At 59.2% G+C, this 115,343-nt stretch carries 106 protein-coding genes and 1 other RNA gene (2 of these 107 only partly in view); 59 read left to right on the forward strand and 48 right to left on the reverse strand.

Features of this window, described 5'->3' with window-relative positions; genetic code table 11:
- Together M2366_RS02460 and M2366_RS02465 are read left to right on the forward strand one after the other, a co-directional pair.
- Window positions 1–182, forward strand: the 3' end of a protein-coding gene (locus M2366_RS02460; protein ID WP_042043920.1) for a DUF1523 family protein. It extends 352 nt beyond the left edge of the window; 182 of the gene's 534 nt are visible here — the last part of the coding sequence; its start codon lies beyond the left edge, outside the window; its stop codon occupies window positions 180–182.
- On the forward strand, window positions 179–490 hold the full coding sequence (locus M2366_RS02465) for a helix-turn-helix domain-containing protein (RefSeq protein ID WP_042043919.1): 312 nt from the start codon (window positions 179–181) through the stop codon (window positions 488–490). The genes M2366_RS02460 and M2366_RS02465 overlap by 4 nt, the downstream gene beginning before the upstream one ends.
- Before the next feature lie 59 nt (window positions 491–549).
- Here the strand turns inward: M2366_RS02465 and M2366_RS02470 are convergent, their stop codons facing one another.
- Entirely contained in the window at window positions 550–1,020 is a 471-nt protein-coding gene (locus M2366_RS02470; protein WP_224432538.1) for a hypothetical protein, read from the reverse strand.
- 212 nt (window positions 1,021–1,232) lie between these two features.
- Here M2366_RS02470 and M2366_RS02475 point away from each other — a divergent pair, with 212 nt between their 5' ends.
- Window positions 1,233–1,970: an RluA family pseudouridine synthase gene (locus tag M2366_RS02475; protein ID WP_224432537.1), complete on the forward strand. Its 738-nt coding sequence runs from the start codon at window positions 1,233–1,235 to the stop codon at window positions 1,968–1,970.
- A 128-nt stretch (window positions 1,971–2,098) separates the two neighbouring features.
- On the opposite strand, the gene udp is transcribed toward M2366_RS02475, so the two are convergent.
- Window positions 2,099–2,854, reverse strand: coding sequence for a uridine phosphorylase (gene udp / locus M2366_RS02480; RefSeq protein ID WP_042043915.1), 756 nt, complete (start codon window positions 2,852–2,854; stop codon window positions 2,099–2,101).
- Window positions 2,855–3,386: 532 nt separating this feature from the next.
- On the opposite strand from udp, the gene M2366_RS02485 reads away from it, so the two are divergent.
- Together M2366_RS02485 and M2366_RS02490 are read left to right on the forward strand one after the other, a co-directional pair.
- The gene (locus M2366_RS02485) at window positions 3,387–3,725 is read left to right on the forward strand and encodes an outer membrane protein assembly factor BamE (RefSeq protein ID WP_042043914.1); all 339 of its coding nucleotides are present in this window, start codon (window positions 3,387–3,389) and stop codon (window positions 3,723–3,725) included.
- A gap of 138 nt (window positions 3,726–3,863) precedes the next feature.
- Complete coding sequence (locus M2366_RS02490) at window positions 3,864–4,499, forward strand: NAD(P)H-binding protein (RefSeq protein ID WP_259269101.1); 636 nt, start codon at window positions 3,864–3,866, stop codon at window positions 4,497–4,499.
- Window positions 4,500–4,596: 97 nt separating this feature from the next.
- Here M2366_RS02490 and M2366_RS02495 read toward each other — a convergent pair whose 3' ends face one another.
- The 3 genes from M2366_RS02495 to M2366_RS02505 all read right to left on the reverse strand — a co-directional run bounded on the left by M2366_RS02495 (window position 4,597) and on the right by M2366_RS02505 (window position 5,765).
- The gene (locus M2366_RS02495) at window positions 4,597–4,956 is read right to left on the reverse strand and encodes an RnfH family protein (RefSeq protein ID WP_224432536.1); all 360 of its coding nucleotides are present in this window, start codon (window positions 4,954–4,956) and stop codon (window positions 4,597–4,599) included.
- 98 nt (window positions 4,957–5,054) lie between these two features.
- Window positions 5,055–5,489: an SRPBCC family protein gene (locus M2366_RS02500; RefSeq protein WP_042043911.1), complete on the reverse strand. Its 435-nt coding sequence runs from the start codon at window positions 5,487–5,489 to the stop codon at window positions 5,055–5,057.
- A gap of 9 nt (window positions 5,490–5,498) precedes the next feature.
- Window positions 5,499–5,765: a hypothetical protein gene (locus M2366_RS02505; protein ID WP_259268857.1), complete on the reverse strand. Its 267-nt coding sequence runs from the start codon at window positions 5,763–5,765 to the stop codon at window positions 5,499–5,501.
- On the opposite strand from M2366_RS02505, the gene smpB reads away from it, so the two are divergent.
- The 4 genes from smpB (at window position 5,740) to M2366_RS02525 (ending at window position 9,326) form a co-directional block, all read left to right on the forward strand.
- Entirely contained in the window at window positions 5,740–6,228 is a 489-nt protein-coding gene (gene smpB, locus M2366_RS02510) for an SsrA-binding protein SmpB (protein WP_042043909.1), read from the forward strand. The genes M2366_RS02505 and smpB overlap by 26 nt on opposite strands.
- Window positions 6,229–6,449: 221 nt before the next feature.
- Window positions 6,450–6,809, forward strand: a transfer-messenger RNA (tmRNA) gene (gene ssrA / locus M2366_RS02515).
- 164 nt (window positions 6,810–6,973) lie between these two features.
- Window positions 6,974–8,212, forward strand: coding sequence for an integrase domain-containing protein (locus tag M2366_RS02520; RefSeq protein ID WP_259268858.1), 1,239 nt, complete (start codon window positions 6,974–6,976; stop codon window positions 8,210–8,212).
- Window positions 8,213–8,453: 241 nt separating this feature from the next.
- Window positions 8,454–9,326, forward strand: coding sequence for a hypothetical protein (locus tag M2366_RS02525; RefSeq protein WP_259268859.1), 873 nt, complete (start codon window positions 8,454–8,456; stop codon window positions 9,324–9,326).
- Window positions 9,327–9,454: 128 nt separating this feature from the next.
- Here the strand turns inward: M2366_RS02525 and M2366_RS02530 are convergent, their stop codons facing one another.
- Window positions 9,455–10,576, reverse strand: a complete 1,122-nt coding sequence (locus M2366_RS02530) for an inovirus Gp2 family protein (RefSeq protein WP_259268860.1) — start codon at window positions 10,574–10,576, stop codon at window positions 9,455–9,457.
- 258 nt (window positions 10,577–10,834) lie between these two features.
- Window positions 10,835–11,068 (reverse strand): AlpA family transcriptional regulator, encoded by a 234-nt coding sequence (locus tag M2366_RS02535; RefSeq protein ID WP_080602820.1) that lies wholly within the window; start codon window positions 11,066–11,068, stop codon window positions 10,835–10,837.
- A gap of 671 nt (window positions 11,069–11,739) precedes the next feature.
- Between M2366_RS02535 and M2366_RS02540 the strand changes: the two genes are divergently transcribed.
- The 12 genes from M2366_RS02540 (at window position 11,740) to radC (ending at window position 21,470) form a co-directional block, all read left to right on the forward strand.
- A complete protein-coding gene (locus M2366_RS02540) occupies window positions 11,740–12,690 on the forward strand; it encodes a DUF932 domain-containing protein (protein ID WP_200164148.1) in 951 nt (316 codons plus the stop codon).
- A gap of 94 nt (window positions 12,691–12,784) precedes the next feature.
- Window positions 12,785–13,774, forward strand: coding sequence for a YqaJ viral recombinase family protein (locus M2366_RS02545; protein ID WP_259268861.1), 990 nt, complete (start codon window positions 12,785–12,787; stop codon window positions 13,772–13,774).
- Complete coding sequence (locus tag M2366_RS02550; RefSeq protein WP_200164147.1) at window positions 13,771–14,724, forward strand: hypothetical protein; 954 nt, start codon at window positions 13,771–13,773, stop codon at window positions 14,722–14,724. The genes M2366_RS02545 and M2366_RS02550 overlap by 4 nt, the downstream gene beginning before the upstream one ends.
- A 281-nt stretch (window positions 14,725–15,005) precedes the next feature.
- A complete protein-coding gene (locus M2366_RS02555; RefSeq protein WP_200164146.1) occupies window positions 15,006–15,554 on the forward strand; it encodes a recombinase family protein in 549 nt (182 codons plus the stop codon).
- A gap of 56 nt (window positions 15,555–15,610) precedes the next feature.
- Window positions 15,611–17,980, forward strand: coding sequence for a hypothetical protein (locus M2366_RS02560; protein WP_259268862.1), 2,370 nt, complete (start codon window positions 15,611–15,613; stop codon window positions 17,978–17,980).
- A 116-nt stretch (window positions 17,981–18,096) separates the two neighbouring features.
- Complete coding sequence (locus M2366_RS02565; RefSeq protein WP_259268863.1) at window positions 18,097–18,417, forward strand: hypothetical protein; 321 nt, start codon at window positions 18,097–18,099, stop codon at window positions 18,415–18,417.
- A gap of 10 nt (window positions 18,418–18,427) precedes the next feature.
- Window positions 18,428–19,204, forward strand: coding sequence for a hypothetical protein (locus tag M2366_RS02570; RefSeq protein ID WP_259268864.1), 777 nt, complete (start codon window positions 18,428–18,430; stop codon window positions 19,202–19,204).
- A 63-nt stretch (window positions 19,205–19,267) separates the two neighbouring features.
- Window positions 19,268–19,744 (forward strand): lecithin retinol acyltransferase family protein, encoded by a 477-nt coding sequence (locus tag M2366_RS02575; protein ID WP_259268865.1) that lies wholly within the window; start codon window positions 19,268–19,270, stop codon window positions 19,742–19,744.
- Between the two features lie 26 nt (window positions 19,745–19,770).
- Window positions 19,771–20,196: a DUF2787 domain-containing protein gene (locus M2366_RS02580; RefSeq protein ID WP_259268866.1), complete on the forward strand. Its 426-nt coding sequence runs from the start codon at window positions 19,771–19,773 to the stop codon at window positions 20,194–20,196.
- 9 nt (window positions 20,197–20,205) lie between these two features.
- Window positions 20,206–20,616 (forward strand): hypothetical protein, encoded by a 411-nt coding sequence (locus M2366_RS02585; protein WP_259268867.1) that lies wholly within the window; start codon window positions 20,206–20,208, stop codon window positions 20,614–20,616.
- The gene (locus tag M2366_RS02590; RefSeq protein ID WP_259268868.1) at window positions 20,609–20,872 is read left to right on the forward strand and encodes a hypothetical protein; all 264 of its coding nucleotides are present in this window, start codon (window positions 20,609–20,611) and stop codon (window positions 20,870–20,872) included. The genes M2366_RS02585 and M2366_RS02590 overlap by 8 nt, the downstream gene beginning before the upstream one ends.
- A 97-nt stretch (window positions 20,873–20,969) precedes the next feature.
- Entirely contained in the window at window positions 20,970–21,470 is a 501-nt protein-coding gene (radC, locus tag M2366_RS02595; RefSeq protein ID WP_259268869.1) for a DNA repair protein RadC, read from the forward strand.
- A gap of 106 nt (window positions 21,471–21,576) precedes the next feature.
- Here radC and M2366_RS02600 read toward each other — a convergent pair whose 3' ends face one another.
- The 6 genes from M2366_RS02600 to M2366_RS02625 are packed head-to-tail and all read right to left on the reverse strand — an operon-like array spanning window position 21,577 to window position 32,920.
- Window positions 21,577–24,318, reverse strand: coding sequence for a DEAD/DEAH box helicase (locus M2366_RS02600; protein WP_259268870.1), 2,742 nt, complete (start codon window positions 24,316–24,318; stop codon window positions 21,577–21,579).
- Entirely contained in the window at window positions 24,315–26,009 is a 1,695-nt protein-coding gene (locus tag M2366_RS02605; RefSeq protein ID WP_259268871.1) for a site-specific DNA-methyltransferase, read from the reverse strand. The genes M2366_RS02600 and M2366_RS02605 overlap by 4 nt, the downstream gene beginning before the upstream one ends.
- Window positions 26,010–26,021: 12 nt before the next feature.
- On the reverse strand, window positions 26,022–28,022 hold the full coding sequence (locus tag M2366_RS02610; protein ID WP_259268872.1) for a hypothetical protein: 2,001 nt from the start codon (window positions 28,020–28,022) through the stop codon (window positions 26,022–26,024).
- Complete coding sequence (locus tag M2366_RS02615; protein WP_259268873.1) at window positions 28,022–29,788, reverse strand: AIPR family protein; 1,767 nt, start codon at window positions 29,786–29,788, stop codon at window positions 28,022–28,024. Before M2366_RS02615 ends, M2366_RS02610 begins: the two co-directional genes overlap by 1 nt.
- Entirely contained in the window at window positions 29,788–32,661 is a 2,874-nt protein-coding gene (locus M2366_RS02620; protein ID WP_259268874.1) for a DEAD/DEAH box helicase, read from the reverse strand. The genes M2366_RS02615 and M2366_RS02620 overlap by 1 nt, the downstream gene beginning before the upstream one ends.
- Window positions 32,662–32,719: 58 nt before the next feature.
- Window positions 32,720–32,920, reverse strand: a complete 201-nt coding sequence (locus M2366_RS02625) for a methylation-associated defense system helix-turn-helix domain-containing protein MAD1 (protein ID WP_259269102.1) — start codon at window positions 32,918–32,920, stop codon at window positions 32,720–32,722.
- Window positions 32,921–33,341: 421 nt separating this feature from the next.
- On the opposite strand from M2366_RS02625, the gene M2366_RS02630 reads away from it, so the two are divergent.
- Complete coding sequence (locus M2366_RS02630) at window positions 33,342–33,536, forward strand: hypothetical protein (RefSeq protein WP_259268875.1); 195 nt, start codon at window positions 33,342–33,344, stop codon at window positions 33,534–33,536.
- Window positions 33,530–33,757, forward strand: coding sequence for a DUF4113 domain-containing protein (locus M2366_RS02635; protein WP_259268876.1), 228 nt, complete (start codon window positions 33,530–33,532; stop codon window positions 33,755–33,757). The genes M2366_RS02630 and M2366_RS02635 overlap by 7 nt, the downstream gene beginning before the upstream one ends.
- Window positions 33,758–34,230: 473 nt before the next feature.
- Here the strand turns inward: M2366_RS02635 and M2366_RS02640 are convergent, their stop codons facing one another.
- Window positions 34,231–37,377 (reverse strand): efflux RND transporter permease subunit, encoded by a 3,147-nt coding sequence (locus M2366_RS02640; RefSeq protein WP_259268877.1) that lies wholly within the window; start codon window positions 37,375–37,377, stop codon window positions 34,231–34,233.
- 17 nt (window positions 37,378–37,394) lie between these two features.
- Window positions 37,395–38,567, reverse strand: coding sequence for an efflux RND transporter periplasmic adaptor subunit (locus tag M2366_RS02645; protein ID WP_259268878.1), 1,173 nt, complete (start codon window positions 38,565–38,567; stop codon window positions 37,395–37,397).
- 160 nt (window positions 38,568–38,727) lie between these two features.
- Here M2366_RS02645 and M2366_RS02650 point away from each other — a divergent pair, with 160 nt between their 5' ends.
- From M2366_RS02650 to M2366_RS02660, 3 genes are all read left to right on the forward strand, one after another.
- Window positions 38,728–39,366 (forward strand): TetR family transcriptional regulator, encoded by a 639-nt coding sequence (locus tag M2366_RS02650; protein WP_224432533.1) that lies wholly within the window; start codon window positions 38,728–38,730, stop codon window positions 39,364–39,366.
- A 118-nt stretch (window positions 39,367–39,484) separates the two neighbouring features.
- Entirely contained in the window at window positions 39,485–40,039 is a 555-nt protein-coding gene (locus tag M2366_RS02655; RefSeq protein WP_259268879.1) for a bifunctional 2-polyprenyl-6-hydroxyphenol methylase/3-demethylubiquinol 3-O-methyltransferase UbiG, read from the forward strand.
- A gap of 280 nt (window positions 40,040–40,319) precedes the next feature.
- Window positions 40,320–41,489 (forward strand): dicarboxylate/amino acid:cation symporter, encoded by a 1,170-nt coding sequence (locus M2366_RS02660; RefSeq protein ID WP_259268880.1) that lies wholly within the window; start codon window positions 40,320–40,322, stop codon window positions 41,487–41,489.
- Window positions 41,490–41,556: 67 nt separating this feature from the next.
- Here the strand turns inward: M2366_RS02660 and M2366_RS02665 are convergent, their stop codons facing one another.
- The 7 genes from M2366_RS02665 to M2366_RS02695 form a co-directional block, all read right to left on the reverse strand.
- Entirely contained in the window at window positions 41,557–41,925 is a 369-nt protein-coding gene (locus M2366_RS02665) for a VOC family protein (protein WP_259268881.1), read from the reverse strand.
- 28 nt (window positions 41,926–41,953) lie between these two features.
- On the reverse strand, window positions 41,954–42,823 hold the full coding sequence (gene tesB, locus M2366_RS02670) for an acyl-CoA thioesterase II (RefSeq protein WP_224432529.1): 870 nt from the start codon (window positions 42,821–42,823) through the stop codon (window positions 41,954–41,956).
- Between the two features lie 179 nt (window positions 42,824–43,002).
- Entirely contained in the window at window positions 43,003–43,926 is a 924-nt protein-coding gene (gene rluB, locus M2366_RS02675) for a 23S rRNA pseudouridine(2605) synthase RluB (RefSeq protein ID WP_042040305.1), read from the reverse strand.
- Window positions 43,927–44,068: 142 nt separating this feature from the next.
- A complete protein-coding gene (gene scpB / locus M2366_RS02680) occupies window positions 44,069–44,641 on the reverse strand; it encodes an SMC-Scp complex subunit ScpB (RefSeq protein ID WP_259268882.1) in 573 nt (190 codons plus the stop codon).
- A 206-nt stretch (window positions 44,642–44,847) separates the two neighbouring features.
- Window positions 44,848–45,672: a ScpA family protein gene (locus M2366_RS02685; RefSeq protein ID WP_259268883.1), complete on the reverse strand. Its 825-nt coding sequence runs from the start codon at window positions 45,670–45,672 to the stop codon at window positions 44,848–44,850.
- Between the two features lie 31 nt (window positions 45,673–45,703).
- Entirely contained in the window at window positions 45,704–46,324 is a 621-nt protein-coding gene (locus M2366_RS02690; protein WP_042040300.1) for an L-threonylcarbamoyladenylate synthase, read from the reverse strand.
- Between the two features lie 82 nt (window positions 46,325–46,406).
- On the reverse strand, window positions 46,407–47,294 hold the full coding sequence (locus M2366_RS02695; protein WP_259268884.1) for an RNase RNM: 888 nt from the start codon (window positions 47,292–47,294) through the stop codon (window positions 46,407–46,409).
- Window positions 47,295–47,727: 433 nt separating this feature from the next.
- On the opposite strand from M2366_RS02695, the gene M2366_RS02700 reads away from it, so the two are divergent.
- The 8 genes from M2366_RS02700 (at window position 47,728) to M2366_RS02735 (ending at window position 58,558) form a co-directional block, all read left to right on the forward strand.
- A complete protein-coding gene (locus tag M2366_RS02700) occupies window positions 47,728–49,344 on the forward strand; it encodes an anthranilate synthase component 1 (protein ID WP_259268885.1) in 1,617 nt (538 codons plus the stop codon).
- Window positions 49,337–49,936 carry an aminodeoxychorismate/anthranilate synthase component II gene (locus M2366_RS02705; RefSeq protein WP_259268886.1) on the forward strand — a complete coding sequence of 200 codons (600 nt, stop codon included), beginning with the start codon at window positions 49,337–49,339 and terminating at the stop codon, window positions 49,934–49,936. Before M2366_RS02700 ends, M2366_RS02705 begins: the two co-directional genes overlap by 8 nt.
- A gap of 10 nt (window positions 49,937–49,946) precedes the next feature.
- Entirely contained in the window at window positions 49,947–50,960 is a 1,014-nt protein-coding gene (trpD, locus tag M2366_RS02710) for an anthranilate phosphoribosyltransferase (protein WP_259268887.1), read from the forward strand.
- A complete protein-coding gene (gene trpCF / locus M2366_RS02715; RefSeq protein ID WP_259268888.1) occupies window positions 50,960–52,399 on the forward strand; it encodes a bifunctional indole-3-glycerol-phosphate synthase TrpC/phosphoribosylanthranilate isomerase TrpF in 1,440 nt (479 codons plus the stop codon). The genes trpD and trpCF overlap by 1 nt, the downstream gene beginning before the upstream one ends.
- Before the next feature lie 50 nt (window positions 52,400–52,449).
- Complete coding sequence (gene trpB, locus M2366_RS02720) at window positions 52,450–53,658, forward strand: tryptophan synthase subunit beta (RefSeq protein ID WP_224432524.1); 1,209 nt, start codon at window positions 52,450–52,452, stop codon at window positions 53,656–53,658.
- Window positions 53,655–54,461, forward strand: a complete 807-nt coding sequence (trpA, locus tag M2366_RS02725) for a tryptophan synthase subunit alpha (protein WP_259268889.1) — start codon at window positions 53,655–53,657, stop codon at window positions 54,459–54,461. The genes trpB and trpA overlap by 4 nt, the downstream gene beginning before the upstream one ends.
- A 1,057-nt stretch (window positions 54,462–55,518) precedes the next feature.
- Entirely contained in the window at window positions 55,519–56,544 is a 1,026-nt protein-coding gene (locus tag M2366_RS02730; RefSeq protein WP_259268890.1) for a YiiX/YebB-like N1pC/P60 family cysteine hydrolase, read from the forward strand.
- Window positions 56,545–56,686: 142 nt separating this feature from the next.
- Entirely contained in the window at window positions 56,687–58,558 is a 1,872-nt protein-coding gene (locus tag M2366_RS02735; protein ID WP_259268891.1) for an ATP-dependent endonuclease, read from the forward strand.
- A gap of 248 nt (window positions 58,559–58,806) precedes the next feature.
- Here M2366_RS02735 and M2366_RS02740 read toward each other — a convergent pair whose 3' ends face one another.
- Window positions 58,807–59,340, reverse strand: a complete 534-nt coding sequence (locus tag M2366_RS02740) for a metal-dependent hydrolase (protein ID WP_259268892.1) — start codon at window positions 59,338–59,340, stop codon at window positions 58,807–58,809.
- A gap of 280 nt (window positions 59,341–59,620) precedes the next feature.
- Between M2366_RS02740 and M2366_RS02745 the strand changes: the two genes are divergently transcribed.
- The 3 genes from M2366_RS02745 (at window position 59,621) to M2366_RS02755 (ending at window position 61,553) form a co-directional block, all read left to right on the forward strand.
- On the forward strand, window positions 59,621–59,914 hold the full coding sequence (locus tag M2366_RS02745; RefSeq protein WP_259268893.1) for a helix-turn-helix domain-containing protein: 294 nt from the start codon (window positions 59,621–59,623) through the stop codon (window positions 59,912–59,914).
- Complete coding sequence (locus tag M2366_RS02750; RefSeq protein WP_259268894.1) at window positions 59,898–61,214, forward strand: HipA domain-containing protein; 1,317 nt, start codon at window positions 59,898–59,900, stop codon at window positions 61,212–61,214. Before M2366_RS02745 ends, M2366_RS02750 begins: the two co-directional genes overlap by 17 nt.
- 96 nt (window positions 61,215–61,310) lie before the next feature.
- The gene (locus M2366_RS02755; protein WP_168234692.1) at window positions 61,311–61,553 is read left to right on the forward strand and encodes a DUF3297 family protein; all 243 of its coding nucleotides are present in this window, start codon (window positions 61,311–61,313) and stop codon (window positions 61,551–61,553) included.
- 319 nt (window positions 61,554–61,872) lie between these two features.
- Here M2366_RS02755 and M2366_RS02760 read toward each other — a convergent pair whose 3' ends face one another.
- The 8 genes from M2366_RS02760 to M2366_RS02795 all read right to left on the reverse strand — a co-directional run bounded on the left by M2366_RS02760 (window position 61,873) and on the right by M2366_RS02795 (window position 69,856).
- Window positions 61,873–62,241, reverse strand: coding sequence for a DUF1428 domain-containing protein (locus M2366_RS02760; protein WP_259268895.1), 369 nt, complete (start codon window positions 62,239–62,241; stop codon window positions 61,873–61,875).
- A 61-nt stretch (window positions 62,242–62,302) separates the two neighbouring features.
- Window positions 62,303–63,664 carry an MFS transporter gene (locus M2366_RS02765; protein ID WP_259268896.1) on the reverse strand — a complete coding sequence of 454 codons (1,362 nt, stop codon included), beginning with the start codon at window positions 63,662–63,664 and terminating at the stop codon, window positions 62,303–62,305.
- Between the two features lie 347 nt (window positions 63,665–64,011).
- Complete coding sequence (gene cyoE, locus M2366_RS02770) at window positions 64,012–64,905, reverse strand: heme o synthase (protein ID WP_224432967.1); 894 nt, start codon at window positions 64,903–64,905, stop codon at window positions 64,012–64,014.
- Between the two features lie 5 nt (window positions 64,906–64,910).
- Window positions 64,911–65,243, reverse strand: a complete 333-nt coding sequence (locus M2366_RS02775; RefSeq protein ID WP_224432513.1) for a cytochrome o ubiquinol oxidase subunit IV — start codon at window positions 65,241–65,243, stop codon at window positions 64,911–64,913.
- A gap of 2 nt (window positions 65,244–65,245) precedes the next feature.
- The gene (locus tag M2366_RS02780; RefSeq protein ID WP_259236342.1) at window positions 65,246–65,860 is read right to left on the reverse strand and encodes a cytochrome o ubiquinol oxidase subunit III; all 615 of its coding nucleotides are present in this window, start codon (window positions 65,858–65,860) and stop codon (window positions 65,246–65,248) included.
- Between the two features lie 8 nt (window positions 65,861–65,868).
- A complete protein-coding gene (gene cyoB / locus M2366_RS02785; protein ID WP_259268897.1) occupies window positions 65,869–67,845 on the reverse strand; it encodes a cytochrome o ubiquinol oxidase subunit I in 1,977 nt (658 codons plus the stop codon).
- Window positions 67,846–67,848: 3 nt separating this feature from the next.
- Window positions 67,849–68,856: a cytochrome o ubiquinol oxidase subunit II gene (gene cyoA, locus M2366_RS02790; RefSeq protein ID WP_259236344.1), complete on the reverse strand. Its 1,008-nt coding sequence runs from the start codon at window positions 68,854–68,856 to the stop codon at window positions 67,849–67,851.
- 556 nt (window positions 68,857–69,412) lie between these two features.
- A complete protein-coding gene (locus M2366_RS02795) occupies window positions 69,413–69,856 on the reverse strand; it encodes a carboxymuconolactone decarboxylase family protein (protein ID WP_042040278.1) in 444 nt (147 codons plus the stop codon).
- A gap of 123 nt (window positions 69,857–69,979) precedes the next feature.
- On the opposite strand from M2366_RS02795, the gene M2366_RS02800 reads away from it, so the two are divergent.
- Window positions 69,980–70,891 carry a LysR family transcriptional regulator gene (locus M2366_RS02800; RefSeq protein ID WP_259268898.1) on the forward strand — a complete coding sequence of 304 codons (912 nt, stop codon included), beginning with the start codon at window positions 69,980–69,982 and terminating at the stop codon, window positions 70,889–70,891.
- A gap of 102 nt (window positions 70,892–70,993) precedes the next feature.
- Here M2366_RS02800 and M2366_RS02805 read toward each other — a convergent pair whose 3' ends face one another.
- Window positions 70,994–71,362, reverse strand: coding sequence for a DUF805 domain-containing protein (locus M2366_RS02805; protein ID WP_042040274.1), 369 nt, complete (start codon window positions 71,360–71,362; stop codon window positions 70,994–70,996).
- 52 nt (window positions 71,363–71,414) lie between these two features.
- On the reverse strand, window positions 71,415–72,386 hold the full coding sequence (locus M2366_RS02810; RefSeq protein WP_259268899.1) for a nucleoside hydrolase: 972 nt from the start codon (window positions 72,384–72,386) through the stop codon (window positions 71,415–71,417).
- Window positions 72,387–72,615: 229 nt separating this feature from the next.
- Here M2366_RS02810 and M2366_RS02815 point away from each other — a divergent pair, with 229 nt between their 5' ends.
- A complete protein-coding gene (locus tag M2366_RS02815; RefSeq protein ID WP_224432506.1) occupies window positions 72,616–73,713 on the forward strand; it encodes a YdcF family protein in 1,098 nt (365 codons plus the stop codon).
- 157 nt (window positions 73,714–73,870) lie between these two features.
- Here M2366_RS02815 and M2366_RS02820 read toward each other — a convergent pair whose 3' ends face one another.
- The gene (locus M2366_RS02820) at window positions 73,871–74,203 is read right to left on the reverse strand and encodes a DUF3634 family protein (RefSeq protein WP_259268900.1); all 333 of its coding nucleotides are present in this window, start codon (window positions 74,201–74,203) and stop codon (window positions 73,871–73,873) included.
- Between the two features lie 352 nt (window positions 74,204–74,555).
- Here M2366_RS02820 and M2366_RS02825 point away from each other — a divergent pair, with 352 nt between their 5' ends.
- Together M2366_RS02825 and M2366_RS02830 are read left to right on the forward strand one after the other, a co-directional pair.
- Complete coding sequence (locus tag M2366_RS02825; RefSeq protein WP_404972780.1) at window positions 74,556–75,098, forward strand: HutD family protein; 543 nt, start codon at window positions 74,556–74,558, stop codon at window positions 75,096–75,098.
- Window positions 75,099–75,182: 84 nt separating this feature from the next.
- Entirely contained in the window at window positions 75,183–75,638 is a 456-nt protein-coding gene (locus tag M2366_RS02830; RefSeq protein WP_259268902.1) for a PD-(D/E)XK nuclease superfamily protein, read from the forward strand.
- Window positions 75,639–75,681: 43 nt separating this feature from the next.
- On the opposite strand, the gene azu is transcribed toward M2366_RS02830, so the two are convergent.
- Window positions 75,682–76,122, reverse strand: coding sequence for an azurin (gene azu / locus M2366_RS02835; RefSeq protein ID WP_259268903.1), 441 nt, complete (start codon window positions 76,120–76,122; stop codon window positions 75,682–75,684).
- A gap of 305 nt (window positions 76,123–76,427) precedes the next feature.
- On the opposite strand from azu, the gene M2366_RS02840 reads away from it, so the two are divergent.
- The 7 genes from M2366_RS02840 (at window position 76,428) to M2366_RS02870 (ending at window position 86,279) form a co-directional block, all read left to right on the forward strand.
- Entirely contained in the window at window positions 76,428–77,468 is a 1,041-nt protein-coding gene (locus M2366_RS02840; protein WP_259268904.1) for an FAD:protein FMN transferase, read from the forward strand.
- A 122-nt stretch (window positions 77,469–77,590) separates the two neighbouring features.
- The gene (locus M2366_RS02845) at window positions 77,591–79,255 is read left to right on the forward strand and encodes a tetratricopeptide repeat-containing response regulator (RefSeq protein WP_259268905.1); all 1,665 of its coding nucleotides are present in this window, start codon (window positions 77,591–77,593) and stop codon (window positions 79,253–79,255) included.
- Between the two features lie 79 nt (window positions 79,256–79,334).
- On the forward strand, window positions 79,335–80,141 hold the full coding sequence (gene xthA, locus M2366_RS02850) for an exodeoxyribonuclease III (RefSeq protein WP_042040266.1): 807 nt from the start codon (window positions 79,335–79,337) through the stop codon (window positions 80,139–80,141).
- Window positions 80,142–80,325: 184 nt separating this feature from the next.
- A complete protein-coding gene (locus M2366_RS02855) occupies window positions 80,326–80,808 on the forward strand; it encodes a hypothetical protein (protein WP_042040265.1) in 483 nt (160 codons plus the stop codon).
- A gap of 264 nt (window positions 80,809–81,072) precedes the next feature.
- Window positions 81,073–82,599: an efflux RND transporter periplasmic adaptor subunit gene (locus M2366_RS02860; RefSeq protein ID WP_259268906.1), complete on the forward strand. Its 1,527-nt coding sequence runs from the start codon at window positions 81,073–81,075 to the stop codon at window positions 82,597–82,599.
- A gap of 153 nt (window positions 82,600–82,752) precedes the next feature.
- Window positions 82,753–85,899, forward strand: a complete 3,147-nt coding sequence (locus M2366_RS02865) for an efflux RND transporter permease subunit (protein WP_259268907.1) — start codon at window positions 82,753–82,755, stop codon at window positions 85,897–85,899.
- A 17-nt stretch (window positions 85,900–85,916) separates the two neighbouring features.
- Window positions 85,917–86,279, forward strand: a complete 363-nt coding sequence (locus tag M2366_RS02870; protein ID WP_224432496.1) for a copper-binding protein — start codon at window positions 85,917–85,919, stop codon at window positions 86,277–86,279.
- A gap of 171 nt (window positions 86,280–86,450) precedes the next feature.
- Here the strand turns inward: M2366_RS02870 and M2366_RS02875 are convergent, their stop codons facing one another.
- From M2366_RS02875 to grpE, 11 genes are all read right to left on the reverse strand, one after another.
- Window positions 86,451–87,464: a lipoate--protein ligase gene (locus M2366_RS02875; protein ID WP_259268908.1), complete on the reverse strand. Its 1,014-nt coding sequence runs from the start codon at window positions 87,462–87,464 to the stop codon at window positions 86,451–86,453.
- Window positions 87,465–87,565: 101 nt separating this feature from the next.
- Window positions 87,566–88,000 (reverse strand): DUF6691 family protein, encoded by a 435-nt coding sequence (locus M2366_RS02880; protein WP_042040259.1) that lies wholly within the window; start codon window positions 87,998–88,000, stop codon window positions 87,566–87,568.
- A gap of 12 nt (window positions 88,001–88,012) precedes the next feature.
- Window positions 88,013–88,426: a YeeE/YedE family protein gene (locus M2366_RS02885; RefSeq protein ID WP_259236358.1), complete on the reverse strand. Its 414-nt coding sequence runs from the start codon at window positions 88,424–88,426 to the stop codon at window positions 88,013–88,015.
- 422 nt (window positions 88,427–88,848) lie between these two features.
- Window positions 88,849–89,859 (reverse strand): substrate-binding domain-containing protein, encoded by a 1,011-nt coding sequence (locus tag M2366_RS02890; RefSeq protein WP_259268909.1) that lies wholly within the window; start codon window positions 89,857–89,859, stop codon window positions 88,849–88,851.
- A gap of 27 nt (window positions 89,860–89,886) precedes the next feature.
- Window positions 89,887–91,302, reverse strand: a complete 1,416-nt coding sequence (locus M2366_RS02895) for a sucrose-6-phosphate hydrolase (protein WP_259268910.1) — start codon at window positions 91,300–91,302, stop codon at window positions 89,887–89,889.
- Window positions 91,302–92,666: a sucrose-specific PTS transporter subunit IIBC gene (locus M2366_RS02900; RefSeq protein ID WP_259268911.1), complete on the reverse strand. Its 1,365-nt coding sequence runs from the start codon at window positions 92,664–92,666 to the stop codon at window positions 91,302–91,304. The genes M2366_RS02895 and M2366_RS02900 overlap by 1 nt, the downstream gene beginning before the upstream one ends.
- 71 nt (window positions 92,667–92,737) lie before the next feature.
- Window positions 92,738–93,715, reverse strand: a complete 978-nt coding sequence (locus M2366_RS02905) for an aminoimidazole riboside kinase (protein WP_259268912.1) — start codon at window positions 93,713–93,715, stop codon at window positions 92,738–92,740.
- A gap of 115 nt (window positions 93,716–93,830) precedes the next feature.
- The gene (locus M2366_RS02910) at window positions 93,831–95,321 is read right to left on the reverse strand and encodes a carbohydrate porin (RefSeq protein WP_259268913.1); all 1,491 of its coding nucleotides are present in this window, start codon (window positions 95,319–95,321) and stop codon (window positions 93,831–93,833) included.
- Between the two features lie 265 nt (window positions 95,322–95,586).
- On the reverse strand, window positions 95,587–96,729 hold the full coding sequence (dnaJ, locus tag M2366_RS02915) for a molecular chaperone DnaJ (protein ID WP_042042683.1): 1,143 nt from the start codon (window positions 96,727–96,729) through the stop codon (window positions 95,587–95,589).
- A gap of 113 nt (window positions 96,730–96,842) precedes the next feature.
- Window positions 96,843–98,768, reverse strand: a complete 1,926-nt coding sequence (gene dnaK / locus M2366_RS02920) for a molecular chaperone DnaK (RefSeq protein ID WP_042042684.1) — start codon at window positions 98,766–98,768, stop codon at window positions 96,843–96,845.
- A gap of 270 nt (window positions 98,769–99,038) precedes the next feature.
- Complete coding sequence (grpE, locus tag M2366_RS02925) at window positions 99,039–99,614, reverse strand: nucleotide exchange factor GrpE (protein ID WP_042042685.1); 576 nt, start codon at window positions 99,612–99,614, stop codon at window positions 99,039–99,041.
- A 391-nt stretch (window positions 99,615–100,005) separates the two neighbouring features.
- Here grpE and nadK point away from each other — a divergent pair, with 391 nt between their 5' ends.
- On the forward strand, window positions 100,006–100,890 hold the full coding sequence (nadK, locus tag M2366_RS02930) for an NAD(+) kinase (protein ID WP_042042704.1): 885 nt from the start codon (window positions 100,006–100,008) through the stop codon (window positions 100,888–100,890).
- Between the two features lie 39 nt (window positions 100,891–100,929).
- On the opposite strand, the gene M2366_RS02935 is transcribed toward nadK, so the two are convergent.
- Window positions 100,930–102,105 (reverse strand): diguanylate cyclase, encoded by a 1,176-nt coding sequence (locus M2366_RS02935; RefSeq protein WP_259268914.1) that lies wholly within the window; start codon window positions 102,103–102,105, stop codon window positions 100,930–100,932.
- 294 nt (window positions 102,106–102,399) lie between these two features.
- Here M2366_RS02935 and recN point away from each other — a divergent pair, with 294 nt between their 5' ends.
- From recN to M2366_RS02960, 5 genes are all read left to right on the forward strand, one after another.
- Window positions 102,400–104,064 carry a DNA repair protein RecN gene (gene recN, locus M2366_RS02940; protein WP_042042687.1) on the forward strand — a complete coding sequence of 555 codons (1,665 nt, stop codon included), beginning with the start codon at window positions 102,400–102,402 and terminating at the stop codon, window positions 104,062–104,064.
- Between the two features lie 414 nt (window positions 104,065–104,478).
- Window positions 104,479–105,375 (forward strand): DHHA2 domain-containing protein, encoded by an 897-nt coding sequence (locus M2366_RS02945; RefSeq protein ID WP_042042705.1) that lies wholly within the window; start codon window positions 104,479–104,481, stop codon window positions 105,373–105,375.
- Between the two features lie 280 nt (window positions 105,376–105,655).
- Complete coding sequence (locus M2366_RS02950) at window positions 105,656–106,819, forward strand: efflux RND transporter periplasmic adaptor subunit (RefSeq protein ID WP_259236364.1); 1,164 nt, start codon at window positions 105,656–105,658, stop codon at window positions 106,817–106,819.
- Entirely contained in the window at window positions 106,819–108,777 is a 1,959-nt protein-coding gene (locus tag M2366_RS02955) for a MacB family efflux pump subunit (RefSeq protein WP_259269103.1), read from the forward strand. Before M2366_RS02950 ends, M2366_RS02955 begins: the two co-directional genes overlap by 1 nt.
- Window positions 108,778–108,788: 11 nt before the next feature.
- Window positions 108,789–110,186: an efflux transporter outer membrane subunit gene (locus M2366_RS02960; RefSeq protein WP_259268915.1), complete on the forward strand. Its 1,398-nt coding sequence runs from the start codon at window positions 108,789–108,791 to the stop codon at window positions 110,184–110,186.
- A 79-nt stretch (window positions 110,187–110,265) separates the two neighbouring features.
- Here the strand turns inward: M2366_RS02960 and M2366_RS02965 are convergent, their stop codons facing one another.
- The gene (locus M2366_RS02965) at window positions 110,266–110,631 is read right to left on the reverse strand and encodes a hypothetical protein (RefSeq protein ID WP_259268916.1); all 366 of its coding nucleotides are present in this window, start codon (window positions 110,629–110,631) and stop codon (window positions 110,266–110,268) included.
- Window positions 110,632–111,034: 403 nt separating this feature from the next.
- On the opposite strand from M2366_RS02965, the gene prpB reads away from it, so the two are divergent.
- The 5 genes from prpB to acnD form a co-directional block, all read left to right on the forward strand.
- Window positions 111,035–111,934 (forward strand): methylisocitrate lyase, encoded by a 900-nt coding sequence (gene prpB, locus M2366_RS02970; RefSeq protein WP_224432484.1) that lies wholly within the window; start codon window positions 111,035–111,037, stop codon window positions 111,932–111,934.
- A gap of 64 nt (window positions 111,935–111,998) precedes the next feature.
- On the forward strand, window positions 111,999–113,159 hold the full coding sequence (prpC, locus tag M2366_RS02975) for a 2-methylcitrate synthase (RefSeq protein ID WP_259268917.1): 1,161 nt from the start codon (window positions 111,999–112,001) through the stop codon (window positions 113,157–113,159).
- Entirely contained in the window at window positions 113,159–113,311 is a 153-nt protein-coding gene (locus M2366_RS02980) for a hypothetical protein (RefSeq protein ID WP_259268918.1), read from the forward strand. Before prpC ends, M2366_RS02980 begins: the two co-directional genes overlap by 1 nt.
- Window positions 113,311–113,463, forward strand: coding sequence for a hypothetical protein (locus tag M2366_RS02985; RefSeq protein WP_259268919.1), 153 nt, complete (start codon window positions 113,311–113,313; stop codon window positions 113,461–113,463). The genes M2366_RS02980 and M2366_RS02985 overlap by 1 nt, the downstream gene beginning before the upstream one ends.
- Window positions 113,463–115,343, forward strand: the 5' portion of a protein-coding gene (gene acnD / locus M2366_RS02990; RefSeq protein ID WP_259268920.1) for a Fe/S-dependent 2-methylisocitrate dehydratase AcnD. Its footprint extends 750 nt past the window's final position; 1,881 of the gene's 2,631 nt are visible here — the first part of the coding sequence; the start codon lies at window positions 113,463–113,465; its stop codon lies off the right edge, out of view. The genes M2366_RS02985 and acnD overlap by 1 nt, the downstream gene beginning before the upstream one ends.

The following is a 115,343-nucleotide window of genomic DNA, read 5'->3' on the forward strand; positions in this document are numbered from 1 at the left end:
GCTGGCGGGTGAACATGTTCTCCATGTTCCCGAACGTCACCAAGATCAAGACCACCACCGACGCCAACGCCTCCAGCTGGAGCTTCTTCCGCTGGTTCTGGTTCGGGATCTGGGCCTTGGCTATCGGTAAATCCGCCCTCGCGTTGTGGCGCTACTTCGAGCGCGTAGAGGATGAGATATGAGTAAAGAGGGAGCCACAGGTGCCAGCAAGACCCGCACCAGCTTCTATCGTCGTCTCTATCTTGCTCATCTGATAGCGACCGGCACAGACACAGTGGTGGCCATCATGGCCGCCACTGGCATGCCCAGACGCACCGCCCAGGACACCCTCTGCGCCCTGGCCGAACTGGATCTGCTGTGCGAGTTCGAGCAAACCCCGGGGGCCCGTCATCAGCAGGGCCATTACCGGATCAGTGACTGGGGTCCCATCAATCCCGTCTGGGTCGCGGCCCACATTGACGAGATAAAGCAGATCCTGGGCTATCCCTGATCCGCGACACCTCCCTTCGGTGTAGCCTCCCTGGCTAAAGAGCGCCGCTCATCCTGGTCCTACTCAGTCAAAGGCTCATCCGGCGTCGTTTCCCCACTCTCATCCCGCGTGCAATCGAGAATGGATTGCTTGGGATTATTGGGGTCGCGCAGCAAGAGAGGCGCCTCGCCAGCATTGTGTCTGGCCTCGTCAGAAAAATCATTGCCATAGCGCGCCACCATGAGGTGGCGGGCATTGGCGATGGGCGCATCGATGAAGAGGGCATGCACCTCAAAGGTCGAGGTCGGGATCAGAAAGCCGCTGATGGGCACCTCCCCCAGGGTCTCCCGCGTGCGATACCAGGCAAAGCCATTGGCCACCTTGTAGGGCGTAAAATGAGCGAGTTCGGCATTACCCGGCTTGAGGCTATTGGCATCGAGATAGAGGCTATCGAGGTGACACTCGGCCACCCCGGCCCACAATCGCTCAAACGGGCTGCTGCAACCAGCGAGCGGCAGGCAGAGCAGTAATATCATTGGCACCTTGTCCATCACTGCCCTCCTCAATCCAATCTCAGCCCCATAGGCTCAACCCGGGCCCACTCCTTTCCTACCTTAGCAACTCAGGGTCGCAGGATCCCGCGCTCCAGTCACAGAATCCATGGCAGCATTCGTCGCAGCCCCCCTCTGGGTCAGGATCAGACGCATCCCTGTTATCAGGCTCCCGACCACAAGCCGTGCCAAGCCGGACACCTGGGTGTATCATGCCCGCCCATCCCTTTCGAACCAAGCCGCCCCGCCAGCCTATGCCCAACCCCGCCATCATCGACAACTTCATCGCCCCGCCCTGTCAGGGAGAGATCCGCATCCTCTATCGGGACCAGGCGTTGCTGCTGATCGACAAGCCCTCCGGCTTGCTCAGTCTCTCCGGCAAGAATGCGCAAAACCTCGACTCGGTTCACTATCGACTGGTGCAGGATTTTCCCGGCTGCACCCTGGTTCATCGCCTCGATTTTGGGACATCGGGGCTCATGCTGGTTGCACTCAACAAGGTCGTCAATGCCGCACTCTGCCGCCAGTTCAGTGAACGCACCGTCGAGAAGGGTTATCTGGCGCTGCTCCAGGGTCATCTGGTCGAGGATGAAGGGGTGATGGACTTTCCCATTGCCAAGGATCCGGCCCAGTTTCCCTTGATGAAGATCTGCGCCCAGGAAGGGAAACCGGCCCGCTCCCGCTATCGGGTGCTGGCCCGAGAGTATTGGCCCCATGGCGAGCGGGCCATGATCCCCATCAGTCGGGTTGCCTTGCACCCGGAGTCGGGTCGCACCCATCAGCTGCGCATTCACAGTCAGCAACTGGGTTATCCCATGCTGGGCTGCGATCTCTACGGCGGCACCGCACATGCCCTTGCCGGGCGCCTGATGCTCCATGCCCATCGCCTCAGCTTCAATCACCCCCTCACTAATGAGCGCATAAACGCGGTCTGCGACTGCCCTTTCTAAACCTGTTCTCGCCAAAGCCGAGATATTCCCTCAAGGCGCTCGGCTATCAATTCCCATAAAAAGATAGGGGCCGTGCTTTCGCAACGGCCCCCACCCCCACTCGGTCCTCTTGATAACAAGAGGTGCTATCAGATCAGCTTGCGGGCAGCGCCCAGCACGATCTTGATGGCATCAGATTCGGTTTTTGCCATGGTGGCAGCACTCGGGATCTCTTGCTGAGTGCGGTTGACGATGACGCCAGCAACCATGCCAGCACGCAGCCCCTGGCTGGCGCACATGGTCAGCAGCGTTGCAGATTCCATCTCATAGTTCAGCACGCCCATGGCTTGCCACTCTTTCATGGAACCCTGGAAACGACTCACTACGCGGCCGGATACGGTGTCGTAACGCTCCTGACCCGGGTAGAAGGTGTCGGAAGAGGCGGTCACCCCCACATGCAGCTTGGAGCCCATCTCTTTGGCAGTGTTGACCAGTGCAGTGGTGCAGTCGAAGTCGGCCACGGCCGGGAACTCCATGGGTGCGAAGTGCAGGCTGGCACCGTCAAGGCGCACGGAACCTGTAGTCACTATCACGTCGCCCACGTTCAGGTGCGGCTGTATGGCGCCTGTGGTGCCGATGCGCAGGAAGGTAGTGATACCCAGCTGGGCCAGCTCTTCCACCGCGATGGAGGTGGACGGGCCGCCGATACCGGTAGAGCAGATGATCACGGCAGTACCGCCCATCTCGCCACGCCAGGTGGTGAATTCACGGTGACTTGCCAGGAACACAGGATTATCCAGCAGCTCAGCGATACGCTTCACGCGCTCGGGATCGCCAGGAACAATCGCCAGGGTGGCACCTTGCAGATCGGCCTTCTTCAACCCTAAGTGGAAAACATCAGACATAGCGGACTCCTGGTTGCTCCCGGCCGACATGGTCAGGGCGCACGTTAAGATGATTCTTTAATGGGACTTTCACATCCTTCACTCCCCTCACTGGGGAGGCGCCAACTATGGTCGAAAGCGCTTTCCAATTCCTTGAAGCAACTCACACTTCCTTGCATTGACAGTGACATTTTTGGCGCAAAACGTTTGCTAACTTAATGAATTACTTGAAAAACGTTTTCCATTGCGATCTGGAAACATGGCGTTGCCAATCCCTGTCACGCCCCTGTCTGCCACCCTGCATCCAGGTCCAGAACGCGAGGTAGAAATTAGCCCCCTTGAAAGAGATCTGCGGCAGTGCCAACCCACGACAGGCGCGCCACGCAGAGTGGCCTCGCCCTCTGTCGCCCCCATGCAACACATCAGTTGGCAGAAAGGGGCGCCTGCCGACCCTTTTTATTGGCTGATGGATCAATGGCTTTTTACTTCCGCCAAGGGAGTGGGTATGATTTGCCGAGCTTAAAAAGACTTGAATGGATGATCTGAACTCGTTATGCGGATGAAACACCTGATTGCCGCGGCACTGACCGCTCTCACTCTCTCTGGTTGCAGCCTGGTTTATCGCATCGATATTCCTCAGGGCAACTATGTAGAACAAAAGCAGGTCGACAAACTGCGCCAAGGCATGAGCCGCGAGCAGGTCGAGTTCGTGCTGGGCTCCCCCATGATGCGCGACAGCTTCGATCCCGACACCTGGTATTACCTGTATGAGTTCCAACCGGGCCGAGGTGACAAGGAGCGCAAGGAGCTGACCGTCAAGTTTGTCGGCGACCGGCTGGCCACGGCGAGCGGTGACTTCCCGTTACCTGCGGCCTTCACCACCCCGCTCTGATATCCACCAAAACCGGCCAAGGCCGGTTTTGTTTTATCTGCCAGGAAGGAAAAACATGAGCCCTCTCCCGATGACAGGAGCCGCCAACCCGCGCAGTGATTGGCAAGGGCTCACGTTCAGTACCCTGAGGAGGTCATCCTGAGTCACATCCTGATAGCGGGCGCGACCGGTTTGATTGGACGGGAACTGCTGCGCCAACTCGACCCCAGCCATTCACTGACCCTGCTGTGCCGCAAGGCGGGAGAGGCCCTGCCCGGTCGGCACTGGCTGCCGGTAGACTTCGAGGGACTGAACGAGGTTGTGCTACCTACCCCCATGGACAGTGCCTTCTGCTGTCTCGGCACCACCCGCAAGGAGGCTGGCTCCGATGCGGCGTTTCGCCGGGTCGACCATGACTATGTGCTGGCCTTCGCCGCCCTCGCCCGCCGCCATGGTTGCCAGCGGCTGATCGTCGTCTCGAGCCTGGGGGCCAATCCCCGCTCTCCTGCCCTCTATCCCCGCACCAAAGGCGAGATGGAACAGGCCTTGCTGGCTCAGGAGTGGCAGCGGCTCGCCATCGTCCGCCCCGCCATGCTGCTCGGCGATCGCCAGCCGCCCCGCAAGTCCGAACAAATCATCCAAAGCCTCTACCCGCTGGTCAAGCCGCTGCTGCGAGGACGCTTCAGACGCTGGCGCGCCATCGAGGCAAGTCAGGTAGCCCACGCCATGATAGCCCTCGCCAGCCAGGAGGCGGGGGGTGAGACGGTGGAAAACGAGCGGTTGCAGGTAATATGAATCCCGCGCGGATGTGCATCCATCCCGCCTGTTCGCGGTAAAATGGCCGTCAAAAAAGCGCCGAGGCGCCTTTAACATGCAGGTTGATTCACCCAGATCAGCTTGATTCACCATCGTCCTGCTTGCGGTGCACATCGGGACGGCCCCCCGTCACCACATCGGCTCGCCCCTCCTCTTTGGCCTTTTCGGCCCGCTTCTTGCGCATCTCTTTGGGATCGGCGGTGAGCGGTCGGTAGATCTCGATGCGATCGCCGTCCTGCAGCAGATCCGAGCCCTTGGCCAAGCGGCTATAGATGCCCAGCTTGTTGACCGCCAGGTCTATCTCCGGGTGCTTGGCCAGGATACCCGACTGCTCGATGGCGGCCTGCACGCTTGTACCGGCCCCTACCCGCAACGCCAGCACCGTCTGTCTGTCCGGCAGGGCGTAGACCACTTCAATATTGAGCGCATCAGGCATCTTGAGGCTCCCTGTCGCGGTGAGAGAGCACCGGCAGCCCGGTGTGAGCCCAAGCCCCATGGCCCGACAGGAGGTAGCGCAGCGTCACATTCAGCGGCTCAGACACCGTACACCACCTTGGCGCGCTGGGAGAACGCCAGCACCATGGAGCCCACCAGATCGCGGAAGATCTGTCCGAATGCCAGCTCAATCAGCTTGGAGGTAAATTCAAAATCGAGATCGAACTCCACCTTGCAGGCATCCACGTCCAGCGGGGTGAAGGTCCACCAGCCCGCCAGCTTGCGAAATGGACCATCGACCAGCTCCATCTTGATCTGGCGATTGGCATCGAGTTGGTTGCGGGTGGTGAAGGTCTTGGCGATACCCGCCTTGGCCACATCCACGGAGGCGGTCATAAAGTCCTCGCCACTCTCATGCACGCGGCTGCCGACACAGCCCGGCAGAAATTCGGGATACGCATCCACATCATTGACCAGCCGGAACATCTGCTCGGCACTGAACATCACCAGGGCACTACGGGTAATACGGGGCATGGGGTTTCCTCATCCAATCTCCGGGATTTTATCACCATATCGCCGAAAATCACCGCCGAAACTGCTCATAAAACCGTCACTCGAGCAATTGTGCGTTTTAGCGCCGCCCTCACTCCCCCTATAAATCACCTTGCCAGCCAAAATCACCCCGGAACTGCTCATAAAGTCATCATTCGAGCGGTTGCGCGTTTTACAGCCGCCGCCACCCACGTATAATGCGGCTTCCAAGTCATCGCCGAAGGCGCCCGTCATGAGCAAAAACAACAGTAAAAACAAAGCCGGGTCCAGCACTATTGCCCTCAATAGAGCCGCGCGCCACGAATACTTCATCGAAGAAAAAGTAGAAGCCGGTCTGGCGCTGCAAGGGTGGGAAGTCAAATCCCTGCGGGCAGGCAAGGCCAACATCAGCGAAGCCTATGTCATCTTCTTGCAGGGAGAGGCCTTCTTGTTTGGCGCAAGCTTCCTGCCGCTCAATGCCGCCTCCAGCCATGTGGTATGCGATCCGACTCGCACCCGCAAGCTGCTGCTCAGCCGCCGCGAGATCGATCGGCTCGAGAGCCTGACCGCTCGCCAGGGTTACACCATAGTGCCCTTGGCACTCTACTGGAAAGAGTGCTGGGTCAAGGTGGAAATCGGCCTGGTGAAAGGCAAGAAAGAGCACGACAAGCGCGAAGACACCAAGGCTCGTGAGTGGGATCGCGAGAAGTCGCGCATCATGAAAAACAAGCGCTTGGGCTGATCTCAAGGCAATAAGCCAAGAATCAAGCGCACCGTCACGCCGGGCCCATGGGTCCGGCGTGTTGCTTTGTATGGCCCGCCGTCTTGGTCGGGATTCAACTCCCCCCAGCCCTGATTAGCAATAACGACCATTAAATCAGCAAACACAACGTCAATTCAGTTCATTGTCCGCCAACGCCTTGCCATGGCTGGTTTTTTGCGTACAATCCCAATGGACAACTTGGGGCTGATTCTGGATTCGACAAGATTCACGAAACCCAAGGTGCATGCCGAGGTGCGGTAGGCCTCGTTAATAAACCGCAAAAAAATAGTCGCAAACGACGAAAACTACGCACTCGCAGCTTAATAACCTGCGCTGAGCCCTTCTACCCTAGCTTGCCTGTGTCCTAGGGAATCGGAAGGTCATCCTTCACAGGATCGTGTGGAAGTCCTGCTCGGGGCGGAAGCATTAAAACCAATCGAGCTAGTCAGTACGTGGCGTGTCTCTCCGCAGCGTGTTGGCGAATGTAAAGAGTGACTAAGCATGTAGTACCGAGGATGTAGTAATTTTGGACGGGGGTTCAAATCCCCCCAGCTCCACCAAATACCGGTCCAACAGTGACCAACGAAGTCCAAGAAACCCGCACGGCGTAAGGCTTTGCGGGTTTTTTGTTGTCTTATGCTGTCCAATGGGGTGCGTTGCCATCCAGTCCTTTTAGGCATATCGTTAGGCATATCGTTTTGTATGCCTTCCGGAGCGTATGCCTATGCCTCGTATCACTCGCCCCTTGTCCCCAACCGAGATCAAAGCAGCCAAGCCCAAGGAGAAGGAATACACCCTCTGCGACGGAGCTGGCCTGGAGCTTGTCATCAAGCCCAATGGTTCCAAGTTGTGGCGCCTGCGCTACTACCGCCCTCTCACTAAGCAACGAAATATGATCAGCTTCGGCTCTTGGCCGGAGATGTCGTTGGCTGACGCGAGAGAGAAGCGCTCCGAAGCGAAAATGTTGCTGCAACAAAACATCGATCCCCAACACCATCGTGATGAGCAGGTCTCCGCCGCGTTATCGCTGAGCGAGCATACTTTTGAGGCTGTCGCCAAGCGCTGGTTTGATGTCAAACGCCCTTCCGTCACCCCAGCCTATGCCGAAGATCTCTGGCGCTCGCTCGAAATGTACCTGTTCCCCGAGATAGGCACAGTGCCCGTGATGGAAATAAAGGCACAGCGAGCCATCAAGATCATCGAGCCTATCGCCGCTGCTGGAAAACTCGAAACCGTGCGTCGCCTCACGCAACGGGTGAACGAGATCATGACCTTTGCTGTTAACTCTGGTCTGATCGACGCCAACCCTTGCTCGGGGATCAGCAAGGTATTTCAGCGTCCAGCCAAACAGCACATGCCCAGCATTAACCCCAACCAGTTACCTGAACTGATGAACCGGCTTTCCAAGGCAAGTATCAATTTGCAGACCCGCTGTCTCATCGAATGGAGCCTGCATACCTTGGCTCGCCCCAGCGAGGCGGCCGGAGCTCGGTGGGCAGAGATCGATATGGAAAAGAAACTCTGGCGGATCCCACCGGAGCGAATGAAGAAGCGCAGAGGGCATGACGTCCCCTTAACACCACAGACCCTTGCCTATCTGGAACTCATGCGACCAATCAGCGGCCATCGTGAATTTATCTTCCCTGGTATCCGTAATCCCAAAACGCACACCAACGAGCAAACGGCTAATGCGGCCTTGAAACGAATGGGGTATGAAGGGACCTTGGTCGCTCACGGCCTGCGAGCTTTGGGCAGCACGACCCTTAACGAGAGAGGATTTGATCGAGACGTTATAGAATCCGCCTTAGCGCACTCTGACAAAGACGAAGTACGTAGCGCATACAACCGCACGGATTATCTGGAACGTCGCCGAGAAATGATGGTCTGGTGGTCAGAGCATATAGATGCCGCATCCAGAATCGGCTCGGCGCTGACATGGATACCACCAACAATGGCGGGTTGAATCGCCACCAGTGATCTAGACACGCCCCAGCCGTTCTAGGGCAGGATCGTCTACTGGGGCGAGGTCAGTCTATCTATCACGTGATCCTCAGTCCGCGGGTGGCGTTCCGAGTGGGACCAAGCTCAGCTCCGGTGATTCTGGAGAACTTAGGAGACGAGGCTCACACTTGCACAACTCGGACTTAACTGTCCGTTTTCGGTGTGGTACTCAGTAGAGCATGTAGTACCAACTGGGAACACACATGGAAACGACCAACCGTGATGACACTAAACTTCGCGATAAGCTCAAACACCTACATGGTGCGGCACATGGTCTAAAAAACAAGTTGCTCAAGTTTGGGTTTGTTTCCCGAACCGACTTACTGCAAACGGCGAAGATCTGTAGCGTTCTTCTTCGTAACGAACGGCGGCTAAGTGCTTGGCAAATTCACGGTGAAGCGCCTAAGCCAACTGACTTACCTCCGTTTGAATCAGAAAAGGGGCACTATGTAACTTCCCCTAAGATCCTGATGCCTGCTCGCCTATATCTACGACTTGCCTACTTAGACTTCCGGCAACAGCGGTATGAGCAAGCATGGGGCAATCTGACCCAAGCCAGCTATTACATCGGTGTTGTCGATACAGCTTTTTACTTCCTCTCACTTAGCAAACAAGCACAGGCTAAACGGGGAAGTATCAAACTAGCCGGGGTTAAAGCACGAGCCCGAGAATTGCTTATAGAACTGCAACCCAGTGGTAAGACCACAGAAGGAGGCTTGAGAGGGTGGAACGGAGATGCCAAATATGCAGCCAGGGTCATTCGTGATCAATTGATGCTTGAGATTCAGGAAGGCAAGTTGGTCTGGGATTTTCCACCACCACCGAAAAACGACAAAGAGCTATTGAATAGAACGGAAAAAAACCTTCGGAAATGGCTCAAGCCTGGTGGCATTTTACATTACGACTTTAAACAAAAAGATACCGCCCGCCCACCGCCAACTGTGCGTTCTGAAGCTGAGTTCTGTGCATGGTTGGATAGCTTCTCGGTCGGCCCGATGAGCATAAAAGCCTCACAGGCTATCAAAGAGCATATTCCGGCGACGAAACAGTCCAGCGAATACTGGGATCTGGATTAGCTATCTGCGCAGGTACCGCCCCTTGGTTTTGGTGAATGGCACTCTCTTGGCCCCATGAGAGACACCACGTGAACTGGGAGGCAAGGGCTGCTAGCTTAGGAAGCCTGGCGAGGCTTCCTTTCGACCCATCACTCACCTAGCAAATTCTCCAGCGCACTCTCACTCAAGCGAAGAGACTCCCCGAGTTGGCGATTCTTGGGGCTGACATACACCCGGCTGCGCTTCCGACCAGGCTTGGCCTGGGTTTTGCTCGGGAGCTCTCCACGAAAGAATACTCTACCTGCGCTCCCTTTCGGCCCCACCCCGGTGGGGGGCTTCATGTACAGTTCTGGTTTGGTCATATAGTCGATAGCCAGCTCGAGGTTTTTGCGCAGCTTACCGTCCGTGTAGTGGATTAATCCGATCCCAGGCTGCTTGTAGCTGCGCTTGCGGTAATTGCAGTTGTAGTAACGTCCCTGCTCACCAGTCAGCTCTAACCAGTAGTCCCCAATCTGCTGGGCGATAACAACATCCTCACGTCTCTCGGAGCCGTTGTAGATGAACATGCAGTGCAAGTGAAAACCCGTACGAGAAGCAAACTCCAACTTAGCCGCATAACCTACAAAGTCATCAAAGATACTGTTGTTCTTTCGGTTGTTCAGGAGTCGGCGAAACTGGCCGAGTAGCTGGTCTGGGGAGTGACGGAGTCTAAGTGGTCTCCGCTCCTGATAGTGCAAGTCAATACGTAGCACGAGCAGCTTCTGATGTCGCTCAAAGAGCGCATCAATATAACGGACCAGGCTAGCTCGATTCTTCTTGGGCCCCAGCATAAAGCGGTGTACAGCTTTACGATGCTCCGGTGTGCTGAGCTTCTCACGTAATAGCGTTACGTACTCTTGGAGTCCTGCCTCCAACCGCTGTCTTGCAGCAGGGATCAACGGAGCCTGTAGCCGAAGCAGATCGACCAATTCCGCAGGAACAGGGTAGCCGAGGAATGTTTCCAGGTCAGGATGCAGTCGGAACTGTCTCATTGTCCTTAGCAGTGTAGAAGCCTCCAGCATAGGCTTTAGCCACTTACAAACGCGTTTAAACTCTCGATGGTCCCAAGCCTTTGGCTCTTTAGGCAGGAGATGAAACAACGCTTTGGAGAGCTTCTGAGCGCTCTTCAACGCGGTGTTAACCAATAGGTCTGGACCAGCCTGATAATCCTCCCATTCTGAACTATGTGGAATAGCATGCAGCGATTTACGCGCTGCTTTATCTGCGCTCATAGATGGCCCTCATGCTTTTAATGCGCATAGCTTACCCATGGCTGTAATAAGTACAGCCTGTATGTAACGTGTGGTTGTATTACGGCACTGTGGGTGCCGATATATGCCGTGTGGCAGGGCAGCTATTAGATAGACACAGGTATAGAGATTAGGTAGATATCAAATAAACCCATATCGCTCTTGCTCTTGACGTCTGTAAATTACAGGCGGCCATATTCAATATGGCAAGCCTAGCCTTGCTTTTTGCCTACGCTGTTACTATTCAAAGTTAAGTGTTGACCAGCAGCTATTGTTGCGCCCCTCCAACCATGCGTCGATCTCATTACTCATCCACCCGACAACCATTCTTCCCAGCCTTTTCTTGGGAGGGAATGTACTATCGAACCGAGGGGATTTTGGATTGGTCCAGTCATATAGGGTCGAGCGAGATATACCCAATTTTTCAGCGACCTCTCGGACTCTGAGTAGCTTATTTTGGCTGTGATTTGACATGTAAGTATCCTTCCCGTTTGATGATGAGAAGGAGGGTAACGAGACTTTTTCGATCACGCCAGCAGGCTTTTTCCCCCAACCGGTTGAGGACGGAACTAAAGTGAAAAATGCACAAGTTAGGGTTCCAAACACCTACATACAAGTTAGTAAACCCCTGTGATTACCTGTGCTGTAGAGCATTGCACGAGGGAGGAACCCGGTGCATGGGGTCGTCACCGTAAGCGTAGACAAAGGTATGGGATGTGGAACGCCCCCCGCTGTTTAGCTGTAACTAAAGCCCCTTATAAGCAGCAATCGAGATCATGTTACGACGGGCCTCTCGGCATAAAGGATAAAGGCGTGGGAAATAGTCGATGTGAAGTCCGATAACGCAAAGCCTTTACATTCTATATCTACCTAGCTAACGGGGTAGGTAATCACAGCCTATTGACTGTCAGATACCAAGTGGCTCGTTTTCTATTGGTTTTGCAGCTAATACATTTGTGCTTCTGTAAAATTTTACGGATAAGGCATTACAGCATGTTCTTGCCTTACCTGAGCTTCAACGCGTCTTTATCTACGAGCAAGCGTGTCAGCAATACTTCCCATGAATCTCACCTCGAGCATTTCTCAAACCCATATTACCCCCTGACAAATATGGGATACCGATCCCGTAAATTAAGGAGATACACATGGCTCACCTCATCGACACCATGGCTTACACCGGCCAAACCCCGTGGCATGGCCTTGGCAATGTCTTGCCCCCACAACAATCCCTCGATATATGGCTACAGGCTGCCGGGATGGATTGGACTGTCGAGCAGAGCGACGTGATGTTTAACGTCGCCTCCGATGCACTGCATATCCGCCCCTACAGCGACAGCAAGGTACTTTATCGCTCCGATACCCTTGCTCCCCTGTCGGTGGTCTCAAGCCGCTACAACGTGGTACAGCCCCACGAGGTGCTGCACTTCTATCAAGATCTGGTAGAAGCCGGTGGCTTTGAGCTGGAGACCGCAGGCTCGCTCAAAGGGGGCCGCAAGCTGTGGGCACTGGCCAAGACCGGTCAGGATCTCAAGCTAACTGGCGGTGACTTGGTGAAATCCTATCTGCTGCTGGCAACCAGCTGCGATGGCACGCTCTGCACCACGGCGCAATTCACGTCTCTGCGGGTGGTCTGCAACAACACTCTTCAGATGGCACTGCGCGGCGCTACCGGCGCAATCAAGGTGCCCCACTCCACTCAGTTCGATGCCGCAGCAGTCAAAGAATCGCTTGGGCTAGGGCTCTCTCATTGGGATGAGTTCAAGGTGCAGACCAAGGCACTGGCACAACGGCCAGTCGCCCCTGAAGAGGCGCTGCGCTTTTTCAGCGACCTATTGGCACAACCGCTCGATGAGGAGAACATCATCCTCACCAAGCCGGTACAACGGCTGCATGAGCTCTATCAGGGCGCTGGTATGGGCTCAGAGCTTGCCAGTTCCCGCAATACCGCCTGGGGGCTGGTCAATGCGGTCACAGAATACGTGGACCATCATCGCCGTGCTCGCAGCCAAGATCACCGGCTCGATTCCGCCTGGTTTGGTCAGGGCGCTCAACTCAAATCCCAAGCCCTGAATCAAGCCCTCACCCTGCTGCAGTAATTCCTCTTCCCCATTCAAACCGCATAACGAACTCACCCGGACTGGCACAAGCCAATCCGGGCGTAGCCATTTATGCCGTCAACAAGGAATAGTCATGAAAGCAAAAGCCAAGTATGGCCAGGCCCTGCGGCTGGCCTCCACTACCCAGTTAACCCGCGAGCAGTGGCTCGCTATCCGCAAACTCGGCATTGGTTCCTCCGATGCCGCCGTGGCCGTGGGGCTCTCCCCCTACAAATGTCCGCTCAGCCTGTGGCTGGAAAAGACCGGTCGCAAGGAACCGGAAGATATCTCCCACAAGGAAGCGGTGCTGTGGGGCATCGAGCTGGAACCGGTCTTGGCGCAGGTTTATGCCAAACGCACCGGCTTTCGTGTACGCCGGGTCAATGCGGTACTGCAACACCCCGAGCAACCCTTCATGCTCGCCAACCTCGACCGGGAGGTAGTCGGCCATCCCGATGGGCCGGGCATTCTGGAGATCAAGACCGCCAGCTATCACAGCGCCCCCCAGTGGGAGGAAGGTGTGCCGGTGGCTTACCAGTGTCAGGTACTGCATCAACTGGCCGTTACCGGCCATGCCTGGGCCGAAGTGGCAGTGTTGATCGGCGGCCAGGATTTTCGGATTTACCGTATCGAGCGTGACGAAGAGAAGATCCAGGATCTCACCGAGCGGGAAGCGCAGTTCTGGCTGATGGTGCAACAAGACCAGCAGCCCGAGCCTGACGGTTCCAGCGATGCCGCCAATGCCCTGAGCTGGCTCTTCCCCCGCGATGATGGCCAGACGGTGGATCTCTCCGATTCCCCCGAGTTCAACCAGCTGTTTGGCGAGCTACTGCGCTTGCGTGAGCAGAAAGAAGCGGTCGAGCTACAGGAGTCACAACTCAAGCAGCGGCTGCAAGCCACCTTGGGCGAAGCGACAGCCGGGCTGTTTGCCAACGGCAAGATCACCTGGAAGCGCAGCAAAGACCGGCTGGCACCGGATCTGGATAAGCTCGGTCAGGATCATCCCGACCTGCTCACCCGTTATGTCAGACCGGTGCCCGGCGTGCGCCGTTTCACCATTCAACCCCTGAGGCAAACACCATGATCAAAGGACTGGCGATTACCCCGCCCGTGATCGGGCGGATCTGCATCGGCAAGCTGGTGCAAAAACAGGATAAGTGGGTGCCGGAGAAGGACGACAGCTTCACCCTCACCACCCAGATACAACAAAAGGGGGGATGGTTGCTCCATCCCCTGCATCAACACTACTCATCGCAAAAGAAAGGTCAAGGGCAGGAGCAGACCAAGATCCGCGCCATTCCGGTGCGAGTGCTGTTCAACGACAGCGACCTGAACCTACGGGCGGAATACAGCGCTTTTGACCGGCAAACCGGCAGGCCTCTGTGTGTCGGTAATGGGGAGGTGGCAAGACGCGTGGGGGCACAAGGCATGGAGGAGGTCAGCTGCCCTGGACCAGAGCGCTGCGCCTTTGCTGGACAACAGGGCTGCAAGCTGTACGGACGACTGAACCTGTTTGTGGAGGGGCAAGGGGATGAGCTGGGCAGCTTTATCTTCCGCACCACCGGCTACAACTCGGTACGCACCCTGGCGGCCCGGCTGAAGTACCTGGAGGCTGTGAGCGGTGGCCATACCCGCTACCTGCCGCTCACTCTGCGGTTGCGAGCCAAGAGCACAACACAGTCCTACCGCACACCGGTCTACTACGTGGATTTGACCTTGCGGGAAGAGACCAACCTGACTGAGGCAGTCAGACAGGCACAGGAGGCTGCCAAGCGTGACCAAGACGCAGGCTTGGCCATCGACCAGATGGAGCAGGCCGCGCGCGAGTTGCTGCGTAACGGCCAGTTTGAGGATATCGATGAAGAGGTGCCGATGTTACTGGAGGAGTTCTTTCCCAAGGCCGAGACGCCAGAGGCATCCTCCGCATCACCGTCAATGGCAGTGGCCACGGTGTCAGCACGCCCCCGTCCTCGTTCCTCCCCCCTAACCAGTAAGCTTGGCAAAAGCGCTGACCCTTCGTCATCCCATGCCTGATCCCGGTATGGCCGATGCGCTGCGTAGGTATGGTGATAAATCCTTTCAGATCAATTCGTAGCGATGCGTTCGACTGCGACCTCACGACGGGACGTCTGTCACAAAACGGCCCGTCGCTTATTCCCATCACTGGTTTGGGGTCAATAGATCAAGCCCTATTGACCCTCACGAAATAGGCACCTTTTTCAGCCATTTCCCACCCTTTTCAGGTCAATAAGGTCTCTTTGAGGCTTTTGACCCAGGGTGTCAGTGTACCTTGCCCTATTGACCGGGAGGAGACCATGGCACTGCTAGGTTATGCACGCGTGAGCACTGTGGGCCAGAGCCTGGATACCCAGCTTCAGGCGTTGGCCGAGTGCAGCAAGATTTTCCAGGAGAAGGTGAGCGGAGCCCGCGATGACCGGCCCCAACTCGCCCAGCTGTTGGAATGTGTGAATGAGGGGGACGTAGTGATGGTGGCCAAGCTGGATCGCTTGGCACGCAACACTCGCCACCTGTTGGAAATTTCGGAGTACCTGCAACAGCGGCAAGTGGCCCTGCGCGTTGTGAACCTGGGGATCGACACCTCGACCCCGACCGGCAAGTTGATGCTGACCATGATCGGTGCTATCGCCACCTTCGAGCGTGAACTGATGCTGGAGCGCCAGGCTGAGGGGATTGAGCTTGCCAAGCGGCGCGGAGCCTACAAGGGCCGCAAGCCCACCGCGATGGCAAAGGGGCTCGAGGTGCTGACGCTGGCCAAGCGCGGGTTACCCAGGGCCGAGATCGCGAGGCAAACGGGGATCAGCATCTCCAGCGTACAGCGCATCCTCAGGACAACAGAAAAATAATGCCGGGGTATCTCCCGGCGTATCGGATTCGTATTCAACACCAAGGAAGAAAAATAATGAAAAAACATCATCATCTTTCATTAATTGCCGCTTTGGTCCTCAGTGCCTGCGGCGGTGGCAGCGACGGCAGCAACAGTGATAATGGCGGCAATGGTGCTCCCGCCGATATCACCCTAACCGGTCGCGCCCTCTCTGGGGACTATCTAGCAGGGCAAACAATTTGCCTGGATTTCAATGCCGACCAGCAATGTGACAGCAACGCCCCACGAACAACCATCGATAGCCAAGGGCGCTTTACCTTCACCCTGCCCGAAGCCCAACAAGCTGCGGCCAGGCAGGCATGGGCCATCGTGGCTCCAACAGCAGAGCCAGCGGGCGCATTACATCGCGCTGCTCGCTCAATCAGCAACGCAATGGCGACGCCCATGATGCTCGGCTACTTTGACGGGGCCCAGTTTACTGTCAGCCCCTATACCCACCAGTTGGTCATTAGCACCAATCAGGCAGAGCGCCAACACCAGTATCAATCCAGTATCGCGGCCAAGGAGAAACAACAGATTGCAAGCGAACTGGGGCTAACAACCCTGGCGGCCAATGCGCAAAAACTGTTTGGCGACTACCTGGCTGCGGGGGATGCACACAGCACAGTCCTGGCTGACGTCGCAGCAACCAGGGAGCAACAACTCCTTGAGGCGAACACTCTGCAAGCCCAGCTGGCCGAGTCGTTGGCCAGCAACAATCCGCAAGGCTGGACATCGGTACAGGTCAACGTGCGCAACCTGTGGTCACACAGTTTCCACTTGCAAACCATGCAGCACCTTCGCCAACAAGAGGTTCTTTACAGTAAGCGCGTCGGCGCCATCGAAACCACGAAGACCGAAGGAACGCAGTGGTTACTTGATGAGAACGGAGGGGTTGACCCCTCGCTGACACTGCAGCGCTATACCAATGAGGTCACTAAAGATTGGGAGCAAAAACATTACCGCGAGTGGGCTAGCTGGGCATTTGATTACAGCCAGGACGGGAACGCCAGCTTCAGGGGGGAGAAGGCAAGTCAGGGCACCTTTAGTCAGGACGCCGATGGCCTCTACAGCTACCACACGATAGAGTTCTACAACGAGGGAGACCCGGCATCTGAAGGCGCGGGCTCACGGCCTGAGCTGACCTATTGTGATGGGTTCGACATTCAGGCGGAAATGACCCGCTGGAGCGCCAACCCAGACAACATCGCCGTTGACCACTGCGTGGCCTTCGTGCAAAAGCGGGATATCGTGGAGAGCGTGGATGCCCAAGGGGCCTGGGTCAACAGCGACACCATGACCGAATGGCAAAAACCCAAAGAGGTTAATAGTTGGTTGGTGAATGACAAGATGCCGCCCAGTTACCATGAACCCCGTAGCCAACGCGTCACGGCGCAGGGGGATGTTCAGCGTATCACTCAATACGACTGGCACGCCCTCACCCTCAACGCCCCCAGCCTGGGCCAGTCGCCATTTAACGTAAGCCGTGATGAGCTGCAACAGCACAACGGCGATAAGACCATCAAGCTGAGCCAACCCCTGTGGCGTTATGGCAGCAAGCTCGGTAACAGCATAGCCGGCTTCGAGCGGGTGGAATTACAAAACTACAACCCAACCCGCTGGGGACGTTATAGCGATGCCTACATTGAGCAGGACCACCAGCAACAAGCTGGCGGCTTTACCCTCCAAAACCGCTTCTTCCAGCTGGACGAGCGTCAACCGGAAGGTGTCGCGCAACCCCTGAACCTAAAGTTCGCGGACAATGTCACCCCGTTCTCGACCCAGTATTGGCAGTTTGATAACGCAACCCAAACGCTGAAAGTGAAACATCACTACCAACCGGTGACCGGGGAAATTGTGTTTGTGCTGCCTTGGCCCCGGTTCGTCATTGAGGGCAATCCGATGAAGCTGGAGGCCTCCATCCAACTGCAACCAGCAAGCGGTCTGCCGAGCGCTATGCAAGTCACCCGCGTAGATGATGGCCAGCCAATCAGCTCGCCTACCTTTGCCCAAGGGCTCTTTAATTCCCCCCTGCGCTGGACTGTCACACCCTCCACCTCCGAACCAGATGTGACAACCCTGGTTGAGTTGCTCTTTGGCCAGGCGCCGTTTGGCTTTACCGCCGACCGGGATACCAGCGCACTTCGGCAGTGTGAGTTGGGTCGCAGCGACACCAGCGTCCAGCAACACCTGCTGTTTGCACCGATTGGCGGAGATATGGTGCTGAACGTGACCTGTCACGAAACGAGCGGTGATTGGGTCATGGAGCAGTATCTGCTGCGTATCACTACCCCCTTTAACGGCACGGCCTTCCAAGCAGAGCTGCTGGACTATGCCGAAGGGGCCAACATCTACCGTGATGAGCCACGCCAGCGCTATCCGCTGACCTTCATCAAGCAGTCATAGCCACAACCCTGCCCCTGGCCAATCTGATTGGCCAGGGGCTTTTTCATTGCTACGGCTCCTCACTGGCGTTCCATCGCCAATTGGGGAGTCTTTGTTATGCACGATTAGGAGACATCATGAAACGTTACTTTGCTATCGCGGGCCTGCTTTTTCTGGCCCTGACCATCAACATCGCCTGGACCGGCAAAGCCCCTTGGCTCGGATTCTGGGGGCTGACCGCCACCTTCGTGTTCGGCACACTCTTCACTGGCGTTGGCATGTGTATCGGGGAGTGGTTTCGCCGTTTTACTCACCCGGACTGGATCTCGACCAGCGGCGCTGTCGAGACCTTCAAGGCCAAGATATTTTGGCTGATGGGGCCACAGTCCATCGGGGCGCTGATCGGCTTTTTCGCCTTTCAGGGCTTTATGAACAACATCCTCGGCTATGCCGTGTAAGGAGTGTGGGATGCATCAATGGATAATTGCTCTGCTGGGCTTACTACTGACACCTGCCGTACTGGCATTTGGCGACCATGGCCGCTGGAACGATGGGTGGGGTCAGGGGGTGACGGAGTATTCGGCAACGGTCGACGACGCGACCTATCTCTATCTCTCGTGCCGGATGGGCCAGCTTGGCCGCATCGAACTCAACCAAGCAGGCCAAGCACCTACTGAAACCGTTTGGCTACGCATTGATGGCCATACCTACCCCCCGCTATCCAGCATGGTGGCAGGGAATGACAGCAAGGCGTTCTATGGCATGTGGGCCGCGCTGCGCGCAGCCAAGTCGCTGCAAGCCATCACCCAGGATGGCCGGAGCGTGGAGTTACCAGTAGCAGGGGCACAAGAGACGCTAACTGCCGCTACGGATGCGGCCTTTGGTTGTGCCTTTCCGGCTCCGGAGCCTGAGCCTGAGCCTGAGCCTGAGCCTGAGCCTGAGCCTGAACAGGCTACAGCCCCACTGATGTTTGAGCTGCAGAAATCACCTGGTGTCCTTCGTGTACTGTCACGCAACGACCAACTCGCTATCACGGGAGTCACTGTTAACCGAGGCCAGTGCAAAGTACATGAGCAGACCATGGGATATGACACCAAGGGCAATCGGATAGGTTATGTCCCGGTGTTCCCGCTTTCACTGGCGTTCGGCAAACAAGCCATGTTCACCATGGCTACACGCCAGTGTCAGGTGCTGGAGGTAGTCATTCATACCGACCGGGGAGATGCCGGTTACACCTTCGAGTGAGCCCACTCCACTTCGCTATGCCCGGTCTCGTATCGGGCTTTTTGTTTTCTAAAAGGAGCAGACATGCAACCTGGTGACCATCTGGTCGTAAGCCGATGGGGCTACGACCATCACGGCCTCTACGCGGGCAATAACCAAGTTATTCACTATACCGGTCCTTTCTCGAGTGAAGGCCCGGTGACAGGGCGGATTATTGTCTCATCGTTGGAGATATTTACAGGCAATGGCGACTGCTACCTGCGTGAGTACAGCCACCGTTACTACAGTCCGAGCGAAAGCCTGGCGCGAGCGCATCAACGGCTGGGAGAGCGGGCCTATAACCTGCAGTTTAACAACTGCGAACACTTCGTGACGTGGTGTATCCAGGGTGTGCACCACAGTGAGCAGGTAGACCAGGCGTGGAGTACCGTCTTGCTAGTCATCACGCTTGCACAAACGCCACTGCCGCCGATCCGCACCACCGTACCTACGTTCCCCGCACTATTCACACCGCTGACGAACAAGCTACCAACCTGGCTACTTCCCTGGCGACTGCGCTAGACCCAACCCTTTATTCGGAGTACACCATGACCATCCCCTTTTTTCGGGACGGCTTTGCCCTGCCCGTAGCCCAAGCATTGCTGGTTCTGCTGAATCAGGAAGTCGCTAAAGCTGAGCTCAATATCGAGCGTTTAACCCAACTGACCTTCAACTTTCGTAACCCCTGCTACAGCGCTGAACAAGGCGGTGTGCATCCGGTCGAGATCCGCCTGATCCGTGGGCTCGATGGCTGGTTGTTCGATTACGTCACCGACTTCAGCTACCAAGGGCTGGGGCAGGATACCGAGCTCTGCAAGGAGCTCGATTTCAACTTCCTCGATGGGGAACACACCATGTTGGGCTGGGGACCGCTGCGGCTGGCCGAAGCGCGGGAGCTGTTCGATATCTGGCAGAGCAACTTCATTGCCTACTGCCGGTTGGAGTGTTTCAGCGTCACGGTCGCAGGAGATTAGGAGGACACGATGAGCCAAGAATTAGCGCTCTCCCACTACACACGTCAGTGGCTGGGACGAGTCGCCACCAGCGCCAAACTAACCCCCACTCGCAGTGGTCAGCGTTGGCTGCTGCACCTGACACCAGATAGCCCACAAGCCAGCACAGTCACCTTACAAGTGCGCTGGTCCGGGGTGCAGTGGCAACTGCTCACCATCAGCAATGCTAACGACTGGCGCACCATGAGCCAAACGGTGGATGAGATCTGCATTGACCCCAAACGTCGCTATTTCTGGCGCAGTCAGGCAGGCCCCGTGCCACTCACCGAGCAACCTCGTGTGCTGGCAAGCTTCTTGGCTGACCTGCAACGCATCTGCATCCATCGCGGCTATGCCGTGGCGAGTGACCCCATCCCTGACAAGGAGAACAAAGATGATTAACGCCGTGATCGCCATCGAGCTGGAGGCTTACCTTGAACGTAATGGCCAGATTGAAGTGGTGCATGACCAAGGCCAAGGCCAGCTGGTGGACGGTTACGCCCTCTACCTGCGCTATGAAAACGAACGGGGCGATGCACTAGCGCAATGGTTGTGTGATCACCCGGATCACAGCTGGCTAACTCCGCTAGGAACACTGTTGGCCACCAGTTACCACATCCCACTGCACGACTACACCCCGCATATCCTGGCGGCCTAAACACCGCCAGCCAATCTCGTTTCGCCCCCATTCACCAAACACCTCGCCTACCCTGCCGCGTCCAACGCGGTGGGGCGATGGCGCATGGAGCACTATCATGTTGCATCATAAACTGATCGCCGGGGAGCACCCCGGCACCTATCGGGTGATTGACCTTGTCACCGACGACGACTTGCTCACCATCGCTCAGGAGATTGCTCGAAACAAGCTAGCCAAAGGTATTGCCATCACCGACAAGCACCTAGCGACACAAGCATTGCAGGGACTTTTGCAATCGAGGGAGCGTGAAGTGTTTGTGGCAATTTTTCTAGATAACCAGCATCGGATCCTGGCCTATGAGGAGCTGTTTCTTGGCACCCTCGCAGCAGCGACCATTCATCCTCGCGAAATAGTCAAGCAGGCGCTGCACCATAATGCGGCCGCAGTGCTGCTGGCCCACAACCATCCTTCCGGTTACGCCGAACCCAGCTGTGCCGACATAGAAATCACCCAGCTAGTAAAAGATGCCTTGAGGCTGATTGAAGTACGCCTGCTGGATCACCTAGTCGTAAGTGCCTGCGAATGCGTATCGTTGACAGAAAGAGGACTGCTTACCTGAAGAATAGAAACAGAGGGCCTTGTCAGATGATCCTGACAAAGCCCTCTGATATTTTTTGTTTCATCCTGCAGGCGGCAGACTCTTGAGCCACCGAACCAAGATGCCTTTATTCTTTCACTTCAAACCGGAGGTAATCAGTCAAGCGGTTCGCCTCATTGACCTCGTCGTGTGGGACAAGTAGGTATTTCCATGGCTTGCTACCCACGCTTGTCGCATGACTAGATGCCTGCTTACACCAGCGAGCGGCGGCGGCTGCCTTGGCTTGAACTTCCTGCGAATTGATGTCACCACGTGCTTTGGTTTCAACCATGAAGATGGCCAGATCCATTTCGGCTACAAAATCCGGGATGTACTCCGGCTGCTCAGTGCCCAGTTTGTAGTAGATCTGAAATTGACCCTTGGCGGGTTTCAACCACTTGGTCGAATCTCGCTCAAGCAGAATAGCGAAGCGCCGCTCGGTATCTGAATCAAACTTCTGTAGTGGATAAAGGCAGCGAGTAAATCCACCAAACAGCATCTGCTTGATTTTGCTGGTCTCGATGACTGTTTCCCTGAAATGATGAGCTGTCTGCCCAGAAGTAACGGTATAATTACAGGATTTTAGCTCAGTGAAACCACGGCTGACCTGCACTTCGTAATCCGTTGCCTTTTCCCAGAAATGGGCCATCATCTCAGCCCGGATCAACCTAGCCAGATCTGCGCCATAGCTGTCAAAGATCTCGTGGAGCTCATTCTCGGAGTAGTTCTGAGCTTGATAGTTAGCAACCGCTTGACCAGCAAGGTCATACAGTAGCTCTGCCTGTGTGAAGTAATCGATGTCATCAAAGTCGATCAACCTCTTAACGATATAATCCTCGAAGCGCTGCTCCCTACTCCCCATTTCCCGGCTCATGGTGAACTGATTACTTGTGCGCAGTTCCTGCCCCACGATCTCACGTTGGCCAGGTTGGAAATTGGGTAAAATTCCCAGCTTGAACGGATGGAATCCAGTAGTAACATCCCCGGTTGGAACAACGGCGATTCGGGGAATATCAATGGTCTGCTGCACCAAAATTTCAGTTGTCTTGGCTACAACAGCAGACACGTCAAGAACCACGGCAGCCCCATCATCCCCTACGAGCAGATTCCCTTGTACAGGTTTCAACAGTTCGGTGACTTCGGCCACGATTTCCTTTTGTACCTCGGGTTTCAGTAATGCTTCACTCGTGGGTACGAGGTCACGTTTAACCTCGTACTTACCGATCACTTCCATGACTACCCGAGCAACCTGCTTTTCTGCCTCAGTCTTAAAGACAGGGGTTGGGATAACAGGTTCACCATGCTCGGCAGTACCAGGGGCAATGACTGTCGGCTCCGTCAGCCCAAGTCGTGCCATAACGCCAGCCCCAACCTGAACACTCACCTTCTTGTCATCAGCACTCGGTGCTTCCAAAATCACCTGTTTCAGCCTGATAGGGGAATCACCCCGGTTTGCCTCGTCGATGATCTCCTGGAACTTGTCGTGAGCGACGATATTCAGCCGATCCACCGCTGCCACACCAGTACGTTTGCCATAAGGCAACCGCAAGCCACGCCCAATTGACTGCTCGATCAGGGTGCGAGCATTAGCTGCACGCAGCGGTACGATGGTGTAGAGGTTGGTCACATCCCATCCCTCTTTGAGCATGTTGACGTGGATGACGATCTCGGTCGGCTCATCGACACTCTCCACCGCCAATAGCCGGGCGATCATTTTTTCTTCTTCTGCACCGGTGCGGCTGGAGTCAACCTGGATCACCTTACACCGATAGCGCCCCTCGAAGAATGCCTCTGATTCCAGCAACTCCAGCAGTTGCCCGGCGTGAGTAGTATCGCGCGCGATCACTAGCATGAACGGTTTCACCACCTTTGCCCCATTCTCTCGGGCATAAGTCAACAACTCGGCCTTTGTGGTTTCATGCAGGCGCACACCATCTTTCAACTTCGTCTGCTCAATCTCTTCGGGAGTATGATCCGCAGGAGTAAAACCGCGCTGAGTCACTACGGCAGGCTCTTTGACAAAACCATCTTCCATTGCCCGCGCCAAGGGATAATCCATCACCACGTTCTTGAACGGAACCGGGCCACGAGTGGACTCCACGAAGGGGGTTGCCGTCACTTCCAGGCCAAACAATGGCTTGAGTTCATTGATTGAACGCACCCCGGCACTGGCCCGGTAACGATGCGATTCGTCCATCAACAACACCAAATCAGGCAGATTGGCAAGGTGATTGAAGTAGCTATCGCCCAGCACCTCTCGCATTCGCTTTATGCGAGGCTCCTTGCCACCCCTTACCTCGGAGTTGATCTTCGAGATGTTAAAGATGTTGATGCGCACATCATCCGCAAACCCCAACGACATATCACCGACAACAGCACCACTCTGGTCATAGTTATCGCCAGTGATGATCAGAGGTGGTTGTTGAGCGAGCTCAGCGATCCCCTTAAACACATACTTCGGCGTATTAGGTGTAAAGTCAGCGATCAACTTGTTGTAGATCGTCAAGTTCGGTGCCAGTACGAAGAAGTTGTTGATGCCATGCGCTAAGTGTAGATAGGCAATGAACGCCCCCATCAGGCGTGTCTTACCAACGCCTGTCGCCAAAGAGAAGCACAGCGATGGGAACTCGCGTTCGAAATCCTCCAACGTCGAAAACTCGGTTTTCAGCGTTGAAAGAATGGCCGATATATCGCGTTCATGCCCCAGCAATTCGGGTGAAACCATGATAGCTTGCACCAATCGGGAGAGGGATTCCGCTTGTGGTGGTCGCAGAGAAAGGCGACTGCTAACATGACGAGAAGTTTGGTTGATCCAAACACGTTCACTCATTCCATTTCCTCCCCAAACAGATCCGACTGATTTACCGCCGTTTTCTTACGACGCGTCGGTTTAGCAGGCACCACCAGCTCTTGTTCTTCTTTTTGAATCATGGGCAAGTTAGCTACATTCAGGCTGTAGTCGTCACGCCCCCACTCGCAGCGAGTCAGCACCATCTTAGGGATCCTCTTGAGCGTTAGATTCGGCCAACGCTCCGCTGCCTGGGCTGCCGTCACGCCACGAAATGCGGTGCAGCAAACCAGCAAACTTTGCTCAGTCCCGATTTCGTCGGACAAACCCTGCAATTGCTCAGCAGAGAGGTTCTGAGTGGTGACATAGATAAAGTCACGTTCGCTGGAGTAACCATGTTGCCACCAGTGGGCCTCGGACGGTGCATAGTTAAAACCTTCCAGCTTGGCTAGTGCCTCAGCCAACATCGCCGAGTTGTACTCAGGATTAATGATCTCATTACCCCAGCGATCGTTGACAATCAAGCTAGGGGCAAGTGTGTAATAGCGATAACCACCTCCCCCTTGCCAGTTAAGCATGTCCGAAATTCCACCTTGGTCTTCGCCATCAATTACCTTTTTCAGGCGAGGGATAATGTGCGTATGGCAAGTATTCTCCAGTTCAACCATAATCCAACGTCGCCCCATTTTCTGGGCAACTGCTCCGGTAGTGCCAGATCCAGCAAAGGAGTCAAGGACCAAATCACCAGGATTTGTAGCAATATGTAAGATACGCTGCAGTAAACGCTCTGGCTTTGGCGTAGAGAATGGTTCAATCCCAACTAACAATTTATTTAAGTGATCTCGTTTAGCTTCTTGGTTATGACCAGTCTCATCAGCTGTCCACCAAGTTCTAGGAACGACACCACCTTGGACCTCAGCCAAATAGCGCTTGATGATTGGCATACCATCGCCTTTTGCACCAAAATAAACTCTTCCTTCGCTTTTTGCTTTATTAAGCGTCTCTTGTGAAAACGCCCAGCCGCGACCAGGTGGCGGAACAACTGTCCGTCCAGATGGCAATTCTACTGGGAAGCGAGAACCTTGACTGGCGCTCTTAGCCGTGCCGTTGTCCCCTTGTAACCAAGGTCCTCTAGGATCATTATCTGGATTCTTATACCTACTCTCTTGGTCTGCTGTGCGCTCAAGTAAATTCCTAACCTTTCCCCAATTTGCAGCGTTCTTTGCATACACAATTATGTAATCATGGGAAACAGAGAATGTAGTATCACTTCTTCTCCCCTTATCCTTTTCCCAAACCATACTCGTCATGTAATTTGAGCGACCGAATATTTCGTCACATATAACTTTTAAATAATGAGCTTCATTGTCATCAATAGTAATCCACAATGAACCATCATCAGATAGTAAACGCCGGATGATCTCTAACCTGTCACGCATCAATCCCAACCAGATCGAATGCTCCATACCATCATCGTAATGGGTAAAGGCGCTACCAGTATTGTACGGCGGGTCGATAAATACGCATTTTATCTTACCGGTAAACTCCTGCTCTAGCGCCTTCAACGCCAGCAGGTTATCGCCAAAGATCAAACGGTTGTCAAATATGTCGTTCTCGGTCACACGATGCTTGGCATGGTACGACTTAACAGGATCTTCGAGCAAAATGCGCGGCTCCAGCTTCGGCCGCTTCTCCTTGCCGATCCAGGTAAGTTCTAGTTTTTGTTTGCTCATGGTTTTATTACCCTAATTCTTGTGCAGGCCAAGCTTGTCAAACAGAATGCGATTGCGGCGTTCGGCATCCTTGATCAGCTTGTCGTAGGAGAGAATTTCGATATATCCGTTGCCAGTTGCCAAGGCGGAGAAGTACCCCTCGTTGTCGGCAGTGCGGTGGTAGCGGCCGAATACTTGCCGATGCAAAGACGGCGTTAGATCGGCAATGAGATAGCCAGTGTACCGCAGGTTCGTAGGGTTGATCTGGCGGCCGTCAACATCGGTGACACCGCCCTCAGCAATTTCTCGGAACCGCTGGATGATCTGGTCGGCGGGGTCTTTGTCGTAATTGTCCCGTCCGGGGCGCTTGAATTCGATGATGACGACGCCTCCGCCAGGCAGGTTGTCGGCCTCGGCGACGCCGATTGGAGTGTCATAAAAGAAGGCAAAAATATCGGGCTCGCGGCCAGAGGTGTCATCCAGCCCAGCTACGCTTTTGAGCTTCTTGTCGGACGTGAGCAGCGTGTGATAACACAACCGCTCGTCAATCACCCAAAGGTTCTGCTGCTCGAAGAAGATGTCCTTCGAGGTCATGCCCATCGGAAAGATCATTTTGTGCAAGACCCTTTCGAGTGGGTACTTGTCGTCGGTGCGCTTTTTCTTGAGGCTGTTGTTCACTAGATCGAGAATCGTTCGGCGGTGCGCGACGTAGGCGGCGAGTTGGGCCTTGCCGATCTCGTTGGCCTTCTCTGCGATTTCCTTGAATTTCTCTTGGTACTGCTCGAACGTTTCGGTTTCGAACAGAGCCGCGACGTGTTTGACCTCTTTACGAACGTCATCCTCGACGATTCGTTTCACGTGCAACAGAGCCTCATCCAGCTTGTCTTGCGACAGGCCGGGCTGAATCATCTGCTCGATCAACTCTTTGTAGCGAGGATGGGTGAGCGCTCTGTACTCTGGGGCTTGCTCCACAAACTTCTCGATCTGGGCGCGTTTTTCTTCATTCGTTGACTTCAAGTCAACCGAGAGTAGAGGCCTTAAAGTATCTGCAATGCCCTGATTCAAGGCTCGCCGAGACACAAGTGACAGCTCAAGTTCTAGCTCTTCCTCACTTTGAAAAGCAATGTGTGTGCGCTCTTGGTTAGCATGGTCATCTAAATATTCTCCAGTAACCAGTACAATCAGGGTGTACGGAATTTGATCCTCATCAAGTAGCTTTTCGGGAAGCTCTGGCAACAGATCCCGCAGCTTGATTGTGGTGACCTCTCGCCCGTTGGCGCACAGGTTCAGCTCATGGCGGGAGCGACCATCGCGGTGGCGATAGGCCTGCAAGGCGAACGTGTGGCCGGACACATCGAAGAATTGCTCTTCAATGTGTGCTAGCACCGTAGATTGAAACAGGGCGTGCAGGTCAATCGGCGCATGACAAGGCGATTCCAGTGTCATCGGCGGACATGAGCGAGCCGCAAACCGGATCAAAAAATGTGCAATTATGCGTTCAGCAATGACTTCCGGCTGAGTTGGCCATCCACCCCGAAACTTACTGGCCATTTCACGCAAAGATATATTCGTACCACATGCCTCTGTAGCTTCAGATGCAGAGTCTGCTCCTCGCAGCTCATCTTGTATGCTGAAGTCAAACTCGCGCAATAAAGCCTTATCGCCACTTTTGAAGACGCTGCGGATATGTGCAGATGAGAACACCTTGAGGAAGGTGAATCGTCCCACCCCCTTACCGCCGACTTTTACTTTGGAAAGGGAGTGAGCCTCCTGAAACGAAGCCAAGTTCTTGTCATTGAAGCCAACGCCATCGTCGATGACATCGAAGCCGTCCACCACAAGCGTTCCGTCTCCGCCTTGATGAGCAAGGTCATCGCACGCAATCAACCGGATGCGAATCGCATGATTGCTGAAGCCGTCTTGATGCTCTTCGATGGCATCGACAGCATTGGAGATGGCCTCGTAGAGCGGCATCATGGCCTTAGCTTGGGAAAGCTCAAGCCGGTCTACGAGGCCTTTGATGTTCGCTTGCACTATTGATTTCCTCCCTGCATGGGCTGGGCCAAGGCCGCCATCAAGCGGCCCTTTACAGATCGACAGTCCGTTTTGTTCTCAAAGACGCTGCGCGCTTGCTTGTTCCATTGAACTGCTTGAACGACGGTGACCAAGCGATCTGCCACCAGATCGATTTCGCGGGAGAGCACCGTCAATTCGTCTGCGCTGAGATTCAGCTCGGCTCCGTTGTGCAAGGGCAACCGGATGAAGATCACGTGGAGAATCATCCAAGCGCCGTGGCCGAGAACCTCTTTGGCAGGCAGTGTGCCTTGCGGCAATCCTTGGGGATCGGCCTCGGCGCTGGCACGGTCCCGAACTTTTCCAACGACCGTTCGGCCGATCTGGGCGATGCGCCACATCTGCTTAGCTGTCAACGAGTCGGCAAACAGGCGCTCGTAGGACTGGCGCAACGGATCGGTTGCGGGCACCAGGCCCTCCCGACCGAAGAGCCTCTTCTTGTCTGACTTTGCTGCGACTAGGTAGTCCTGCCAATCGTTCGTAGTAACAGTACAGGCCAAATACGGGGCCAGCTCACGAGCACTGAAGGTTGTCGGCGAGGGCGGAGGGTCATCCTGACCATGCTTGACGATGTATTCGATACCAGCCATCCGAAGCGTCTGCTGCCACATGGCCTGCCGTTCATCCAGTGCAGCGAAGTCTTCCAAATCCACTGCGTTCTGGCGGTTGCGGGATTGAGTCACACGGTCACCGAAACCGTCTGGCGCGTTGTCTAAGCACACGAGGGTCGCCATTACCATGGCTGGGTTGGTGTCGTAGTGCGCTATAGGCTCTTTGGCTATGGCACCAACGGTTTGAGCGCCGTTGATGATGGACAGCCCTCGGACACGAAACCTCCCCGACTCCCGATGAGGGTCGCGCGGATGCAGCTCGTTGATGGCCTCACACAGAAACGTGACACCGTTGTTGAAGTAGAAGAAGTGCTGCGCCTCGTGCTGCAAGGTTTCCGTCAAACCAGAGTTGACTGTCGTCGTTCCCTTGAAGCGCCGGATGTTTCGGTCAACCAAGCGGTCTTCGTGTTGCATCCACAGCTCTGCAAGCCGCTTGGCGTCCATGCGGCCATAAAACGCCTTGTAGGGTTCTTGAGTATGCCCGAAGTCTTTCAGCTCGACATCGGCCTCGATGGCTTGGGCAGAAACGCCGTCCAAGTGGAGGTCGTGAAGGGTGGTGAGCCCATAGGCATGGCAGCGCAAAAAGCCAGGATTAGTCCCGTTGAATGCACGCTCTAGGTCGGAAAAGATGTCCCGCCTGTCATCGGATACTGCCGTGCCGGAGTAGGCGAGGACAACCTTGACCTTGCAAATGCCACTGTTCAAGGTATCAGTGATTGCCGCACGGCGTGTCTGGAGCGCGTTATTGAAGCGCTCCCAGCGACCCCGGATGAGATCGATCACGCCGTCGCGGAACTTGGATACATCGCCAAGTTCGGGTTCTCCGGAGCCTGACTCCTTGTACTTCGATTGAACGAGCCAGATAGTCTGATCATTGGTCACAAACACCGAGTCGATGCCGTGATCCAGGCCGCCGTCGATGCTCGCGGCGACAGACTCTTCCAAGCTTGCACCTGCAGCTTCATTCAACACGAATGCTGCAATGGCCTTGGATAGGAAGTTGCTGCGCTTTGATTCTGGACTGGTGCCCGTTCCGGTAATACGAGTCGCATAATCTGCATCCAACTTCTGGCACAGCAAGTCCAGTTCAAGTGGGCGAATGGATGCTGCCGCCATCAGATCAACTCCCATTCGACTGTGAACAATGTCTGTTCTTGCACGTCTTGCTTCAATTTAGCCTCCAGCTGATTGATCAAATCATTGCGCTCAAACTCAATAGAATCTTGGCGATTAAATAGTTCGCGCCGAAGCTTCGTACGCTTCGTTTCGAGGTCGCGTTGCTGCTTCTGCCATGACAGCTTTTCTTCCAAAGTGGGAGAGCTCGCTGCTGTGCGGCGAACTTCCTTGATTTGGCGATCAATCTCTTTGATCTCTTGCTCGATACCCAGCTTCAAGTCATCCGCCCAAGCGTCTAGTTTCTGCACTTCCTGTTCGAAGTAGCCGAGGTTGCGCCGGTTGATCTCTCGGAGCAGCGCAATCTTGCGGATCTCCAAATCTTCCACAAGGGTGGCGTCTGCAGTGCTGAAAAGCCCCGCCGACTGTGACCGCGCAGGCAGGCGCAGTAACTTCTCCGGGTCATCTTCCGCTAGGGCGTGACCATCCGAAGTGCTGGCAGCCACCACCAAGTGCTGTTCCTCGTTGCCGAGCGCTTCCACCGACACGAGCTTCAGCGTCAACCAGCCGGTTTTGCCACGATAGGCCTTAAGCGTGCTGATCTGCGTGCCATAGGCGTCGTAGTCAAAGATGAGCCGTGTGCTGGCGAGTTCACGGGTTTTCGCTTGATTGGCGACCCAGACCGCTAGCGGGTGTCCGATCCGGTAAAGGTGTGCATCACCGGAGCGTCGGGGAAGCTCGTAGCGTCCTAGAACGATGCCGTCGAGGGCCGATTCCGGGGCGCTCTGGAGGACGAATCCATCCTCATCGAAAGTGGCGTAATCGGCCAGTTCAGCCCTAGTCAAATCCATCAGCATTCGTTCGTACTTGCTGCGTGCGGCGCGGCTGTCCTCTGCGCGAACGCGCAGCTTGTCTTGCACTTCCTCGTCGAAGTTCTCGAGCAAAATCTGGCGAGTTTTGACCATCGCTTCGCTGATCTCGCCAGACAGGTCGAGCTGTAGCTGCTCAAAGCTAGCCTTGATGGCTGCCGGGTCGCGGCAGTTTTGATAGATGTCGGCGATGCGCCGTTCGAAGTCCACGCCAGAACCGATGGCCCCCAGCACCTCATCGCTGGCCCCGAAAACGCCCTCGAAGAGCTGAAATTTTTGTGCCAGCAGCTCGTAGACCCGCGCGTCTGCCTCGTTGCTGCGATCGACAAAGTTCACCACCACCACGTCGAACTTCTGGCCGTAGCGATGGCAGCGCCCGATGCGCTGTTCAATGCGCTGCGGATTCCAAGGCAGGTCGTAGTTGATGACCAATGAACAGAACTGCAGGTTGATGCCTTCGGCACCAGCTTCAGTGGCAATCATCACCGTGCCGCGCTCCTTGAAGTGCTCGACCAGTGCGGCTCGGGTGTCGGCGGTCTTGGAGCCAGTGATGCGATCCGTTCCCTCATGGCGCTTGATCCAGTCTTTGTAGACGGCTTGCGCTCTGGCATCGCTGTTGGTGCCGTTGAACAGCACGATGCCTTCCCCATAGGACGTGTCCGCCAACAGAGAAAGGATGTACTCCTGCGTACGTTTTGACTCGGTGAAGATGATGGCCTTCTTGGCCGCGCCGAGACGATCTAGTTCGGCGAACGCTCGATCTAGGGCAGTCAATAGCGCCTTGCCCTTGGTATTGTCGCGAATGTTGGTTGCCAGCGTCTTAAAGTGCCGAAGCTCGGCAATTTCCTCTGCAATGGCATCTCGCTCGTCGGGCGTCGACGGTACGGCGCCTGGGTCTTGCCCATTCCACTCATCGATGGTTTCGTCGAGCGACTCATAGTCTTCGTCCAGCGCTTCCGCAAGATCAGGGACATCGGAAGATTCGTCTAGTTCCCCTTGCAGGCGTTTGGCCATTGTCTCCAGGGCCCCTGCAATCGCGTGGGTAGATGAGGCCAGCAGCTTCCAGAGCACCAGCGAGATCAACTGGCGCTGGCCTTCCGGTAGCGCCTTGAGATTTGGCCGTCGCAGGTAGTCTGCAACGAGGCTGGACAGTTCCCGTTCCTCGGTGGAGGGTGTGAACTCCTCGACGATTGCCTTGCGAGCGGTATACGGGACGTACTGTTGAACTTGGCGCCGCAGAGTGCGCTTGCAGACCGGCGCAAGCCGAGTTCGCAGTGCAGCGAAAGCCTGCTCTCTGGGCTGGGCAGTGAACTGGGATCGAAAGCTGTCAATGTCGCCGAAGACACGATCATCGATAATGCTGACTAGACCGTAGAGTTCTAACAGCGAGTTTTGCAGTGGCGTTGCAGTAAGCAGCACCTTAGAGTGAACGTGGGCCAGAGCTTCCTTCAGTGCCTTGGCGATAACGTTGCTGGTCTTGTAGACGTTGCGAAGGCGGTGCGCCTCGTCGAGCACGACCAGATCCCAATTGATGTCCTTGATGTCATCTGCCTTTGCCTTCGCAAACTGGTACGAGCAGATGACAGGCCCCGATGCCATCAAAAATGGATTCTGGCGTCCCTGCTTGCGGATGGTGTTGTAGTTTTTAGCTTCAAGGATCATGCCCTGCAGGCTGAACTTGTCCTGCAACTCTTGATGCCACTGTTTGCGCAAGTTCGCAGGAACGATGATCAGAATACGGCGACGACGCTCCGCCCAGCGCTGCGATATGACAAGCCCGGCTTCAATAGTTTTTCCGAGTCCTACCTCGTCCGCGAGGATGACGCCGCGCGAGAGTGGATTGCTACAGGCGAAGAGAGCCGCCTCGACTTGGTGCGGGTTGAGGTCAACCTGTGAGTCAACCAGAGTGGGTGCGAGAGACTCTACCGTGTCGCCTGCCGCGCGCCGCGTCAAAAGCCACGCGTAGTACTGACTTTGATGCTGCGTCAAAAGCTGCTGCGTTATCAACGGTGCTCCTCCCCTTTTTTTTGACCAAATATTATTCGGTAGCAGACTTGGCGCACAGTCACTCTGCCTCCGGCTTTTTTTTGTTAATGCTCTCGGCGATCCATCTATCCAACTCGGAGCGGCGAAACCGCCAGGTACCTCCAAGCTTGAACGCCGGAATCTTACCCTTTTGGGCAAGACGATAGACCGTCCGCTTCCCAGCTTTGAGGTATGTAGCGACCTCTTCCAGTGTCAGGATCTCGCCATCTGTATCAGTCATTAGGTTGCCTTCAGCTTTTGCCTGCAATGGAATCGGATTGCCAAGTCTGGCCAATTCTCCCATATCCAGGCGTCATCGAACAGACCATTTGCCAAGCTGACACCGTCGTTGGCGTATTGAGTTTGATCAGAATGACTAAAAGACGAACTGTGGTTGATCTGGTCCTGGTACCTCCAGCTGATTGGTTGGCCCATCTGTCGTGCTTAGCTAAAGGTGCTCTAGTCGTGCTTAGCTAAAGGTGCTCTAGAAGAAGGCCGGACTGTGATATTCCCAGCAGCCAACTGACCATCGAAGCCTACCGCCAAGCAACAGATCCTATCCAACCGCTCCTTTGGCGAGCGCATCACCGAGCAGGGGGCGATGGGGGCAAGCGCTGTACGGTTTTATGGGGCGGGCGGCAGAGAAACTCAGGGCCGAGGGGATGTGTTGCCAGCTGGTGCACCTGTTCGTGCGAACCAGCCCCTTTGACGAACGAGCGCCTTACTACAGTGAGCAGGCTGGTGTCCGACTGGTCTGCCCTAGCGATGACACCCGGTTGTTGCTGCAGCAAGTGAACGTGCTGCTACCGCAGATTTGGCGAGACGGTTACCGCTATCAGAAGGGGGCGTCATGCTGAGTGAGTTCACCCCCAAGGAGCAGCAACAGGCCGATCTGTTTGTCCCGTCCTCCGCTCAATCGGATGCGCTGATGGCAGTGATGGACCAGATCAAAGCCAAGGGATTGGGGCGCGTAGGCTTTGCCAGCCAAGGCATGGGGTCACCCGAGTGGATGATGCGACAAGAACACTTGAGCCCCTGTTACACCACCCGCTGGGAGGACCTGCCGGTGGCGAGGTAACTACCGCCTGCAGGCTCGCCAGATAGGCAAATTTTGGACGGGGAATTTTTTTCCAAACGAGGAGCTGATACAACAGAGATTGCCACCTCTAGCAAGAGTTAGTTACCTTTACAAAGGTAACAGTGGAAAAACTCTTCCCCTACTAACTAGCCACATAAAAGCCATTCCAGCCCAGATAACACCATGTTACTACAGCGGTTCTGGTGTTAGGCATACAGTTAGGCATATTTAAATTTTCTGAATTGACGATTTTTATTTTAAATCAAATAATTAACCACCTGATTCAACATCCCCCAGCCCACCAAACGTTTGGAAAGGGCCACTTCGAAAGAAGTGGCCCTTTTTCTATGCTCAACGCTGGGGTAAGGCAGCAGGTTGGCATGGCGCCAATAGAAAGAGGGAGGCACAGGCCTCCCTCTTCTGTCTGTCATGCCCTCACTCAAGGTGACGGCCACTTGCTGAGTCCCATGGGCTTATGCCTGCTTGCTCGCTTTGAGCTGCTCATCTGCCTCTGCATCTTTCTGCTTGGTGAAGTAACGCATCACCAGCACGAAGAAGAGCGGCACGAAGAAGATGGCAAGCACAGTGGCACTGATCATGCCGCCCATGACGCCGGTGCCGATGGCGTTGCGGCTGCTGGCCCCCGCCCCGGTGCTGATGGCCAGCGGCAAGACCCCCAGGATGAAGGCCAGCGAGGTCATCAGGATTGGGCGCAGACGCAGGCGCGCCGCCTCCAGCACCGCCTCGCTCAAGCCCATCCCCTTGTCATAGAGCTCCTTGGCGAACTCGACGATGAGGATGGCGTTCTTGGCCGACAGCCCTATGGTGGTGAGCAGGCCGACCTGGAAGTAGACATCGTTCTCCAGCCCGCGCATGGTCGCCGCCAGAATGGCGCCCAATACCCCGAGCGGCACCACCAGCATGACCGAGAAGGGGATGCTCCAGCTCTCGTACAGGGCTGCCAGACAGAGGAAGACCACCAGCAGCGAGATGGCATAAAGCGCTGGCGCCTGGGAGCCGGCCTGACGCTCCTGGAAGGAGAGTCCGGTCCACTCCAGACCTATTCCCTCGGGCAGTTGTTTCACCATCTGCTCGATGGCTGCCATGGCATCCCCCGTACTCTTGCCGGGGGCCGCCTCACCGACGATCTCCATGGCGGAGACGCCGTTGTAACGCTCCAGACGAGGCGAACCATAACTCCACTGGGTGGTGGCAAAGGCCGAGAAAGGCACCATCTTCCCTTCGCTGTTGCGCACATACCACAGCTTGAGATCTTCCGGGTTCATCCGGAAGGGCGCATCCGCCTGCAGGTAGACCTTCTTGACCCGGTTGCGATCCATGAAGTCATTGACATAGGAGGAGCCCCAGGCCGCCGACAGCGTGCTGTTGATGTCGCTCACGGTCAGCCCCTGAGCCAGGGCCTTCTCGTAATCAATCTTGATGTCGAGCTGGGGGGTATCTTCCATCCCGTTCGGGCGCACCCGCACCAGATTGGGATCCTGCGCCGCCATGCCGAGCAGCTGGTTGCGCGCCGCCATCAACTTCTCGTGACCCAGACCCGCCCTGTCTTGCAGGAAGAAGTCGAAGCCGGTGGCCGTGCCGAGTTCGGGGATGGGAGGCAAGTTGAAGGCGAAGACCTGAGCCTCCTTGATGCTGAACAGATAGCCCATGGCGCGGCCTATGATGGCATTGGCGCTGCGCTCGGGGGTGTCACGCTCTTTCCAGTCTTTGAGCTTGATGAACGCCATGCCGCTGTTCTGGCCGCTACCGGCGAAGCTGAAGCCCGCCACCGTCAGCACGGAGTCCACATTCTCCTTTTCAGTCTCGAGGAAGTAGTCACGCATCTCGGCAAGCACGGCCTCGGTGCGCTGTTTGGTCGCCCCGACCGGCAGCTGCACCATGGACATGATGACCCCCTGATCCTCTTCGGGCAGGAAGGAGGTCGGCAGGCGCAGGAAGAGCACGGCCAGCACCACCAGCATCCCCAGATAGATGATGCTGTAGCGCGCCCCTTGCTTGATGACCTTGCCCACACCGCGCTGATAGCGATCGGCACCGGCGTCAAACACCCGGTTGAACCAGCCGAACAGGCCGCGATGGCTGGCATGTTCGCCATGCTTCATCGGCTTGAGCAGGGTCGCGCACAGGGCCGGGGTCAGGATCAGGGCCACCAGCACTGAGAGCACCATGGCCGAGACGATGGTCAGGGAGAACTGGCGATAGATGGCGCCGGTTGAGCCGCCAAAGAAAGCCATGGGCACGAACACGGCGGAGAGCACCAGGGCAATCCCTACCAGGGCGCCGGTGATCTGATCCATGGACTTGCGGGTCGCCTCCAGGGGGGATAGCCCCTCTTCGCTCATCAGGCGCTCCACGTTCTCCACCACCACGATGGCGTCATCGACCAGCAAGCCGATGGCCAGCACCATGCCGAACATGGTGAGGGTGTTGATGGAGAAGCCGAACGCCGCCATGACCCCGAAGGTCCCCAGCAGTACCACGGGCACGGCGATGGTCGGGATCAGGGTGGCCCGGAAGTTCTGCAAGAAGAGGTACATGACGCAGAACACCAGGATGATGGCCTCAATCAGGGTCTGCACCACCTCCTCGATGGAGATCTGCACGAAGGGGGTGGTGTCATAGGGATAGACCACCTTCATGTTCGCCGGGAAGTACTGGGAGAGCTCGTCTATCTTGGCCTTCACATGCTCGGCGGTATCCAGGGCGTTGGCACCGGTTGCCAGCTTGATGGCGATGGCCGAGGTGGGTTGGCCGTTGTAGAGCGCCTCGGCGTCATAGTTCTCGCCGCCCAGCTCGACCCGGGCCACGTCCTTGAGCCGCACCTTGGAGCCATCCTGATTGACCCGCAGCAAGATGTCGTTGAACTCCTCCACGGTCGAGAGCCGGGTCTGGCCCATGATGGTGGCGGTAAATTGCTGATCGTTCACCGAGGGGGTGCCCCCCAGTTTACCGAAGGCCACCTGGGCGTTCTGGCTCTGGATGGCTGCCTGAATGTCGGCCGGGGTCAGTTGCACCCGATTGAGACGATGCGGATCCAGCCAGACACGCATCGAGTACTGACTGCCGAACAGGGTAATGTCCCCCACCCCGTCCAGCCGGCTCAGGGGCTCCTTGATGTTGCTCACCACATAATCGGAGAGATCATCGTTGCTCATCTTGCCATCGCTGGAGATGAAGCCCGCCACCATCAGGAAGCTGCTGGAGGTCTTCTGCACCCGGATGCCTTGCTGTTGCACCTCCTGGGGCAGCAGTGACATGGCCTGTTGCAGCTTGTTTTGCACCTGCACCTGGGCGATATCGGGATCCGTGCCCGGCTTGAAGGTCAGGGTGACCGACACGTTGCCAGCCGAATCACTCTGGGAAGACATGTAGAGCAGGTGATCCAGCCCCGTCATGTTCTGCTCGATGATCTGGGTCACCGAATCTTCCACCGTCTTGGCGGAAGCGCCCGGGTAGCTGGCCGAGATCCCCACGGCCGGCGGCGCTATGGTGGGGTACTGGGAGACCGGCAAGGTCAAGATGGCCAGGCCCCCCGCCAGCATGATCACCAAGGCGATCACCCAGGCGAATATGGGTCTATCTATAAAAAATCGTGCCATGAGGCGACTACTCCATCCTACTTGTTAGCCGGGGCGACTTGCGCCTGCACGGACTGCTCACTGGGCGCCACCTCGGCACCTGGCCTGACCTTCTGCAGACCGGCGACGATGACCCGCTCACCGGCCTTGAGACCGGACTCCACCACCCAATTGCTGCCAACGATGCGACTGATGTGAATATCTCGCAGCTCGACCTTGTTGTCGGGGGTGACCACCATGACAGTGGCGCCACCATTGGGGGTGCGAGTCACGGCGGTCTGGGGCACCAGCAGGCCCTGGCTGCGCTCACCCTCTTTCAAGGTGGCGCGCATGAACATGCCGGGCAGCAGCAGCTGCTGCGGGTTCGGCACTATCACCCTCAGAGTCACCATGCCGGTGGTCTCGTCCACGCTGACATCGGAGAACTGCAACTCGCCGGATTCACCGTAGGCGCTGCCATCTTCAAGCAGGAAACTTACCTTGGTATTATCGGCCTGACCCGAGGTCAGCTTGCCCGCCTCGACCTGACGCTTGAGACGCAGCAGATCGGCGGTGGACTGGCTCACGTCCACGTACATGGGATCGAGCTGCTGGATAGTGGTCAGGGCCGCGGCTTGCTGGGCGGTGACCAGGGCGCCTTCGGTCACGGCGGAGCGGCCGATACGGCCGCTGATGGGGGCCGTGATGCGGGTGTAGTCGAGGTTGATCTCGGCGCTCTGGAGCGCGGCCTTGGCGGCGCCTATCTCGGCAAGTTGCTGCTTCCAGGCGGCATCGGCATCATCAAATTCCTGGCGGCTGATGGCCTTGACCTTGACCAGCTCGCCGTAGCGCTGGGCCTTGAGACGGGCGCTGCGCTCGTTGGCCTGGGCCTTGGCCAGATTGGCCGCGGCCGAGGCCACATTGGCCTGATAGACGGCGGGGTCAATCTGATAGAGCAGCTGGCCAGCCTTGACGTCAGACCCTTCGGTAAAGAGACGCTTGAGCACGATACCGCTCACCTGGGGACGTACTTCGGCGATGCGCAGGGCGGCGGTACGACCGGTCAGCTCGGTGGTGAGCTGCAAGGGGCCAGTGTGTAGCGTGGTCACTTCGACGGCGGTGGGCGGCATCGGGGCCTGGGCCTGAGCGGCCTCTTTATCACCACAGCCCGCCAGCCATCCGGCTGCCAACAAGGCCAGCCCGACCGAACGGGCAATTTTATTTTTATGCATGGAGCACCTGATCCTCTGTCTGCTTACGAACAACCATTCAGGGGGCATTAGGCCCCCATTGGTAAAATCGGTTGAGATGGGGCAATATACATACATCCACGAATGTATGTATATTGGTTTTTGTTATTATCACCACCCTTTTTGGACTAAGCGAACCACGATGGCCAGACGCACAAAAGAAGAAGCTCAGCAGACCCGTTGCCACATCATGAACACGGCGCTGGATCTGTTTTGCCATCGGGGCCTGGCCAAGACCAGTCTGACCGATATCGCCAAGGCGGCGGATCTCACGCGGGGCGCCATCTACTGGCACTTCAAAAACAAGGAAGAGCTGTTTATCTCTCTGTGGCAGGAGCTGTGCGAGCCCCTCTCCCATCAGCTCGATGCCAGCCTCAATCCCGATGAACCGGATCCCCTCGGCCGGCTGCGATTCTTCCTACACAACGCGCTGCTCAAGATCACCCGCGATCCGGGTCACCGCCAGATGTTCACCATCATGTACAGCCTGGAGACCATAGAGATAGAAGGGGAAGCCTTCACCCTGCGCGAGCACATTCACAAGGAGTCACGCCGTTTCGCCCAGGACATAGAACGATCTCTCGCCAATGGGGTGAAGCACGGTCAGCTGCCCTCCACGCTGGATCTGACCCGGGCGGCCACCCTGCTGCACTGCACCCTGGATGGCTACATCCTCAACTGGCTGCACTTCCCAGAGCGCATCGATCTGGCCCGGGAGGCCGACTACCTGCTCGACAGCCTCTTCCTGCAACTCCGCCACCTGCCCGCCCGGTGTGACTGAGCGCCAGAGGATGCTCCGGCAATCCACCCCCTGAAGAGCGGTGCCGCAGGGCGGATCTGGCCCTCGGCCCCCTCCCCTTGATACCATGGACTTCTCTCTCTATTGCCCCGAGTCCCCGATGCCAGTAGCTGTCCCTCTCGATCTCCTCCCCCGTGCCCCCCTCCATCACAGCTTCTGCCATGAGCTGGCCCCCGGCGCGCATCTGCTCGATGCGGGTTGTGGCGAGGGGCAGGATGCCCGCCATTTCCAGCAAAGCGGCTATGTGGTGAGTGCCATCGAGGTCGATATCACCCTGGCCAGGCGCGCTTCGCGTCATGCGGAGTTACCGGTGCGAGTCGGCGACATCAGTACGCTGCACACAGTGGTGCCCTTCGATGGCATCTGGGCCTGTGATCTGCTTCCTCATCTGCCAGCCTCCCAGCGGGCATTGATGCTGACCAGGCTGGCCGCCTTGCTCAAGACCGGGGGCATCCTCTACTGCAACATCCCTCTCGGTGAACGGCTGATCCTGCCAGCGGAGAGTGACCGCCCCGAGGCAGAGGCCAGGATGGATACCGATGAGCTGGCACTGCTGAGCTCCCGCTCGCTGCATCTGATCCGGCAGTGGCAGGCTCCCCTGCCCCCGGACCCCGAGACCCGAATCTGGCGCCATCTGTTGCTGCGCAAGGGCTGACTCTGATCGATGGATGGGCTCGGTCAGAGTCCGCTACCGACGACTCCTCTGGCCCGGATGAGTGGCGCCCCCGGCCTGGTATTACCTTGTCTTCATGGGCGGGCCAACCCAGGCCATCCGGCATCTGGCTCGTAACCGCATCTATCGGATAGATGCATCCTTCACAATACTTAACACCACCATAACAAGGCATAGACAGACATAAGAGTGTATATGTGTTAAAAAGCCGCACTAAATTCAGAAGACAATAACAAGTCAGACACTCATACCGGATCTGCCCATGAAACTCGTGCTCAAACTCCTCGCCGGCATCCTCGCCGGTCTGCTGCTCGGCCTCTATGCCCCCGACTGGGTCGCCCGTCTGCTGTTCACCGCCAAGACGGTGGTCGGCCAGCTGATTGGCTTCACCATTCCGCTCATCATCTTGTTCTTTATCACCAGCGGCATCGCCAGCCTGCCAAAGAACTCGGGCAAGCTGCTCGGCAAGACGGTGGCCCTGGCTTATGGCTCCACCATTTTGGCCGGCACCTTCGCCTTCACCCTGGCCAGTCGGCTGATCCCGACCCTGACCGAGGCCGCCACCGCCAGCGCGGATCCAGCAAGCAAGCTGGTCTCCTATATCAGCATGGAGATACCACCGCTGTTCGGGGTCATGTCGGCCCTGGCCGCCGCCTTCATCTTCGGGATCGGCATCAGCGCCAATGAGGCCACTGACTTGCGTCGTATCGCCGATCAGGGCCGCGATATCATCGACCGCCTGCTGGCCCGGGTGATCATTCCCTTGCTGCCCATCTATATCGCCGGTGTCTTCGTGGAGATGACGGTGGAGGGCACCGTCTTCACCACCCTCAAGACCTTCGGGGTGGTGCTGGTGATGGCGATCCTGATGCACTGGATCTGGCTCTGTGTGCTGTTCGTCGGCACCGGGCTGGCCCTTGGCCGTTCGCCGCTCATGCTGCTCAAGAACATGCTGCCCGCCTACTTCACGGCCCTGGGCACCATGTCCAGCGCCGCCACCATCCCGGTGGCCCTGCGCGCCAGCCGTCAGAACGGGGTGAGCGAGGGGATTGCCAACTTTACCGTGCCCCTGTGCGCCACCATCCATCTGTGCGGCTCCACCATTACCCTGGTGACCTGTGCCACCGCCGTCATGTACCTCTCCGAACACCTGGCCATCCCGGGCTACGGCACCATGTTGCCCTTCATCATGATGCTTGGGGTCATCATGATAGCGGCGCCCGGCGCCCCGGGTGGCGGCGTCATGTCCGCCCTGGGCCTGCTCACCTCCATGCTCGGCTTCGGTGAGGCCTCCATCGCCCTGATGATCGCCCTCTACCTGGCCCAGGACAGCTTCGGCACCGCCTGCAACGTGACCGGTGACGGCGTCATCGCCCTCTGGGCCGATCGCTTCGCTCAGCGTGATAGCACCTCACGGTCTGAAGCAGCCTGACTCTGACGGTCATAAAAAAACGGGAGCCATTGGCTCCCGTTTTTTATGGCTCAGCCCCGAGGGGCCTTTACTCACTCAGAGGCTCGTTAAAGATGAATTTGTTGCCGAAAGGATCCCAGATGGTCATCTCCCTGCTGCCCCAGGGCATGGTTTCGATGCCAGGTCTGGCATTGCCGTATGCTTTCGCCAACAAGTCGCCATGCAGCTCATCGAGCCGCTGAGTGCTCAGGCGCAGCGTCGCCCCCGGGCAGGCATCTCCATGATGCTCTGATAGGTGCAAGACCCAGTATCCTCGGGAGAGCTGCACATAGAGCGGCAGCTCAGGGGCGAACCTGTGTTGCCAATCCAGGCTGAAACCGAGGAAATCGAGGTAGAAGCTACGCATCTTGGCCTCATCGAAGCTGCGCAGCACAGGGACTATCGCGGGCATTGTCATGGCTTGTTTCCGTCCATAGTCCCCATCATCACTTGCTCCCCCGGCGGCGGATCACCCCCTCCTGAGCGGTACTCGCCACCAGCACCCCGTCCCGGGTAAAGAACTGGCCGCGCACCAGACCACGGCCGGCGCTGGCGCTCGGGCTGTCCACCACATAGAGCAGCCAGTCATCGAGGCGGAAGTCCCGATGGAACCACATGGAGTGATCGATGGTGGCCACCTGTATGTCTGGTTCCCAGTAAGAGACGCCGTGGGGTTGCAGGGCGGCAAACAGGAAATGGAAATCCGAGGCGTAGGCCAGCAGGTACTTGTGCACCCTGGGATCATCCGGCATCTGGCCATTGGCCTTGAACCACACGTGGCGCAGCGGCTCGTGGACATCCGGCCGGATCGGATCGACCAGGGTCACCGGGCGAATTTCGAGGGGCTTCTCGCACAGGATCTTGTCACGCAGAGCGGGCGGGATCTGATGCTCATAGGGACGCACCAGCTCCAGCTCGCTCTTGAGCAACTCAGGAGGCGTGATCCCCTCCGGCATGCTGATCTGATGCTCGAAGCCCTCGGCCTCGACTTGAAACGAGGCGTTGAGGTAGAAGATGGGCTTGCCGCCCTGAATGGCCTTGACCCGGCGGGTGGAGACGGTCTGACCGTCGCGGATGTTTTCCACGTCGTAGACGATGGGTCTATTGGCATCCCCTGGGCGCAGAAAATAGGAGTGGAAGCTGTGTACCTGACGATCGGCGGCCACCGTCTGCTTGGCGGCGGACAACGCCTGCCCCATGACCTGCCCGCCGAACACGGCTCTCAGGCCGAGATCTTGGCTCTGGCCCCGAAACAGGCCCTCTTCGATCTTCTCCAGCGCCAGCAGTGCCAGCAGCTCATCCAGTACCTTGCTCATTAGTTTCTCCTGTATCCGATAGCCAGAGGCTAACAAGGAGCCAGGGCCGAGGCAACCTCCCTTTCCCGCGGACAGGGTTGAGGCGCACAGCCCCGGGCCCTGTGGCGCCCCCATAACGAACAGGGCCCGCACTGAGGAGTGCGGGCCCTGTTTTCGCGTCAGTCAGCATGACTGGCGGCTTACTTGCTGCCGGTACCCGAGTTGCGGGTCGAGGAGGTCGGCTTGCGACGGGCGCTCGCAGTGCGGGCACGGGGCTCCTGGCCTTGCATCTCTTTGTGGCGTTTGACGGCGCGGCGGATCTGGGCGGCCTGCTTGTGACGGGTGCTCTTGCCCTCTTGCTGCAGATCGACCTTGGATTCGGTCTCGTAGTTCATGTGGACCAAGCCGCGCAGGTAGTTCACTTCCTGCAGCTTGAGCTCTTTCCAGCCACCACGGGGGATGCCGCGATCCAGGGTAACGTCGCCGTAACGCACCCGCATCAGGCGGCTCACCTGCACTTCCTGAGATTCCCACAGGCGGCGCACTTCACGGTTGCGACCCTCGGTCAGGGTGACGTTGAACCACTGGTTCAGGCCTTCGCCACCGGCTGCCTTGATCTTGTTGAACTTGGCCAGACCATCTTCGAGCTGCACGCCCTTGCGCAGACGCTGCAGCATGGCCTCGGTGATCTCGCCAAACACTCGCACCGCGTATTCACGCTCCACCTGGTGGCTCGGGTGCATCAGGCGGTTGGCCAGTTCACCGTCGGTGGTGAACAGCAGCAGACCCGAGGTGTTGACGTCCAGACGCCCCACCGCTATCCAGCGGGCACCATCCATCTTGGGCAGACGATCGAACACGGTCGGACGACCTTCCGGATCGTGGCGGGTACACATTTCGCCTTCTGGCTTGTGATACGCCAGCACACGGCAGATCTGCTCTTCGGCAGCACGGGTCTTGATCTGATGACCATCCACCCGGATCACGGCGTTCACTTCGACGCGATCTCCCAGTGTGGCAGCCTTGCCATCCACACTGACCCGACCTGCGGTGATCAGGGCCTCCATCTCACGACGGGAGCCGTGACCCGCGCGGGCCAACACTTTTTGCAGTTTTTCACTCATCGGGGTTACCTGATTGTTGTTCCCTGTCCGGCATGCCGGGCAAGGGTAATGACTGTGGTGGATCCCAGACGGGGATCCGCCACCGCTTCAATGATTAAGATACCGCACTCACCAGATCGCACCGCTCATTCGACCGGCTTGCTCAATGGGGAGCGCTCTCCTCGCCCAGCATGGCGGACAAGGGTTGTTGCAGTTCAGGATCCAGCTCGGGGAGCTGTTCCAGGCTCTGCAGATTAAAATAATCGAGAAATTCTCGGGTGGTGGCGAGCAGCTCGGGCCGACCCACCACCTCTTTGTGGCCTATGCTGCGCACCCAGCCACGCTCTTTCAGGGTATTCACTATCTGGCTAGAGACCGCCACCCCACGGATAGCCTCGATCTCGGCCCGGGTTATCGGCTGACGATAGGCAATCAGCGTCAACGTCTCCAGCACGGCCCGCGAGTAACGCGGCGCCCGCTCGCTCCACAGCCGGGAGAGCTCTTCGGCATACTCCTGGCGCGCCTGAAAACGCCAACCGGAGGCGACCTCCTTGAGCTCCACCCCCCGCTCGCTGTAATCCTGCTTGAGCTCAGCCAGCAGCAGCTGCACGTAACGGCTGGTCACCGGATAATCCGCCAGCACGCCGCCCTTGAGTTCGCTCACCGTCAAGGGCCGACCCGCCACGAACAGCGCCGCCTCAAGCAGGGTCTTGAGCCGTTCAGCAGGCAGGGCCATGACCACTCTCCTCCAGACTTGTCAGACCGCGCTCGCCAAAGATGGCCGCAGCGCAAAAATCGCGGGGCGCAGCATACCACAAGTCGGCTGGCGAATTAATGAACTCTCGCGCGTGAATGATGACGATGGCCCCCGGTTCCCCTTCCGACGGGAGGGCCATGGCCGCCCCTGCCGCCATCGCGACGGGCAGGGCCAGCCACATTGACTCATTGCTCATGTCCGCTCGCCTCTTCTATCTGGCTCGCCAGGGCGAAATGGATAGGGCCCAGCGGCTCGGCCTGCAAGATCCAGATAAGCTGCTCCTTGCACAGCTCAAGCAGGGCCAGAAAACTGACCAGCACTCCCATGCGCCCCTCTTCGGCGCGCAGCACATCGGCCAGCTGCAGCGTCTGTCCCAGGGAGAGCAAGGCGAGAATTTCGGCCATGCGTACCCGGGTCGGGATCTGCTCGCGGCGGATCTGGTGATGCTCAAAATGCGTCGCGCGTTTTACCACACTTTGCATGTAGAGTGCGAGCTCGACCAGGGAGACATCGGGTGACAGCGGCTTGAGGGCGCCAAAGTCCGGTGGCAGGGCGGCGGCAATAAAAATCTCCCGCTCCACCCTGGGCAAGCCATCGAGCCGCTCGGCACCATGCTTGAAGCGCTCATACTCTTGCAGGCGGCGAATGAGAGTGACCCTGGGATCCTCCCCCTCGTCTTCGTCTTCCAGCTCGGGCGCCTTGGGCAACAGCAGCCGGGATTTTATCTCCGCAAGCCAGGCCGCCATCAGCAGATATTCGGCTGCCAGCTCCAGATTGAGCCCCTGCATCAGCTCCACATAGCACATGTACTGGGTGGTGATCTGCAGGATCGGCAGGTTGAGAATATCGAGTTGCTGGCGACGGATCAGGTAGAGCAGCAGATCCAGCGGCCCCTCGAAGGTTTCGAGAAACACCTCCAGCGCATCCGGGGGGATGAAGAGATCCTGGGGCAGCTCATGATAGGGCTGCCCCAGTACGGTCGCGATGGGTGTGGCCACCATCGGCGTCATCTTCTCCCTCTCATGGGATGGTGCGCTGGCCTCATTCAAACGGAGTGGGATCTCCGGCGCCACGGCGGCGCACCACGGGGTCTTCGTCGGAGAAGTCGACCACAGTGGTCGGCTGCTCGCCGAGGTAACCGCCATTGAGCACCAGGTCCAGCTGCTTGCCGAGCTTGTCGGCGATCTCTTCCGGATCGAACTCCGCCATCTCGGATCCCGCCAGGATCAGGCTGGTGGAGAGCAGCGGCTCACCGAGGGCCTCGAGCAGTGCCAGGGCAATGTTGTTGGCGGGCACCCGGATACCGATGGTCTTCTTCTTCTCGTTCATCAGGCGGCGCGGCACTTCCTTGGTCGCCTTGAAGATGAAGGTATAGGCACCCGGGGTATTGCTCTTGAGCAGACGAAACGCGCTGTTGTCCACCTTGGCATAGGTGGCTATCTCGGAGAGATCCCGGCACACCAGGGTGAAATCATGAGTGGGATCGATGCGGCGAATGCGGCAGATCCGCTCGAGAGCGCCCTTGTCGCCCATGTGACAGCCGAGGGCATAGCCCGAGTCGGTGGGATAAGCGATGACGCCACCATTTTGAATGATCTGCACCGCCTGGCTGATGAGACGGGCCTGGGGATTGTCTGGATGTACATAGAAATGCTGAGTCATATATTCCTCCCGGAATAGGGCAGGCTCATCCTGCCTTCAATACAATAGCCACTTTAGCACGCTGCCTATCGGCTGGCGCCACTCAGGTCGCACGGCTCGCCAACAAGCGCTGGTGCTCATCGCTGCTGAGTCCGAAATGGCCCGGATAGGCGAGCCAGAGCGGCGTGCCCTCCTTGGGCAGCCAAAGATGGCGGCCCAGCTCGGTCCAGTTGGACGGGAAGTGAAAATCAGAGCCGACCGACACATAGAGATCGTGATCCTTGGCCCACTGGCCCAGATTGGCGCGCTCCCCCGGGCTCTGCTGGGGCAAGGATACCTCCATGGCATCCCCCCCTGCGGCCTTGAACACCACCAGCAGCCGCTTGATCCACTTGGCGGTAAGATCATAACGGCTGGGATGGGCCAGCACCGCCAGGCCACCGGCACTGTGGATCACGGCGATCGCCGCCGCCATCTCGGGCCAGTCGGCCGGGGCATAACCCTTGTTGCCCCGGCTCAGGTATTTCTTGAACACCTTCTGCATGTTGTCGGCAATGCCGCGGGCCACCAGCACCCGGGCAAAATGCGCGCGAGTGACGGCGGCGTCGCCGGCCAGCTGCTTTGCCTCTTCATAGGTGCCGGGGATCTGGCACTTCTCCAGGCGCCGACCAATCTCCTGGGCTCTGGCCTCGCGCCGGGCGAGCTGGGCCGCAAGAAAATCCATCAACAGTGGATTTTTTTCATCCACCCCCAACGCCACTATATGGATCTCGTTATGCTCCCAGGCTGTGGAGATCTCGACCCCGCTCACCAGCCGCAGCGGCAGCTGCTCGGCGGTGATGGTGGCGCGCACTTCGTCAAGTCCGGCGAGGGTATCGTGGTCAGTGACCGCCAACACCTCTACGCCCTTCTCGGCGGCGCGGCGCACCAGGTCCCTGGGCGCCAGCACACCGTCGGAGGCTGTGGTATGGCAGTGCAGATCGAATCGCATTGGCTATCTCGCTCACATGGTTCAGGGCGAATTGGCAAAAGCGACTTGACTTGGTCGCCGCTTTATCGTTTTCTGTAGGCACTTCGATGCCAAGGGCATCCACTCGAATGACAGTCACAGGACTCTATCATGCAAACGACAATCACCCTGAACGCTAACTGGTGGTGGCACATTCCCTGACATGCGGGCGTGTGGTCGTTGCTGTACCTGTAATCTGACAGCAAATAAAGAACACAAAGAAAAAGCCCGCTGACCCCAGCGGGCTTTTTTATTATCCGGTAAATGGACGCGTGATGAAACCGATTAAACAGACATGGCGATGGCAACCCGACTGAAGCGGACAAAACCCACTCAATTTCAAGGAATAGAACGTCATGACTCGCTGTTTTCAATCCATAGGCACACGCCAAGTACCATCGCAAGGGAAGGCCTTATGACTCGTTTATCCCTGGGCGAATTTGACGCCCTCAAGCTCAACGCCCCTTATGTGGCCGACCCGTTGGCCCTGTTCACCCGGCTCTGTCAGGAGAGCCCCAACACCCTGCTGCTCGAATCGGTGGAGATAGACTCCAAGGCGGGCACCCAGAGCTTGCTGCTGGTCGATGCCTGCCTGCGCATCGAGTGCCGGGGCCGCAGAGTGCGAGTGCGCCCCCTCAATGACAACGGCCCTGCGCTGCAAGCCTTGTTGCGCGCTCACCTGCCGACCTTCATCAGCCAGGCTGATGCCGATGGCGAACTGGTGCTGGATTTTCCCGCCTCGGATCGGGAGCTGGATGAAGATAGCCGCCTCAAGGGCTATGGCGTGCTGGACGTGTTGCGCACCCTGCAGCGCGAGCTGCACTGCCAACTCGGCAAAGAGGCGCTCTTCCTGGCGGGCACCTTTGCCTATGACCTGATTGCCTCCTTCGAAGATCTGCCCCAGGTGCCGGAGGGCAGCAACGACTGCCCCGACTACTGCTTCTATGTGGCCGAGACCCTGATCACCATAGATCACATCAAGCAGAGCACCCAGCTCAGCGCCTGCCTGTTCGGTGGCGAAGGGGACCTGGACGAGCGCTGTGCCCGGCTGACCGACCGCTTGGCGGCCCTCAAGCTGGCCTGCCAGCAGGACCTCGCCGTCACGCGGACCGCCCCCGTGCTGACGACGGGCATGAGCGTGGACAAGAACGACAAGCAGTTCTGCGCCGAAATCGAGCGGCTCAAGGGCTTCATCCGTCGGGGCGACATCTTCCAGGTGGTGCCGTCGCGCAGTTTCTCCCTGCCCTGCCCCGACCCGCTCGCCGCCTATCGCCGCCTCAAGCAGACCAACCCCAGCCCCTACATGTTCTATGTGCAGGATGAGGGCTTCACCCTGTTTGGCGCCTCGCCGGAGAGTGCAGTCAAGTTCTGCGCCAAGAGCCGCGAGGTGGAGATGTACCCCATCGCCGGTACCCGCCGCCGTGGCCTCAACCCCGATGGCAGCATTAATCTGGATCTCGATGGCCGCATCGAGCTCGAACTGCGCCAGGACGAGAAGGAGGTCGCCGAGCACCTGATGCTGGTCGACTTGGGCCGCAACGACATCGCCCGCATCTCCGAGCCCGGCACCCGCTACGTGAAGGACTTGCTCAAGGTGGATCGCTACAGCCATGTGATGCACCTGGTCTCCCGGGTGGTCGGCACCCTGAGATCCGATCTGGATGCTCTGCACGCCTATCAGGCCTGCATGAACATGGGCACCCTGACCGGCGCCCCCAAGCTGCGGGCCAGTGAGCTGATCCGTGAGGTGGAAGGGCGCAGACGCGGCAGCTACGGCGGCGCCGTCGGCTACCTCAACGGCGCAGGGGAGATGGATACCTGCATCGTGATCCGCTCTGCCTTCGTCAAGAATGGCATCGCCCATGTCCAGGCCGGTGCCGGTGTGGTCTATGACTCCAAGCCCCAGATGGAGGCGGACGAGACCCGCGTCAAGGCTGCCGCCGTGCTGGCCGCCATCGCCGCCAGCCATGGCACCTCACTGCAAGCCCTGAGCGCCCAGCAGGAGCAACATAAGGACGTGAGCCATGACTAACATCTTCCTGCTCGATAACTTCGATTCGTTCACCTACAACCTGGTGGATCAGTTCCGCACCCTCGGCTATCCGGTGCGCATCTATCGCAACAGCCTGCCGGCGACCCGCATCATGGCGGAGATAGAGTCCTGTGGTGGCGACGCCGTGCTGGTGCTCTCCCCGGGCCCTGGCGCCCCCCATGAGGCCGGCTGCCTGATTGATCTCATCAAGCTGGCCCGCGGCCGTGTGCCCATCCTAGGCATCTGCCTCGGCCATCAGGCCCTGTGCGAAGCCTATGGCGGCACCGTCGGCGCCGCCGGCGAGATAGTCCACGGCAAGCGCTCCCTGATAGAACACAACGGCCACGGCGCCTTCGCCGGTCTGCCGAGCCCCCTGCCGGTGGCGCGCTACCACTCCCTGGTCGCCACCTATGTGCCGGAAGAGCTGCAGGTGATTGCCCACTATCAGGGCATGCCCATGGCCATCGAGCAACAGGATGAGCGAGTGCTCGGTTTCCAGTTCCATCCCGAGTCCATATTGACGTGCGAAGGGGCCCGCCTGCTCACCCAGGCGCTCGCCCATATCACCCGTCCAGTTAGTAGTGTGCGGTAAGGAGACCCTCATGCAGCATCATCTCAACACCCTCTATCAGGGACAGTCTCTCACCCGCGACGAAGCCCGTGACGCCTTCGGTCAGGTGGTGCGCGGCGAAGTGGATCCCATAGTGCTCGCAAGCCTCTTGACTGCCCTCAAGCTCAAGGGCGAGACCCCCGAAGAGATAGCTGGCGCCGCCGAGGCGCTGCTGGCCGAGGCCCGGGATTTTCCGCGCCCCGATTACCCCTTTTGCGACATCGTCGGCACCGGCGGTGATGGCCTCAATACCATCAATGTCTCCACCACCTCGGCCCTGGTCGCCGCCGCCTGCGGCCTGAAAGTGGCCAAGCATGGCAACCGCTCGGTCTCAAGCAAATCGGGCTCGAGCGATCTGCTCGACAAGATGGGCATCAGGCTCGACATGAGCCCGGCACAGGCCCGCCGCTGCCTTGATGAGCTCGGTATCTGCTTCCTGTTCGCCCCCCAGTACCACGCCGGGGTACGCCATGCCATGCCGGTGCGCCAGGCCTTGAAAACCAGGACGCTATTTAACGTCTTGGGGCCGCTTATCAACCCCGCCCGCCCCACCTATCAGCTGATGGGGGTCTATGCCCCCGAGCTGGTGCGCCCCATCGCCGAAACCCTGCTGGCCTTGGGATTGAAAACCGGTATGGTGGTGCACGGCGCAGGCCTGGACGAAGTGGCCATTCATGGCCCGACCCAGGTCGCCGAGATCCGCGATGGCGAGATTCGTGAGTACTTGCTCACCCCGGCCGATTTCGGGCTCGATACCTACCCGGTCAGCGCCATTCAGGGGGGCGAGCCGGAAGAGAACCGGGCCATCACCGCCGCCATCCTGGCAGGAGAAGGCACCCAGGCCCACAATGCCGCCATCGCCGCCAACGTGGCCCCGCTGCTGGTGATGGCAGGCAAGGCCCCGGATCTCAAGCGTGCCGCCGCCCAGGTACTGGCCAAGCTCGCCAGCGGCGAAACCAGCGCCCTCGCCCAGGCGCTGGCCACCCTGAGCCATCAGGAGGCATGATGTCAGCGGGACTCAACACCACTAATCGCAGCAAGGATATCGAAATGCTTAACCACCCCTCCCTGAGCCAGACCATTCTCGGCAACATTGTGGCTGCCAAGCAGGAGTGGGTGGCGGCCCGCAAACTGGCCCAGCCTCTCGCAAGCTTCCAGGGTGCGCTGCTGCCCAGTGACCGCGACTTTGAGGGGGAACTGCGGGCAGGCGGCACTCGCTTTATTCTCGAATGCAAGAAGGCCTCTCCCTCCAAAGGCTTAATCCGCGACGACTTCAGCCCCGAAGCCATCGCCGATATTTATGGCAAATACGCCACCGCCATCTCGGTACTGACCGACGAGAAATTCTTTCAGGGGGATTTCGCCTTCCTGCCCAGAGTCAGGGCCAGGGTCAAGCAACCCGTGCTCTGCAAGGACTTCATGATAGATCCCTATCAGGTCTATCTGGCCCGCCACTATCAGGCGGACGCCATCCTCTTGATGCTCTCGGTGCTGACCGATGAGGGTTATCGCACCCTGTTCGCCGTCGCCAGGGAGCTGGGCCTCGGGGTCTTGACCGAGGTGAGCAACGAAGAGGAGCTGGAACGTGCCATCGCGCTGGGCTCGCCGGTGATCGGCATCAACAACAGAGACCTGCGGGACATGAGCGTGAGCCTGGATCGTACCCGCCAGCTGGCGGCGCGGATCCCAGGAGATCGGGTGGTCATCAGCGAGTCCGGCATCCAGGATCGCAGCCAGGTCGCCGACCTGCGTCGCCATGCCAAGGGCTTCCTGGTGGGCTCCTCCCTGATGAGCGAGCCGGATCTGGAGGCGGCGGTACGAAGGCTTGTCCTGGGTCAGAACAAGGTGTGCGGCCTGACCCGCGCCGAGGATGCCACCGCCGCCCACCAGGCCGGCGCCGTGTTTGGCGGCCTCATCTTCGTGGCCAAGAGCCCGCGCTATGTGGATATCCCGAGCGCCCGCACCGTGATGGCTGGCGCACCGCTTAGCTACGTGGGGGTATTTCGCAATGCCCAGCCCCAGACCATCGCCAAGACGGTCGAGGCCCTCGGGCTCGTCGCCGTGCAGTTGCACGGGGAGGAGGACGCCGCCTATATCGAGGCGCTGCGCCCCCTGTTGCCCGTCCACTGCGAGATCTGGAAGGCGGTCGGCATCACGAGCGGCGAGCCGCTGCCCGCCCTCGACTTCCCGGCAGATAGGCTGCTGCTGGATACAAAAGTCGGCAGCCAGAGCGGTGGCACCGGCCAGGCCTTCGACTGGACAGTGCTAGACGGGCTAGACAAGTCCCGGCTGATGCTGGCCGGTGGGCTCAATCCGGACAATGCCCTGAGCGCCGCCCAGGTCGGTTGCCTGGGCCTCGATTTCAACTCCGGGGTGGAAAGCGCCCCCGGCCAGAAAGATGCCAGCAAGCTTGAGGCCGCCTTTGCCGCCCTCAGGCAGCTCTAAGCTCTCGCTTCTATCGATTCGCATTTTATGAATAGGACAAGGAATAGACCATGACTCTGCTCAATCCGTTTTTTGGTGAATTTGGCGGTATGTATGTACCCCAGATCCTGATGCCCGCCCTGCTCCAGCTGGAGAAAGCCTTCGTGGATGCCAGGGAAGATGCCGCCTTCGTCGAAGAGTTTCAGACTCTCTTGACTGAGTATGCTGGCCGCCCCACCCCGCTCACCCTGGCGCGCAACCTGACCCGTGGCACCCAGACCCGCCTCTACCTCAAGCGTGAAGACTTGCTGCACGGCGGCGCCCACAAGACCAACCAGGTGTTGGGGCAGGCCCTGCTCGCCAAACGCATGGGCAAGAGCGAGATCATCGCCGAGACCGGCGCCGGTCAGCACGGGGTCGCCACTGCCCTTGCTTGCGCCCTGCTCGGCCTCAAGTGCCGGGTCTATATGGGTGCCAAGGATTGCGAGCGCCAGAAGCCGAACGTGTTTCGCATGAAGTTGATGGGCGCCGAGGTGATACCGGTGCATTCGGGCTCAAGTACCCTCAAGGATGCCTGCAACGAGGCGCTGCGTGACTGGGCTGCCAACTACGAAACCGCCCACTATCTGCTCGGCACCGCCGCAGGTCCCCACCCCTTCCCGACCATAGTCCGTGAGTTCCAGAAGATGATCGGCGAAGAGGCCAAGGTGCAGTGCTTCGAGAAGGAAGAGCGCTTGCCCGATGCGGTGATCGCCTGCGTCGGCGGCGGATCGAATGCCATCGGCATCTTTGCCGACTTCATCCCCGAAGAGGGGGTGCGCCTCATCGGCGTCGAGCCCGGCGGCCACGGCATCGAATCTGGCGAGCATGGCGCGCCGCTCGGTCATGGCAGCAAGGGGGTCTTCTTTGGCATGCACTCCTACCTGATGCAGGACAAGCAGGGGCAAATTCAGGAGTCCTACTCGGTCTCGGCGGGGCTTGACTTCCCCTCGGTCGGCCCCCAGCACGCCCATCTGGCCGCCATCGGCCGCGCCGAATATGTCTCCATCACCGACAAAGAAGCCCTGGATGCATTCCAGGAACTGGCCAGAAGCGAGGGCATCATACCGGCGCTGGAGTCCTCCCACGCCCTGGCCCACGCCCTCAAGATGGCGCGCAGCGAACCAGAGAAGGAGCAGGTGCTGATCGTCAACCTCTCGGGCCGTGGCGACAAGGACATCTTCACCGTTGCCGATATTTTGGAAACCGAGAGCTTTGACAAAGAAGGAAGCCGCAAATGAACCGCTACGCACAACTCTTCTCCCGTCTGGAACAGGCCAAGCAAGGCGCCTTCGTCCCCTTCGTGATGCTGGGGGATCCCACCCCTGAACTCTCCTTGGCCATCGTCGATGCCCTGGTCGAAGGGGGCGCCGATGCGCTCGAATTGGGCATCCCCTTCTCCGACCCGGTAGCGGACGGCCCCACCATTCAGGGCGCCGCCCTGCGCGCCTTTGCCAGCGGCACCACCCCGGATGGCTGCTTCCAGCTGCTGACCCGCATCCGCGCCAAGTACCCCCAGATGCCCATTGGCCTGCTGGTGTACGCGAATCTCGTTTATGTGCGCCACATCGACGGTTTTTATGAAAAGTGCCAGCAGGCCGGGGTGGATTCGGTGCTGGTGGCGGACGTGCCGGTGCAGATGTGCGAGCCCTACAAGGCCGCCGCTGACAAGTTCGGCATCGACAGTATCTTCATCGCGCCGCCCAACGGCGACAACGAGACCCTCAAAGCCGTGGCGGAGCTGGGCAGTGGCTACACCTATCTGGTGAGCCGTGCCGGTGTGACCGGTGCCGAGACCAAGGCTGGCATGCCGGTGGAGGGATTGATCAACACCCTCAACGAGTTCAAGGCCCCCCCTGCCCTGCTCGGCTTCGGCATCAGCGATCCCCAGCAGGTGAAGGAGGCCATCAAGGCGGGCGCCGCTGGCGCCATCTCCGGCTCCGCCGTGGTCAAGATCATCGAGACCCACCAGCAGGATCCGGATCACATGCTCATTCGCTTGAAGGAGTTTGTGCAAGGGATGAAGGCGGCGACCAATAAGTAGGGGCAGGTATAGGGTCAGATGCCGTTGACCCTAACCAGCCAGCCAGCCAGCCAGCCAGCATAATGGGAGCCCACTTGGGCTCCCTTTTCTATTTATCTCTTTTGCTTCCTATATCTTTGTCCCCTCTCCCTCCGGGAGAGGGGCAGGGTGAGGGGAGTCAGGGTTCCCCGAAGGTTACCGATTTGATGGGTGCCCGTAGGTTCGAATAGGGTCGTGTATTCGGACATTCGCGGATTGGATGTGATGGCGTGGCTTTGCCACGCAGGATGCGAGGGCCCTGCCCTCGACGGGGTTTCGCCCGCCCTTCGGGCTGGGGCGAGTGACTTTGGAAAGACCCAAAGTCACCAAAGGTCTTCTCCCCCGCTTATTCGCCCGACTGACGTCGGGTTCCTTCGGCTCACCCTCTTGTCCAACGGCACGCGCCGATGGGCCGTCCATGGCCCAACGCCACTCGCTCGGCATCCTGCCTCGCGGCCTGGACAAGAGGGCTCACCTCAGCGAACAAGAGGGGGATCAAAACTGTGCCAGCCCTCAACTCCCGTCTAACTGCAAACAAGCTCCCTCTCCCTCCGGGAGAGGGTTGGGGTGAGGGGAGTTTTCGCACTTCTGCTCACCCAACAGCTCACTTAAAAAGGCAGTTGCTCACTAATTGATTGAGCCAGCTCAGGTTTCTATCAACTTCCTCTTTCAATGTCTCAATCCGGCCCCTTATGATAGCAATCGACACTCTGTCTCTAGGGAGAGCGTCATGGCAGCGATGGTTGCTATCTCGCAGGTGAAAGGCAGCAGACTGGGAGCTGGAGATCAGAGGCGGTAGCCTTGCTGACGCATGCCACAACCGACTCTTTATCTTTGTTTTTATACCGTGTGTAATGTGTAGAGCAAAAAAGAGAAGGCAAGAGAATACGCTCAGATATCAGAGGTAAACTGGTGATCTAATGATTTTATTTTCTCTTGGCAACTATCAGGGCAGACCCGAGTTATATTTAAGGCTAGGCTATCGGATTATGCCACCCTCTATCTAATCACCGTTAGCAAGCTATGGATGACGATAAGTATGTATCTCTTAAATAAAGAAAAATTAAAAGTAGGTGACTTGATTTTTACGCGTGACGAAAGTCCGACAAGTAGGGCTATTAGAAAGTCACTAGGCTGTGATTACTCTCATGTATTAATTTATGTAACTGACTCTTCTTGTATCCATGCTGATGGTGATGGTGTCCACTCTGTTAATATTCAAAGAATGTTATTCAAAAACTCTAATGACGTCCAAGTTATGAGATGCATTGAAACAAAGGAATGGACAGAGGTTAGATTAAAGGAACTTTGTAAACTAGCCAGGTCTCAAATAGGTACTGAATACACTAAAACTAAAGCATTGAAAGCAGGAATTGCGTACAAAACAGGCTTTAGTAAAAAGTCTAAAAATGAACCACTTCAGTTTTGTTCGAAGTTAGTAGCTGAATCTTATGAATATGCCGGTATAAAAATTTCAAAAGACTATACGCTGTGTACTCCTGCAGAGTTGTTATTATCAAAAAGCTTTTCTGTAATTGAGTCTGTTTCTGAAGTTGCAACTGAAGAGGAGATTGAGTTTGCCAATGACTCAATGAAAAACTCAGTATCAAAACAAACTAACATAACGAATGAGCTTCTTAGGAACGTCAGGGCTATTTCAAACAACAAAATTCAAACCATCGAAGATGTTTTAGATTTAGCTCTTCACAATGTGGAATTAGATAAAGCTGTAGCAAAGATAATCAATGAGAGTGGTTATTTAAAAATGTGGGCTGATGATATCGTAAAAAATCAATCAAGGTATTTCAAGATTAATTACCCAGATAGTGTAATTAAAATTATGAACGAAGAAGGTCCTCAAAGAGAGATAAATATGGCTAATGAGGATATAGAACGATTTAATGAATATCGCTATGGCTTATTGCAACGTAAAGCAAAGCAGCCCTTTGATTCAGAGACTTTATTGCAACACATTAACCTTTATCAAATATTGATATCTCTTGCCTATCAAAGAAAAGAAGTTTTCGAATATATTTTAAAAAGAAGGATGCAAATAGTTTGCTAGCAAGGCGCTTAAGTCAGCCTCATCCGTGAACGCGTGCCAAACTCGCTATCGCTCATACATGGCAAATATTCACTCACAGCTTAGCATTATAACGTGACGTGTTTTTAGCCCGCCGTTATGCGCCAAGCATGATTAGAGAAAAATGGGTAAAAATATGATTGAGAAAAATATTGATATCTCTATTCCGCAACTATGGGGCGAGCATCATTTCAATAAAAACAAATGGGGTTACATAAATTACATCGTTGGTCCTAACGGCACAGGGAAGACTCTCCTTGCTGAACAGTTAAAGAGTCAATTTAGTAATGGTGGATTTAAAGCAAGATATTTAAGCGCAGAAAGGTTAGTTGGTCTTGAGAAAAAACACGAAGGTCGATTTGGTGGTGGTTCCTTAGCTCAAGGATTTGATATTTCGTTATTTGAAGATTATAAGCGCAGAGCTGAAGGACATGGTCTTTCTTCCTCAGGAATTATCATACTAAAAGAAAGGCTTGATATTAGAATTAAAATTGAAGCCTTACTTTCAGATATATTTGGCAAAACCATAAGATTGGCAGAACAAGGTGGTTTTTTAAAGCCGATGATGCAAAACAAAGCGTCAGGGAATGAGTATGGTTTAAGCGAAAGTGAATGCCATGGATTAAAAGAACTAATTACTCTGCTTGCTTTTCTTTATGAACCAGAAAAAAACTGCATAATTTTCGACGAGCCTGAACTTCATCTACACCCGCAATACCAGTCATTTTTTCTCGAAGAACTGAGAAAGGTCGCGGGGAACCCTCTCGAAGATCCAAGTAAGAAAGTCATTTTTCTCATAACACACTCCCCATATTTCATTGATATAAAATCACTCAATGATTTGAAGAGTATACTAGTCTGCGGGCCAGGAAAGGTTCCTACATACATCTCTGATTTAGACGAAAATGATCAATATGTTTTAAATAGATTCCTGCCTAGGTTTAATACTCACCATAAGCAATTCTTCTTTTCACCTAATCCAGTTTTCGTGGAGGGCTATACGGACCAGCAATTAATTTCTATTCTTTTTGAAAGGCTTGGAATCAATGTTGGTGCTTCTGGCTCGTGTGTAATTGATGTCGGAGGCAAAGATGAGCTTGGTGTCTTTTACCGATTGTGCCAAGCGCTTAAGGTTGATTGTAGAATCATCGCTGATTTAGATGCACTCTTTCGAGGAAGATTGAGAAGTGTAATCTGTGAAGATGATAGAGCCAATTTATATATTCAAAGTAATGGAATTGGGGTAAGTGTATCTGCAGAGATTGGTGATTTAGAAAGCAAGTTATCTTTGCTAGCTGACCATGTGATCAACAACGATTTTGACATTGAGCAGGTTAAATCTCTAAAAGCTAGGCTAGAAGACTTTTCAGATGAAGAGACCCACAAAAAAAGAGTAACTATGCTTTTAGGAATAATTAACGTTAGATCTATTCTTAGCAATGTCTTCAATGGTGATTTGCTTGCTAACTTTAATCTTGTTTCTGGTCGACTTGAACAATTACTAAACGCTTTCAAAACAACGAATACATATATTTTCCCGAAGGGTGAGATCGAGCATTATTACACTCAGTCTAAAGTTGATTATCTGAATATTAATAATAAAGATGCTTGGTTTCATTCCGAAAGAGATTACCTGCTCGAGGTGAACAGCGCAGAGCAACTTCGTCAAGAATATGTAGAATTGCTGAATATAGTCAATCAAGCGGTTCCCGTAGTGGAATTGGAGATACGAAAACATGTGACTTTTGAAGTCTTTGAGTGGATACATAGAGTCCAGACAGGAATTGCAAAATTAGAGATAAAAAATGAGGAAGATCTAAAGAGAAGTGCAAAAGTAAATTACACTCTTTATCAGCAAATTCTAAATCTAGAAAGTCTGACCATTAATGGCGACCTAACATTTGAATGCATTATATCTATTAATAAATATTTCATTGATGAAGAAATTAAAATAATTTTTAATCAAGAAACCAATGCGCACTCGTTTAAAGTGTAAGCGTATAACAAGTCAAAGCGCTCGGACGCAGCAGAGCTGCACCGGTGTTTGATGCGTTAGGCTCCATCACTTCGCGCCAGCAAACGGGTTGAGGTCGGGAGCATGTGCCCACAGCCAAAAGCACCAAAATTTATGACACCCATCTTTCTGAACAAGGTGTTGCATCACCAGAGTCAAAGAGATGGGTGTCCAAGTTCTGATTTTTTGCTCAGCCACGATATATCTAACCACCCTCTCTAATCCCGCCACTACCTCCCCCTTCCCCACACCCGCCATCCCATCAATGCCAGCATCAGCACAGCTCCCGGCAGCCAGACCCAGTAGAGCTCGGAGAGGATCACCGCTTCGCCTCGGGCGGTGAGATAGGCTTCCAGCTTGAAGGGGGCAACCCGGATCACCTGCCAGGGGGCGAAGAAACGCTCGTCACGCCACGGCCAGAGCCAACCACCCCCCTTGCCGCCGGTGGTGAGGGAATCGAGCAGGCTGTGGGAGAGCAAAGAGACCAGCAGAAACGACCAGACGGTAGCGGCGCTGGCCTTAAGCTTGCGGTGAAACAGCATGGCCAGAGTGGGCAGGGCAAAGGCGAACAGCAATGAGTGGGTAAAGCCGCGGTGGCCAAAGACATGGCCGTAGGCGACCCCCAGCTTGAAGGCGAGCACATCGGCATCGGGCAGCATGGCGATGGCAACCCCCGCCAGCAGCAGACGCGGCGGAATAATCCGGCTACCAAGCCCGAGCCCAAGGCAGAGGGGCACGGCGGCGTGGGTGACTATGGTGGGCACAGGGTGAAGCTCCAACTGAAAACTGTTTCCTACCCTACCCCCGCTCGGTGAAGTGAACATGAAGTTCAATACTGCTCTGCAAGCGACATCCTCCCGGCCCCTCGACCATCCCCCAGACCAGCCCTCACCACCTTCCCGCTCTAAAAAGTGAATTCCTCTACACTTTTCTCTCGCAACCAGTACCAGGACCATAAAAAGTGCACTATCGTACACTTTTGATTGCTGTCTGCTCTTACCATGAGTTAAGGTGTAACAACCTACACTTTTTTTCGTGATCATGATGGCAGACACATCGTTGCAAACCGGCCCGAAAGAACTGGATCCCGCCTCGCTGGGGCTGGCGATACGCGAGAGGCGCAAGGCCGCCAGGATGACGCAGGAGGTGACGGCCTCACTGTGCGGCATCTCCAAGAAGACCCTGATCAAGATTGAAAAGGGGGGTGATGTCTACCTCTCGACCCTGTTGCAAGTGATGAAGGCGCTGGGGCTGAGGTTGCAACTGGTGCAAGAAGCGGGCTCACAGGTAGCGAGCGGCAACAGCCAACCAGAGGTCGGTGATGATGAGTGGTTCTGAGCGCCATCGGCTGGAACTTCGGCTGGGTAATCAGCTGATCGGCCATCTCGAATATGACTCCAACCGGGATGCGTTTCAGCTCGGCTATACACCTGAGTGGCAGGCGCGCGGATTCCCGCTCTCCCCCCCGCTGGCGCTGGATGGCTCGGCCAGCAGTGCCCAGATCCGGGCGTATCTCGGCAACTTGCTGCCAGAAAATCGCGGGCTGGAGCACCTGATTGAGGCGCTCTCCGTTTCGCGCAGCAATCTCTTTGCCCTGATCCACGGCATAGGTCGCGATGTCTCCGGGGCTGTCACCTTTACCCTGCCCGCAGAGCCCGACGTCCCCACCCAGTTTCGCCCCATCACCCCGGAAGAGCTGTTGCTACGCCTCGATCAGCCCGAGATCTGGCCGCTGGAAGTCTGGGATGGCCGCCCCCGCCTCTCGGTTGCGGGCGTGCAGGCCAAGCTCAACCTGCTGCGACTCGAGGGGGCGCTGGGATTTGGCGAGGGCGAGCTCTGTTCCACCCACCTCCTCAAGTTCGAGCACCATCCTCATCTGGTGATCAATGAATTTGTGACCATGCGGCTGGCCGCACTGCTGGGCATGCCAGTGGCACAGGTCGAGCTGCACAGGGTCGGCCAAGGCGATAAGTCCCACCGAGGTTTGCTGGTGGAACGGTTCGATCGGCGCCTCGATGAGGATGGCTTGAGGGTGCGCCGTCGCCATATGATCGATGCCTGTCAGGGGCTGGGGTTTCCCGTCGCCCGAAAATATGAACGCAACTTCGGTGACGGGCGGGACGTGGCCCATATTCGGGAAGGGGTGAGCCTGCCACTGCTGTTCAGTCTCAGCGCCCTCTGTGTCAATCCGGCGCAGGCCAGACTGGACATGCTGCAATGGCTGCTCTTCAACCTCTGCGTCAACAATCACGATGCCCACGGCAAGAACTACAGCTTCTTCGTATCAAAAGCAGGGCTGATGCCCACCCCCTGGTACGATCTGGTCAATGTGGGGCTTTACCCCGAGTTCAACCAGCATTTGGCCATGGCCATCGGCGACGAGTTTGCTCCCGAGGCGGTCAACGCATGGCAGTTGCTGGAGATGGCCGAGGCATGTGAGCTGCCCAAACGCCTGTTGCAGCAGACCTTGCACAAGATGGCCAGCGACATACTGCATCATCTTGATGCCGCCATCGCCCTGGTTGAGACAAACAATCCCGCCGAACTGGCTTATCTGGCGCGTTACAGAGACGACGTTGAGCGCCGTTGCCACCATTTTCAGGCGCAGGCGACGCTGTTGCCCGAGCTGCAACTGTAGCCGGGCCTTGTCCACCCCTGGGACGCAACCCAGCCTTGAGCCCATGGCGGGCATTGCCTACAATGACCCACTTTTTATCAAACTCAGGTAAATAAAATGAGCGACAACAAACCGGCACTGCCCGACCATCTGGCGGCCAACCCGCGCAGCCCGCACCATGTGGCAGAGTGCTTCGAGCACGAGATCGGCATTCGCGTGAACGGCAAGGAGCGCACCAATGTCGAGGAGTACTGCATCAGCGAAGGTTGGGTGAAGATCCCCTCCCCCAAGGCCAAGGATCGCTACGGCAACCCCATGCTGATCACCGTCAAGGGCACCGTCGAGGCCTTCTACGCCTAAGCCGCCCTGACCGCGTGCCCCCTGCAGGGGCGCGACCCTGTTATCCCAAGACACCGGCCTCGCGCCGGTGTCTTGTTTTGGGCGCTTGGCGCCAGGCTCAGGAAGGCGGCAACTTCATCGACTCTGTGCATGGCCGGGGTAGCGATCTTGCCCCCTTATCTGCCAGTTCCGGCCTGAACGCCGTGCTGGTAGAGGCCATGGCGCCACTGGGATAGGGAACAGGGGCCAAGGGGATGGCAACACAGTGCCCTGATGCGGGCCCCGATAAAAAAGAGGCCCACCATCAGGCGGGCCTCTTCTTTATGTTAGGGAAAGCAGCTCATGCGTTGAGTTCAAGCACCGTACTGAACCCGCCGAAGATCATGCGCGCGCCATCGAAGGGCATGGTCTGGTGCATGGGGCTGGCCGGATCCATCCTGGGGTCCTGCATCATCCTGGTCATGGCGTCATCCCGGATGGCCTTGCTCGGCCACTCGACCCAGGAGAAGACCACGGTTTCATCCTCCTTGGCCGCCACGGCGCGGTAAAAGTCGGTCTGCTTGCCGTGGGGCACATCGTCCCCCCAGCACTCCAGCACTCGGGTCGCACCGAACTCGAGGAAGAGGGGATCAAAGTGCTTGGCATGGTCAATCATGGCCTGCTTGTTGGCCGTGGGCACGGCAATCACGAATCCATCGACATATGACATAACAGCCTCCTTGTTGAGGATCTCAGCATAGCAATGGGTGCTGTGTACCGCTCACCCCCCATCAACCGGCGACCAGCTGCTCCAGATCGCTGCGCTTGATGCGCCGCGAATCCACCTTGACGTAGAGGGAGCGCTCGGCGCTGTCGAGCAGCACATCCTTCACCCCTTCACGGGCGCGCACCTTCTGCTCCAACGCCTCGGTGGCCGCCACACCCTCTGGCAGCACGATGCGCAAGCTGCTGACATAGGGCGGCTCCTGCATGGTGAGGCTGACCCCGAACCAGATCAGTGCCAGCACGGCGCAGCTGCCAAACACCAGGGTGGCGCCCCCCTGGCTGTAGAGCAGGCCCCCCAGGCTGCCGCCGATGGCCACCCCGAGGAACTGACTGGTGGAGTAGACCCCCATGGCGGTGCCCTTGTAACCCGGCGGCGACTCCTTGCTGATCAGCGACGGCAACAGTGCCTCCATCAGGTTGAAACCGATGAAGAACAGCTGCAAGCCGGCCAATATGCCCCACAATTGCAGACCCGACTGCCAGAGCACCACTTCCGCCCCCAGCATCAGCAGCACGCAGATCTGGAATACCCGCTTCATCTGCCTGCGCTTCTCGGCGTAGATGATGAAGGGCACCACGCTCACAAACGCAATCAGCATGGTGCACAGGAATGCCTTCCACTGCTGGTCACGGGGCAGCCCCGCCTGCTCGAGCAGGGGCGGCAGCGCCACGAAGCTCGACATCAGCAGGGTATGCACGCAGAGGATGCCCAGGTTGAGCTTGAGCAGCCGGGGGTTGGCAAGCACCCTCTTGAGCCCGCCCTTGACCAGACTGGACTCGCGGTTGAGCAGATGCGCCTTCGGGGCCGGCACCCACCAGAGGGTGATGGCGATGCCGCCAAAGGCGAGCAGGGCTATCAGCCAGAACAGCCCCGAGAGGCCGATGGCATGGGTGATGAGCGGCCCCGTCACCATGGCGATGGCGAAGGTGATGCCAAAGCTGATGCCGATGAAGGCCATCGCCTTGGTGCGATTCTGCTCGCGGGTCAGATCCGAGAGCAGGGCCATGACGGCGGCGGAGATGGCACCGCTGCCTTGCAGGGCGCGGCCGAGGATCACTCCCCAGATGCTGTGGGTCAGCGCGGCCATGACGCTGCCCAGGGCAAACATCAGCAGGCCGCCGACGATGAGCGGCTTGCGACCGATACGATCCGAGAGCAGGCCGCAGGGGATCTGCAGCAGGGCCTGAGTCAGGCCATAGATGCCGATGGCGATGCCGATCAGGGTTTCGGTGGCGCCAGCCAGAGACATGCCGTAGGTAGTCAGTACCGGCAGCACCATAAACATGCCGAGCATTCGCAGGGAGAAGAGGGAACCGAGTGCCCAGGTGGCACGCAGTTCACCCCGGGTCATCTTGAAATCATGCATGACGGCCTCAGTGTGATTGGAGGTGTGTGGTCGGGATAGTGGCCGAGGAACCGGTGGTCATGGGTAGCAAATACCGGCGATGGCGCTGACGCCGTCGCCTGGGAGAAAACAGACCTGGCCCTTGGCCATCCCCATATAACAACAGAGCCGGGAAAGTTCCCGGCTCTGGATTCTACTCATTTTCAGGGCAAGATGAACAAGCCGATCTCTACTCTGAGGGCGACCGCAAGGTTCAAGGCAACATGCCCAGTAATACCGGCGCCGCATCCGGCTGGAAGTCCACCGACATCATCACGCTCAGGCAGGTGAAGATGATGACGACGATGGAGAACATCGTTGAGCCAAGATCAAGGCAACATGCCTACCAATATCGGCGCCGCATCCGGCTGGAAGTCCACCGACATCATCACGCTCAGACAGGTGATAGTGACAATCGAGAACATGAACAGCTTGCGGGCCCACAGGGAGTCATCGACCGCCTGCTTGTAACCCGACAGGGCCATGCCCAACCACCAGACGCTCACCGCCGTCGCCACGATCAGGTACTTGTAACCGGCGTAGCCGCCGAGGAACAGCATCAGGGTCGGTACCATGAAGGCCAGGATGTAGAGGGTAATGTGGTGCTTGGCCACAGAGATGCCCTTCACCACCGGCAACACCGGGATGCCCGCCGCCTGATAATCCTTGAAGCGGAAGATGGCAATCGCATAGGAGTGCGGCATCTGCCACAGGCTGAAGATAGCCAGCAGGATCAGGGCGCCCGAGTCAAACTGGCCGCTCACCGCGCAATAACCGATGACGGGGGGCGCGGCGCCAGACAGGCTGCCAATCAGGGTGCCATAGACCGAATGACGCTTCATATAGAGGCTGTAGACCCCCACATAGACAATGAAGCCAAACACGGCCAACAGCGCCGCCAACGGATTGGCCGCCCAGTAGAGCAGCCCGACCCCGGCGATGCCGAGGGCAGTCGCGTACCAGAGCGAGACGCCGGGGGCGATGAGCCCCCTCACCAGGGCGCGGTTCTTGGTGCGCTCCATGATGCAGTCGATGTCCCGGTCGATGTAGTTGTTGAACACACAACCGGAGGCGACCACCAGGGAGACCCCCACCATGGTCATGATGAACAGGGGCAGATCCAGGCTCCCCTTGGAGGCCAGCAGGAAACCGCCGATAACCGAGATGAGGTTACCGAAGATGATGCCCGGCTTGGTCACTTGCAGGTATTGCTTCATCATCACACCACTCAACTTGGCATCATGTTGATGTTGAGGTTGTACATGATCCACAAGGACCCCCCCACCACGATGGCGATGATGAGCACGGTAAACACCAGGGCCACCAGGTTCCAGCGCTCCTCGGAGGAGGTGTTCATGTGCAGGAAGTAAGCCAGATGCACGAAGATCTGGATGACGGCAGTGGCGACCACAGTGCCCAGGATGAGGTGATGGGAGGCGGAGCCGTCCATCACCATCCAGAACGGGATGGCGGTCAGTATCACCGAGAGCACGAAGCCTATCAGGTACGTCTTGGCGCTGCCGTGGCTGGCGCCGTGATTGTCAACGACATGATTGCTCATTTTTACATTGCCCCCATCAGATAGACCACGGTAAACACACAGATCCACACCACGTCCAGGAAGTGCCAGAACAGGCTCAGGCACATCAGGCGGGTGCGGTTGCGCTCGGTCAGCCCCTTCTTGGAGATCAGCACCATCATCACGATGATCCAGATAAGACCGCTGGTGACGTGGATACCGTGGGTACCGACCAGGGTGAAGAAGGCGGAGAGGAAACCACTGCGCTGGGGGCCATAGCCTTCGGCGATCAGGTGGTGGAACTCGTAGATCTCCATGGCGATGAAGCCGGCACCCAGCAAGAAGGTGACCATCAGCCAGGCCTTGACCGTGCCGACCCGGTTCTGGTTCATGGCCAGCATGCCAAACCCGAAGGTGATGCTGCTAAACAGCAGCAGCATGGTCTCGCCAAACACGAACGGCAGTTCGAAAATGTCCTTGCCGCTCGGGCCCCCGGCGGTGCCATTGACCAGCACCGCGTAGGTTGCAAACAGAGTGGCAAACAGGATGCAGTCACTCATCAGGTAGATCCAGAAGCCAAACACCTTGGTGGCGCCGGCATCATGGTGCCCGTCATGGGCACCCTGATGATGATTGTGTTGCAGAATATCAGTAGCCATATCGGTTCTCATGCCACCTTGCTGATGTTGTCATGATGCTGACCTTCGATGCGTTCGATCTCGTCGACCTGCACGTAGTAGTCCACATCATCGTTGAAGCTGTGAATGATCCAGGTGGCTATCATGCCGACGAAGCCGGCGATGGCCATCCACCAGATGTCCCAGATCATGGCGAAACCAAACACCACGCTGAAGGCGGCGATGATGACGCCCGCACCGGAGTTCTTCGGCATGTGGATCGGGACGTAGCGCTGGGGCTGCTGGTAGGCAGAACCATCCTGCTTGGCTTCCCAGAACGCATCCAGTCCGGCAATCTTCGGCTCGATGGCGAAGTTGTAGAAGGGCGGCGGGGAAGAGGTTGCCCACTCCAGGGTACGGCCACCCCAGGGATCGCCAGTCAGATCGCGGTTCTTCTCGCGGTCACGAATACTGACCACCACTTGAATCACCTGACACAGAACGCCGATGGCAATCAGGCCAGCGCCGCACGCGGCCACCACCAGCCAGCCATGGAAGGCGGGATCGATCTGCTGGCTGACCCGACGGGTCATGCCCATGAAGCCCAGCACGTAGAGCGGCATGAAGGCCACGAAGAAGCCGGTGATCCAGAACCAGAAGGAGCGCTTGCCCCAGGTCTCGTCCAGGGTGAAGCCGAACGCCTTCGGGAACCAGTAGGTGATACCGGCGAAGCAGCCAAACACCACGCCGCCGATGATGACGTTATGGAAGTGCGCGATCAGGAACAGGCTGTTGTGCAACACGAAGTTGGCAGCCGGTACCGACAGCAGCACCCCGGTCATCCCCCCAATGGTGAAGGTGATGATGAAGCCGACGGTCCACAACATGGGCGAGGTGAACGCGATGCGACCCCGGTACATGGTGAACAGCCAGTTGAAGATCTTCACCCCGGTCGGGATCGAGATGATCATGGTGGAGATGCCGAAGAAGGCGTTGACGTTGGCACCCGACCCCATGGTGAAGAAGTGGTGCAGCCAGACCACGAAGGAGAGCACGGTAATGGCGATGGTCGCCCACACCAGGGAGGTGTAACCGAACAACTTCTTCTTGCTGAAGGTCGCCACCACTTCCGAGAAAATACCAAACACCGGCAGCACCAGGATATAGACCTCGGGGTGACCCCAGGCCCAGATCAGGTTGATGTACATCATCATGTTGCCACCCATGTCATTGGTAAAGAAATGGGTACCCAGGTAACGGTCTGCGGTGAGCAGGGCGATGGTGACGGTCAGGATCGGGAAAGAGGCGATGATCAGGATGTTGGCGCACAGGGCGGTCCAGGTGAACACCGGCAGACGCATCATGGTCATGCCCGGAGCCCGCATCCTGATGATGGTCGCGAAGAAGTTGACCCCGGTCAGCAGAGTGCCAAGACCCGAGATCTGCAGACTCCAGATCCAGTAATCGACCCCGACGCCCGGGCTGTACTCCTTGCCCGACAAGGGCGGATAGGCCAACCAGCCGGTCTGGGCAAACTCACCGACCCCGAGGGAGATGTTGATCAGCACCACGGCCGCGGCGGTGAACCAGAAGCTCAGGTTGTTGAGGAAGGGGAAGGCCACATCACGGGCGCCGATCTGCAGTGGCACCACAATGTTCATCAGACCGATCACCAGCGGCATGGCCACGAAGAAGATCATGATGACGCCATGGGCGGTGAAGATCTGGTCGTAGTGGTGAGGCGGCAATATGCCCTCCCCCCCGGCCGACGCCATCACTTGCTGGGTACGCATCATCACCGCATCGGCGAAGCCGCGCAGCAGCATGACCATGCCCAGAATGAGATACATGATCCCCAGTTTCTTGTGATCCACCGAGGTGAACCACTCCTGCCACAAATATTGCCACTTGCCGTAATAGGTTATCAGCCCGGCAATGGCCATCCCGCCCAGCAATATGCAGGCAACCGTGACCACGATAATGGGCTCATGGTAAGGGATGGCCTCGAGTGTTAATTTTCCAAACATCTATTATTCCCCGGATACCGCTTGTACTGACTGGCTAGCCATCGGCATATTCATCTGACCGGCATGATCCTGCTGCTCACCCTGTTGCTGGTGTGCACTGTGATCCATGCTCTGGCCATGACTCATATCCATTTTTTCGCCCTCTTTCATCTTCATGCCGTGACCCATGAACTTATTGATCACCTTGGTGAACAGAGCTGGATCGGCACTGGAGAAATACTCGACCGGATGGTATTGGCTCGGTTTGGCAAGCACATCAAATTCACCCATGGTCATGAGTGGCTTGGACGACTGCTTCACCTTGGCAACCCAGGCATCGAAACCTGCCTGATCCGGCGTGGCGATGGCCTTGAATTTCATGCCGGAGAAACCGGCACCGCTATAGCTGCTGGAGATACCGTCGTATTGACCAGCCTCGTTGGCGATAAGGTGTAATTTGGTCTGCATGCCCGCCATGGCGTAAATCTGACCGCCCAGGCTAGGAATAAAGAAGGAGTTCATGACCGAATCGGAGGTGATACGGAAATTGACCGGCGTATTGGCCGGGAATGCCAATTCATTGACAGAGGCTATGCCCAATTCCGGATACACGAACAGCCATTTCCAATCCAATGAGATCACATCAACCTGGACAGGTTTGACGTCAGAGACCAGCGGCTTGTAGGGGTCAAGCTCGTGGGAGGTTTTCCAGGTGATCACGGCCAGGATGGCGATGATGATGACGGGGACTGTCCAGACGACCACTTCTATCTTGGTCGAGTGGGCCCAATCCGGTGCGTAAGTGGCACTGGTATTGGAAGCGCGATATTTGCGGGCAAATACCACTGCCATGACGATGACTGGAATAACCACAATTAACATCAAATACAATGCTGTTAATATCAGTGACTTTTCTTCCAGGCCAACTTGGCCCTTGGGATTCATTAATGCCATATCACAACCACTCAGCAAACTGGCGGCGGTGATTAATAACAAAGTCCCCAAGCCCTTCTTATATTCCAAAGGTCTCATGCTACTTCCTTTATCTATCTTGCAAGACGTAAAGCTATAAATAAAACGCATTATTTTGAGCAAGACACCCCCATGTGAACAACATGAAAAATTAATCGAAGCAAATAGTTACTTTTTGGAAACCAGATGTCAGCGTTCCATTAACTAATCGCAAGGTCGTCAGGCACAAATAAGTGCCCCATGCGAGGCCCAAAAAAGCCATCATGACGCAAAATGAACAATCCCTGAACAGTTGCCATTGTGAAGAGTGGGGTCAATGGATGACCCGCGGGATTTTCATAAATGCAGGGAGGCCGCATCAGGCGGGCAAACAGCCGGCCCCCAAGGTTAGATTAATTATATTTTCGCCCTATGTTGACCATGAATAAGGCCCTGGGGGAGGGTTTACCCCCCCTTATAATTAACATATTTAAAACAAACAAAACCATTTAAGAAACATTTTCCCGAGCTAAACACCCCATTGCAATACATGTTATGGCTGCTGCGCCATATCAATATGTCCCATTCCATCCCCCCACTCTGACTGGCAATGGGCGCCTGGCATGGGAGGCCGGGATCAACGATGTTCATGTTCCATTTGAGTGGCAACCGCCACCCGGTTCCAGGCATTGATGGTGATGATCTGCATCAGACACTGGGCCAGCAGGGCATCCCCAAGCAGTTGCTGTGCTTGTCGATAGGTGTGTTCGGTGACGCCCTGCCCGGCAATCAGGGTCACCTCATCGGTCAGCGCCAGGACGGCGCGTTCACGCCCATCGAACAGCGGAGACTCACGCCAGGCCGCCAGCGCCAGCAGCCGCTGGGGGCTCTCTTGCATCTTCATCGCCACCTCGGCATGCATCTCGATGCAATAGGCGCAACCATTGATCATGGAGGCGCGCAGCTTGATGAGCTCCTTGAGGTTGAGGGGAATGTCCGTGCTGCCGAGATAGGATTCGAGGCCCATCATGGCTTGGATGGCGGCGGGGGCCTGGCTGGCCAACTGGATACGGTCTGACATTGTGGTGCTCCTGTGGGAGAGATGCCCGATGTTGGGCGACAACGTCATTGTCCATCCACTCACTCGCAAATAGAATACAGCTACAAACTGCAATAGTTTTGCGTTTATCGCAAAGGAGTCACAGTGCTGGATCGTGTCCGTATCCTGGCCCAGGTGGTTGAGTCAGGCAGCTTCTCCCGCGCCGCCCGGGCCCTCAATCTGGCCCCCTCCTCGGTAACCCGTACCATAGACAGCCTGGAAGCCCAGCTTGGGGTTCCCCTCTTCAAGCGCAGCACCCGCCAGCTGCTGCTGACCGAACAGGGGGAGTATTTCCTGGCCCGCTCGGTGCGACTGCTGGAGGAGGCCGATCAGCTGGTGCAATCCCTCCAGCCTTTGCACGAAGCGCCCAGCGGGCCGCTGCGAGTCTCGGTATTCGAGAGTTTCGGCGCGGCTTGCCTCTCGCCGCTGCTGCCCGAATTTCTGGCTCGCTACCCCCAGGTGCGTCTCGAAGTCGAACTCGATAACCGCCTGGTGGATCTGGATGCCGAAAACGTGGATGTGGCAATCCGTATTGGTCGCCCGGCCGACAGCAGCCTGCATGCCCGCCATTTGCTCACCAATCACTCCCTGCTGGTCGCCTCCCCCGCCTATCTTGCCCGTCATGGCGAACCCGCCACGCCACACGAGATAGCCAGACACAACTGCCTGATCCGCGGCCATGGCCGCCAGCGTCAGCACTGGTATTTCAACCAGGGTTCACAGCAGTGTCGGGTCGCCGTGCAAGGCAACCTCACCTCCATTGGCGGCACCCCGCTGCTCGATGCAGCCCGGGCCGGCTGCGGGCTCTTGTTGTTGTCGAGCTGGATGGTGCAGCGCGGGATCAATGAGGGGAGCCTGCAGCGGGTGCTGCCGGGCTGGCAGGCTTCCCCCTATGAGAGCCGCAACGACGAGATCCATGCGGTGTTTCGCGGTGGTCGTTTCCTCAAACCCCAGGCCCGTGCCTTCATCGATTTCCTGGCCGAGCGGATCCCTGCCTTGCAGGATGGCCCCTCATAACCACATGGCGAGCGGCATGAAACGTCAATCTTGGCGAGCGGGCAATGAGGGAGAACAACTGGGGAAGCAGAGCGCTCAGATGGCCTGCGCGCTCTGGAGAGATCAAAAGGTGGCGGCGGCCGATAACCCGGCCTTGGGGTCTTCACCGAAACGATTGGGGCCAGCCTCTCCCTCACAGACCATGAAATAGAGGAAGACGAGGGTGCCCACCACCGGGATCAGGTTGATGAGCAGCCACCAGCCACAGCGGTCCGTGTCATGCAAGCGACGCACCCCGACCGCCAGACTCGGCAGCAATACCACCAGGGAGTAGAGGTTGGCAATCTGCTCCTTGAGGCCAATCAACTGGCCGAGCAGACTCAGCACCAGGGCTATCCCCAGGTTGCAGAGCACAAACATCCAGTACTCCTTGCGCCTCGCCCGTCCACTAAAGACGGCGTATTGCTTCATGACGGTCAGATACCACTCCATAACACCTCCAGATGATGAACAAAATGAACGGTTTACACTTGGCTTCCCTAGCCTAGTCCCACTGCTTGCTCCAGTCGATCAGCGTCTTGCGATAGAGGGCGAGCAGCGCCTTCGCATCGACGGCCACCCCGACGTCCTGAGCCCGGAAGCGCGCCCAGTCGTCATGGGGATGACGTCTGTCATCAAACTTTTGCAGGGTGTGGCCGATGGCTGGCCCCGAAGTGATGACCCGCACCGGCCCCCGGCGCAGTGTAAAGAGCGCCGGATTGATGACATAGGCGATGGCCGAGGGATCGTGCACATGACAGCCATCCATGCCGATCCGCTCGGCATAGAAGCGCAGGTAGAAGCGACTGACGTCCCAGATGAAGCGGCCCGCCATCCCGGCCTCATCGCGCAGGGCATCCAGATAAGCCCCACTGAACAGGCTCTGCTGAGTGACGTCCAGCCCGATGATGACCAGGGGCCAGTCGGCGGTGAAGACAAGGTCGGCCGCCTCGGGATCGTCGTGGATATTGGCCTCGGCATAGGGGGTCACGTTGCCGCGGTGACCGTTGACGCCGAAGGCGCCCCCCATCACCACCACCTGCTTGACCAGGCTCACAATCTCGGGGGCCTTTTCAAGGGCCAGGGCCAGATTGGTGAGCGGGCCTATGGTCACCAGGGTGATTTCGCCAGGGGCGGCCTTGAGCTGTTCGACGATGTACTGCCAGGCGGGACGGGGATCCGCGCTCAGGCTCGGCTCACCCGCCTCGACATCACCGAAACCATGGAGCCCGTGCACCACTGTGGTCGCCCCCACCGGGGGGCGCACCAGCGGCGCGGCAGCGCCTTGGGCCACATCGGCCGGCATGGCGAATTGCTCCTTGAGCCAGAGGGCGTTGCGGGTGCCATCGGCGATGGTGGCATTGCCAAAGACGGTGGTGATCCCCACCAGCTCGATGGCGGGATGAGCCTCGGCAAAGAGGATGGCCATGGCATCGTCGATGCCGGGATCCGTGTCCAGGATGATCTTGGTGGTCATGATAGGCTCCAGCTGGAAAAGGATCCCAGTGTAGCGAGTCCCTTCCATTCTGTCCGGGGCCCGCTCACACTTGTCCTTCTGAAAAGCCGTGTCTGGCCGATTTGACGGCCCTGCCCCGTTTTTATGGCGCCCGGCCTGTTATAGTCGTCCGGGTACGGCGCCTCGCCATGCTGATGCGCCCTGTCCGGCTCCTGGCCGGTCTCTCCTCTCCCAACCAGGTGGACAGCTTATGGACAACCGACTCTCCCTCGCCGCCCTGCTCACGCTCAGTCTGCTCACCCCGACGGCAGCCTGGGCCGTGCCGGTACGCAGCCTGCAATCCGATCAGGATTACGGCCAGATCATCAGCAAGCGTCAGGTGGTTGATCAACTGCTCGGCGAGGCCAAACAGATCTTCGACTCCCCGGCCCGGGTCTCGGATGCGGGCTTCACCGCCAAGATGCCGAGCAACATGGAGCTCATCACCAACCGGCTGCTCGAAGCCTACCAACTCGAACCCTATCGCACCGACCTGCTCATCTCGGCGGCCAACGCCCAGATTTACAACGGCAAGATTGACCGCGCCATCTCCCTGTTTGAGCAGGCCCTGGTCGCGGCCCCGGATGATGTGGACTTGCTCTCCTACCTCGCGGTCTGGCAGCGCTTCAAGGGCAATACCGAGCGCGCCAATACCTACCTCGGCCAGCTGACGGCACGCAACCCGGGGCGCGAGGCCGACTTGCAGCGCATCTTTGCCACCATAGACAAGGTGGTCAAGACCCCCCTCAAGGAGCGGGCCGCGCGGGATCAGGACAAGAGTGGACGGCGCGCCATCGTCACCCTGGGCTATGCCCTCAACCCCGATGGCAGCATGAACGACATACTGCTCGGCCGCCTCGACACCACCCGCGCCCTGGCCAAGGCCGACCCCCAGGCCCTCATCATAGTGAGCGGCGGCGTGCCCCAGAATCGTCAGACCGAGGGCAAGCAGATGGCCGACTGGCTGGTGAGCAAGGGGATCAGTCGCTCGCGCATCATCGAGGAGAATTATGCCACCAGCACGGTGGAAAATGCCCTCTACAGCGCCTGGGTGCTGGCCCGCCATCAGATAGACAGCGCGACCCTGGTCAGCTCCGCCAGCCATGTGCGTCGTGGCCAGACCCTGCTCGAGATAGCCTGCTGGCAAACCGGCCCGGCCAAGATCCGCATCGACAGCGTCAGCTACCCGGACAAGCCCATCTCCAGCCTCGCCAAGGTGGAAGAGAGCGAGCTGCTTGGCATCTACCGCGACGCCTTGCGCACCTATGGCATGTGGAGCTATCGCTCGGCGCCCCTGCTGGAGCGCTGATGCGGCATGGCCCTTGTCGGCCGATGATGAGGGTTCGCTTGCACCCACGCCGCGCGGCCATCTCTGTGGCTCAGCTACATAACAACGAAGGCCCCACTGCTGGCAGTGGGGCCTCTCTCATATCACGTCGAGCGCCCTGTGAAATAGGCGACCGGGCTCAGTGGCGCTTGTGACCCGAAGGCTGCTTGGACAACGGGCTGCGGTAATCCCCGTAGGGGAACACATTGCGCACCCGCTGTGCGATGGGCTCGGGGATGGAGCGGGAGAAGACAAGGCGCACCCCGTCGCCATCGCGCACACCCCGAATGCGACCCCGCAGCGACTCTCGTTTCAGGATCTGCTCGAGTTGCGTGATGAAGGCAGGCGGCACCTTGCCCTTTTGCATCGTCAACTTGCCATGAGCCAACCTGAGGTCGAACAGGGGGCCGCGGCCCAGTTTGAGCAGCCACCAGATGAGGGCCAAGCCCACTATCAAGGATATCCAAGCCATCTTGCCTCTCCTTAAGCACCATGAACTTGACTCAGCATAATCCTTATATCGCCCGCAGATAAACCCTCAACGCATGACGTTGCGGACAACGGTGACCATGACCACGCTACCTTGCGCGGCCCCTACGGCTCTTGGTCGCCAGGGAAGGGGGAGCGAGCCCGCTCAGACAGGTGTTCATCTCGGGCTGCCGCTGCGTGTGTGCCGATGGCGGCATTCTGACAAACGCTGGAAAAAACCGCACTCGCACCGGGCAGGCTTGTCTGCACCCGCGTCGGGATGGTATCTCTGGGGCCAGACTCATGATGAGGGGAAAACCTTGTACCAACTGATCACCGTGGCCCAGCAGCGCAAGATGCCCTGGAAAAATGGCAAGGGCAGCACTGCCGAAATAGTGATAGCCCCGGCGGGCAGCTCCCTGGCCAAACTCGATTTCGATTACCGGCTGAGCACGGCCCCCATCAAGGAAGCCGGCCCCTTCTCCCCCTTCCCCGGTTATGCCCGCATCCTGTTACCTGTCAGCGGCGCCGGTTTCGTGCTCAACGGCCACCCCTATGCCACCTTCGAGGCGGCCCATTTTAGCGGCGACGATGAGACCCACTGCGCCTTGCTGAAAAAAGAGGTGACGGATCTCGGGCTCATCTATGACGCAACCAAGTTGGATGCCAATGTGCGGGTGCTGACCCTGCCCTTCTCCGTGCCCCTGACCCTGGAGCCTGCCCACACCTATCTGGTCACCCTGCTGGAGGGAAGCCTCAAGGTGGCGGAGCATGACCTCGCCAAGGGGGATACCCTGCTGGTCAGCGCGCAAGAGAGCATCATGCTCGAGTGCAGCAAGAAGGCCACCATTGCCTTCTTTACCCTGCGGCAACTTACAACGGCTGATACCAGACAGTAACCCCACATAGCCTCATAAGAATCTTTTGTACAAAAAGCACACGAGGCGCGCTAGCATGAGTCCCATCAATCAGGAGGGACTCTTATGCAATACATATTGGAAGGTTTTGATCCTCTTCCCGCCAACCCTACAGAAGAAGAAAAGAGCAATGTTCAGTTACGCAAACGAGTAAAGGACATTCTCGAGGCACAGGGTTACGTTCAAAGCCAAGATCTACTAACTCCTGGCACTTTCAAGAGCCATGTTGCTTATGAAGATCTCTATGGCACAACCGCATATAGTGCTTTTGTTATTTGTCATATGACAGGGGGTCTTACTCGTATAGAACCTCATCAGCAACAAGTCTCAGGCTCGGTGGATCGCAAGTTTCCCTTTTTCTTGCTCAGTGCCCAGAGAGCTCCAGAGCCAAATGTATTGCTGCTCATCGAAGGGAAAGGACATAAAAAAGCTGCCTTTGACTGGCTTTGTAGAGAGGCAAGAGCGTGCCAGCCCAAACAGATTATGTGCAAAGACCTAGCCGAGTTTGAACTCTGGTTATAAAAAAGCCGGGCAAGCCCGGCTTCTCTCATCTTGAGCCTCGCAATCAACCGACCTTGAAACTGCCTTTCATCATGGCCCAGTGGCCGGGGAAGGAGCAGAAGAAGGTGAGATCCTTGCCCGCCATCCCCTCGGTCGGGAAGGTGACGCTGGTGGTTTCACCGCCACCAATCAGTTTGGTGTGCGCCAGGACACGGGCATCGTCCTTGGGCAGGTAGTTATTGTCCGGCCCCGCACTCATGCCAGCGGTCGCCACGTCCTGGAAGTCAGCCGTGGTAGTCAGCGCCCAGTTGTGTCCCATGGCCGTGATCGGCAGCTTGCCGGTGTGCGTCAGGTTGATGGTCACCTCTTTACAGGTTGCCGGTACGCTCAAGGCCTTGGCGTTGAACTGCATGGCGTCGTTGGCTTCCACCGCCAGGGTACACTCATCGGCAAAAGCGGGCGCCGCCAGGGCACTCAGCAACAACAGGGGAATTGCCTTTTTCATCATCCTCTCCTTTGGTTGGCAGACGATAGCAACAGAATTGCCTGGCCAGCTCGGGCCTTGGCAGACAAAGATGCTGTCTGAATCAACCTTATTGTACTCATTGGGTTCCAATCAACCAGGGTTTAGTCCCAAAGCTGCGGGCCAGATCACCGCCTGACGCCTCGCCCTTTTCCCCCAAGCTCAGCAATGCTTAATTTTACTGCCCCCGAACCAGGCGCCGGGCTCGCATCCCCCCTTGCCTTGCCTTAAGCTCTGCCCCTTCATGCCCCGGCTCCTCTGCCGGGCCCCGGATGAGAGAGGTTTTGATGTTAGTTCCTGCCTTGCGGCCCGGTTTCGGCCTGCTATTGGTCTCGTTACTCGGTATGCTGCTGACCGCTTGCCAGCCCAAGCCCCCAACGGCAACCCGCCTGCAAGGCCAAACCATGGGGACCTACTACGGCCTGACGCTGCCCGGGGGCTACCCAGGCGGCGATCCCGCCCTCAAGCAGGATATCGAGACCCTGCTGGGCCGCATGAACAAGGAGATCTCCACCTACGATCCAGACGCCCTCATCTCCCGTTTCAATCGAGGGCCGGTGGAACCTGCCACTGAGATACCGGCCGAGATGGCGCGCATCGTCCAGCAAGGCATAGACGCGGGCCAGCTCACCCAGGGCAAACTGGATGTCACCATAGGGCCCCTGGTCAATCTGTGGGGCTTTGGCCCGGACAAGCGACCAGTCAAGACGCCGAGCGAGGCCCAGATTGCCGCCGCCCGCCAGCGGGTCGGTATCGACAAGCTGAGCCTGACCCGGCAAGGGGATAAGTACCTGCTTCGCAAGTCGATCCCGGATCTCTATCTGGATCTCTCCACCCTGGGAGAAGGGGCCGCCGCCGATGCCATCGCCCGGCTGTTCGATGACAAGGGCATCGAGGATTATCTCATCGAGGTGGCGGGCGCGGTGCGCAGCAAGGGGGTCAATGGCAAGGGCCAACCCTGGCGCATAGCCATCGTCGAGCCCTCGGACAAGCCAGGGGCCTTCTCTGACATCGTCATGCCCCAGGGGATGGCGGTGAGCACGGCAGGCAGCTATCGCAACTACTACGAGCAAGACGGCGTGCGCTACTCCCACATCATCGATCCCGCCACCGGCCGCCCCGTGACCCATCGATTGGTGTCGGCCAGCGTCATCACCCAAGATGCCCTCGAGGCGGACGCCCTGGATACCGCCCTGGTGGTGATGGGCCCGGAGCAAGCCATGGCCTTTGCCAAGGCGCACCAGCTGGCGGTCTATCTCATCATCAAGACGGATGAGGGCTTCAAGGCCGATTACAGCCCGCTGTTTGCTCCCTATCTGGTCAAGTAGCCCTGCCGACTAAGCAAGATGCCGGGCCCGTCACGGGCCTGGCAACTCCCCCACCTTTGCCAATTGCCTGATCCCGAACTTTGGTGGCACACTGACCTATCCCAGCCTCAAGACTCAGAGCCATGCCGACCCAGGACCCCGACCTCTCCGCTGGCGATGCGCCGCCCAAGCCTGCCCCCGTCAAGCCCCTGCGGCTGCTGTTGGTCGACGATCAGCGCGCCTTCCAGGTGATGATGAAGGCCATGCTGCAGAACATCGGCATCAATCGCATCAACTTTGCCAACAGTGCCGAAGAGGCGCGGCGCCGCTGCCAGAAAGAGAGCTTCGATGTCTATCTGTTCGATTACGATCTCGGGGGTGGGGAGAATGGCCGCCAACTGCTGGAGAGTCTGCGCGACAAGGGGCTGATCCCGCCCCAGAGTGTGGTGATCATGGTCAGCAGCGACAACTCCAGGGCCATGGTGCTGAGCGCCCTCGAGGTCGAGCCCGATGACTACCTGATGAAGCCCTTCTCCCAGGAGCAGTTCAAGTTTCGGCTGCGCCGGGCACTGGCGCGCCGTCAGGCGCTGGAGAGCGTGTTCCGGGCGCTGGCCGAGGACAAACCCGAACAGTTGATCCGAGCCTGCGCCGAGCGGGCCGATGCCATCCCACGATTTGCCAACTTCTGCCGCTGCCTGCAGGCCGATACCCAGCTCAGGCTGGGCCAGGCCAAGGAGGCGCGCAGCCTGATGCGCCAACTGCTGGCGGGTCAGGAGAATGGCTGGGCCCGGCTCACCCTCGGCAAGGCATGCCATACCCTGGGGCTCAATGAGGAGGCGGTGAGCCATCTGCAGGCGACCCTCAAACACCATCCCCTGATGGTGGAAGCCTATCGCTGGCTGGCCGAGGCGCAGCTTGCTCTGGGGGAGGAGGAGAGTGCCCAGCGCGAGCTCAAGCGGGCGGTGGAGATATCCCCCCACTCCGTGCTGCTGTCGCGCCGCCTGGCCGAAATCTGCCTGCAGCGTCACGACTACGCCCAGGCCCGGGATGTGCTGCTCACCCTCATCGACCTGTCCCGCAACTCCATCCACAGAACCCCTCACTATCTGGGGGCCTACATCCAGTGCCTGACCCTCTATGCCCTCAACAGCAATGACGGCTATCACATCGCCAATCTGCAAAAGCAGGTCAACTCGGCGCTGTCACGCATCCGCGACTCCCTGATGGTGAGCGAATTCAACTACCCGGTGTTCGAGCAGATCTGCCAGGCCCGGGTGCAGGTGGCCCTCGGCCAGCTCATCAAGGGCAAGAAGATGCTCTATCGCGCCAACCAGCATTGGCTGGATCAACCGGCCAGCATGCCGGTCGCCCTGCTCGGCGAGACGGTGCTTGCACTCTATCAACTCGGCGAGTTCGAGTACGCCGAGAGCCTGCAAGACCTCCTGGCCGAAGACGAGGACCGGCTGCTCACCATCTGCATCCAGGCCACTCGCAATGACAAGACGGTGCAGGAGCGGCGTCAACGTTACCAACAGCTCAATGAGCTCGGCATCAAGGCCTATCAAGGGGGAGAGTTCGAGCAGGCCCTGACCCACTTTCGTGAGGCGCTGCGCCGCGCTCCCGCCAATACCGGGGCCGCGCTCAACAAGATACAGGTGCTGCTCAAGCTCATCGAGAAGCACCGCAAGAGCCCTGAATTTCCGAGCGAATGCAAGGAGACCCTGGCCATGCTGGATGGCATCCCCCTCAATCCCGCCCAGCAGGAGAGATTCCGCAAGCTGCGTCAGGAGTTCAGCCAGAGCCAATGAGGGGCCAGGCTTCGGGCTTGCATCGGCCCGGGATTCCTAGTCCAATAGTCACCTATAAAAACGACATGAGCACATCGACATGAAGATCATCTCTTTCAATATCAATGGCCTTCGCGCCCGTCTTCATCAGTTGCAAGCCATCATCGACAAGCACCAGCCGGACGTGATCGGCCTGCAGGAGATCAAGGTCCACGACGACGCCTTCCCGGTGGCCGACGTGGAAGCCATGGGCTATCACGTGGCATTCCATGGCCAGAAGGGCCACTACGGGGTGGCCATGATGAGCAAGCAGAAGCCTCTCTCCGTGCAAAAGGGCTTTCCGACCGACGCCGAAGATGCCCAGCGCCGGATGATCATGGCGAACTTCCAGCGCGAAGACGGCTCCATCATCACCATCATGAACGGCTACTTCCCCCAGGGCGAGAGCCAGGATCACGAGACCAAGTTCCCGGCCAAGAAGAAGTTCTACGAGGACTTGCAACACTACCTGGAGACCCACCACAGCCCGGATGATCAGCTGGTGCTGATCGGCGATGTGAACATCTCCCCCACGGATCTCGACATCGGCATCGGCGAGGCCAATCGCAAGCGCTGGCTGCGGGACGGCAAGTGCTCCTTCCTGCCGGTGGAGCGCGAGTGGATGGAACGCCTCAAAGGCTTCGGGCTGACCGACACCTTCCGCGCCGCCAACCCCACCGAGTGCGAACGCTTCTCCTGGTTTGACTACCGCTCCAAGGGCTTTGACGAAAACCGCGGTCTGCGCATCGACCTCATCATGGCGTCCAATGCCCTCAAGGACACAGTGACCGAGACCGGTATCGACTACGAGCTGCGCGGCATCGAGAAGCCCTCCGATCACGCCCCCATCTGGGCCTGCTTCGCCTGATAAGGAGGCCCCTTCCCGGCCTCTTGCCTGGCCCCAGGTTCGACCTGGGGCTCATGCCTCCCCCGCCTGTGCCCTGCCCCTCTTGCTTGCATTGTTGATGCTTGTCATCAAACCCCAGGCTTCGCCTTGACCTTACTCTGACGGCAAGCTTTATAGTGAAGCCATCCCTCGTCAGGAAAGTCCCATGCTGTCATCGAGATTGCCCACAGAGCGCATTGCCCGGCTGTTGCTGGGGCTCTTGCTCGTCTGCAATCTGACTCTCTGCATCAGCTGGCACGCAGCCCCTATCGCGCAGCCGGCCGCACTTCAGATGAGCCATGACGCCATGAACCATGGATTCACGGGGGCCGACCATGGCGCCCCGCCCCATTCAAGTACCCTGATGGCCGATGCCGACCACCCTGCTCCCCCCCTCGGCTGCCATGCCGTCAGCGGCGATCAGAGCCCCCATGATGAGTGCCAGCTGCAGTCCGTGGTGGGTGCCACCCTCTCGCTGTTGCTGGCTCTGTTGCCCCTGCTGGCCCTGCCCTTGTTGCTCTGGTTTGGCCAACGAGCGCTGCCCCAGCGCCTCGGTCTCTGGCTGCGCAATCCCTTCCTCTGGGAACAACGCTGCCACCCTCCCTCCTGGCCTCGCCGCCACCTGATGCTGTCGGTGCTGCGCCACTAGCCACACTTTCTCCCTGCCTGTTTTGTGCAAGAGGTGCCCTCGGCCGACCTTGCACGACGTGCTGTGCGTCAAGGACCCCGGTCTCTGACGCCCCTTTGCCGCCCAACGCTATCGCTGCACTCCTGACACAAGCAACCCGCCCTGGGGGTTGCCGACCAGGATGCGCCTTGGCCGCGCGGCTCGACCAGAGAGAAGAAGTATCATGTCAGCAACCAATATTGCCCTGCGTCCCTGCGCCCCCGCCTCCTGTGCCGGAGGCTTGTCATGACCAAGACACTGCCGCTATCCCTGCTGCTGCTCGCCCTCGGCGCCGGTGGGGGTTACTGGGCCGCCAAACAGAGCACGGACAGTGGGGCCAAAGAGAAGGCACCGCTCTACTGGGTCAATCCCATGGATCCCCGCGACAAGCGCGATGGCCCCGCCAAGGACAACATGGGCATGGACTTCCTGCCGATCTATGAGGAGCGCCAAGATGGCTCTCCCGGCACCCTCACCATCAGCCCGGAGATCCAGCAAAATCTGGGGGTCAGACTGGCCAAGGTCGAGTTGGCCCCCGCCTATCAGCAGATAGAGACCGTGGGCTATGTGGGATATGACGAGGAGAAGCTAGAGGCCATCAACGCCCGCATGGCAGGCTGGATCCGCACCCTGACCATCAAGAGCGAGGGGCAGAAAGTGGCCAAAGGCAGTCTGCTCTACGAGATCTATGCCCCGGATCTGGTCAATGCCCAGCATGAGTACCTGCTGGCCATGGGCAGCAACAACCCTCTGCTGTTGCGCGCCGCTACCGGTAAACTCAAGGCCCTGCAGGTCCCCCTCGAGCAGATTGAGCAGCTCAGGCGCAGCCGCAAGGTGAGCGAGACCATCCGCATCTATGCCCCGAGCAGCGGTTATGTCTCGGATCTCAAGGTGCGCGAGGGTCAATACGTGGAGCCCGCCGCAGCCCTGTTCAGCCTCGGTACCCTGAGTCAGGTCTGGGTCAGCGCCGAGGTGTTCGAGCGTCAGGCGGGCCAGCTCAAGGTGGGCGATCCCGTCACCATGAGCCTGGATTACGCCCCGGGCCGCCGCTGGCAGGGCCGGGTGGATTACCTCTACCCCACCCTGGACGCGGGCAGCCGCACCCTCAAGGCGCGACTGCGCTTTGACAATAAAGACGAGTTCTTGAAACCGAACATGTTTGCCAAGGTGAGCATTCGCAGCGGCCATGGTCGGCCCCGTCTATTGGTGCCAAGCGAAGCGGTGATCCGCACCGGCAGCCAGGACCGACTGGTCCTGGCGCTGGGCGAAGGGCGCTTCAAGTCGGTGGCGGTCACCCTGGGGGCCCAGTTTGGCGACCAGCTGGCCATCATCGACGGGGTCGAGGCCGGGGACAGCATAGTCCGCTCGGCGCAGTTCCTGCTCGACTCGGAATCGAGCATCGATTCGGACTTCCAGCGCATGACGGCGCTGCGTCCCAGCCAGGTCTGGACTCAGGGCGAGGTGCAGAGTATCGATCTTGCCAACCGCACCCTGGGGGTCGCCCACCAGCCTATCCCCGAGTGGCAGTGGCCCGCCATGGAGATGGATTTCGCCGTGGCGGAGGGGGTCGACATCAGCCAGCTTGGCCAGGGTCAGACCCTGCATCTGCAAGTGGAGCAGGAGGGGGACCAGTACCGCATCACCACCATAGATCCGGAGAAATCCACCACAGCACCCTCGACCGACCAGCCAGCGCCAAAGGTCAGCAGTGCCCCCAAGGATGGGATGGAAGGGATGGATCACAGCCAGCATGATATGGGGGCCAAGCCATGATCCCGTCGATCCCTTGCCGCTTTACTCGCCACCATGCCCTGCCGTTCACGCCACGCCAAGAGGGAGGAGCCAAGCCATGATCCCTTCCATTATTCGCTGCTTTGCCAACCCCCATGCTCTGCTGCCGGCACGCCATAAGGGAGGAGCCAGGCCATGATCCCTTCCATTATTCGCTGGTCCATCGGCAACCGCTTCCTGGTGCTGCTGCTCACCGCCATGCTCACCGCCTGGGGGCTTTGGTCGGTCAAGCAGACCCCGGTCGATGCCTTGCCGGATCTCTCCGACGTCCAGGTGATCATCAAGACCCCCTACCCGGGTCAGGCGCCCCAGGTGGTGGAGGATCAGGTCACCTATCCGCTCACCACGGCCCTGCTCTCGGTACCGGGGGCCACCACGGTGCGCGGCTACTCCTTCTTCGGCGACTCCTTTGTCTATGTGCTGTTCGATGACAAGACGGATCTCTACTGGGCCCGCGCCCGGGTACTGGAGTATTTGAGTCAGGTGACGGCCACGCTGCCCCCCTCGGCCAAACCACAGCTAGGCCCGGATGCCACCGGGGTGGGTTGGGTCTATCAGTACGCCCTGCAAGACAAGAGCGGCCAGCATGACCTGGCCCAGCTCACCTCCTTGCAGAACTGGTTTCTCAAGTACGAGCTGCAAACCGTGCCCGGCGTCGCCGAGATAGCCACGGTCGGCGGCATGGTGCGCCAGTATCAGGTGCGGGTCGACCCGGACAAGCTGCGGGCCTACGGCATTCCCCTCTCCCTCATCAAGACCGCCATCGAGCAGGGCAACCAGGAGACGGGGGCCTCCGTCATCGAGATGGCCGAGGCCGAATACATGGTGCGCGCCAGTGGTTACATCCAGGGCGTGGCCGATCTCAAGCAGATCCCGCTCGGCACCCTGGTGCGTGGCGCCCCGCTGCTGCTGGGGGACGTGGCGGATGTGGTCATCGGTCCGCAGATGCGACGCGGCATTGCCGAACTCAATGGCGAAGGAGAAGTGGTGGGGGGCATAGTGGTGATGCGCTACGGCGAGAATGCCCAGCACACCATCGACGGGGTCAAGGCGAGGCTCGCCGAGCTGAAGAAGAGCCTGCCCGCCGGGGTGGAAGTGGTCACCGTCTATGACAGATCCGACCTTATCGCGCGGGCCATCGACAACCTCTCCGGCAAGCTGCTGGAAGAGTTTGCCGTGGTGGTGCTGGTCTGTCTCGCCTTCCTGTTCCACCTGAGATCCTCGCTGGTGGTGGTGATCACCCTGCCCATCGCCATACTGGTGGCCTTCATCATCATGCACTTGCAGGGGATCAACGCCAATATCATGTCGCTCGGGGGCATCGCCATCGCCATCGGCGCCATGGTGGATGGTGCCATCGTCATGATAGAGAACGTCCACAAGCACCTGGAGAAGACCCGGCTCACCGACCAGAACCGCTGGCAGGTGATAGCCCAGGCGAGCATAGAGGTGGGGCCAGCCATCTTCTTCTCCCTGCTCATCATCACCATGAGCTTCTTGCCGGTGTTTGCCCTGGAGGCCCAGGAAGGGCGCATGTTCCATCCGCTGGCCTACACCAAGACCTATGCCATGGCGGCGGCGGCGGCCCTGGCCATCACCCTCGTTCCCGTGATGATGGGTTACTTCATTCGCGGCAAGGTGCTGCCGGAGCAAGCCAACCCCCTCAACCGCGCCCTGACCCGGGGCTATATTCCGCTGCTGGGTGCCGTGCTGGCGCGCCCGAAAACCACCCTGATGGTAGCGGCAGCGGTAACGGTGGCGGGCTTCTGGCCGCTCAACTATCTCGGCTCGGAGTTCATACCGCCCCTGGATGAGGGGGACATCATGTATATGCCCACCACCGCGGCCAATATCTCGGTGGGCAAGGCGCGGGAGATTTTGCAGCAGACCGACAAGCTCATTCGCACCGTGCCCGAAGTGCAGAATGTGTTTGGCAAGGCGGGACGCGCCGACACCGCCACCGATCCCGCCGATCTGGTGATGATGGAGACCAGCGTCCAGCTCAAGCCCCGGGATCAGTGGCGCCCCGGCATGACCCCGGAAAAGCTGAAAGAAGAGCTCGACTCGCTGATCCGCTTCCCCGGTCTCACCAACGCCTGGGTGCCGCCCATCAAGACTCGCATCGACATGCTGGCCACCGGTATCAAGACCCCGGTCGGCATCAAGATAGCCGGGCCCGATCTCAAGGTGATCCAGCAACTCGGCCAGCAGCTCGAGCAGATAGTCGGCAAGGTAGAAGGGGCCGCCTCCGTCTACGCCGAGCGGGTGGCGGGGGGCCGCTACGTCAAGGTCGACATCGACCGGCAGAAGGCCGCTCGTTATGGCCTCAGCATCGCCGAGGTGCAGGGGGTGCTCGCCACCGCAGTCGGCGGCATGGAGGTGGGTGAAACCATTGAGGGGCGCGAGCGCTACCCCATCAACCTGCGCTATCCCCAGAGCTATCGGGACTCTGTGGCCAGTCTGTCGCTGCTGCCCCTGGTGACCCCCAAGGGGGAGCGCATCGCCCTGGCGGACCTGGCCCGGATCTACATCAGTGACGAGGCCCCCATGCTCAGAAGCGAAAACGCGCGACTCGGTGGCTGGGTCTATATCGACATCAGAAACAGGGACATCGGCTCCTTCGTGGCCGATGCCAAGGCGCAAGTCGCCAAGGATCTGGTGTTGCCCCCCGGCTACTCCCTCAACTGGTCCGGGCAATATGAGTACATGGAGCGGGCCAAGGCACGCCTCACCTATGTGGTGCCGCTCACGGTCGCCATCATAGTGCTGCTGCTCTATCTGGCATTTCGCCGCATCCAGGAGGTGTTGCTCATCCTCATTACCCTGCCACTCGCCGTGGTCGGCGGTATCTGGACCCTCTGGCTGCTCGACTTCAACCTCTCGGTGGCGGTCGGAGTTGGCTTTATTGCCCTGGCCGGGGTGGCGGTGGAGACCGGGGTGCTGATGCTGGTCTACCTCAACCACGCCTGGGATGAGCTGGTTGCCCAAGGCAAGCCGGACAGAGCCGGGCTGCACAGGGCCGTCATCCAGGGCGCGGCCCTGCGCCTGCGTCCCAAGATGATGACGGTGGTCACCATCATCGCCGGCCTCCTGCCCATCATGTGGAGCCAGGGTACCGGCTCGGAGGTGATGCAGCGCATCGCCGCCCCCATGATAGGCGGCATGGTGAGCGCACTGGTGCTGACCCTGCTGGTACTGCCCGCCGCCTATTACCTGTGGCGCAGCCGCAGCCTTGACCGGCTGCCACCCTCCGCACCGATCAATTCAGACTTTCGCGAATAAACGACGAGGAAAAGATCATGAACTACCAGACGCTGACCCTGACATTGCTGCTCGGCCTTGCCACCCACACCGGCCTGCAAGCCGAAGAGATGATGAGCCATGAGGGTCATGACATGAGCCAGATGAGCGACATGCAGGACATGAACGAGATGACGGAGAGGGTGATGACCAAGGGGGTCATCAGCCGCATCGATGCGGCCAATCACAAGGTGGGGATCAAGCATGAGGCCATCACCAACCTCAAGATGCCGCCCATGACCATGGTGTTTACCCTGGCCGATCCCGCGCAGCTCCAGGGGCTCACCGTCGGCGATGCGGTCAGCTTTCACGCAGAACAACAAGGGGGCAAACTGATCCTGACTCGGCTACGCAAACAATAAACCGGCGAACAGAGACCAAGACGGCGGGCCATATGCCCGCCGTCTTGTTTCATCAACCGGGGCTAGTGCCCAGCGGGTTTCGCTAAACTTGCCGGTTTATCCTGCCGGACAGGCCTTGGCAGGCCTGCTAGGCCATCGAGTAAAACCGGTGCGTCGCTCGTATCTACCAGATTAACGGACTTGTTGCACCAGCCAGGTCATCAGCTCCCTGAGCATCGGCTCTGCATGAGGATACTCGGCCACTAGCCTCTGCCCGAGAAGAGCCAAGGCCTCTGGCCGATAAACGCTCCCTTGCAGGCCCTGCGCCAGGGCTTCCAGAGGCGCCAGATCCAGGCTGTCGCTGAACAGTTGCACCCCGCTGATCTGCCCCTGCGCCACATCGAAATGCAACTCGACCCCGCCCCAGACAAAGCGCTCGCTCAGGGTATGGCTGAAGGCTGGCGCCTTGCCAAAATTCCACTCCCAGCTCCCCTGATGGGCAAATTGCGACGGGAAACCGGGCAGATCCGGCAGCTGGGTCGGGGAGATAAACTCCGGCAACACCCGAATGCCATAGTGGTCAAAAAAGGCCTCGCTCAGCGCCTCCACCAACTGCTCATGAGTGATCTCTGCGCCGAGTTCACTCAGGTTGGCGACCCGGCCTCGCACCGAGCTTATCCCCTTGGCAGCCAGCTTCTTGGGGTCGGGGTTGAGGTAGTCGGCAAGGCGGCCCAGATCGGCGCTGCGCAGCACAGTGCCGTGGTGAAAGCCGCGATCCTGAGTCTCTCTGTAGGCCGAGCCCGATATCTTGCGATCTCCCTCCGGGGTCGAGACCAGCAGGTCATTGCGCCCCGAGGCGAATGCCTCTATGCCCAGAGACGCCAACCCCGCCAGCACGATGGCGGTGGAGATGCTCTTATCGTACTCGGGCTTGCCCGCCATGAAGGTGAAACAGCTGTTGCCAAGATCATGGAAGACGGCACCGCCTCCGCTGCTGCGCCTGGCCAGCTTGATGCCGTCTCGCGCCATGCGGCGGGTGTTGCACTCCTTCCAGGGATTCTGGCCACGGCCGATCACCACGGTATCCTGGTTGCGCCACAGGAAGAGCACCCGCTGGCCCGCATCCATCTGGCGAAAGATGCACTCCTCCACCGCGAGGTTGAACCAGGGATCGAAAGAGTCAGAAATAAGCAAGCGAAGGGGCATGGGGGTATTCTCTCTGTCAGTCGAGGAGTCATGATAACAGCCCGGTGCCGTCTGGGGCGACCGGGCTCAGCAAGTGATGAAGGAGCTGGTTGCGACAGGGATCAGGCACCAGCCGCCAGGAGACGATCGACGCCGAGCAAGCCCACGGCCATGGCCAGCACGAACAGGGCGATGAGTGGCTGTTCCGTGCCCAACATTGTTACGCCGAGCAGGGCAAGGCCGGGGCCTGGACAGATGCCGAGCAGACCCCAGCCAACCCCGAACAACGCCGCCCCTCCAACCAGGCGGGCATCGACTCGTCCCGTGGGAGGCGCAGGCAATGGCGTGCCAGAGAGGCTCTGGCGGCGAGGTTTGACAAGCCAGGCATAACCGGGCGCAAACACCAGCAAGGCGCCCCCCATCACGAAGGCAAGGCTGGGATCCCACTGACCGAACAGGTCGAGGAAACCCATGACCCTGGCCGGATCCACCATGCCGGAGACAACGAGCCCCAGCCCAAACAGCAGACCGGATAACAGACTGATCAGATTGCTCATCTCATCGACTCCTCACAACAGATGCAGGGTGACGAACAGGGTAACAATGCCGCTCGCCATGAAAGTGAGGGTCGCGACCAGGGAGCGCATCGATAACCGCCCCAGACCGCAGATCCCATGACCGCTGGTGCAGCCATTGCCGAGCCGGGTGCCCACCCCCACCAGCAGACCCGCCAACAGCACCAGAGGCCAGGCTGGCAAGGCGGCAAAATCGGGCAAGCGGGCCAGCCCCAACATGGCGGCGAGAGGCCCTCCCAGCATGAGCCCCAGCAAGAACAGCCAGCGCCAGGCTTGCCGGCTCTGCAGGGCGGTGGCGAAGATGCCGCTGATCCCAGCGATACGGCCATTGAACAGCAGCAACAGCAGAGCGGAGAGGCCAATCAGCATGCCTCCGGCCAGGGATAACCACCACGGGTTTGCCATCATTTCAACTCCTCATCCTGAACCGATGACGCGAAGCATAGCGTCCACCGGCCTGCTCTCTCCTCACGGCCCCACTGTCTAGCGTGGCCACACAACCCAATGAATCTTGCTCGCCTCTATTAACGCCTTGCCGCGCTCATCCTGCATGCAATGCTTGGTCGTTAAATTAGATCTCGCTAATGTTAAGGGCATTTTAGCGTCAGCCATTAAATTAGCAACACCTGATTTAATGCGCATTTGGTTGATGTGCAAAGGAGAAGGCCCACGCATGACGGAGCCAGAGAGGCGGCCCATCCATGCCGGACCGGCTGAAAAGCCTCATACGAGATCAATTGGCACTGAAGGGAGGATGCTCAAAATAGAACGTCCCCTGCACGGCAGCGCAGGGGACGTTGAGAACCATCAGGCTTGAAACCCAGGACGGGTTATCGGCGGCTGCGCCAGCGCACCCTGGGGAGGATCACCTGGGCTGTCTGTGCGGGGGGATTGCCCGCAATCAGCTGCTGCATCAGCTCGAAGGCGGCCCGGGCCAGGGCCGGACAATCCTGGGCCACGGAGTCGATGCGCATGGGAATGCAGTCGAGCAGATCGTGATCGTCGAAGGTGCAGAGCCGCATGCCCGTCTCCATCAGCCCCGCCTCGTTGAGGTAGCGCAGCACCCCCTCCAGCAGGGTGAAGGAGGCGGTAAAGAGCCCGCGGGGGGGCGCCCCCAGCTCGGCCACCAGCTCGGCCATCAGCTGATAACCGGAGCGCGGCTGATAGTCGCGATGGCGCACCTGGCTCTGTGGCGCCTCCAGCCCGGCGCGGTGGAGGCCCAGCTCATAGCCCGCCAGCCGGTGGCGGCTGGGGGAGAGATCCAGCAGGCCGCCGAAGTAGTAGATCTCCTCCCCGCATTCGCGGGCCATGTCCTGTACCAGCTCGGCGGTCGCCTTGCAGGCGTCCGAAATGACCATGGGCAGACGCGACTGGCCGATATGGCGGTCGAGCTGCACCACCGGCAGGCGGTCGTGAATGCGGGCATAGATGTCGTCGCTGTGACCGCTGGAGGCGACGATAAGGCCATCCACCTGACGGCTGATGAGGTTGTCCACCACCCGCTGCTCCAAGGTGGGATCATCCTCGGAGCAGGCAATGAGCAGCTGGATCCCCGCCTCCCGGCAGTGGGCCTCGAGGGCGCGCGCTATGCTGGCGAACCCGAAGTTGGTGAGATCGGGGATCACCAGCCCCCAGGTGTAGCTGCGGGTCTCGCGCAGGGAGCGGGCATGAAAGCTCGGCTGGTAGTGGCACTCATCCGCCACCGCCTGGATCCGCTTGCGGGTATCGTCGGCAATCCTGTACTCCGCACTCTTGCCATTGAGCACCAGACTGGCGGTCGCCTTGGAGACCCCCGCCAGTTCGGCTATCTGGGCAATCGTGATCCGTTTCTTCTTCTCCACCTGGCCTCCCGGCTGACTAGCACCGGGCTATTGTACTAGGCAAGCCGCCAGCGGCCAGTGATCGAGGCAAATTTTGCAGCCCCCGCCCGCATTCCCTGCCGATAGCTGCGGCTTTTCACCGGGGAAGTAGCGCGCCGACAGGCTCTGGCGCCCCTGATCCACGAAGCACTCCAGACTGGAGCTGTCGCACAGCACGGTGATCTTGCCTCCAAGCCAGGGGGCGGCCCTCTCTTCCCAGGCCCCGCTCTGCCAGTTCTGGCGCCGCAGTGTGATGCGCCCCGGCTGCCACACCAGCTCGGCCACGGCGCCGAACCAGAGGCTGCCCTCACCGCCAAGCGCCAGATCGAGCCAGGTCGAGTCGATGGCCAGCCCCGGAAACTCCCTGAGCGTCCCCTCGAAGCGGGTCTGCTCCCCCTTCAATGCCGCGAGCTCCCCTACCGGCCGCTGGCAGAGCCACTCATCCTGCCAGAACAGCTCCCGTGGGCAGCTCATCTGATGGATCCAACCATAGAGGATGGTGGGCTGGCTCATCTCGTTCTCCTCCGGCAGCCCCAGCCAGCCGAACAGCAGGCGCCGGCCCTGGCTATCCAGTGTTGTCTGAGGGGCATAAAACTCGAAGCCCCTGTCCAGCTCGTGGAAGGCCCCGTGCTCGAACTGCTCGCCGTCGAAATCCCCCGCCAGCCAGCCGCACTGATAGAGGTTGCGGTAATACTCCCCTTGCGGGGCTATGCCCTGAGGGCAGCAGATCAGCACATGCTGATCCCCTAGGGGGAAGAGGTCCGGGCACTCCCACATATAGCCAAACTCCCCCAGCCCCCCGCGCCCGCTGCCGGCGATGGGGCCCACCAGCGTCCAGGCATCAAGGGTATCACCGCGATAGAGCAGCACCTCGCCCTTGTCGTCCAGAGTGCGGGCGCCGAGCACCATCAGCCACTGCTGGCCGTCGTACCACACCTTGGGATCGCGCACATGGCCGCTGTAGCCTTGGGGCAGATCGAGCACGGGGCCCAGCTTGTCGAAACCGCCCTCACCGTCGGCGCGGGCCAGACACTGGAAGGCGGTGCGGCTGCCATCCGGGTATTTGACGTTGCCGGTGTAGACGAGGGTCAGCCGCCCCTGCTCGTCGCTCACCGCCGAGCCGGAATAGCAGCCGTGGCTCTCATAGGCCTCGGTGGGCAAGAGCGCCACCGGCTCGTGCTGCCAGTGCAGCAGATCGGTCGAAGTGACGTGACCCCAGCCCTTGTTGCTGTGCTCGCAGCCGAGCGGATTCCACTGGTAGAAGAGGTGGTAGCGCCCGTCGTGCTCGATAAAACCGTTGGGATCGTTGAGCAGCCCCACCGGGGCTGCCAGATGCCAGCGGGGCCGATGGGGATCGGCCGCCGCCTTGAGCTGTCCGGCCAGCAGGGACCGGACAATCTGGTTGAGGAGATAAGCGTCCTTCATCACTCCACCTTGTACTTGAGCAGGTAGGAGGCGGCGAAGGCGGCACCGAAGGCGATCACCAGTCCGATGACGTAGTGGATGAGGCTCATGGGCTGGACTATTGCCATGCCCGGAATGCCGGTCAGCCCCACCGCCGTCATGCCCACCTTGGCGGCCACCACGTAGGCGCCGCCGCAGGCACCGCCGAACAGACCGGCCAGGAAGGGTTTGATGTAGCGCAGGTTGACGCCGAAGATGGCCGCCTCGGTGATGCCGAGCAGGCAGGACATGGCGGCCGGTACGGCAATGGCCTTGATCTTCACATCCCGGGTCTTGAAGTAGACCGCCAGGCAAGCGCCGCCCTGGGCCACGTTGGCCATGGCCCAGATGGGCAGCAGGAAGTTGACGCCTATGGCCGGGTTGGTGAGCAGCCCCGCCTCGATGGCGTGGAAGCTGTGGTGGATGCCGGTGATGACGATAAGGGAATAAGTGCCGCCGAATACCAGCCCCGCGAGCCAGCCCGCCTGCTCATAGAGGGCGCTCAGACCAAAGGAGATACCATCCCCCAGCACCCGACCCGCCGGGCCGATGAAGAGCAGCGCCACGAAACCGGTGATGATGACGGTCAAGAAGGGGGTGAGGATGAGATCCAGGGCGTCCGGGATGCGCTTGCGCAACTGCTTCTCCAGGTGGGACATGAACCAGACCGCCAGCAGCACCGGGAAGACGGTGCCCTGGTAGCCGATCATGGCCACATCCAGCCCGAAGAAGTCCATGGTCTTGAAGCCACCGGCCACGCCCCAGGCGTTGGTCAGGGCCGGGTGGGTGAGAATGCCACCAAGGGTCGCCCCCAGATAGGGGTTGCCGCCAAATTCGCGCGCCGCGGTAAAGCCGATCAGGATGGGCAGTATGATGAAGGCCGCCGAGCTGAACATGTCCAGCATGACGAACAGGGCGCTGTCGGCATTGACCCAGCCGTAGGTGCGCACCATGCCGAGCAGCCCCATCAGCAGGCCGGAGGCGACGATGGCCGGAATGATGGGGACGAAGATGTTGGAGAGCGTCCGCGCCAGCCGTTGGGCCACATTGAGCTTGGCCGTCGCCATGTCGGTCAGCTCCGCCTTGCTGGCGGTGCCGGTACCGGTCAGCGCCACAAACTCCGCATAGACCTTGTTGACCAGGCCGGTACCGAAGATCACCTGGATCTGGCCCGCGTTGCTGAAGCACCCCTTGACCCCGTCCAGCTTGTCGATGGCAGCCTTGTTGACCTTGCTGTCGTCCGCCAGCACCAGCCGCAGCCGGGTGGCGCAGTGAGCGGCGCTGACGATGTTCTCCTTGCCCCCGAGCAGGGGCACCAGATCCTTGGCTATCGCACTGATATTCATAATCTTCCTCTTATGACCCGCCGGCTGGCGGGCCCTTGTCACATGAGAGTAGGGGCTGTTGACCCGGGCTTCTAGCCGCAGATCAACGGCCGCTTGTGCTCGATCGCGCCCAATAGCAAAAAGGCATCCAGTTCGGTGCGGGTCGGCAGCGCCGTCATGGCCCCCTTGGCGGTGGTGGCGAGCGCCCCGCAGCCGTGGGCCTGAGCCAGGATGGCCGGCAGCTCGCTTAAGGCAGGCAATCGCTCACCCTCTGCCAGCGCGGCCAGCAGACCCGCGACGAAGGCATCCCCCGCCCCCGTGGTGTCGAGCGGGGTTACTTTCTGCCCCACCCACTCCAGCAGCTCGCCACCCAAACGGGCCACCACACCGGCCGCCCCCCGGGTCACCAGCACCAGGGCCGGGCCCGAGAGGGTGGCGAGCCCCGCGGCCAGATCATCCTCGCCGCTCAGCAGTTGCAGCTCCTCCACCGAGAGCTTGGCCACGTCCGCCAGGGTCATGGCCGCGCTTACCTGCGGCAGCATCTCGGCGGGATTGCCCCACACTTCGGGGCGCAGGTTGGGGTCGAAGCAGACCCGTCCTCCCGCCGCCTTGATGGCCGCCATGGCTTGCAGGCAGCTGCTGCGCACCGGTTCGTTGGCGAGCGCAATGGAGCAGCTGAGCAGCCACTGACCGGCCTCGAAGCGGGGCAAGTCAGTCGGTTCGAGGAACTGGTCGGCACTGGGGCGCACCATAAAGGTGAAGCTGCGCTCCCCTGCTTCATCGAGCTCCACCAGCACCGTGGAGGTTCGGTGAGCCGGATCCTGAGTCAGATGACGGATATCGACGCCCTCGACCACCAGGGTATCGGCCATAAAGCGGCCGAAGGGATCGGCGCCGACCCGGCCGATAAAGGCCGATTCACCGCCGAGCCGCGCCACCCCCACCGCAACATTGGCGGGCGCACCGCCCGGACACTTGAGGTAGTGCAGCTCCCCTTCCGGGATAAGATCCACCACCGCATCCCCCATTACCCACACACGATTCCCCACCTTGCTACTCCACTGCTGCATCGGATCCACTGCCAGAGCCGGGCTCTGTTCTCTTGGTCGGCATTATCAGCTAAACCGTTTTAGCTAACCAACAGATCCCGGCGCCGTCTGCCATTTTTGTGATCGGGATAACGAACTAGAACCAGGTTTCCATCTGTATGCCGAAGTTCCACTCACCACCGGCGGTGAAGTCGCTCTGGCCCATGGCATCGTCACTGGCGTAGTTGTCGAGCTCGGAGGACCAGTCCATCCAGGTCGCGAATACCCGCAGCTCGGGCCGCTCGAAGAAGCCGACGGTCTGGGCCTTGAAGGTGGGAGCGAAGGTGAGCTTGGTGAAGTCGCCACTCACCGCCTGACGACCCTTGTAGCCCTTGGGATCGAGATCCATGTACTGCCAGGCGGCCTCGTAGACCAGCTCGACGTTCTGGCTCAGCACCTGGGCCACCCGGGTATTGAGGGTCAGCCACTGATACTCGTCCCCCTTCACGTAGCGATCCTGGCTCTGCTCCGCCAGCAGGGCCGGGGCCAACCGCCAGCGCGGGTTGAGATCCGTGGCACCAAACAGAGCGACCCGCACCGCGTCGGCATCGGGCAGCAGCTCGCTGTCGGAGCCCAGTCCCTTGAGCTCGGCTCCCAGGCCATGGCCGTAGAGCACGGCGGCCTTGGAGAAGCCGGGATTGATGCCAAAGAAGCTGTCGGCGTGGTAGGCCAGCAGGGTGTGCGCCCCCTTGTTCGCCGCCTCGCTTCCCTTGCCACCGTCATTGATGCGCGCCTCGTTGTCATTGGCCGAGAGACCGCTGAGCATCCACTGCCAGTTGCCGACGCGGTTGTTCATGGTGAGGATGTAGCTCTCGATGTCGGACAGGCCGCTGGCGCTGATGTCGCCGTAGTCACGGCCGTAGAGGGAGAAGTTCGCCTTCCAGCTGTCGGCCAGCTGCACGTCGTAGACGCCGCCCCCTGTCCCGGCCAGGAAGACCACGTCCGAGTCGAGCCAATGGATGTCGAAGTTGTCCCGATCGAAGCGCTTGCCCGCCCAGAGCACAGCGTGCTGGAAGGGGCCGCTGAAGCTCGCCAGGTCGCCGATTTCGGCAAACACCTGACGGGTGTTGAGGCTGGAATCGCTGGCGGTCCAGTCGTTGCTGGTCTCCACCCCATCCGCCAGCATCAGCTTGTAGCGGGCCCAGCTGCCGTCATCAAAGGTCTGGGTCTTGAGCAGATTCGCCTCCATGTAGGTGTCGTCTTCGTTGCCAAGGCGACCCACGGCCCCCCCCACAGAGCCGGCCGGTGTCACATAAGGGCCGCCGCGCCCGCCGTTGCCGTTGCTGTTGACCAGGAGGCCCGAGCGGGCATAGCCGTGAAACTCGAAGCCCTGGGCACCGGCGGTCTGCTTGTCCACCTTCTCGCTCTGGGCCTTGGCCACCACGGCTGTCTCCCGGGCTTCGCTCGCCTTGCTTTCGGCCTGGTCGGCCCGCGCTTCGGCGGCGGCGGCGCGGGATTCAGCCGCCTGCACCCGCGCCTCCAGCGCCGCCAGCCGGGCCTCTATACCGCCCTGCGCCGCCCACAGCGGGCCGCTCACCCCCAATCCCAGCGCCACCGCCAGCGCCAACTTGCTCTTGAACATCGTCATCTTCCTCACCTGTCATCTGTCGCCCGTCCGGGCGCTGTTGTCATGGACGAGCAGAGCATAGCTAAACCGCTTTAGCCAACTCAATATGCCAGCTAAACCGTTTCAGCTGCAATGTGAGCGGGATAACATTTGTACAGAATGAATTGGCGGGAGTTGTGAAGTGGATCCCTCATCGGGATCCACTCAATAGGGCGGATCCGAGGCGAAACGCGGGCAAAAAAAGAGCCGGCACAAGGGCCGGCTCTTTTTGTCAACGGGGCTGAACTCAGCGGGTCAGGTCGTCGAAGAAGCGTTTCACCCCTTCGAAGAAGCCTTCCGATCTCGGCTTGTGGGTCTTGGCGGCGGCGCCGCTGAACGACTCGTCCAGCTGACGCAGCAGCTCTTTCTGAGACTCGGTCAGCTTGACCGGGGTCTCGACCACCACCTTGCACATCAGATCGCCGACCTGACCGGAGCGCACGGACTTGACGCCCTTGCCCCGCAGCCGGAACATCTTGCCGGTCTGGGTCTCTGAGGTCACCTTCAGCTTGACTCGGCCATCCAGGGTCGGCACTTCAATTTCACCCCCCAGGGCGGCGGCGGTGAAGCTGATAGGCACTTCGCAGTAGAGGTCGTTGCCATCGCGCACGAAGATGCCGTGCTCTTTGACATGCACCTGCACGTAGAGATCCCCGGCCGGTGCGCCGGACTCTCCCGCTTCCCCTTCGCCGGAGAGACGGATGCGGTCACCTGTATCGACCCCAGCCGGGATCTTGACCGACAGGGTCTTGGTCTTCTGATAGCGCCCTTCCCCATGGCACTTGCGGCACGGATCCTTGATGATCTTGCCGCGGCCATGACAGTGCGGACAGGCTTGTTGTACCGCGAAAAAGCCCTGGCGCATCTGCACCTGGCCCGCACCGTGACAGGTCGGACAGGTCTGGGCATGGCTGCCGGTGTGGGCACCGGATCCGTTACAGACCTCGCAGTGCACCTGAGTCGGCACCTTGATCTCCTTGGAGACGCCACGCACCGCCTCTTCCAGGGTCAGCTCCATGGTGTAACGCAAGTCAGAACCCCGGGCCGGGCCACGACGGCCACCGCCACTGCGACCACCGAAGATGTCGCCAAAGATATCGCCGAAAGCATCACCGAAATCGGCACCGCCGCCAAAGCCGCCGTGGCCACCGCCACCCTGGCTCTGATCCACGCCGGCATGACCGTACTGGTCATAGCGGGCCCGCAGATTTTCGTCGGTCAGGATCTCATAGGCTTCCTTGACCTCTTTGAACTTCTCTTCGGATGCGGCATCACCCTGATTGCGGTCCGGGTGAAACTTCATCGCCAGACGCTTGTACGCCTTCTTGATCTCGCGCTCGTCGGCACCCTTGGCCACCCCGAGCACTTCATAGAAATCGCGCTTTGACATACTCATCCTATTGCGTTGTCAGCAGTTATGCAGACGGGCGTTGGTCACCCAACGCCCGTAAATTCAATGATTAAGCCGATGGGCAGAGCGGGCTCTGCCCATCTGGGTGTGGCTTATTTCTTGTCGTCTTTCACTTCTTCGAACTCGGCATCGACCACGTCGTCGTCGGCCTTGGCAGAAGAGGCGGAGTGACCGGCATCGGCACCGGCGCCTTGCGCCTGGGCCTGCTGCTGGGCAATCTCCATCAGCTTCTGGGACGCTTCCATCAGAGCCTGTTGCTTGGCTTCGATTTCCGCTTTGTCGTCACCCTTGATGACGGCTTCCAGTTCGGAGAGTGCAGTTTCGATCTTGGTCTTGTCGTCGGCGGGCAGAGCCTCACCGGCTTCGGTGACCTGCTTGCGGACCGAGTGGACCAGACCGTCAGCCTGGTTGCGAGTCTGCACCAGCTCTTCAAACTTCTTGTCTTCTGCCGCGTTGGCTTCCGCCTCGCGTACCATGCGTTCGATCTCTTCGTCGGACAGACCGGAAGAAGCCTGGATGGTGATCTTCTGCTCCTTGTTGGTCTCTTTGTCCTTGGCTGAGACGTGCAGGATACCGTTGGCATCGATGTCGAAGGTCACTTCGATCTGCGGCAGACCGCGCTGCGCTGGACGGATGCCTTCCAGGTTGAACTGGCCCAGAGACTTGTTGTCGCTGGCGCGCTTGCGCTCACCCTGCAGCACGTGAATGGTCACGGCAGACTGGTTGTCTTCGGCAGTGGAGAACACCTGGGACTTCTTGGTCGGAATGGTGGTGTTCTTCTCGATCAGCGCCGTCATCACGCTACCCATGGTCTCGATACCCAGAGAGAGCGGAGTGACGTCCAGCAGCAGCACGTCGGTCTTCTCACCGGACAGTACCGCGCCCTGAATGGCAGCACCCATGGCCACGGCTTCGTCCGGGTTGACGTCTTTGCGCGGCTCTTTGCCGAAGAAGTCAGCCACAGTCTTCTGCACCATAGGCATACGAGTCTGACCACCCACCAGGATGACGTCATCGATCTCGCCAACCGCCAGACCGGAGTCTTTCAGGGCGGTGCGAACCGGCTCCAGGGAGTCTTTCACCATGTCTTCCACCAGGGATTCCAGCTTGGCGCGGGTCACCTTGATGTTCATGTGTTTCGGACCTGTGGCATCTGCGGTGATGTACGGCAGATTCACGTCGGTCTGCTGGGCGGAAGAGAGCTCAATCTTGGCTTTCTCGGCGGCATCTTTCAGACGCTGCAGGGCCAGCTGGTCGTTGCGCAGGTCGATGCCCTGCTCACGCTTGAACTCGTCAACCAGATAGTTGATGACACGGTTGTCGAAATCTTCACCACCCAGGTGGGTGTTACCGTTGGTCGCCAGCACTTCGAAGGTGGTTTCACCTTCCACTTCGTCGATCTCGATGATGGAGATATCGAAGGTACCGCCCCCTAAGTCATAGACGGCAACCTTGCGCTCACCCTTGACCTTGTTCACGCCGTAGGCAAATGCCGCGGCAGTGGGTTCGTTGATGATGCGCTTGACGTCCAGACCGGCGATGCGACCGGCATCCTTGGTAGCCTGACGCTGGGCGTCGTTGAAGTAGGCCGGTACTGTGATAACGGCTTCGGTCACTGGCTCGCCCAGGTAATCCTCGGCAGTTTTCTTCATTTTCTTCAGCACTTCGGCAGAGATCTGCGGCGGTGCCATTTTCTTGCCTTTCACTTCTACCCAGGCGTCACCGTTGTCAGCCTTGGCGATGGCGTACGGCATGATCTTCAGGTCACGCTGCACTTCTTCATCTTCGAAACGGCGACCGATCAGACGCTTGATGGCGAACAGGGTGTTCTTCGGGTTGGTGATGGCCTGACGCTTGGCCGGCTGACCAACCAGGATCTCGCCATCATCGGCATAGGCAATGATGGACGGAGTAGTACGATCGCCCTCTGCGTTCTCGATCACGCGAGCAGTGTCGCCATCCAGAATGGCGACGCAGGAGTTGGTAGTACCCAGGTCAATACCGATGATTTTACCCATTTGACGAATCTCCAAATACTTAGATTAAACAGGCGAAGCGCTCGCCTTAATGCGTTAACGGCTAGGTGGGGGCTAAGCAATGTGCTTTCAAGCTCCCGGTAGCAAATTCTTGCTACCGCCGTACCTTGTCACCTATATGGGGTCTGGTCGTTCAGCTTCAAGGGCTGAATGTAAAAAACCAGCGGCTTTTCTCATGCAACCGGCCCCCCTTGGCTGGCCGCCAGCCAACAAAAAGCCCGCCTCGCGGCGGGCTCGGCAATGGCGCGGGGATCAGGCAGGGGCCTTGGAGACCATCACCATGGCCGGACGAATGACGCGACCATTGAGCTCGTAGCCTTTTTGCATCACGGCCATCACTGTGTTTGGCGCCAGCTCGGCATTCTCGATCATGCTCATCGCCTGATGGGCATTGGGGTCGAACGGCTGGTTGGTGGGATCCAGTGCCACCAGGCCGAATTTGGCCACCGAGCTCTGCATGGACTTCAGGGTCAGGTCGACCCCTTCGATCATCGGCGCCAGCGCCTCGTTCTCTTTGTCAGCAAGATCGATGGCACGCTCCAGGTTATCGAGCACCGGCAGCAGCTCGGTGGCGAATTTCTCCAGGGCAAATTTATGGGCCTTCTCGACGTCCAGGGCGGCACGGCGACGCAGGTTTTCCATCTCGGCAACGGCACGAATGGCGCGCTCACGCTCGTCGGTTGCGGCCGCTTCGAGGGTGGCCAGTCGGGCCTCCAGCTCGGCGATACGCACCTGCTCGGCTGTCACTTCACTGTCTACATCGGTCGGCTCGACTGGCTGGGTGTCGACTTGCTCCATCGCTTCAACCTTTTGTTCTTCGTGGTTCATGACATCTCCAATTAAGGGTTACTTCGTTCATTGCCGCTTATTATGGGGATGCATCCCCCGCTTTCAAGGGGTAAACGCGATCATCTGACCTTTACAGACCCTGCCTGTGGCCGAAATCGACCGAACCGGGCAGCGCGCATCATCCCTCTTGCTGGCAGGGCGCCCATACGGCAAGCACGCCAGACGGGTTCGCCCCTAGGCCCGGCGGCACGGCCCCCAGCCGGACTTGCCTCGGGCAAACAGGGACTCTCTGCCCACAGACGGGCTATTGACCGGCTGTCCGGCCACTGGCTTGACCATGACGAGCCGGGGGCATCTTGCGTGCGGGCAGACAAAAGGGAAGCAAATCAAGGTATACTGCAGCCAAATCCACTCAGCACCCGACCCTATGATGGACTCCCCCTTCAACACCATCGCCCTCATCGGCAAGCCTCATCACGAAGGCGCCAACCAGACCCTGAGCGGCCTGCACCAGTATCTCAGCATGCGCGGCTTTCGAGTGCTGATAGAGAGCCGGGTGGCCCAGACCCTCGGCATAGTGGATGACAGCGTCATGGATCTGGTGCAGCTCGGCGAGCAGGCGGATCTCGCCATCGTCGTGGGCGGAGATGGCAACATGCTGGGGGCGGCCCGGGTATTGTCGCGTTTCGACGTGGCGGTGATTGGGGTCAATCGGGGCAATCTCGGCTTTCTCACCGATCTCTCGCCTCAGGACTATCTGGTGCCGCTGGAGCAGGTGCTCTCGGGCCACTTCAAGAGCGAGCACCGCTTCTTGCTGGAAGCCGCCGTCTATCGCCATGGGGAGCGCAAGTCTGCCAATCTGGCGGTCAACGAGGCCGTACTGCACCCGGGCAAGATAGCCCACATGATAGAGTTCGAGGTCTATATCGATGGCAGCTTTATGTACAGCCAGCGCGCCGATGGCATCATAGTCGCGACCCCGACCGGCTCCACCGCTTACTCCCTGTCGGCAGGGGGCCCTATTCTCACTCCCAAGATCAACGCCATCACCCTGGTCCCCATGTTCCCCCATACCCTGAGCAGCCGCCCCATAGTGCTGGATGCGGACAGCGAGGTGCGGCTGCTGGTCTCCCCCGACAACCAGGACGATGCCATGCAGGTGAGCTGCGATGGCCAGGTGACCCTGGCGGTGCAACCGGGGGACGAGATACTCATCAAGAAGAGCAGCCACAAGCTGCATCTGGTCCATCCGCTGGATTACAGCTATTTCCACGTGCTGCGCAACAAACTCGGCTGGGGCAGCAAGCTGTTCTAGATAGAAAGCTGGCTCAAGGCCCCATGGCCCTGAGCCGCACTATCCCTCGCCAGACTCGACCAGCCTGAGCGGCTCTGTCTCCGGCTGAAAAAATACGCCATTGCGTCCCGCCAACTTGACCCTGTACATGGCCTCATCGGCCCGGTCCAATAACTGCGCCAAATCCACCTCACCATGGGCGCATACCCCGCCCAGGCTCACGGTCACTGCGTCGCAAGGCAGACAGCGCCCCTGACTGGCGCCAAGCGCTATCTGACTACGAATGCGATCGCAGATGGAAAAGGCGTCTCGACCGTTCACTCCCCGCATTATGATGGCAAACTCCTCGCCGCCAATCCGCCCCACCAGATCATCCTTGCGCATCTCGGCCATCAATGTCTGAGCCACGAAGCGGATCACTTGATCGCCACAGCCATGGCCGAACTTGTCGTTGACCTGCTTGAAGTGATCGATATCGAGCACCGCCACGCAGAGCACCCCATCCGGCTGACTCGCACAATGGCGCTCTCCCAGCTTGAACAGACCCCGCCGATTCAACACACCGGTCAGGGGGTCCCGTTCGGAGAGTGCCAACAGCTCCTCTTCGGTCTGGACGTAGGCCACCAGGGGCAACAGCAGCACAGACCCTATGGTCAAGACCATGTGCATGAAGAAGATGGTGTCGAGTAGCCACTGTTTGGCGTGCTGATCCGGACCGAATGCCTGAGCGAGCAGGGCTATCCCCTGGCTCAACAGGATCACGAAATGGATCAAATAGATGAAAGAAACGGTATGCAGCACCCGCTTCTGGGTCTGACTCAGGGAGAAGATGAGACAGGCGCACCACAGATAGATCACGGATTCGATAAGGGCCAGCACCAGGCGCACATCAAACTGGCTCGCCAGCACCAGATAACTGAGCAGGAAGAGGGCAACAAAACCCCGGACGCTCCTCGTATCCAAGGGTTTGTCATACAGGGCGTAGAAGCCTGCAAGCAACAGCAGCACACAGATCAGAGACGTAAAACCGCCCCAGAACAGCCCCAGTGCCACATAACCCGTCATGCTTCCCAGGCAGAGCAGCAGGATCGAAAAGGAGAACAGAAACGCCGACAGGGACCAGAGCAGGAAGTTGCCCCGCCCCGGCTTGAGTCGATGGATGAACAGCATGAGCAGAGCGGCCATCAGGTTGATTGCCAGAGAGATGATCAGTAGCGTCGGGGTGTGGATTGTCATGAGTCATCCTTGATGAGGATCGCTGCCCATCCTTGGTCAGCAGTCCTGGCGCCCCAGCCCCCACAGGGACCAAGCATGTCAATGAGTGTGTCCGAGCGATCCCGGCGCGACAAGAGCCTTTTTCAAGAAGTGATGAAGGACGGAGGAAAGGAGGCAATCCCCCCTCTTGGCATGGCAGCCTCACCGCCTGGATTAGCCCTGGGGACGAAAAATCCGCCGCCCCTCTTTACTGTATATAAGACCAGTATATACTGGATGCATACACAGTAATCTTGGCCCAGACAGGATGAGACCATGCTGACCCAACTGACCGTCAACAACTTCGCCATCGTCAAGTTTCTCGAGCTCGATCTGCAACCCGGCATGACCTGCATCACGGGGGAGACGGGGGCGGGCAAATCCATCGCCATCGATGCCCTGGGGCTCTGTCTCGGCGAGCGTGCCGAGGCGGCCATGGTGCGCCCCGGCAATGACAAGACCGAAGTCAGCGCCCGCTTCTTGCTGGAGGGCAACCCCCAGGCCCGTGCCTGGCTGGCTGGCAATGAGCTGGAGAGCGAGGGTGAGTGCATAGTGCGACGGGTGGTCTCGGCCGAGGGGCGTTCACGCAGCTATGTCAATGGTGTGCCCGTGCCCCTGACCCAGCTGCGCAGCCTGGGGCAACTGCTGGTCAACGTACACGGCCAGCATGCTCATCAGTTGCTGGTCAAACCCGACTACCAGCTCGCCCTGCTCGACGGCTACGCCGGTCACCATCTGCTGCTGGCGGACGTTCGCCACCACTACCAGCATTGGCGTCAGCTGCAAAACGAGCTCAATCGCCTCAAGGCCGAGCAACAGCAGCGGGAGGCTCGTCGCCAGCTCATCGAATATCAGGTGCAGGAGCTCGACGAGTTCGCCCTGCAATCCGGAGAGTTCGAGGCGATCGAGGAGGAGCACCAGCGCCTCGCCAACGGCACCGAGCTGATGCAGGAGTGCGGCTTCTGTCTGGATCTGCTCTATGACAACGAGGAGACCACCATCGCCGGCCTGCTGCAGATCGCGGTGGACAGAGCAGAGGGTCTGGTCAACATGGATGCCCGACTCGCCCCTGTGCTCGGCATGCTCAATGAGGCGCTCATCGGTGTACAGGAGAGTCATAGCGAGCTGCGTGGTTATCTGGACAAGCTGGAGCTGGATCCCGAGCGCTTCAATGAACTGGAAGCGCGCCTCTCCAAGGCGATCAATCTGGCCCGCAAACATCATGTCAAACCCGCCGAGCTGGCCCATTACCATCAGGAGTTGGCCAGTGATCTGGCACGGCTCAACTCGGATGAACAGCGCCTCGAGGGGATGGAGGCTGAACTGGCCGAGGCCCGCCTCGCCTTCTTGCAAGCTGCCGATGCCCTGAGCCAGAGCCGCCAGCGCTATGGTGCCGAGCTGGCCACCCAGGTCACGGCCAGCATGCAGGAGCTCTCCATGACCGATGGCCGTTTCGCCATCGAGATCAAGCCCGATGCCAACGCCAGCCTCTCCCCCTTGGGGATAGACAGGGTCGAGTTCGTGGTGAGTACCAACCCGGGCCAGCCTATGCAGCCGCTCGGCAAGGTCGCATCGGGGGGAGAACTGTCGCGCATCAGCCTCGCCATTGTGGTGATCAGTGCCCGCAAGGTCGCCACCCCTACCCTGATCTTTGATGAGGTGGACGTGGGGATAAGCGGCCCTACCGCCGCCGTGGTGGGTCGCCTGCTGCGCCAGCTTGGCGAATCTACCCAGGTGATGGTGGTCACTCACTTGCCCCAGGTGGCAGGCAATGGCCATCAGCACATGGTGGTGAGCAAGCACACCGACGGCAAAACCACTGAGACCAGGATGAGCGCCCTCGACAACAAGGCCCGCCTCAACGAACTGGCCCGCCTGCTTGGGGGGGATCAGATCACCGACAACACCCTGGCCAACGCCCGCGAGCTGCTGCAGGCCTGATCCTGCAACCTGCAACCTGCCAACTGGCTAGCCTGGGGCTAGCCACCTATCCCTCCAAGATGAAAGCAGAGCGGACCTCTCCATGGCCTGGCCTGTTTCACTCTGGGGTGGATCAGGCCAGCCCCACCCTTTTCCGTACTGGCATTCAGCGCCAGCCATTCCGGCAAGCAACGCAATGCCTCTTTCTCCTTCGACAGCTGGCTCCTTTGATTGCTGGCTCCTTCGATAGCCAACTCCTTTGATGACCAGCGCGACGCGGGATCCTCTGCTGCCTCTTTGCAAGGGAAAGTCCAGGTCTCCAAGCAGACTCCTCTCCTGCGCGCATCATCCCGCATCAGGATCCATCCCCGTCACAGCGCCGGGATGATATGCTGATGGCCTATCTTGTTTAAGCGCATCCAGCCCGAGGTTTTCATGATCCATGTATTCGGCCATCGCAATCCCGACAGTGACAGCATCTGCAGTGCCCTGGTACTGGCAGACTGGCTCAACGGCCAGGGGCGTCCCGCCACTCCCTGGCGCCTGGGCTCCTTGCGCACCGAGACCCGCTTCATTCTGGAGTGCGCCGGCATAAAGAGCCCTGCCCTGCTGACCCAGGAGCTGGACGGTCTGGATGTCTGGCTGGTGGATTTCAGCGACTTCGAGCAGGGGCCCGAGAGCCTGGCCCGCGCCAACATCATCGGTCTGGTGGATCACCACAGACTCGGCTCCCTGCGCACCGAGGCCCCCTTCGATGCCTGGATCCGCGCCGTAGGCTGCTCGGCCACCATAGTGTTGAGCCTGCTCGACCAGGTGACCCGCCCCCAGGCCCGTCTCTTGCTTGGTGCCATCATGAGCGACACCCTCTGCCTCACCTCCCCGACGACCACCCCCCAGGATGAGGCAGCCTGTCAGCGACTGGCTCCCCTTGCCGGGTTGAGCCTGGCCGAGTTTGGCCAGCAGTTGCTGGTGGCTAAGACGGATCTCAGCGGACTCAGCGCCGCCCAGTTGCTGCGTCAGGACGAGAAGGGTTATCAGGTGGCAGGGGTCAATCTGGTGATGAGCCAGATAGAGGTCGGCAGTCAGGCTCAGATAGCCCCCCTGATGGCGGAGCTCGAGGCCGAAATGGCGCAACGAGTGACCACCGATGACCTGGATGCCTATGTGCTGATGGTGACGGATCTCGGCGAGGGGGCGAGCCGGATCAGCGCCTGTCCTCACCCGCAAAGGCCATTGCCGCAGTTGCCGCAACACACTGTGACTCTGCCAGGGGTGGTGAGCCGCAAGAAGCAAGGGCTCCCCTGGCTCACCGCCCAACTTAGCCAAGGCTGATTGACCAGCCTCAGCCAACCCAGCTGACGGCCCCCCACTCTTCAGGCGAAGTGCCCTGCTACCCGGCGCTGGCCCGCACCCAGCGGGTCAGCCATATCAGGCTGGCGCGCTTCGCCATCCCTGCCCCATGAAGCGCGCCTCCCTGCGGGAGGCTTCTCCTCCTGCGTCCTGAGTTGACAAGCTTTGTTACAGGATCCCAGTTGTCTTTTGTCCGCCTTTTGCGGCAGGATGTCTCCTTTTGTCTCCCCCCGCGTTCATGGATGCCAGATTCACGATGAAGATGCCCCTCACTCCCCCGCTGCGCTGGCTGATGGCCGCCCTGCTGGTCGCTCTCTCCATCTGGCTGCTATGGCCGGGCAAGGCTGCCGAACCCTTGTTGAGTGCATCGGTCACCCGCCAGGACATCGAAGATGCCGTGCTCGCCAGTGGCGCCCTGGAGGCGGTGGAACAGGTCGATGTGGGTGCCCAGGTCTCGGGTCAGGTCACCCGGCTGCTGGTCGAGAATGGTCAGCAGGTCAAACAGGGGGATCTGTTGGCCGAGATAGACCCGCTGATCGCCCAGAACGATCTCAAGACGGCCCAGGCCGAGCTCGCCAGTAGCCAGGCGCAGCTCAGGATCAAGCAGGCACAGCTCAAGCAGTACGAGCTCGCCTATCGCCGCCAGCAGCAGATGTTTGGCCAGCAGGCGAGTTCAAAGGCCGACCTCGAAAACGCCGAGGCCCAGCTCGCCGTGACCCGGGCCGAGCTGCAAAACGCCCAGGCCAACATCGACAGTGCCGCCATCAAGGTCGAGCGCTCCCGCACCCAGCTCGGCTATACCCGGATCCAGGCCCCCATGGATGGCACCGTCGTCTCCATCGTCACCCGTCAGGGCCAGACCCTGGCGGCCACCCAGACGGTGCCCACCCTGCTCAAGCTCGCCAATCTGGATATCATGACGGTCAAGGCGCAGATCTCCGAGGCCGATGTCAGCAAGGTGCGCGCCGGCATGCCGGTCTACTTCACCCTGATTGGCGATCCCGATACCCGCTACCGGGCCAAGCTGCGCACCGTTGAACTGGCACCAACCAATGTCAACGATGCAACGACCAGCACCAGCAGCACCAATGTTGCCGTCTACTACTATGCCCTGTTCGATGTGCCCAACCCCGACCATGCCCTGCGGGTCGCCATGACCACCCAGGTCACCATAGTGCTTGGCGAGCGCAAGGGCGTGTTGACCATTCCCAGAACCGCCCTCGGCAAACAGTTGGCGCCGGGCGAGTATCAAGTACAGCTGTTAAGCGGTGACACCCCCGAGCCCCGTACCATCAAGACCGGGCTCAAGGATGATATCAAGGTCGAGGTGCTGGAGGGGCTCACCGAGCATGACAAGGTGGTGATTGGCGAGGCCCCCAAGGCAACCGGGGATGAGGGCCATGAGGAAGAGGATGAGATGTCATGATGGCCTCCCGCAATGAGGCCCCCGGCGACGCTCCGCTTATTGAACTGCGAGGCGTCAGTCGCCGCTACCTGAGCGGGGAGCAGGAGGTGACAGTGCTGCACCCGCTGGACTTGTCCATCCACGCCGGGGAGATGGTGGCCATTGTCGGCGCCTCGGGGTCGGGAAAATCCACCCTGATGAACCTGCTCGGCTGCCTCGACAGACCCAGCGAGGGGCGCTATCTGTTTCGCGGTCAGGAGACAGCTGACTTGGACGCCCTGGCCCTGGCCCGGCTGCGCTGCCATCACTTCGGCTTCATCTTCCAGCGCTATCACCTGCTGCCACATCTGGACGCCGCCGCCAACGTCGAGATCCCCGCCGTCTATGCCGGCATGGCCAAGGGAGATCGCCATGCTCGCTCCAAGGCGCTGCTCACCCGGCTGGGGCTGGCCGATCGCAGCCATCACACTCCGGGCCAACTCTCCGGCGGTCAGCAGCAGCGGGTCAGTATCGCCCGCGCCCTGGCCAATGGCGGCGAGGTGATCCTGGCCGACGAACCGACCGGTGCACTGGACAGCCAGAGCGGCAAGGAAGTGATGGCCATCCTCAAGGAGCTCCATGCCCTGGGTCACACCATCATACTGGTGACCCATGACATGGCGGTGGCGGACCATGCGGATCGCATCATCACCCTCAAGGATGGCCAGGTGCAGAGCGACAGCGGCAGCCCGCAGCAGACGGCCTCTGCCCTGAAGGCCATGCCCCAGGCCTTGGGCAATCAGGGGCTGGATCGTTACCGCGAAGCCGCCCGCATGGCCCTGCATGCCATAATGGCTCACCGAATGCGCACCTTTCTCACCATGCTCGGCATCATCATCGGCATCGCCGCCGTGGTGAGCGTGGTGGCCCTGGGTCAGGGCGCCCGCGCCAAGGTGATAGGCGAGATCAACGCCATGGGCACCAACACCATAGACGTCTTCCCCGGCAAGGATTGGGGAGATGAGCAGGCTGCCAGCATACGCACCCTCAACGAGGGCGACTTGCGCGCACTGCAGGGACAACCCTATCTGGAGGGGGCCAGCCCCCAGCTCTCCACCTCGGTGCAGCTGCGCTATCGCAATCAGACCAAGAGCGGCACCGTCAACGGCGTCAGCAGCGACTTCTTCCGGGTCAAGGGCATGACACTCGTCAGTGGCCGCCTGTTCAGCGAGCGCGACAGCCTGGACAGGGCGCCCCTGGCCGTGGTCGATGCCGACACCATCAAGGGCTTGCTCGGCGATGAAGACCCCATCGGCAAGGTGCTGCTCATCGGTACCCTGCCGGTGCGGATCATCGGTCTCATCAAGGAGGAGACCGGCTTTCGCCAACCGAGCCAGTCGGTGAGCGTCTGGTTGCCCTATCGCGCCGTGATGAGTCGCCTCATCTCCCAGAACCATTTCAATCAGATAACCCTGAGGGTCAGGGATGGCATCCAGCCCGCCCTGGCAGAACGAGAGGTCATTGCCCTGCTGCGCCAACGCCATGGCAGCAAGGATTTCTTCACCTTCAGTAGCGACAAGATATTGAAATCCGTCGAGAAAACCACAGCAACCCTGACCCTGCTGGTCTCGGCTATCGCGGTGATTTCGCTGATCGTCGGCGGTGTTGGCGTCATGAACATCATGCTGGTCTCCGTGGTGGAGCGCACCCGGGAGATTGGCATTCGCATCGCGGTGGGCGCCCGTCAGTCCGACATCTTGCAGCAGTTCCTGATTGAAGCCGTGATGGTCAGCCTGCTCGGGGGCGTACTCGGAGTCGGCATCGCCTTGCTGATCGGCCTGCTGTTCTCCTCCCTGGTCGATGCGATGCAGATGCAGTTCTCCCTCTTCTCCATCCTGATGGCGTTTGCCTGTTCCACCTTGATCGGGGTGCTGTTTGGTTATCTGCCCGCCCGCAATGCCGCCCGGCTCGACCCTGTGGTCGCGCTGGCCAGAGAGTGAAGATGAAACCCATGAAGATATCCTGGCTGGGGCTCTGCCTCGCCCTCGGCGCCTGCTCCCAACAAAGCAGCTATCACAGAGCCGACCTGGCGCTGCCAGACCAGTGGCAAGAGGGGGACGTGCCTGCTCTGTCCGTGCAAACCGGCTCCTGGTGGCAGGGCTTTCATGACCCCCGACTCGACGCCCTGGTCGAGGCGGTACTCGCCGCCAATACCAATCTTTATGTGGCCGGACTCCGGCTCAAGGGCGCGAGGATCGCAGCGGATCAGGCCGACACCAACCTGACCCCAGGGGTCAATGCCAGCCTGGGGGCCAGCGGCACCAAGGAGATCAAGAGTGGCGCCAGCACCCACAGTCTGGGACCGACCCTCGCCATCAGTTATGAAGTGGATCTGTGGGGCAAACTGGCGGCGGTGCGGGATCAGGCAAGCTGGGAGGCCGCCGCCAGCGCCGAGGATCTCGCCGCCACCCGCCAGAGCCTGATCAGCCAGACCCTGCAGCAATATTGGCAACTCGGCTATCTCAACAGCGCCATCACCCTGGGGGAGCGCCAACTGGCCAACCTCATCGAGATCCAGAGCCTGACCCGAGTCAAATATGAGGCAGGGGCCATTCCTCGCCTCGATCTGGTGCAAGCCAGCGGGCAGCTCGCCGGCAAGCGTGCCGCCCAGGCTAACCTGCGCAATCAGAGGGTCGCGGCGAGCAATGCCCTGCTGCAACTGCTCGGCCGCAGTCGAGGACCTCTCCCCTTCGAGCCGCAGAGCCTCACCCAAAGCCCCATCCCTGACATCGCCGCCGGCCTGCCGGCCGATCTGCTGGCCAGACGCCCGGATGTGAGAGCCGCCGAGCTGCGCCTGCGCAAGACGCTGGCGCGCAGTGACGAGGTGCGCACCAGCTTCTACCCGGCGCTCACCCTGACCGGGGGGGCCAGCACCGCATCGGATACCCTGGCGCAGGTGCTGGAAAATCCGGTGGGCAGCCTGGGGGCCGCCTTGACCCTGCCCTTCCTCGAGTACAACAGCAATCGACTCGCCGTCGCCGGCAGCCAGAACGACTACCAGATAGCCCAGGCCGAGTTTCGCCAGCAGCTGTTCGATGCGCTGTTCGAGGTGGAAAACGCCCTCGCCGCCCGCCGCTTTGGCGAGCAGCAGCTGGCCAGCCTCGCCGAACAGCAAGACTATGCCATCGACGCGGACCGGCTCGCCCGGGTGCGCGTCGAGGCGGGTAGCAGTCCGGTGCAAGATTGGCTCGATGAGCAGAATCGACGCTGGGATGCCGAGCTGGCCCTGCTCAGCCAGCAGCAGACTCAGCTCAACACCATGGCCAGTCTCTATCTCGCCCTGGGCGGCAGCGATGCCACCGGGCGCGAGACCATGCCCACCCCGCCCGCACTGCGCCCCGGGGGATGATAACCAGGGCCGTGCCTTTTCCCCTGACCCCTCACCCACTGAGCAAGGCAAAGCGCCTGCCGGGTGAGCGCCACTGTGCTCAGGATTTGCTCATGGCGCCCATTTCTTGCTCCCGGATCAGCGTCTTGTTGACCTTGCCGACGCAGGTCTTCGGGATCCCTTGCACGACCCGGATCTGGCGCGACTCGAGAGAGCGGTGAACCTGCGCTGCGTCCTGCAACGCGTAACCCTGGTTGCTCTCTCTTGATCCGCCCGCTGGCCCCGTGACCGAACAGCTCGTCGCCAGGGCCTCCTTCTCGGCGGGATCGGCGATGTAGTCGGCGAGCGCCGGACGGGCCAGATAGAGGGAGCCCTTCATGGCCAGCAACCGCAGGTTGAAGCCTTCGATGGGGCCGGAAGCGGTGCCGACGCAGACCCCCACCGCCACCTCTTCGTAGCGCCGCACGTCCGGGCCCCGGTTTCATAAAAGCCTATGGCGTTGGCCATCTCACTCCTCCAATCCGTTCGTGAATGAAATGCATCCTCCGGATTGAATCCAGGGGGCTGGGTGAATGGCCCTTCTCATCGGGCGACAGCCACTTTTCATCTCATGACCCCCCTTAGAATGCGTTGCCTACCCTCGGGGAAGACGACAGAAGCTGTCCTGTCCAACCTGGCGGCAACACGCCAAAAGCCGCTTACGCCATGGGATGAGCGCCATCTGACTGGAGAAGATGGCGTCAGCCAGACCGGGTGTCTGGCGCGCCGATGCGATGCCCCTTGGACTTAAGTAATGTTGACGTTGACGTCAACGTAGTGTGAGATAGTTCTATTCACGGAAAACCATGAACAGCATGAAAGGAGTCTGTATGTCTACCTTGTCCCCGTCGGCCGGAGCCCGCTTTCGCAGCGCGCTGGCCAATGAAAAACCCCTGCAGATCGTCGGTACCATCAACGCCTACATGGCGCTGATGGCCGAACGCAGCGGCTTCAAGGCGCTTTATCTGTCCGGTGCCGGGGTGGCCAACGCCTCCTATGGCCTGCCGGATCTCGGCATGACCTCCATGAACGACGTGCTGATCGATGCCGAACGCATCACCGCCGCGACTCAAGTGCCACTGCTGGTCGACATCGACACCGGCTGGGGCGGCGCCTTCAACATCGCCCGCACCGTCCGCGCCTTCGAACGCGGTGGTGTCGCCGCCGTCCACATGGAGGATCAGGTTGCCCAGAAGCGCTGCGGTCACAGACCCAACAAGGCCGTGGTCTCCATCGCCGAGATGGTGGACAGGATCAAGGCGGCGGTCGACGCCCGCACCGATGAGCACTTCGTCATCATGGCCCGCACCGACGCCCTGGCGGTGGAAGGGCTGGGTTCGGCCCTGGAGCGCGCCGCGGCCTACGCCGCCGCCGGGGCCGACATGATCTTCGCCGAGGCGGTCACCGAGCTGGATCAGTACGACCGCTTCAAGCAGGCGGCTGGCGTCCCCATCCTCGCCAACATGACCGAATTCGGCCAGACCGAGCTGTTTGACAAGGAGGCCCTCGCTGCCCACGGCGTCGACATGGTGCTCTACCCCCTGAGCGCCGCCCGCGCCGCCAACCAGGCCGCCCTCAATGTCTATCAGCAGCTTCGCCAGGATGGTCACCAGCGCGCCGTGGTCGACACCATGCAGACCCGGGAAGCGCTCTATGACTTCCTCGGCTACCACCACTACGAGCAGACCCTGGACAGGCTGTTCACCAAGGATCTGTCTACCAAGGAATAACACGCCGACCGGCCGCCTCATGCTGGCGGCCGGCGCTTCAACGGACTGAATGAGGAAACCTGTGATGAGCGCACTTGTGGAGACCACCCCCGGCTTCAAACCGAAGAAATCCGTCGCCCTCTCCGGCACCGCCGCCGGCAATACCGCCCTGTGCACCGTCGGCCTCTCCGGCAACGACCTGCACTACCGTGGCTATGACATCCTCGATGTCGCCACCAGCTGTGAATTCGAAGAGATCGCCCACCTGCTGGTGCACGGCCATCTGCCCAACATCGCCGAGCTGGCCGCCTACAAGGCCAAGCTCAAGGCCCTGCGTGGCCTGCCCTCCGGCGTCAAGACCGCCCTGGAGCAACTGCCCCCTTCCGCCCACCCGATGGACGTGATGCGCAGCGCCGTCTCGGTGCTGGGCTGCGTGTCGCCGGAGAAGGACGATCACAATCACCCGGGCGCCCGGGACATCGCCGACAAGCTGATGGCTTGCTTAGGCTCGGTGCTGCTTTACTGGTACCACTTCAGCCACAACGGCAAGCGCATCGAAGTCGAGACCGATGATGACTCCATCGGCGGCCACTTCCTGCACCTGCTGCATGGGGAGAAGCCACGTGCCTCCTGGGTGCGCGCCATGCACACCTCGCTGCTCCTCTACGCAGAGCATGAGTTCAACGCCTCCACCTTCACTGGCCGGGTGATCGCGGGCACCGGCTCCGACATGTACTCCTGCATCACCGGTGCCATCGGCGCCCTGCGCGGGCCCAAGCACGGCGGCGCCAACGAGGTGGCCTTCGAGATCCAGAAGCGCTATGAGAATCCGGATGAGGCCGAGGCTGACATCCGCGCCCGGGTCGAGAAGAAAGAAGTGGTGATCGGCTTCGGCCACCCGGTCTATACCGTCTCGGATCCCCGCAACAAGGTGATTAAAGAGGTGGCTCGCGAGCTCAGCCTGGAGCAGCACAACAGCAAGATGTTCGACATCGCCGAGCGGCTGGAGTCCACCATGTGGGAGGCCAAGAAGATGTTCCCGAACCTCGACTGGTTCAGCGCCGTCAGCTACCACATGATGGGGGTGCCCACCGCCATGTTCACCCCGCTGTTCGTGATCGCCCGCACCTCCGGCTGGTCGGCTCATGTCATCGAGCAGCGCATCGACGGCAAGATCATCCGCCCGAGCGCCAACTACACGGGCCCGGAGGATCTGACCTTCGTGCCGCTCAAGGAGCGCAAGTGATGAGCAATATTCAATATCGCAAGCCCCTGCCCGGCACGGCACTGGACTACTTCGACGCCCGTGCGGCGGTCGAAGCCATCCAGCCCGGCGCCTGGGACAAACTCTCTTATACCGCCCGCGTCCACGCCGAGCAGAATCAGGAGCGCAAGTGATGATTAACACTCAATATCGCAAGCCCCTGCCTGGCACTCAGCTTGACTACTTCGACGCCCGGAAAGCGGTCGAGGCCATCCAGCCCGGCGCCTGGGACAAACTCTCTTATACCGCCCGCGTCCATGCCGAGCAGAATCAGGAGCGCAAGTGATGATTAACACTCAATATCGCAAGCCCCTGCCCGGTACTCAGCTTGACTACTTCGACGCCCGTGCGGCGGTCGAAGCCATCCAGCCCGGCGCCTGGGACAAACTCTCTTATACCGCCCGCGTCCACGCCGAGAACCTGGTTCGCAAGTGCGATCCGGCCATCCTCGGCGAGTGCCTCGGCCAGATCGCCTTGAATAAGCGCGATCGCGACTTCCCCTGGTTCCCGGCCCGGGTGGTGTGCCACGACATCCTGGGCCAGACCGCCCTGGTGGACTTGGCCGGTCTGCGCGATGCCATCGCCGATCAGGGGGGAGATCCTGCCCAGGTCAACCCTGTGGTACCGGTGCAGCTCATCGTCGATCACTCCCTGGCCGTGGAGTGCGGCGGCTTCGATCCGGATGCCTTTGCCAAGAACCGCGCCATCGAGGATCGCCGCAACGAGGATCGCTTCCACTTCATCAATTGGACCAAGCAGGCGTTCAAGAACATAGAGGTGATCCAGCCGGGCAACGGCATCATGCACCAGATCAACCTGGAGAAGATGTCGCCGGTCATTCACAACGATCGCGGCGTGGCCTACCCGGACACCTGTGTCGGCACCGACAGCCACACCCCCCACGTTGACGCCCTCGGGGTGATAGCGGTGGGGGTGGGTGGGCTGGAAGCGGAGAACGTGATGCTGGGGCGCGCCTCCTGGATGCGCCTGCCTGAGATCGTTGGCGTGGAGCTGTCTGGCAAGCCGCAAGCCGGCATTACCGCCACGGATCTGGTGCTGTCGCTGACCGAGTTCCTGCGTCAGCAGAAAGTGGTCGGCGCCTACCTGGAGTTTCATGGGGAAGGTGCCGCCGCCCTCACCCTGGGCGATCGCGCCACCATCTCCAACATGGCACCTGAATACGGCGCCACCGCGGCCATGTTCTTCATCGACCAGCAGACCATCGACTACCTGCGCCTCACCGGCCGTGATAGTGAGCAGGTCAAGCTGGTGGAGACCTATGCCAAGGAGGCGGGTCTCTGGGCCGACAGCCTGGCGAGTGCCCAGTACGAGCGCGTGCTGCACTTTGATTTATCGACCGTGGTACGCACCCTGGCGGGCCCCTCCAACCCCCACCGCCGCCTGCCGGTGGCCGATCTCGCCGCGCGCGGCATAGCGGTGGATCTGGACAAGGCCCGCGCCCAGGAGGCCGACGGCCTGCTGCCGGATGGGGCCGTCATCATCGCCGCCATCACCAGCTGCACCAACACCAGCAACCCACGCAACGTGATTGCGGCGGGGCTCTTGGCGCGCAACGCCAACCAGCTCGGGCTGGTCCGCAAACCCTGGGTCAAGTCGTCCCTGGCACCGGGCTCCAAGACGGTGGCCTTGTACCTGAAAGAGGCGGGACTGGACAGCGAGCTGGAGCGGCTGGGCTTTGGCATAGTGGCCTTCGCCTGCACCACCTGCAACGGCATGTCTGGCGCCCTGGATCCCGCCATCCAGCAGGAGATCATCGACCGTGATCTCTACGCCACCGCCGTGCTGTCGGGCAACCGCAACTTCGACGGTCGCATCCACCCCTACGCCAAGCAGGCCTTCCTCGCCTCGCCGCCGCTGGTGGTGGCCTACGCCATCGCCGGCACCATCCGCTTCGACATCGAGAAGGATGTGCTGGGAGTGGTGAACGGTAAGGAAATTCGCCTGAAAGACATCTGGCCGTCGGATGACGAGATTGATGCCGTGGTCAGGGCCTCGGTGAAGCCGGAGCAGTTCCGCCAGGTCTATATCCCCATGTTCACCATAGAGGAAGACCATGGCCCCAAAGTGGCGCCCCTGTATGACTGGCGTCCCATGAGCACCTATATCCGTCGCCCGCCTTATTGGGATAAAGAGGGGGAAGGGGCG

It is taken from the genome of Aeromonas sp. BIGb0405, assembly GCF_024807335.1.
Taxonomy (GTDB): Bacteria; Pseudomonadota; Gammaproteobacteria; order Enterobacterales; family Aeromonadaceae; genus Aeromonas; species Aeromonas rivuli.

Excerpts from the sequence above, each read along its gene's own strand:
- trpB (WP_224432524.1), top strand. The coding sequence starts at position 52,450 with ATGACTCTGCTCAATCCGTTTTTTGGTGAATTTGGCGGTATGTATGTA.
- M2366_RS02750 (WP_259268894.1), top strand. The coding sequence starts at position 59,898 with ATGATGAGTGGTTCTGAGCGCCATCGGCTGGAACTTCGGCTGGGTAAT.
- xthA (WP_042040266.1), top strand. The coding sequence starts at position 79,335 with ATGAAGATCATCTCTTTCAATATCAATGGCCTTCGCGCCCGTCTTCAT.
- M2366_RS02605 (WP_259268871.1), bottom strand. The coding sequence starts at position 26,009 with ATGAGCAAACAAAAACTAGAACTTACCTGGATCGGCAAGGAGAAGCGG.
- M2366_RS02700 (WP_259268885.1), top strand. The coding sequence starts at position 47,728 with ATGACTCGTTTATCCCTGGGCGAATTTGACGCCCTCAAGCTCAACGCC.
- M2366_RS02730 (WP_259268890.1), top strand. The coding sequence starts at position 55,519 with ATGTATCTCTTAAATAAAGAAAAATTAAAAGTAGGTGACTTGATTTTT.
- M2366_RS02555 (WP_200164146.1), top strand. The coding sequence starts at position 15,006 with ATGGCACTGCTAGGTTATGCACGCGTGAGCACTGTGGGCCAGAGCCTG.
- trpA (WP_259268889.1), top strand. The coding sequence starts at position 53,655 with ATGAACCGCTACGCACAACTCTTCTCCCGTCTGGAACAGGCCAAGCAA.
- trpD (WP_259268887.1), top strand. The coding sequence starts at position 49,947 with ATGCAGCATCATCTCAACACCCTCTATCAGGGACAGTCTCTCACCCGC.
- M2366_RS02830 (WP_259268902.1), top strand. The coding sequence starts at position 75,183 with ATGCAATACATATTGGAAGGTTTTGATCCTCTTCCCGCCAACCCTACA.
- M2366_RS02885 (WP_259236358.1), bottom strand. The coding sequence starts at position 88,426 with ATGATGGCAAACCCGTGGTGGTTATCCCTGGCCGGAGGCATGCTGATT.
- M2366_RS02615 (WP_259268873.1), bottom strand. The coding sequence starts at position 29,788 with ATGGCGGCAGCATCCATTCGCCCACTTGAACTGGACTTGCTGTGCCAG.
- M2366_RS02625 (WP_259269102.1), bottom strand. The coding sequence starts at position 32,920 with ATGACTGATACAGATGGCGAGATCCTGACACTGGAAGAGGTCGCTACA.
- M2366_RS02840 (WP_259268904.1), top strand. The coding sequence starts at position 76,428 with ATGTTAGTTCCTGCCTTGCGGCCCGGTTTCGGCCTGCTATTGGTCTCG.
- M2366_RS02795 (WP_042040278.1), bottom strand. The coding sequence starts at position 69,856 with ATGTCAGACCGTATCCAGTTGGCCAGCCAGGCCCCCGCCGCCATCCAA.
- azu (WP_259268903.1), bottom strand. The coding sequence starts at position 76,122 with ATGAAAAAGGCAATTCCCCTGTTGTTGCTGAGTGCCCTGGCGGCGCCC.
- M2366_RS02600 (WP_259268870.1), bottom strand. The coding sequence starts at position 24,318 with ATGAGTGAACGTGTTTGGATCAACCAAACTTCTCGTCATGTTAGCAGT.
- M2366_RS02775 (WP_224432513.1), bottom strand. The coding sequence starts at position 65,243 with ATGAGCAATCATGTCGTTGACAATCACGGCGCCAGCCACGGCAGCGCC.
- M2366_RS02855 (WP_042040265.1), top strand. The coding sequence starts at position 80,326 with ATGCTGTCATCGAGATTGCCCACAGAGCGCATTGCCCGGCTGTTGCTG.
- M2366_RS02575 (WP_259268865.1), top strand. The coding sequence starts at position 19,268 with ATGCAACCTGGTGACCATCTGGTCGTAAGCCGATGGGGCTACGACCAT.
- M2366_RS02960 (WP_259268915.1), top strand. The coding sequence starts at position 108,789 with ATGAAGATATCCTGGCTGGGGCTCTGCCTCGCCCTCGGCGCCTGCTCC.
- M2366_RS02945 (WP_042042705.1), top strand. The coding sequence starts at position 104,479 with ATGATCCATGTATTCGGCCATCGCAATCCCGACAGTGACAGCATCTGC.
- M2366_RS02845 (WP_259268905.1), top strand. The coding sequence starts at position 77,591 with ATGCCGACCCAGGACCCCGACCTCTCCGCTGGCGATGCGCCGCCCAAG.
- M2366_RS02530 (WP_259268860.1), bottom strand. The coding sequence starts at position 10,576 with ATGAGCGCAGATAAAGCAGCGCGTAAATCGCTGCATGCTATTCCACAT.
- M2366_RS02500 (WP_042043911.1), bottom strand. The coding sequence starts at position 5,489 with ATGCCCCGTATTACCCGTAGTGCCCTGGTGATGTTCAGTGCCGAGCAG.
- M2366_RS02465 (WP_042043919.1), top strand. The coding sequence starts at position 179 with ATGAGTAAAGAGGGAGCCACAGGTGCCAGCAAGACCCGCACCAGCTTC.
- prpB (WP_224432484.1), top strand. The coding sequence starts at position 111,035 with ATGTCTACCTTGTCCCCGTCGGCCGGAGCCCGCTTTCGCAGCGCGCTG.
- M2366_RS02755 (WP_168234692.1), top strand. The coding sequence starts at position 61,311 with ATGAGCGACAACAAACCGGCACTGCCCGACCATCTGGCGGCCAACCCG.
- recN (WP_042042687.1), top strand. The coding sequence starts at position 102,400 with ATGCTGACCCAACTGACCGTCAACAACTTCGCCATCGTCAAGTTTCTC.
- M2366_RS02525 (WP_259268859.1), top strand. The coding sequence starts at position 8,454 with ATGGAAACGACCAACCGTGATGACACTAAACTTCGCGATAAGCTCAAA.
- M2366_RS02470 (WP_224432538.1), bottom strand. The coding sequence starts at position 1,020 with ATGGACAAGGTGCCAATGATATTACTGCTCTGCCTGCCGCTCGCTGGT.
- M2366_RS02640 (WP_259268877.1), bottom strand. The coding sequence starts at position 37,377 with ATGGCACGATTTTTTATAGATAGACCCATATTCGCCTGGGTGATCGCC.
- M2366_RS02780 (WP_259236342.1), bottom strand. The coding sequence starts at position 65,860 with ATGGCTACTGATATTCTGCAACACAATCATCATCAGGGTGCCCATGAC.
- M2366_RS02590 (WP_259268868.1), top strand. The coding sequence starts at position 20,609 with ATGATTAACGCCGTGATCGCCATCGAGCTGGAGGCTTACCTTGAACGT.
- M2366_RS02825 (WP_404972780.1), top strand. The coding sequence starts at position 74,556 with ATGCCCTGGAAAAATGGCAAGGGCAGCACTGCCGAAATAGTGATAGCC.
- M2366_RS02690 (WP_042040300.1), bottom strand. The coding sequence starts at position 46,324 with ATGACTCAGCATTTCTATGTACATCCAGACAATCCCCAGGCCCGTCTC.
- M2366_RS02985 (WP_259268919.1), top strand. The coding sequence starts at position 113,311 with ATGATTAACACTCAATATCGCAAGCCCCTGCCTGGCACTCAGCTTGAC.
- M2366_RS02905 (WP_259268912.1), bottom strand. The coding sequence starts at position 93,715 with ATGCAGCAGTGGAGTAGCAAGGTGGGGAATCGTGTGTGGGTAATGGGG.
- M2366_RS02810 (WP_259268899.1), bottom strand. The coding sequence starts at position 72,386 with ATGACCACCAAGATCATCCTGGACACGGATCCCGGCATCGACGATGCC.
- M2366_RS02660 (WP_259268880.1), top strand. The coding sequence starts at position 40,320 with ATGAAACTCGTGCTCAAACTCCTCGCCGGCATCCTCGCCGGTCTGCTG.
- M2366_RS02695 (WP_259268884.1), bottom strand. The coding sequence starts at position 47,294 with ATGCGATTCGATCTGCACTGCCATACCACAGCCTCCGACGGTGTGCTG.
- M2366_RS02815 (WP_224432506.1), top strand. The coding sequence starts at position 72,616 with ATGGACAACCGACTCTCCCTCGCCGCCCTGCTCACGCTCAGTCTGCTC.
- cyoB (WP_259268897.1), bottom strand. The coding sequence starts at position 67,845 with ATGTTTGGAAAATTAACACTCGAGGCCATCCCTTACCATGAGCCCATT.
- M2366_RS02955 (WP_259269103.1), top strand. The coding sequence starts at position 106,819 with ATGGCCTCCCGCAATGAGGCCCCCGGCGACGCTCCGCTTATTGAACTG.
- M2366_RS02705 (WP_259268886.1), top strand. The coding sequence starts at position 49,337 with ATGACTAACATCTTCCTGCTCGATAACTTCGATTCGTTCACCTACAAC.
- M2366_RS02870 (WP_224432496.1), top strand. The coding sequence starts at position 85,917 with ATGAACTACCAGACGCTGACCCTGACATTGCTGCTCGGCCTTGCCACC.
- cyoA (WP_259236344.1), bottom strand. The coding sequence starts at position 68,856 with ATGAGACCTTTGGAATATAAGAAGGGCTTGGGGACTTTGTTATTAATC.
- M2366_RS02635 (WP_259268876.1), top strand. The coding sequence starts at position 33,530 with ATGCTGAGTGAGTTCACCCCCAAGGAGCAGCAACAGGCCGATCTGTTT.
- M2366_RS02560 (WP_259268862.1), top strand. The coding sequence starts at position 15,611 with ATGAAAAAACATCATCATCTTTCATTAATTGCCGCTTTGGTCCTCAGT.
- dnaJ (WP_042042683.1), bottom strand. The coding sequence starts at position 96,729 with ATGTCAAAGCGCGATTTCTATGAAGTGCTCGGGGTGGCCAAGGGTGCC.
- M2366_RS02935 (WP_259268914.1), bottom strand. The coding sequence starts at position 102,105 with ATGACAATCCACACCCCGACGCTACTGATCATCTCTCTGGCAATCAAC.
- prpC (WP_259268917.1), top strand. The coding sequence starts at position 111,999 with ATGAGCGCACTTGTGGAGACCACCCCCGGCTTCAAACCGAAGAAATCC.
- scpB (WP_259268882.1), bottom strand. The coding sequence starts at position 44,641 with ATGGCCCTGCCTGCTGAACGGCTCAAGACCCTGCTTGAGGCGGCGCTG.
- nadK (WP_042042704.1), top strand. The coding sequence starts at position 100,006 with ATGGACTCCCCCTTCAACACCATCGCCCTCATCGGCAAGCCTCATCAC.
- radC (WP_259268869.1), top strand. The coding sequence starts at position 20,970 with ATGTTGCATCATAAACTGATCGCCGGGGAGCACCCCGGCACCTATCGG.
- M2366_RS02900 (WP_259268911.1), bottom strand. The coding sequence starts at position 92,666 with ATGAATATCAGTGCGATAGCCAAGGATCTGGTGCCCCTGCTCGGGGGC.
- grpE (WP_042042685.1), bottom strand. The coding sequence starts at position 99,614 with ATGAACCACGAAGAACAAAAGGTTGAAGCGATGGAGCAAGTCGACACC.
- M2366_RS02910 (WP_259268913.1), bottom strand. The coding sequence starts at position 95,321 with ATGACGATGTTCAAGAGCAAGTTGGCGCTGGCGGTGGCGCTGGGATTG.
- M2366_RS02980 (WP_259268918.1), top strand. The coding sequence starts at position 113,159 with ATGAGCAATATTCAATATCGCAAGCCCCTGCCCGGCACGGCACTGGAC.
- M2366_RS02580 (WP_259268866.1), top strand. The coding sequence starts at position 19,771 with ATGACCATCCCCTTTTTTCGGGACGGCTTTGCCCTGCCCGTAGCCCAA.
- M2366_RS02875 (WP_259268908.1), bottom strand. The coding sequence starts at position 87,464 with ATGCCCCTTCGCTTGCTTATTTCTGACTCTTTCGATCCCTGGTTCAAC.
- M2366_RS02865 (WP_259268907.1), top strand. The coding sequence starts at position 82,753 with ATGATCCCTTCCATTATTCGCTGGTCCATCGGCAACCGCTTCCTGGTG.
- M2366_RS02570 (WP_259268864.1), top strand. The coding sequence starts at position 18,428 with ATGCATCAATGGATAATTGCTCTGCTGGGCTTACTACTGACACCTGCC.
- M2366_RS02820 (WP_259268900.1), bottom strand. The coding sequence starts at position 74,203 with ATGGCTTGGATATCCTTGATAGTGGGCTTGGCCCTCATCTGGTGGCTG.
- M2366_RS02565 (WP_259268863.1), top strand. The coding sequence starts at position 18,097 with ATGAAACGTTACTTTGCTATCGCGGGCCTGCTTTTTCTGGCCCTGACC.
- M2366_RS02805 (WP_042040274.1), bottom strand. The coding sequence starts at position 71,362 with ATGGAGTGGTATCTGACCGTCATGAAGCAATACGCCGTCTTTAGTGGA.
- trpCF (WP_259268888.1), top strand. The coding sequence starts at position 50,960 with ATGTCAGCGGGACTCAACACCACTAATCGCAGCAAGGATATCGAAATG.
- M2366_RS02475 (WP_224432537.1), top strand. The coding sequence starts at position 1,233 with ATGCCCGCCCATCCCTTTCGAACCAAGCCGCCCCGCCAGCCTATGCCC.
- M2366_RS02495 (WP_224432536.1), bottom strand. The coding sequence starts at position 4,956 with ATGCCTGATGCGCTCAATATTGAAGTGGTCTACGCCCTGCCGGACAGA.
- M2366_RS02685 (WP_259268883.1), bottom strand. The coding sequence starts at position 45,672 with ATGACGCCGATGGTGGCCACACCCATCGCGACCGTACTGGGGCAGCCC.
- M2366_RS02645 (WP_259268878.1), bottom strand. The coding sequence starts at position 38,567 with ATGCATAAAAATAAAATTGCCCGTTCGGTCGGGCTGGCCTTGTTGGCA.
- M2366_RS02665 (WP_259268881.1), bottom strand. The coding sequence starts at position 41,925 with ATGACAATGCCCGCGATAGTCCCTGTGCTGCGCAGCTTCGATGAGGCC.
- M2366_RS02520 (WP_259268858.1), top strand. The coding sequence starts at position 6,974 with ATGCCTCGTATCACTCGCCCCTTGTCCCCAACCGAGATCAAAGCAGCC.
- dnaK (WP_042042684.1), bottom strand. The coding sequence starts at position 98,768 with ATGGGTAAAATCATCGGTATTGACCTGGGTACTACCAACTCCTGCGTC.
- rluB (WP_042040305.1), bottom strand. The coding sequence starts at position 43,926 with ATGAGTGAAAAACTGCAAAAAGTGTTGGCCCGCGCGGGTCACGGCTCC.
- M2366_RS02895 (WP_259268910.1), bottom strand. The coding sequence starts at position 91,302 with ATGAAGGACGCTTATCTCCTCAACCAGATTGTCCGGTCCCTGCTGGCC.
- M2366_RS02485 (WP_042043914.1), top strand. The coding sequence starts at position 3,387 with ATGCGGATGAAACACCTGATTGCCGCGGCACTGACCGCTCTCACTCTC.
- M2366_RS02880 (WP_042040259.1), bottom strand. The coding sequence starts at position 88,000 with ATGAGCAATCTGATCAGTCTGTTATCCGGTCTGCTGTTTGGGCTGGGG.
- M2366_RS02585 (WP_259268867.1), top strand. The coding sequence starts at position 20,206 with ATGAGCCAAGAATTAGCGCTCTCCCACTACACACGTCAGTGGCTGGGA.
- M2366_RS02630 (WP_259268875.1), top strand. The coding sequence starts at position 33,342 with ATGTGTTGCCAGCTGGTGCACCTGTTCGTGCGAACCAGCCCCTTTGAC.
- M2366_RS02550 (WP_200164147.1), top strand. The coding sequence starts at position 13,771 with ATGATCAAAGGACTGGCGATTACCCCGCCCGTGATCGGGCGGATCTGC.
- M2366_RS02655 (WP_259268879.1), top strand. The coding sequence starts at position 39,485 with ATGCCAGTAGCTGTCCCTCTCGATCTCCTCCCCCGTGCCCCCCTCCAT.
- smpB (WP_042043909.1), top strand. The coding sequence starts at position 5,740 with ATGAGCAAAAACAACAGTAAAAACAAAGCCGGGTCCAGCACTATTGCC.
- M2366_RS02650 (WP_224432533.1), top strand. The coding sequence starts at position 38,728 with ATGGCCAGACGCACAAAAGAAGAAGCTCAGCAGACCCGTTGCCACATC.
- M2366_RS02745 (WP_259268893.1), top strand. The coding sequence starts at position 59,621 with ATGGCAGACACATCGTTGCAAACCGGCCCGAAAGAACTGGATCCCGCC.
- M2366_RS02535 (WP_080602820.1), bottom strand. The coding sequence starts at position 11,068 with ATGTCAAATCACAGCCAAAATAAGCTACTCAGAGTCCGAGAGGTCGCT.
- M2366_RS02765 (WP_259268896.1), bottom strand. The coding sequence starts at position 63,664 with ATGCATGATTTCAAGATGACCCGGGGTGAACTGCGTGCCACCTGGGCA.
- M2366_RS02860 (WP_259268906.1), top strand. The coding sequence starts at position 81,073 with ATGACCAAGACACTGCCGCTATCCCTGCTGCTGCTCGCCCTCGGCGCC.
- M2366_RS02540 (WP_200164148.1), top strand. The coding sequence starts at position 11,740 with ATGGCTCACCTCATCGACACCATGGCTTACACCGGCCAAACCCCGTGG.
- M2366_RS02735 (WP_259268891.1), top strand. The coding sequence starts at position 56,687 with ATGGGTAAAAATATGATTGAGAAAAATATTGATATCTCTATTCCGCAA.
- tesB (WP_224432529.1), bottom strand. The coding sequence starts at position 42,823 with ATGAGCAAGGTACTGGATGAGCTGCTGGCACTGCTGGCGCTGGAGAAG.
- M2366_RS02950 (WP_259236364.1), top strand. The coding sequence starts at position 105,656 with ATGCCCCTCACTCCCCCGCTGCGCTGGCTGATGGCCGCCCTGCTGGTC.
- udp (WP_042043915.1), bottom strand. The coding sequence starts at position 2,854 with ATGTCTGATGTTTTCCACTTAGGGTTGAAGAAGGCCGATCTGCAAGGT.
- M2366_RS02545 (WP_259268861.1), top strand. The coding sequence starts at position 12,785 with ATGAAAGCAAAAGCCAAGTATGGCCAGGCCCTGCGGCTGGCCTCCACT.
- M2366_RS02760 (WP_259268895.1), bottom strand. The coding sequence starts at position 62,241 with ATGTCATATGTCGATGGATTCGTGATTGCCGTGCCCACGGCCAACAAG.